102 protein-coding genes and 1 riboswitch (1 of these 103 running past the window's edge) are annotated in these 115,343 nt (G+C 69.1%); of the genes, 38 read left to right on the top strand and 64 right to left on the bottom strand.

Translation table 11 applies throughout. From position 1 onward, the window contains the following. Positions 1 to 94 precede the first annotated feature (94 nt). From ACT3UN_RS04280 to ACT3UN_RS04290, 3 genes are read right to left on the bottom strand one after another with little or no spacing between them, the layout of a single operon-like run. Positions 95 to 1,327, bottom strand: coding sequence for a multidrug effflux MFS transporter (locus ACT3UN_RS04280; protein WP_441583118.1), 1,233 nt, complete (start codon positions 1,325 to 1,327; stop codon positions 95 to 97). After that, positions 1,320 to 2,132: an ABC transporter permease gene (locus ACT3UN_RS04285; RefSeq protein ID WP_444656429.1), complete on the bottom strand. Its 813-nt coding sequence runs from the start codon at positions 2,130 to 2,132 to the stop codon at positions 1,320 to 1,322. Before ACT3UN_RS04285 ends, ACT3UN_RS04280 begins: the two co-directional genes overlap by 8 nt. After that, positions 2,132 to 3,127, bottom strand: a complete 996-nt coding sequence (locus ACT3UN_RS04290; RefSeq protein WP_441583116.1) for an ABC transporter ATP-binding protein — start codon at positions 3,125 to 3,127, stop codon at positions 2,132 to 2,134. Before ACT3UN_RS04290 ends, ACT3UN_RS04285 begins: the two co-directional genes overlap by 1 nt. Before the next feature lie 74 nt (positions 3,128 to 3,201). On the opposite strand from ACT3UN_RS04290, the gene ACT3UN_RS04295 reads away from it, so the two are divergent. From ACT3UN_RS04295 to ACT3UN_RS04305, 3 genes are read left to right on the top strand one after another with little or no spacing between them, the layout of a single operon-like run. Further along, positions 3,202 to 4,647, top strand: coding sequence for a hypothetical protein (locus tag ACT3UN_RS04295; RefSeq protein WP_301443643.1), 1,446 nt, complete (start codon positions 3,202 to 3,204; stop codon positions 4,645 to 4,647). Then, positions 4,644 to 5,783: a glutamate ABC transporter substrate-binding protein gene (locus ACT3UN_RS04300; protein ID WP_441583117.1), complete on the top strand. Its 1,140-nt coding sequence runs from the start codon at positions 4,644 to 4,646 to the stop codon at positions 5,781 to 5,783. The genes ACT3UN_RS04295 and ACT3UN_RS04300 overlap by 4 nt, the downstream gene beginning before the upstream one ends. Further along, complete coding sequence (locus tag ACT3UN_RS04305) at positions 5,780 to 8,290, top strand: tetratricopeptide repeat protein (protein ID WP_444656431.1); 2,511 nt, start codon at positions 5,780 to 5,782, stop codon at positions 8,288 to 8,290. The genes ACT3UN_RS04300 and ACT3UN_RS04305 overlap by 4 nt, the downstream gene beginning before the upstream one ends. 23 nt (positions 8,291 to 8,313) lie before the next feature. On the opposite strand, the gene ACT3UN_RS04310 is transcribed toward ACT3UN_RS04305, so the two are convergent. The 11 genes from ACT3UN_RS04310 to ACT3UN_RS04360 all read right to left on the bottom strand — a co-directional run bounded on the left by ACT3UN_RS04310 (position 8,314) and on the right by ACT3UN_RS04360 (position 21,801). Further along, a complete protein-coding gene (locus tag ACT3UN_RS04310) occupies positions 8,314 to 9,531 on the bottom strand; it encodes an acetate kinase (protein ID WP_444656433.1) in 1,218 nt (405 codons plus the stop codon). Positions 9,532 to 9,547: 16 nt separating this feature from the next. Beyond that, positions 9,548 to 10,963: a phosphate acetyltransferase gene (gene pta / locus ACT3UN_RS04315; protein WP_301443279.1), complete on the bottom strand. Its 1,416-nt coding sequence runs from the start codon at positions 10,961 to 10,963 to the stop codon at positions 9,548 to 9,550. Between the two features lie 208 nt (positions 10,964 to 11,171). Continuing rightward, positions 11,172 to 12,152, bottom strand: a complete 981-nt coding sequence (locus ACT3UN_RS04320) for a sulfite exporter TauE/SafE family protein (protein ID WP_301443278.1) — start codon at positions 12,150 to 12,152, stop codon at positions 11,172 to 11,174. Then, entirely contained in the window at positions 12,149 to 12,913 is a 765-nt protein-coding gene (locus tag ACT3UN_RS04325) for a sirohydrochlorin chelatase (protein ID WP_444656435.1), read from the bottom strand. Before ACT3UN_RS04325 ends, ACT3UN_RS04320 begins: the two co-directional genes overlap by 4 nt. Positions 12,914 to 12,915: 2 nt before the next feature. Then, complete coding sequence (locus tag ACT3UN_RS04330) at positions 12,916 to 14,268, bottom strand: sulfate adenylyltransferase subunit 1 (RefSeq protein ID WP_444656437.1); 1,353 nt, start codon at positions 14,266 to 14,268, stop codon at positions 12,916 to 12,918. Then, entirely contained in the window at positions 14,268 to 15,200 is a 933-nt protein-coding gene (cysD, locus tag ACT3UN_RS04335; protein ID WP_301443465.1) for a sulfate adenylyltransferase subunit CysD, read from the bottom strand. Before cysD ends, ACT3UN_RS04330 begins: the two co-directional genes overlap by 1 nt. Next, a complete protein-coding gene (locus ACT3UN_RS04340) occupies positions 15,182 to 16,018 on the bottom strand; it encodes a phosphoadenylyl-sulfate reductase (RefSeq protein WP_301443466.1) in 837 nt (278 codons plus the stop codon). The genes cysD and ACT3UN_RS04340 overlap by 19 nt, the downstream gene beginning before the upstream one ends. 323 nt (positions 16,019 to 16,341) lie before the next feature. After that, positions 16,342 to 18,180, bottom strand: a complete 1,839-nt coding sequence (locus tag ACT3UN_RS04345) for an ABC transporter ATP-binding protein (RefSeq protein WP_441583127.1) — start codon at positions 18,178 to 18,180, stop codon at positions 16,342 to 16,344. Continuing rightward, positions 18,177 to 19,835 (bottom strand): ABC transporter transmembrane domain-containing protein, encoded by a 1,659-nt coding sequence (locus ACT3UN_RS04350; RefSeq protein ID WP_444656439.1) that lies wholly within the window; start codon positions 19,833 to 19,835, stop codon positions 18,177 to 18,179. The genes ACT3UN_RS04345 and ACT3UN_RS04350 overlap by 4 nt, the downstream gene beginning before the upstream one ends. A 76-nt stretch (positions 19,836 to 19,911) precedes the next feature. After that, the gene (locus ACT3UN_RS04355) at positions 19,912 to 20,106 is read right to left on the bottom strand and encodes a hypothetical protein (protein WP_301443469.1); all 195 of its coding nucleotides are present in this window, start codon (positions 20,104 to 20,106) and stop codon (positions 19,912 to 19,914) included. Between the two features lie 18 nt (positions 20,107 to 20,124). Then, positions 20,125 to 21,801, bottom strand: a complete 1,677-nt coding sequence (locus ACT3UN_RS04360; protein WP_444656657.1) for a nitrite/sulfite reductase — start codon at positions 21,799 to 21,801, stop codon at positions 20,125 to 20,127. Between the two features lie 1,602 nt (positions 21,802 to 23,403). Here ACT3UN_RS04360 and ACT3UN_RS04365 point away from each other — a divergent pair. The 4 genes from ACT3UN_RS04365 (at position 23,404) to ACT3UN_RS04380 (ending at position 27,551) form a co-directional block, all read left to right on the top strand. Beyond that, entirely contained in the window at positions 23,404 to 24,834 is a 1,431-nt protein-coding gene (locus ACT3UN_RS04365; protein ID WP_444614992.1) for an FAD-dependent oxidoreductase, read from the top strand. A 328-nt stretch (positions 24,835 to 25,162) separates the two neighbouring features. Then, a complete protein-coding gene (locus ACT3UN_RS04370; protein WP_444656441.1) occupies positions 25,163 to 25,732 on the top strand; it encodes a GNAT family N-acetyltransferase in 570 nt (189 codons plus the stop codon). A 63-nt stretch (positions 25,733 to 25,795) separates the two neighbouring features. Next, entirely contained in the window at positions 25,796 to 26,719 is a 924-nt protein-coding gene (trhO, locus tag ACT3UN_RS04375) for an oxygen-dependent tRNA uridine(34) hydroxylase TrhO (protein ID WP_444656443.1), read from the top strand. A 64-nt stretch (positions 26,720 to 26,783) separates the two neighbouring features. Next, positions 26,784 to 27,551, top strand: coding sequence for a hypothetical protein (locus ACT3UN_RS04380; RefSeq protein WP_301443639.1), 768 nt, complete (start codon positions 26,784 to 26,786; stop codon positions 27,549 to 27,551). Between the two features lie 15 nt (positions 27,552 to 27,566). Here the strand turns inward: ACT3UN_RS04380 and purT are convergent, their stop codons facing one another. From purT to ACT3UN_RS04405, 5 genes are all read right to left on the bottom strand, one after another. Continuing rightward, entirely contained in the window at positions 27,567 to 28,841 is a 1,275-nt protein-coding gene (purT, locus tag ACT3UN_RS04385) for a formate-dependent phosphoribosylglycinamide formyltransferase (RefSeq protein WP_301443638.1), read from the bottom strand. A gap of 56 nt (positions 28,842 to 28,897) precedes the next feature. Beyond that, positions 28,898 to 29,854 carry a TauD/TfdA dioxygenase family protein gene (locus ACT3UN_RS04390; RefSeq protein WP_444656446.1) on the bottom strand — a complete coding sequence of 319 codons (957 nt, stop codon included), beginning with the start codon at positions 29,852 to 29,854 and terminating at the stop codon, positions 28,898 to 28,900. Between the two features lie 74 nt (positions 29,855 to 29,928). Beyond that, the gene (locus tag ACT3UN_RS04395; RefSeq protein WP_441582774.1) at positions 29,929 to 30,732 is read right to left on the bottom strand and encodes a MerR family transcriptional regulator; all 804 of its coding nucleotides are present in this window, start codon (positions 30,730 to 30,732) and stop codon (positions 29,929 to 29,931) included. A gap of 103 nt (positions 30,733 to 30,835) precedes the next feature. Then, the gene (locus ACT3UN_RS04400) at positions 30,836 to 31,984 is read right to left on the bottom strand and encodes an ATP-binding cassette domain-containing protein (RefSeq protein ID WP_301444037.1); all 1,149 of its coding nucleotides are present in this window, start codon (positions 31,982 to 31,984) and stop codon (positions 30,836 to 30,838) included. Between the two features lie 29 nt (positions 31,985 to 32,013). Then, a complete protein-coding gene (locus ACT3UN_RS04405; RefSeq protein ID WP_444656448.1) occupies positions 32,014 to 34,026 on the bottom strand; it encodes a fructose-specific PTS transporter subunit EIIC in 2,013 nt (670 codons plus the stop codon). 79 nt (positions 34,027 to 34,105) lie between these two features. Between ACT3UN_RS04405 and ACT3UN_RS04410 the strand changes: the two genes are divergently transcribed. The 3 genes from ACT3UN_RS04410 to ACT3UN_RS04420 all read left to right on the top strand — a co-directional run bounded on the left by ACT3UN_RS04410 (position 34,106) and on the right by ACT3UN_RS04420 (position 39,873). Continuing rightward, on the top strand, positions 34,106 to 36,676 hold the full coding sequence (locus ACT3UN_RS04410; RefSeq protein ID WP_444656450.1) for a YhgE/Pip family protein: 2,571 nt from the start codon (positions 34,106 to 34,108) through the stop codon (positions 36,674 to 36,676). Then, positions 36,673 to 39,015, top strand: coding sequence for a YhgE/Pip family protein (locus tag ACT3UN_RS04415; RefSeq protein WP_441582770.1), 2,343 nt, complete (start codon positions 36,673 to 36,675; stop codon positions 39,013 to 39,015). The genes ACT3UN_RS04410 and ACT3UN_RS04415 overlap by 4 nt, the downstream gene beginning before the upstream one ends. Before the next feature lie 126 nt (positions 39,016 to 39,141). Continuing rightward, positions 39,142 to 39,873: an SDR family oxidoreductase gene (locus ACT3UN_RS04420; protein ID WP_441582769.1), complete on the top strand. Its 732-nt coding sequence runs from the start codon at positions 39,142 to 39,144 to the stop codon at positions 39,871 to 39,873. A gap of 15 nt (positions 39,874 to 39,888) precedes the next feature. Here ACT3UN_RS04420 and ACT3UN_RS04425 read toward each other — a convergent pair whose 3' ends face one another. Genes ACT3UN_RS04425 through ACT3UN_RS04445 form a run of 5 tightly spaced genes read right to left on the bottom strand, consistent with a single transcriptional unit; the run spans position 39,889 to position 43,662 of the window. Then, positions 39,889 to 40,317, bottom strand: a complete 429-nt coding sequence (locus ACT3UN_RS04425; protein WP_301442492.1) for a hypothetical protein — start codon at positions 40,315 to 40,317, stop codon at positions 39,889 to 39,891. A gap of 21 nt (positions 40,318 to 40,338) precedes the next feature. Beyond that, positions 40,339 to 41,220, bottom strand: a complete 882-nt coding sequence (locus ACT3UN_RS04430) for an FAD:protein FMN transferase (protein WP_444656453.1) — start codon at positions 41,218 to 41,220, stop codon at positions 40,339 to 40,341. 15 nt (positions 41,221 to 41,235) lie between these two features. Continuing rightward, positions 41,236 to 42,117: an aldo/keto reductase gene (locus ACT3UN_RS04435; RefSeq protein ID WP_444656455.1), complete on the bottom strand. Its 882-nt coding sequence runs from the start codon at positions 42,115 to 42,117 to the stop codon at positions 41,236 to 41,238. A gap of 58 nt (positions 42,118 to 42,175) precedes the next feature. Beyond that, positions 42,176 to 42,880, bottom strand: a complete 705-nt coding sequence (locus ACT3UN_RS04440) for an energy-coupling factor transporter transmembrane component T (protein WP_441582766.1) — start codon at positions 42,878 to 42,880, stop codon at positions 42,176 to 42,178. Beyond that, positions 42,877 to 43,662, bottom strand: a complete 786-nt coding sequence (locus tag ACT3UN_RS04445; protein ID WP_301442496.1) for an ECF transporter S component — start codon at positions 43,660 to 43,662, stop codon at positions 42,877 to 42,879. Before ACT3UN_RS04445 ends, ACT3UN_RS04440 begins: the two co-directional genes overlap by 4 nt. Positions 43,663 to 43,968: 306 nt before the next feature. Between ACT3UN_RS04445 and ACT3UN_RS04450 the strand changes: the two genes are divergently transcribed. From ACT3UN_RS04450 to ACT3UN_RS04465, 4 genes are read left to right on the top strand one after another with little or no spacing between them, the layout of a single operon-like run. Continuing rightward, positions 43,969 to 44,985, top strand: a complete 1,017-nt coding sequence (locus ACT3UN_RS04450) for a LacI family DNA-binding transcriptional regulator (RefSeq protein WP_441582765.1) — start codon at positions 43,969 to 43,971, stop codon at positions 44,983 to 44,985. Positions 44,986 to 45,005: 20 nt separating this feature from the next. After that, the gene (locus ACT3UN_RS04455; RefSeq protein ID WP_444656458.1) at positions 45,006 to 46,724 is read left to right on the top strand and encodes an alpha-glucosidase; all 1,719 of its coding nucleotides are present in this window, start codon (positions 45,006 to 45,008) and stop codon (positions 46,722 to 46,724) included. Beyond that, complete coding sequence (locus ACT3UN_RS04460) at positions 46,721 to 48,742, top strand: glucose PTS transporter subunit IIA (RefSeq protein WP_441582763.1); 2,022 nt, start codon at positions 46,721 to 46,723, stop codon at positions 48,740 to 48,742. The genes ACT3UN_RS04455 and ACT3UN_RS04460 overlap by 4 nt, the downstream gene beginning before the upstream one ends. A 2-nt stretch (positions 48,743 to 48,744) precedes the next feature. Next, positions 48,745 to 50,082 (top strand): glycoside hydrolase family 32 protein, encoded by a 1,338-nt coding sequence (locus ACT3UN_RS04465; protein ID WP_444656460.1) that lies wholly within the window; start codon positions 48,745 to 48,747, stop codon positions 50,080 to 50,082. Between the two features lie 94 nt (positions 50,083 to 50,176). On the opposite strand, the gene ACT3UN_RS04470 is transcribed toward ACT3UN_RS04465, so the two are convergent. Both ACT3UN_RS04470 and ACT3UN_RS04475 read right to left on the bottom strand, forming a co-directional pair. Further along, positions 50,177 to 52,096: an NAD(P)H-hydrate epimerase gene (locus ACT3UN_RS04470; protein ID WP_444656462.1), complete on the bottom strand. Its 1,920-nt coding sequence runs from the start codon at positions 52,094 to 52,096 to the stop codon at positions 50,177 to 50,179. Then, entirely contained in the window at positions 52,038 to 52,322 is a 285-nt protein-coding gene (locus ACT3UN_RS04475; RefSeq protein ID WP_301525653.1) for a hypothetical protein, read from the bottom strand. Before ACT3UN_RS04475 ends, ACT3UN_RS04470 begins: the two co-directional genes overlap by 59 nt. A gap of 644 nt (positions 52,323 to 52,966) precedes the next feature. On the opposite strand from ACT3UN_RS04475, the gene metE reads away from it, so the two are divergent. Both metE and ACT3UN_RS04485 read left to right on the top strand, forming a co-directional pair. Beyond that, positions 52,967 to 55,318: a 5-methyltetrahydropteroyltriglutamate--homocysteine S-methyltransferase gene (gene metE, locus ACT3UN_RS04480; protein ID WP_441582760.1), complete on the top strand. Its 2,352-nt coding sequence runs from the start codon at positions 52,967 to 52,969 to the stop codon at positions 55,316 to 55,318. Positions 55,319 to 55,469: 151 nt separating this feature from the next. Continuing rightward, positions 55,470 to 56,003, top strand: coding sequence for an RDD family protein (locus ACT3UN_RS04485; protein WP_441582759.1), 534 nt, complete (start codon positions 55,470 to 55,472; stop codon positions 56,001 to 56,003). Positions 56,004 to 56,134: 131 nt separating this feature from the next. Here the strand turns inward: ACT3UN_RS04485 and ACT3UN_RS04490 are convergent, their stop codons facing one another. Then, entirely contained in the window at positions 56,135 to 56,572 is a 438-nt protein-coding gene (locus tag ACT3UN_RS04490) for a DUF1648 domain-containing protein (RefSeq protein ID WP_444656465.1), read from the bottom strand. Between the two features lie 494 nt (positions 56,573 to 57,066). On the opposite strand from ACT3UN_RS04490, the gene ACT3UN_RS04495 reads away from it, so the two are divergent. The 4 genes from ACT3UN_RS04495 to ACT3UN_RS04510 all read left to right on the top strand — a co-directional run bounded on the left by ACT3UN_RS04495 (position 57,067) and on the right by ACT3UN_RS04510 (position 60,977). Further along, positions 57,067 to 57,792 carry an SPFH domain-containing protein gene (locus tag ACT3UN_RS04495; RefSeq protein ID WP_441582757.1) on the top strand — a complete coding sequence of 242 codons (726 nt, stop codon included), beginning with the start codon at positions 57,067 to 57,069 and terminating at the stop codon, positions 57,790 to 57,792. 175 nt (positions 57,793 to 57,967) lie between these two features. Beyond that, complete coding sequence (locus tag ACT3UN_RS04500; protein WP_441582756.1) at positions 57,968 to 58,792, top strand: (Fe-S)-binding protein; 825 nt, start codon at positions 57,968 to 57,970, stop codon at positions 58,790 to 58,792. Continuing rightward, entirely contained in the window at positions 58,789 to 60,297 is a 1,509-nt protein-coding gene (locus ACT3UN_RS04505) for a lactate utilization protein B (RefSeq protein WP_444656468.1), read from the top strand. The genes ACT3UN_RS04500 and ACT3UN_RS04505 overlap by 4 nt, the downstream gene beginning before the upstream one ends. Then, positions 60,294 to 60,977: a LutC/YkgG family protein gene (locus ACT3UN_RS04510; RefSeq protein WP_441583100.1), complete on the top strand. Its 684-nt coding sequence runs from the start codon at positions 60,294 to 60,296 to the stop codon at positions 60,975 to 60,977. The genes ACT3UN_RS04505 and ACT3UN_RS04510 overlap by 4 nt, the downstream gene beginning before the upstream one ends. A gap of 107 nt (positions 60,978 to 61,084) precedes the next feature. Here the strand turns inward: ACT3UN_RS04510 and ACT3UN_RS04515 are convergent, their stop codons facing one another. From ACT3UN_RS04515 to ACT3UN_RS04535, 5 genes are all read right to left on the bottom strand, one after another. Continuing rightward, a complete protein-coding gene (locus ACT3UN_RS04515) occupies positions 61,085 to 61,966 on the bottom strand; it encodes a MarR family winged helix-turn-helix transcriptional regulator (RefSeq protein ID WP_444656470.1) in 882 nt (293 codons plus the stop codon). Between the two features lie 207 nt (positions 61,967 to 62,173). Then, a complete protein-coding gene (locus tag ACT3UN_RS04520; protein WP_441579007.1) occupies positions 62,174 to 63,193 on the bottom strand; it encodes a glycine betaine ABC transporter substrate-binding protein in 1,020 nt (339 codons plus the stop codon). 3 nt (positions 63,194 to 63,196) lie between these two features. Beyond that, positions 63,197 to 63,937 (bottom strand): ABC transporter permease, encoded by a 741-nt coding sequence (locus tag ACT3UN_RS04525; protein WP_444656472.1) that lies wholly within the window; start codon positions 63,935 to 63,937, stop codon positions 63,197 to 63,199. A gap of 1 nt (position 63,938) precedes the next feature. After that, positions 63,939 to 65,084, bottom strand: a complete 1,146-nt coding sequence (locus ACT3UN_RS04530; RefSeq protein ID WP_441583102.1) for an ABC transporter ATP-binding protein — start codon at positions 65,082 to 65,084, stop codon at positions 63,939 to 63,941. After that, positions 65,081 to 65,722, bottom strand: coding sequence for an ABC transporter permease (locus ACT3UN_RS04535; RefSeq protein ID WP_444656475.1), 642 nt, complete (start codon positions 65,720 to 65,722; stop codon positions 65,081 to 65,083). The genes ACT3UN_RS04530 and ACT3UN_RS04535 overlap by 4 nt, the downstream gene beginning before the upstream one ends. A 279-nt stretch (positions 65,723 to 66,001) precedes the next feature. On the opposite strand from ACT3UN_RS04535, the gene nhaA reads away from it, so the two are divergent. Next, a complete protein-coding gene (gene nhaA, locus ACT3UN_RS04540) occupies positions 66,002 to 67,831 on the top strand; it encodes a Na+/H+ antiporter NhaA (protein ID WP_444656477.1) in 1,830 nt (609 codons plus the stop codon). A gap of 64 nt (positions 67,832 to 67,895) precedes the next feature. After that, positions 67,896 to 68,981: an isocitrate/isopropylmalate dehydrogenase family protein gene (locus ACT3UN_RS04545; protein WP_441582955.1), complete on the top strand. Its 1,086-nt coding sequence runs from the start codon at positions 67,896 to 67,898 to the stop codon at positions 68,979 to 68,981. 6 nt (positions 68,982 to 68,987) lie between these two features. On the opposite strand, the gene ACT3UN_RS04550 is transcribed toward ACT3UN_RS04545, so the two are convergent. The 3 genes from ACT3UN_RS04550 to ACT3UN_RS04560 form a co-directional block, all read right to left on the bottom strand. Continuing rightward, positions 68,988 to 69,839, bottom strand: a complete 852-nt coding sequence (locus tag ACT3UN_RS04550; RefSeq protein ID WP_441582956.1) for a GntR family transcriptional regulator — start codon at positions 69,837 to 69,839, stop codon at positions 68,988 to 68,990. Further along, a complete protein-coding gene (locus tag ACT3UN_RS04555; protein ID WP_444656480.1) occupies positions 69,839 to 70,615 on the bottom strand; it encodes a histidine phosphatase family protein in 777 nt (258 codons plus the stop codon). Before ACT3UN_RS04555 ends, ACT3UN_RS04550 begins: the two co-directional genes overlap by 1 nt. A 151-nt stretch (positions 70,616 to 70,766) precedes the next feature. Further along, on the bottom strand, positions 70,767 to 72,380 hold the full coding sequence (locus tag ACT3UN_RS04560; protein ID WP_301442682.1) for an AMP-binding protein: 1,614 nt from the start codon (positions 72,378 to 72,380) through the stop codon (positions 70,767 to 70,769). 220 nt (positions 72,381 to 72,600) lie between these two features. On the opposite strand from ACT3UN_RS04560, the gene ACT3UN_RS04565 reads away from it, so the two are divergent. After that, positions 72,601 to 73,104, top strand: coding sequence for a hypothetical protein (locus ACT3UN_RS04565; RefSeq protein ID WP_301442681.1), 504 nt, complete (start codon positions 72,601 to 72,603; stop codon positions 73,102 to 73,104). On the opposite strand, the gene ACT3UN_RS04570 is transcribed toward ACT3UN_RS04565, so the two are convergent. Then, positions 73,085 to 74,125: a nucleoside hydrolase gene (locus tag ACT3UN_RS04570; protein ID WP_444656482.1), complete on the bottom strand. Its 1,041-nt coding sequence runs from the start codon at positions 74,123 to 74,125 to the stop codon at positions 73,085 to 73,087. The two genes, ACT3UN_RS04565 and ACT3UN_RS04570, sit on opposite strands and share 20 nt — an antisense overlap. Then, complete coding sequence (locus ACT3UN_RS04575; protein ID WP_441582958.1) at positions 74,089 to 74,895, bottom strand: hypothetical protein; 807 nt, start codon at positions 74,893 to 74,895, stop codon at positions 74,089 to 74,091. Before ACT3UN_RS04575 ends, ACT3UN_RS04570 begins: the two co-directional genes overlap by 37 nt. Before the next feature lie 88 nt (positions 74,896 to 74,983). On the opposite strand from ACT3UN_RS04575, the gene ACT3UN_RS04580 reads away from it, so the two are divergent. Beyond that, complete coding sequence (locus ACT3UN_RS04580; protein WP_441582959.1) at positions 74,984 to 75,994, top strand: zinc-dependent alcohol dehydrogenase family protein; 1,011 nt, start codon at positions 74,984 to 74,986, stop codon at positions 75,992 to 75,994. 158 nt (positions 75,995 to 76,152) lie between these two features. On the opposite strand, the gene ACT3UN_RS04585 is transcribed toward ACT3UN_RS04580, so the two are convergent. Next, the gene (locus ACT3UN_RS04585; protein ID WP_444656485.1) at positions 76,153 to 76,596 is read right to left on the bottom strand and encodes a MarR family winged helix-turn-helix transcriptional regulator; all 444 of its coding nucleotides are present in this window, start codon (positions 76,594 to 76,596) and stop codon (positions 76,153 to 76,155) included. An 88-nt stretch (positions 76,597 to 76,684) separates the two neighbouring features. Between ACT3UN_RS04585 and ACT3UN_RS04590 the strand changes: the two genes are divergently transcribed. Both ACT3UN_RS04590 and ACT3UN_RS04595 read left to right on the top strand, forming a co-directional pair. Continuing rightward, on the top strand, positions 76,685 to 77,155 hold the full coding sequence (locus ACT3UN_RS04590; protein WP_301443131.1) for a DUF6069 family protein: 471 nt from the start codon (positions 76,685 to 76,687) through the stop codon (positions 77,153 to 77,155). An 11-nt stretch (positions 77,156 to 77,166) separates the two neighbouring features. Continuing rightward, on the top strand, positions 77,167 to 78,183 hold the full coding sequence (locus ACT3UN_RS04595) for an NmrA/HSCARG family protein (RefSeq protein WP_444656487.1): 1,017 nt from the start codon (positions 77,167 to 77,169) through the stop codon (positions 78,181 to 78,183). Here the strand turns inward: ACT3UN_RS04595 and ACT3UN_RS04600 are convergent. The 3 genes from ACT3UN_RS04600 to ACT3UN_RS04610 are packed head-to-tail and all read right to left on the bottom strand — an operon-like array spanning position 78,171 to position 80,388. Next, positions 78,171 to 78,557, bottom strand: a complete 387-nt coding sequence (locus ACT3UN_RS04600) for an MGMT family protein (RefSeq protein ID WP_301443129.1) — start codon at positions 78,555 to 78,557, stop codon at positions 78,171 to 78,173. The genes ACT3UN_RS04595 and ACT3UN_RS04600 overlap by 13 nt on opposite strands. Positions 78,558 to 78,568: 11 nt before the next feature. Beyond that, positions 78,569 to 79,090 (bottom strand): GNAT family N-acetyltransferase, encoded by a 522-nt coding sequence (locus tag ACT3UN_RS04605; RefSeq protein ID WP_441582961.1) that lies wholly within the window; start codon positions 79,088 to 79,090, stop codon positions 78,569 to 78,571. Between the two features lie 11 nt (positions 79,091 to 79,101). Continuing rightward, a complete protein-coding gene (locus ACT3UN_RS04610; protein ID WP_441582962.1) occupies positions 79,102 to 80,388 on the bottom strand; it encodes an adenylosuccinate synthase in 1,287 nt (428 codons plus the stop codon). 82 nt (positions 80,389 to 80,470) lie between these two features. On the opposite strand from ACT3UN_RS04610, the gene ACT3UN_RS04615 reads away from it, so the two are divergent. After that, positions 80,471 to 81,376 (top strand): hypothetical protein, encoded by a 906-nt coding sequence (locus ACT3UN_RS04615; protein WP_301443126.1) that lies wholly within the window; start codon positions 80,471 to 80,473, stop codon positions 81,374 to 81,376. 16 nt (positions 81,377 to 81,392) lie between these two features. Here the strand turns inward: ACT3UN_RS04615 and ACT3UN_RS04620 are convergent, their stop codons facing one another. Both ACT3UN_RS04620 and ACT3UN_RS04625 read right to left on the bottom strand, forming a co-directional pair. Next, positions 81,393 to 81,869 (bottom strand): GNAT family N-acetyltransferase, encoded by a 477-nt coding sequence (locus ACT3UN_RS04620; protein WP_301443125.1) that lies wholly within the window; start codon positions 81,867 to 81,869, stop codon positions 81,393 to 81,395. Between the two features lie 71 nt (positions 81,870 to 81,940). Continuing rightward, the gene (locus tag ACT3UN_RS04625) at positions 81,941 to 83,188 is read right to left on the bottom strand and encodes an FUSC family protein (RefSeq protein WP_444656490.1); all 1,248 of its coding nucleotides are present in this window, start codon (positions 83,186 to 83,188) and stop codon (positions 81,941 to 81,943) included. 94 nt (positions 83,189 to 83,282) lie between these two features. Here ACT3UN_RS04625 and ACT3UN_RS04630 point away from each other — a divergent pair, with 94 nt between their 5' ends. From ACT3UN_RS04630 to ACT3UN_RS04645, 4 genes are all read left to right on the top strand, one after another. Next, entirely contained in the window at positions 83,283 to 83,870 is a 588-nt protein-coding gene (locus ACT3UN_RS04630; RefSeq protein ID WP_441582963.1) for a TetR/AcrR family transcriptional regulator, read from the top strand. Then, positions 83,867 to 85,414, top strand: a complete 1,548-nt coding sequence (locus tag ACT3UN_RS04635; protein ID WP_441582964.1) for an MFS transporter — start codon at positions 83,867 to 83,869, stop codon at positions 85,412 to 85,414. Before ACT3UN_RS04630 ends, ACT3UN_RS04635 begins: the two co-directional genes overlap by 4 nt. Positions 85,415 to 85,485: 71 nt before the next feature. After that, a complete protein-coding gene (locus tag ACT3UN_RS04640; protein WP_444656493.1) occupies positions 85,486 to 86,226 on the top strand; it encodes a DUF1345 domain-containing protein in 741 nt (246 codons plus the stop codon). Positions 86,227 to 86,264: 38 nt separating this feature from the next. Then, positions 86,265 to 87,269, top strand: coding sequence for an alpha/beta hydrolase (locus ACT3UN_RS04645; RefSeq protein WP_441583148.1), 1,005 nt, complete (start codon positions 86,265 to 86,267; stop codon positions 87,267 to 87,269). Between the two features lie 41 nt (positions 87,270 to 87,310). Here ACT3UN_RS04645 and ACT3UN_RS04650 read toward each other — a convergent pair whose 3' ends face one another. The 4 genes from ACT3UN_RS04650 to ACT3UN_RS04665 form a co-directional block, all read right to left on the bottom strand. Then, complete coding sequence (locus ACT3UN_RS04650) at positions 87,311 to 88,228, bottom strand: endonuclease/exonuclease/phosphatase family protein (protein WP_441583147.1); 918 nt, start codon at positions 88,226 to 88,228, stop codon at positions 87,311 to 87,313. 81 nt (positions 88,229 to 88,309) lie between these two features. Next, entirely contained in the window at positions 88,310 to 88,780 is a 471-nt protein-coding gene (locus ACT3UN_RS04655; protein ID WP_301444168.1) for a DUF3151 domain-containing protein, read from the bottom strand. Beyond that, positions 88,780 to 89,817 (bottom strand): class II fructose-bisphosphate aldolase, encoded by a 1,038-nt coding sequence (gene fbaA, locus ACT3UN_RS04660; protein WP_441579334.1) that lies wholly within the window; start codon positions 89,815 to 89,817, stop codon positions 88,780 to 88,782. The genes ACT3UN_RS04655 and fbaA overlap by 1 nt, the downstream gene beginning before the upstream one ends. A gap of 126 nt (positions 89,818 to 89,943) precedes the next feature. Beyond that, positions 89,944 to 91,104: a glycoside hydrolase family 76 protein gene (locus ACT3UN_RS04665; RefSeq protein WP_301444088.1), complete on the bottom strand. Its 1,161-nt coding sequence runs from the start codon at positions 91,102 to 91,104 to the stop codon at positions 89,944 to 89,946. A 56-nt stretch (positions 91,105 to 91,160) separates the two neighbouring features. Between ACT3UN_RS04665 and ACT3UN_RS04670 the strand changes: the two genes are divergently transcribed. Both ACT3UN_RS04670 and ACT3UN_RS04675 read left to right on the top strand, forming a co-directional pair. Next, complete coding sequence (locus ACT3UN_RS04670) at positions 91,161 to 91,775, top strand: DUF1707 SHOCT-like domain-containing protein (protein WP_301444087.1); 615 nt, start codon at positions 91,161 to 91,163, stop codon at positions 91,773 to 91,775. Between the two features lie 176 nt (positions 91,776 to 91,951). Continuing rightward, positions 91,952 to 92,278 carry a hypothetical protein gene (locus ACT3UN_RS04675; RefSeq protein ID WP_441582439.1) on the top strand — a complete coding sequence of 109 codons (327 nt, stop codon included), beginning with the start codon at positions 91,952 to 91,954 and terminating at the stop codon, positions 92,276 to 92,278. A 79-nt stretch (positions 92,279 to 92,357) separates the two neighbouring features. On the opposite strand, the gene ACT3UN_RS04680 is transcribed toward ACT3UN_RS04675, so the two are convergent. Continuing rightward, positions 92,358 to 93,296, bottom strand: a complete 939-nt coding sequence (locus tag ACT3UN_RS04680; protein ID WP_441582440.1) for an MmyB family transcriptional regulator — start codon at positions 93,294 to 93,296, stop codon at positions 92,358 to 92,360. Between the two features lie 189 nt (positions 93,297 to 93,485). On the opposite strand from ACT3UN_RS04680, the gene ACT3UN_RS04685 reads away from it, so the two are divergent. Then, the gene (locus ACT3UN_RS04685; protein ID WP_444656496.1) at positions 93,486 to 94,568 is read left to right on the top strand and encodes an alkene reductase; all 1,083 of its coding nucleotides are present in this window, start codon (positions 93,486 to 93,488) and stop codon (positions 94,566 to 94,568) included. Here the strand turns inward: ACT3UN_RS04685 and ACT3UN_RS04690 are convergent. Both ACT3UN_RS04690 and ACT3UN_RS04695 read right to left on the bottom strand, forming a co-directional pair. Further along, positions 94,537 to 95,436 carry a GDSL-type esterase/lipase family protein gene (locus ACT3UN_RS04690; RefSeq protein ID WP_301443877.1) on the bottom strand — a complete coding sequence of 300 codons (900 nt, stop codon included), beginning with the start codon at positions 95,434 to 95,436 and terminating at the stop codon, positions 94,537 to 94,539. The genes ACT3UN_RS04685 and ACT3UN_RS04690 overlap by 32 nt on opposite strands. Positions 95,437 to 95,687: 251 nt before the next feature. Continuing rightward, positions 95,688 to 96,470 carry a hypothetical protein gene (locus ACT3UN_RS04695; protein ID WP_444656499.1) on the bottom strand — a complete coding sequence of 261 codons (783 nt, stop codon included), beginning with the start codon at positions 96,468 to 96,470 and terminating at the stop codon, positions 95,688 to 95,690. Between the two features lie 245 nt (positions 96,471 to 96,715). On the opposite strand from ACT3UN_RS04695, the gene ACT3UN_RS04700 reads away from it, so the two are divergent. Together ACT3UN_RS04700 and ACT3UN_RS04705 are read left to right on the top strand one after the other, a co-directional pair. After that, a complete protein-coding gene (locus ACT3UN_RS04700) occupies positions 96,716 to 97,768 on the top strand; it encodes an isopenicillin N synthase family dioxygenase (protein WP_444656501.1) in 1,053 nt (350 codons plus the stop codon). Positions 97,769 to 97,849: 81 nt separating this feature from the next. Then, on the top strand, positions 97,850 to 99,319 hold the full coding sequence (locus ACT3UN_RS04705; RefSeq protein WP_444656503.1) for a uracil-xanthine permease family protein: 1,470 nt from the start codon (positions 97,850 to 97,852) through the stop codon (positions 99,317 to 99,319). Positions 99,320 to 99,366: 47 nt separating this feature from the next. Here the strand turns inward: ACT3UN_RS04705 and ACT3UN_RS04710 are convergent, their stop codons facing one another. The 13 genes from ACT3UN_RS04710 to gcvP form a co-directional block, all read right to left on the bottom strand. Further along, a complete protein-coding gene (locus ACT3UN_RS04710) occupies positions 99,367 to 100,092 on the bottom strand; it encodes an SDR family oxidoreductase (RefSeq protein ID WP_444656505.1) in 726 nt (241 codons plus the stop codon). Positions 100,093 to 100,165: 73 nt separating this feature from the next. Next, a complete protein-coding gene (locus ACT3UN_RS04715) occupies positions 100,166 to 101,560 on the bottom strand; it encodes an aldo/keto reductase (RefSeq protein ID WP_444656507.1) in 1,395 nt (464 codons plus the stop codon). A gap of 122 nt (positions 101,561 to 101,682) precedes the next feature. Then, entirely contained in the window at positions 101,683 to 102,450 is a 768-nt protein-coding gene (locus ACT3UN_RS04720) for a hypothetical protein (protein ID WP_444656509.1), read from the bottom strand. A 128-nt stretch (positions 102,451 to 102,578) separates the two neighbouring features. Beyond that, positions 102,579 to 103,403 (bottom strand): hypothetical protein, encoded by an 825-nt coding sequence (locus ACT3UN_RS04725; RefSeq protein ID WP_444656511.1) that lies wholly within the window; start codon positions 103,401 to 103,403, stop codon positions 102,579 to 102,581. A 60-nt stretch (positions 103,404 to 103,463) separates the two neighbouring features. After that, the gene (locus ACT3UN_RS04730; protein WP_444656513.1) at positions 103,464 to 104,558 is read right to left on the bottom strand and encodes a hypothetical protein; all 1,095 of its coding nucleotides are present in this window, start codon (positions 104,556 to 104,558) and stop codon (positions 103,464 to 103,466) included. A 105-nt stretch (positions 104,559 to 104,663) separates the two neighbouring features. Then, on the bottom strand, positions 104,664 to 105,032 hold the full coding sequence (locus ACT3UN_RS04735; protein WP_444656515.1) for a hypothetical protein: 369 nt from the start codon (positions 105,030 to 105,032) through the stop codon (positions 104,664 to 104,666). A gap of 97 nt (positions 105,033 to 105,129) precedes the next feature. Further along, entirely contained in the window at positions 105,130 to 105,783 is a 654-nt protein-coding gene (locus ACT3UN_RS04740) for a TrmH family RNA methyltransferase (protein ID WP_301443530.1), read from the bottom strand. Further along, positions 105,780 to 106,505, bottom strand: a complete 726-nt coding sequence (locus ACT3UN_RS04745; RefSeq protein WP_444656517.1) for a lysoplasmalogenase family protein — start codon at positions 106,503 to 106,505, stop codon at positions 105,780 to 105,782. The genes ACT3UN_RS04740 and ACT3UN_RS04745 overlap by 4 nt, the downstream gene beginning before the upstream one ends. Beyond that, a complete protein-coding gene (gene pyrE / locus ACT3UN_RS04750) occupies positions 106,505 to 107,056 on the bottom strand; it encodes an orotate phosphoribosyltransferase (RefSeq protein ID WP_444656519.1) in 552 nt (183 codons plus the stop codon). Before pyrE ends, ACT3UN_RS04745 begins: the two co-directional genes overlap by 1 nt. Positions 107,057 to 107,120: 64 nt before the next feature. Next, complete coding sequence (locus ACT3UN_RS04755; protein WP_444656521.1) at positions 107,121 to 108,779, bottom strand: hypothetical protein; 1,659 nt, start codon at positions 108,777 to 108,779, stop codon at positions 107,121 to 107,123. Positions 108,780 to 108,916: 137 nt separating this feature from the next. After that, positions 108,917 to 109,309, bottom strand: coding sequence for a glycine cleavage system protein GcvH (gcvH, locus tag ACT3UN_RS04760; protein ID WP_444656523.1), 393 nt, complete (start codon positions 109,307 to 109,309; stop codon positions 108,917 to 108,919). A 39-nt stretch (positions 109,310 to 109,348) separates the two neighbouring features. Beyond that, positions 109,349 to 110,524 carry a glycine cleavage system aminomethyltransferase GcvT gene (gene gcvT / locus ACT3UN_RS04765; RefSeq protein WP_444656525.1) on the bottom strand — a complete coding sequence of 392 codons (1,176 nt, stop codon included), beginning with the start codon at positions 110,522 to 110,524 and terminating at the stop codon, positions 109,349 to 109,351. Beyond that, the gene (gene gcvP / locus ACT3UN_RS04770; RefSeq protein ID WP_444656527.1) at positions 110,524 to 113,439 is read right to left on the bottom strand and encodes an aminomethyl-transferring glycine dehydrogenase; all 2,916 of its coding nucleotides are present in this window, start codon (positions 113,437 to 113,439) and stop codon (positions 110,524 to 110,526) included. The genes gcvT and gcvP overlap by 1 nt, the downstream gene beginning before the upstream one ends. A 52-nt stretch (positions 113,440 to 113,491) precedes the next feature. Beyond that, positions 113,492 to 113,584: riboswitch (glycine riboswitch) on the bottom strand. Positions 113,585 to 113,866: 282 nt separating this feature from the next. Between gcvP and ACT3UN_RS04775 the strand changes: the two genes are divergently transcribed. Next, positions 113,867 to 114,337, top strand: a complete 471-nt coding sequence (locus tag ACT3UN_RS04775; RefSeq protein ID WP_444656529.1) for a hypothetical protein — start codon at positions 113,867 to 113,869, stop codon at positions 114,335 to 114,337. Positions 114,338 to 114,370: 33 nt separating this feature from the next. Then, positions 114,371 to 115,252 (top strand): SDR family oxidoreductase, encoded by an 882-nt coding sequence (locus ACT3UN_RS04780; protein ID WP_444656531.1) that lies wholly within the window; start codon positions 114,371 to 114,373, stop codon positions 115,250 to 115,252. 40 nt (positions 115,253 to 115,292) lie between these two features. Here the strand turns inward: ACT3UN_RS04780 and ACT3UN_RS04785 are convergent, their stop codons facing one another. After that, on the bottom strand, positions 115,293 to 115,343 hold the end of the coding sequence (locus tag ACT3UN_RS04785) for a hypothetical protein (protein ID WP_444656533.1). 342 nt of this gene lie beyond the right edge of the window; 51 of the gene's 393 nt are visible here — the last part of the coding sequence; the start codon falls outside the window, past its right edge; its stop codon occupies positions 115,293 to 115,295.

Raw genomic sequence — 115,343 nt, forward strand, 5'->3', positions numbered from 1 at the left:
GGTCATGACCCTGGTTCCCCCTTTGTCCGTTTGTTGGACGAAGTGTACCTCAGGGCACGGACATGAATGACCCACGTGTTCGAATGAACACCACCTAGGACTTTTGCTGCCGCGCCCCGCGCCTACCGTAGAGACCACCGACTGCGGCGACGCAGGCGCACACCACCATGACCGTGGCCATGGTCAGCAGACCGTCCTCCCCCAGCCCCACCAGCGGCGCGACGATGCCGGCGGCGAGGAACTGCCCGGCACCCAGCAGTGCCGAACCCGCCCCCGCACGCCCCGGTGTCAGGTCCATCGCCAGGGCGGTCGTGTTGCCCAGGTTCAGGCCCGTACCGATCGTCGCCACGAAGGTGAAGACGATCACCGGCACCAGCGAGTGCACCGTCAGGGCGATGACGAGCAGCCCGAGACCACCGGTGATCAGCAGGACCTGCCCGATCGCCTGCATCCGGGCGGGACCGACCAGGGCCACGACCCGGGCGTTGACCATGTTCGCCAGCACCAGTGCCACCGCGTTGCCGGCGAAGACCAGGCTGAACTGGGACGCGGTGAGCCCGAACTGCTCCTGCATCACGAAGGACGAGCCGGAGACGAAGGCGAAGAAGCCGCCGAAACCGATGGCGAAGGCCACGAGGTGCCCCATGTACGGGCCCACGCGGAACAACCCGGCCATGCGCCGGTACACCACGAGCATCGCGCCCTCGGTGCGTTTCTCCGCCGGATGGGTCTCCGGCAGGAGCACGGCAACCAGCACCTGGGCCACGGCGATGCCCGCCAGCGTCCAGAACACCGCCCGCCACCCTGCCAGGCCGGCGACCGCGCCACCGACCACGGGGGCGACGATCGGGGCGACGGAGGTGAAGATCATCATCGTCGACAGGGCCGCCGCCGCGGAGGCGCCGGACAACCGGTCGGCGATCATCGAGCGTCCCAGCGTCACCGCCGCGCCACCGGCGGCACCCTGGAAGAAGCGCACCACGATGAAGAGCCAGATGGACGGTGCCAACGCGCACACGACGGACGCCGCCAGGCCCACCACGGTGGCCGCGACCAGCAGGCGGTGGCGTCCTGCGCGGTCGGAGAGCGGCCCCACCACGAGCTGGCCGACGGCCATCCCGACCATGAAGGCGGTGATCGTCAGCTGGGTGAGGGAGGCCGTGGTCCCGAGGTCGTCGGTGATCTCGGGCAGCGACGGCAGGTACATGTCCGTACCGAAGGGACCGCCGGTGGACAACAGCGCGATGCCGGCGAGCATCGCCAGGGAGATCGTCGCAGCAGATCCCCCTGCACCCCGGGTCTGTGCCCGGGAGGAGTCGTCACGCATCACGTCGACGCAGCGTGACCGCACCGATGACGAAGACGACGAGGCAGACCACCACGAAGTAGAGCACCGAACCGTTCTGACCCCACGGCGCGTCCGCGATGTCGTTGAGGTTCACCGCCGAGCCGATGTTGTTGAACGGGAGGTACTGGGGAACCCAGTCCTTCACCTTCGGCACCATCGAGACGATGTCCTCGAGGACGAGGACCCACAGCAGCAGGACGGCCATGGCACCGGCGGTGCGGCGCACCAGGTACGCCACGCCGATCGCCAGGGCGACCGCGCCGAGCGAGTAAATCACCATCCGCAGGACGACCGTCCAGGCGTCGTCGGCGGACAGGGAGATGTTGGACAGGATCGCGTCGTCGTCGATCTGGGTGCCGGCCGCCCACCGGGTCACGAGCACGCTGATCACGGCGGACACGAGCGTGACCACCGCGGCGATCACGCCGTAGACGATGAACTTGGCCACCGGCAGCTGCCAGCGCTTCGGCACCGCCAGCACATTCGACTTGGCGGTGTTGTTGCCGTACTCGCCGGTGACCAGCAGCGCACCCTGGATCAGGAGGATCATCACCCCGAAGAGCTGCAGACCCAGCAGGGCGCTGGAGACGGTGAGCCCCTCCACGCTGGCGGCGGCGAGCTCCGCGTTGCCGTCGTCGACGGCCATGTTGTAGTTCATCGCGTTCGCCCACCCCATGAACCCGCCGAAGGCCACGGAGAAGACGACGATGAGCGCGGAGGTCCAGTAGACCGCCTTGGTGGTGCGGATCTTGATCCACTCGGCGTTGATCGTGTGTGCGAGCATTACTTCTCCCCCTCGGAGGTCGGGGTGGTCGGCAGGGCGCTGAGGTCGGGGACGCCCCCGATGCCGTCGGGCCCGTCGCCCAGGTTCGCGTGGTAGTCCACCGCGTGCCCGGTCATCCGCATGAACGCGTCCTCCAGGGAGGCGCGACGCTCGCTGAGCTCACGCAGCAGCAGACCGTAGGTGTAGGCGATGGCGCCGACCTCGTCGGGTTCGGTGTCCTCCAGGACGAGGATGTCGCGGCCGTCGTCGTCGGTGCTCTGCTCGAAGGCCACGGACTCCTCCCTGAGCGCATTCTTCATCTCCGGCAGGTGGTCGGTGCGCACCACCGTGGTCGCCGTGGAGGCGTTCTTGATGAAGTCGTGGGTGGAGGTGTCCGCCACCAGCCGGCCACGGCCGATGACCACCAGGTGGTTGGCGGTCTGCGCCATCTCACTGAGCAGGTGCGAACTGATCATGACCGTGCGACCCTCGGACGCCAGGTGACGCACGAAGTCACGGACCCACCGGATACCCTCCGGGTCCAGACCGTTGACCGGCTCGTCCAGGATCAGGACCTCCGGGTCGCCCAGCAGGGCGACGGCGAGGCCGAGGCGCTGGCCCATACCCAGGGAGAAGTTCCCGGCCTTCTTGCCGGCGACGTCGCTCAACCCGACGAGGTCGAGGACCTCGTCCACCCGCTTGCGCGAGAATCCGTTCGCCGCCGCCAGCCACCGCAGGTGGTTCGCGGCGGTGCGGTTGGGGTGCACCCACTTGGCGTCCAGCAGCGTGCCGACCTTGTGCAGCGGCTTGGCGTACTGGTCGTAGCGCATCCCGTCGATGGTGGCGGTGCCGGCGGAGGCACGGTCGAGGCCGACGATCATACGCATGGTGGTGGACTTGCCTGCACCGTTCGGCCCCAGGAATCCGGTGACGATCCCCGGCTGCACCGAAAAGTTCAGGTCGTCCACGACGGTCGCGGAACCGTACCGCTTGGTCAAGGATTCGACGTCAATCATGTCCCCCATCGTGCCATACGCCACTGACCCCGGGTGCTGACACTTCTTCGCCCCTCGAATGTAGGATGTCCTACATGCCCGTGCCGACACGAGATCCGAGTGACGGGGCCACCGATCCGGCCTCGACCGGCACGTTCACGACCCTGGACGAAGGCACCGCGATCGGGCCCGGCGGCCGTCGCCAGGACACCGACCGGTGGATGGACGACACCACCACCGACGGCCACGGCTCACGCCGGCTGAGCGTCTTCACCCCGGCGATGGAGGTCCCCCGGCGGTTCCGCCGCTTCGTCTCCACGACACCGGGCCTGCTGACCGTGGTCTCGGTGATCCTGGTCCTGGCGATCCTCGCCGCCGGCGGCGCGATGGCCGCCCAGTCGTCCAAGCAGCAGGGCTCGCTGAACACCCTGGTCAACCGGACCGAGCCGGTCTCCTTCGCCGCCCAGGAGCTGTACAACTCCCTGTCGGTCGCCGACTCGGTGGCGACCACCGGCTTCGTGGAGGACGCCGCGGGCGGCGCCGACACCGACGCGTCCTACCGCGAGGCCGTCGACATCGCCTCCCGGGCGATCATCCGCGCGGCCAACGGCATCGACGACCCGTCCACCCGCGAGATGGCGTTGATCCTGGAGATCCAGGAGAAGCTGCCGATCTACACCAGCCTGATCACCGAGTCCGGGGTGAACAACCGGCAGGCCAACCCGGTCGGTGCCGCCTACGTGACGCAGGCGAGCACGATGATGCAGGAGGAGATCCTCCCCGCCGCGGGAGAGCTGTACTCCAACACCAGTTCCGAGGTCGCCGAACAGCAGCTCGCCCTGACCAAACCCGGCTGGTTCGCCATGTCCGGCCTGGTCGCCGCGGTCCTGCTGCTGCTCGTGGCCCAGTTCTGGCTGGCCGCGCAGACCAACCGGCGGATCAACGGCGGCTACGCCGCGGCGACGGTGCTGATGACCCTGTCGCTGCTGTGGGCCGGTGGCGCGGCGCTGACCACCTGGACCGACGGCACCCGCGGGCTGGACGGCACCGCCCAGCCGTTGGAGTCGCTGACCTCGCTGCGCATCACCGTGCAGCAGACCCGAACCACCGAGGCCCTGGGCCTGGTGCAGCGCGAGTACACCGACGACACCCAGACCAACTTCTCCGACCAGGTCACCCGCCTGGACAGCGGGCTGGAGGCGCTCCGCAACACCGTCGGCGACCGGGACGTGCTCGACGAGGCGCGGGAGAACCTGCGTGCCTGGGACAACGCCCACGCGCAGATGCTGGCCCACGTCCAGCAGGGCGACTACGCCGCCGCGATCAACGCCACCATCGGCGACTCCGACACCCACCCCTACCAACAGCTGGACGAGAACCTGCGCTCGTTGATCGACGACACCCGTGACCAGTTGCGCACCTACCTCGCCGATTCCCGTGTCTCCGCCCAGCAGGTCTCCGCGCTGGTGATCCTGCTGGGCATCCTCTCTGCCCTCTGCATCATCTACGGAACCCGGCCCCGCCTCCAGGAGTACCTGTGAACACGCACCCCCGCCTCCGTACCGTCCTCACCTGCGTCGTGGCGGCCGGTTCCCTGGTGCTGGCGTCCTGTGCGACGAACGACCAGGAACTGCAGCAGTGGCCGGACGAGCCGAACCCCACGCTCGCCCTGCCCAACGGCTCGTCGCTGTCCGACAACGTCGACGACCTCTCCACGCACACCAGTGAGGAGAGCGACGACTCCTCGCGCGGCACCTACGGTTCGCTGCGTCCGGACGTTGACCCGGACACCGGGGAGGACGTCTCCCCCGCCCGGCGCGTGCCCGAGATCATCGAACGCGGCCGCCTGGTGGTGGGCGTCGCCCAGTCGCTGAACCAGGTCGGTTTCCGCGACCCGGTGACCGGCGAGCTCGCCGGTTTCGAGATCGACCTCGCCCGCGAGGTCGCCCGCGACATCTTCGACGACCCGACCAAGATCGAGTACCGCTACGTGGAGGGCAACGACCTGGAGGACGTCCTGGCCGCCGGGGCGGTGGACCTCGTGGCGCGCACGTTCACGATCACCCCGGCACGCCAGGAGCAGGTGGAGTTCTCCGTGCCGTACCTGACCACCTACCCGCGCATCCTGGCGATGCGCGACTCCGGCATCGAGGACGAGGACGACCTGGACGGCAAGACGGTCTGCGTGACACGCGACTCCACGAACCTGCAGGCACTGCGCGACGAGGTGCCGCACCGCGACATCCTGGCCACCCAGACCTGGTCGGACTGCCTGATGGCGATGCAACGCCAACAGGTCGACGCGATATACTCCGACTCCGCGATCCTCTCCGGGCTGCAGGCCCAGGACCCCTACACCGAGATCGTCGGCGACGACTCCGACGGCACGGACTACGGGATGGCCGCCGCCCTGCCGCAGCAACGTGACACCACCGGTCTGATCCGGCAGGTGAACTCCACGATGGAGCGCATCCGCGACGACGGCACCTGGGACCGGATCTACGACCGGTGGCTCGCCGGCTACCTGGGTGAGGCCGATCCGCCGCCCGCGGAGTACCGTTCCGCGGCGGAGAACCGGGAACTCAACGCGGTACGCGAGCGCGTCAGTTCAGCCAGTTCGACCGACTCGACCGACTCGACCGACTCGAACGGATCCGGAAGCGAGGACGACCAGTGACGAACTCCGACGAGCAGCGCCCGGACGACCGACCGTCCGAGGGACCCGCCACCGAGGCGACCTTCTTCGACCCCTTCGCCGACGACGATGACGAGTCCACCGACGGCGCCGCGCACAGCGGCGGCGGCAGTGACGGCGGCGCCGACACCGACGCCGACGGCGACAGCGAGCCCACCGGCGGCGAGTCGACGCAGGCCACACCTTTCGACCCCTTCGCCGACGACAGCGAGCCCACCCCGGTCCCTGAAGGCGCTGACGGCACAACCGGTACAGCCGGCACGGCCGGTGACAGCACCAACGCCACCGACCGCCAGCCCACCGTCGACTCCGGTGAACGCAGCCGCCGCGAGGCCCTGTCGACGTTCCGCCGCCGCCGCGGCACCTCCCGCGCCGGCGCGGAGGTCGCCGGCGGCATGGTCCGTCTCCCCTTCATCCCCCCGACGAACCCGCAGGACGCCGTCATCAGCGACGACGCCATCGCCAAGGCCGTCGAGGACGGGACGGACTCCCCCGTCCTGCAGCCCGGCGACATGGTCGCCGCCCAGTACGAGGTCCTCGGGCCGATCGCCCACGGTGGGCTGGGCTGGATCTACCTCGCCGTCGACCACAACGTGTCCGACCGCTGGGTCGTGCTCAAGGGGATGATGGCCACCACCACCGCGCACGAGCGTGCCGTGGCCGAGTCCGAGCGGGCCTTCCTCGCCGACATCACCCACCCCGGGATCGTGAAGATCTTCAACTTCATCGACGACCCGCGCAGTCCCGGCGGGTTCATCATCATGGAGTACGTCGGTGGGCCGTCGTTGCGCCACCGGCGCCGGCGTCAGCCGGGCAACACCCTGCCCATCGACATCGCCATCGGCTACATCCTCGAGGTCCTGCCCGCCCTGGACTACCTGCACTCCCGCGGCGTGGTCTACAACGACCTCAAGCCGGACAACATCATCATCACCGAGGACCAGGTCAAGCTCATCGACCTGGGTGCGGTGTCCGGCATCGGCGCCTTCGGCCACATCTTCGGCACCCGCGGTTTCCAGGCCCCGGAGATCTCGCGCACCGGGCCGACCATCGCCAGCGACATCTACACCGTGGGACGCACGCTGGCCAGCCTCATCGTGAAGCTGCCCGTCACCGACGGGGTGTACGACCGTGGCCTGCCCACCCCGAACGACGAGCCGCTGTTCCGCAAGTACCTGTCGTTGTACCGCCTGCTGCTGCGCGCCACGGACGAGAACCCCGAGCGCCGCTTCACCTCCGCCGGGGCGATGGCCAACCAGATCATCGGTGTGCTGCGTGAGGTCCTCGCCATCCGCGACGGACGCCAGTACCCGCACCTGGACACCCGCTTCACCGCACAGCGTTCCACCTTCGGCACCAAGCACCTGCTCTTCCGCACCGACCAGCTGATCGACGGCATCGAGCGCTCCGTGGAGGCCACCGCGCCCGAGGTCATCGCCGCGCTGCCGACCCCGCTGACCGACCCGAACGACCCCGGGGCGTCCCTGCTGTCCGCGGCGAGCCTGACCGAGCCCAGCGAGGTGCTGGACACGCTGAAGGCCGCGCAGAAGCAGCCGGACCTGTCGTCGTCGACGGAGATCCCCCTGACCATCGTGCGCGCCCAGCTGGACCTTGGCATGACCACCGAGGCGGTGCTGACCCTGCGGGGCATGGACGACCGCTTCCACCGCGACTGGCGCCACCAGTGGCTCTCCGGGGTCTCCAACCTGCTGACCAGTGACTACGTCACGGCGCAGGCCTGTTTCAACGAGGTGCTCAACACCCTGCCCGGTGAGCCCGCCCCGAAGCTGGCCCTGGCCGCCACCGACGAGCTGATGCTGCAGCACCAGGGGATGAACACCACCCGCCTGCTGGACTCCACGGTGCAGAAGGCGGCCTTGGCGTTGACCTACACGCAGGGTGCGCAGCAGTCCCCCGACTACAGCGAGGTCCCGGGCTGGACGCACCTCTCGCAGGATCCGGTGGCGCTGCGCTTCCACACCATCCGGCTCTACGGGCTGGTGTGGGCGACGAATGCCTCGACGGTGTCCGCCGCGTTCGGCCTGGCCCGCCAGCTGCACGCCGAAGGGCTTGTGGACGCCGCGGTCGCCGCGCTGGACCGCGTCCCGCAGTCCTCGCGGCACCACCGCATGGCGCGCCTGACCACGGTGCTGATGCTCATCACCGAGCAGTCCACGCTCAACGAGGCGCGTCTGCGCCGCGCGGCCCGGCGCCTGGAGATCCTGCCCACCAACGAGCCACGCATCCCCCAAGTCCGCCTGGCGGTGATGGCCTCGGCGCTGGACTGGCTACGGGCCCAGCAGGAGAAGTCGGAGGCTCCGGTGCGCGTGGCGAAGGCCCCGCTGTTCGACGTGGAGTTCACCGAGCGGGGCCTTCGTGCCGGAATCGAGCAGGGGTTGCGCGACATCGCGCGCCAGTCCCCCTTCGCCAGGCACCGCTTCCGGCTGGTCGACATGGCCAACCGGATCCGGCCGCGGACCTGGTTCTAGAGGCGCAGGCTCACCCGGGCGGCTCAGACCTGGGAGAGCTTCAGCGCGGCGCGGGCGATCGCCAGCTCCTCGTTGGTGGGAACGACCAGCACCTTGACCGCGGAGCCCTCGGTGGAGATCACCCGCGGGCCCTCCACACCTTCCTCGTTGCGGTTGCGGGCGTCGTCGATCTCGATGCCGAAGTTCTCCAGGTCGGCCATGGTGTCGCGGCGGATGCCGACGTGGTTCTCACCGACACCGGCGGTGAACACCACCGCGTCGAGGCGTCCGAGCTGCAGCATGAAGGCACCCACGTAGCGTCGCACGCGGTGGACGTAGATGTCGTAGGCCTCCTTCGCGTTCTCGTCGCCCTCGTTGATGAGCTCCTGGATCAGGCGGAAGTCGTTGGCACCGGCCAGCCCCTTCAGTCCGGAGCGCTTGTTGAACAGGGTGTCGATCTCGTCGATGGTCATCTTGCCCTCACGGTAGAGGTGGAAGATGATGCCGGCGTCGATGTCGCCGGTACGCGTACCCATGACCAGGCCCTCCAGCGGGGTCAGGCCCATGGTGGTGTCCTGGGGCACGCCGCCGCGGATCGCCGCCATGGACGCGCCGTTGCCCAGGTGCAGGGTGATCTGGTTGATGTCCGCGGCGTCCTTGCCGAGGACACCCGGGACGAGGCCGGAGACGTACTGGTGGCTGGTGCCGTGGAAGCCGTAGCGCCGGATGTGGTACTGGTCGGCGACCTCACGGTTCAGGCCGTAGCGCGAGGCGGCCTCCGGGAGGGTGTGGAAGAAGGCGGTGTCGAAGACGGCGACGTGCTCGACGTCCGGCAGCAGGGTGCGGGCGTTCTCGATGCCGTCGATGTTGGCCGGGTTGTGCAGCGGAGCCAGCGGGATGAGCGAGCGCATGTCCTCGACGATCTCGTCGTTGATCACGACGGGCTCGGAGAACTTGCTGCCGCCGTGGACCACACGGTGGCCGACCGCGGAGATGTCGAGGTCCTGGGGTCCCACGCCGAGCAGGGACATCATGCCGAAGGCACGTTCCAGGCCCACGGAGTGGCTCAGGATCGGGCGACGGTCCTCGATGGTCTGGTCTTCGGTGATGAGCTTGATGTGGCCGCGGCTCTCGCCGATCTGCTCGACCAGGCCGGAGAGGAACGGGCCGCTCTGGGCGTCGGCGTTCAGGTCGATGACCTGGAACTTGATCGACGAGGATCCGGAGTTGAGGACGAGGACGTACGTTTTGCTCGAGGTCATGGGAAGGTCCTTTCGGTTAGTTTCCGGCCTGGATTGCGGTGATGGCGACGGTGTTCACGATGTCGGGGACGGTCGCCCCGCGCGACAGGTCGTTGACCGGCTTGTTCAGTCCCTGCAGGATCGGGCCGACGGCGAGGGCGTCGGCGGTGCGCTGCACGGCCTTGTAGGTGATGTTGCCGGCGTTGAGGTCCGGGAAGACGAACACGGTGGCCTTGCCCGCCACGTCGGAGCCGGGCATCTTCTTCTGGCCGACGGACTCCACGACCGCGGCGTCGAACTGCAGCGGGCCGTCGACCTCGAGGTCGGGGTCCTGCTCCCGGGCGATCTGCACGGCCTCGGCCACGGCCTCCACGTCCTCACCCGCACCGGAGCTGCCGGTGGAGTAGGACAGCATCGCGACCTTAGCGTCGATGCCGAACTGGCTGGCGGTCTTGGCCGAGACCACGGCGATCTCGGCGAGCTGCTCGGGGGTGGGGTCCGGGTTGACCGCGCAGTCACCGAAGGCCCACAGCACCCCGTCCATGACCATGAGGAAGATCGAGGAGACGATGGAGGCGTCCGGCGCGGTCTTGATGATCTGGAAACTGGGCTTGATGGTGTGGGCGGTGGTGTGCGCCGCCCCGGAGACCATGCCGTCGGCCTTGCCGAGGTGGATCATCATGGTGGCGTAGTAGGAGATGTCCTTCATCGTCTCCCGCGCCTCGTCGATGGTCACGCCCTTGGCCTTGCGTAGTTCGGCGAACTCCTCGGCGAAACGCTCGAGGTCGTCGCCGGAGGTGGGGTCGGTCAACGTCGCGGAGCTCAGGTCGTACCCGAGTTCGTGTGCGCGTGAGGCCATGGTCGCCGGGTCGCCGAGGATCGTCAGGTCGCAGACGCGGCGGGCGAGCAGCTGGTGCGCGGCCTCGAGGATGCGGTCGTCGTCGCCCTCGGGCAGGACGATGTGCGCCTTGGCGGCGCGGGCCTGGGCAATCAGGTTGCGTTCGAAGACCTCGGGCCCGATGACCGGGGTGCCCGGCTCCGCCTGGCCGACGGTGTCCAGGGCGACGAAGGACACCGCGGTGCCCTCGGACTCCAGGGCGGACGACGACGCCTCCGGCCGGTCGAGCAGCGAGATCCCGCGCGGGACGCGCCCGGAGCGCACGAGCTGCCCGGAGACCTGCTGGAGCTGGAGGTGGTCCTGCTCGCCGCCGGCGATGAGGAAGTGGGCCACGCCTGCGGCGGCGGCCAGCCGGGAGTCGAACATGGGCTCGCCGGTGCCGACGAGGACGTCCTCGCTGTTGGTCAGGGCGGTCTCAAGGGCGGCGCTGAAGTCTGGTGCGGCGGGGCGGAGTGTCTCGAAGATGTCCGTCACCGGGCCCTGGAGGCTGGTGATCAGTTCGTCTCGGCGTCCTGCGGCGGTGGCGATCGGGCTGAGCACGGCTCGAACGGTCACGGGGTCTCCTTCACATGGTCGACGGTCCCCGGCACATCCGGTGTGTGGTGTCGCACCCCGGGTGTGGGGGATGTTCCTCCCCCATTGTGCCGTGAATCACTCAACCCGACCAACGCAATGGTGTCCGATTGATCTCAATACCCCCATTACTGTGCCTTAACCCACCCGACCCGGGGGTGAAAGCGGCGGTGCACCCGGGCTGGGGGTGTCACCTTTGTGCGTCTACGGCGATAACTACCGGGCCGGACGCCTCGGACGCGCCGGACGGCCCGGCCGCAGCGGTCGCTGCCGCCGCTGCGGCCGTCCTGCGTCGGCGGGCGAGCAGGGCGCGGCCGATCACGACCAGGCACAGCGTCACCGTCACGGCGGTGAGCAGACCCCCGGCCCACCCCAGCGAGGCGCTGACCCGGGCGCCGTTGAGCGCCACCAGCACCGCGCCGACGATGCCGCCGAGCACGTCCGGCTTGATGACCGTCACGATCCACGCCGCGATGGGTGCGCCGATCAGACCGCCGATCAGCAGGCCGAGGACGGGCTGCCAGGAGTCGTGCACCTGCTCCAGGCCGATGATGAAGCCGAGGGAGGCCGACACCGCGACGAGGAACTCGGCGGTGTTCACGGTGCCGATGATCTTGCGCGGCTCGCTACGCCCCACGCTCATCAGCGAGGAGGTGGTGACCGGCCCCCAGCCACCACCCCCGGAGGCGTCGAGGAAACCGCCGCCGAGCCCGAGGGTGACCAGGCCCAGGCGCGAACGCCGCGACCCCGAAGACACCGGTACGGTTTCGCCTGTGTCGCCGGGGTCCCCGCCCTCCGGCTTCTTCCACGGCACCAGCACGCTGCGAATCAGCACGTAGGCGCCGAGCAGCAGGAGCAGTGTGGAGACCACCGGTTCGGCCGACTCGGTGGACAGCCCGGACAGCACCGTCGCCCCGGCGAAGGCGCCGACGGCACCGGGGATGCCGAGGAAGACGACGGTGGGCCAGTGCACGTTGTTGAGCCGCCAGTGCGCCAACCCGGAGAACAGGGTCGTGCCAACCTCGGCGAAGTGCACGGCGGCGCTGGCCTGCGCCGGGGCGGTGCCGGACAGGATGAGCATCGTGGTGGCGGTGACGCCGAAGGCCATGCCCAGCGCCCCGTCCACGAGCTGGGCCATCAGGCCGGCGACGGCGAACAGCAGCAGTTTCACCGGGGTCCCTCCTCGCCTTGTACCTCCATGACGGCGTTGATCCGGGACACGACCAGGGGTGCGACGGCGGTACCCAGGGGTTCACCGAGTGAGACCGGCACGTCGAGCTCACCGAGTCGGTCGACGGCGATGTCCCAGAGCCGGCCCGGGCAGATGAACAGCGGCTCGACGGCCACGGGCTTTCCGGTACCGGCGGTGCCGCCTGTACCGGCGTCTTCCACGCAGGACGCCAGGGCGTCCGGCCCGGTCGACGGCCCGCCGGTGGCGACGCGCGCGTGCGCGGGGACGCCGAGGCGGCGTCCGACGTCCTGCGCCAGGGCCGCGACGGTGTCGTTCGCCCCGGCCACGCTGGAGCCCACGGAATAAAGGACGAGGGAAGCTGCCGTATGACGGGCGGCGATACGCACGGCGAGCAGCTCGGCGAGGTCCTCGCCGGTGCCCACTCCACCGGCCAGGTGCAGGTCCATGCCGGTTTCCCCGGTGGCCTCGGCGATCGCCTCAGGCACGTCGGTGGTCATGTGGAAGGCGGTGGTGAACAGCAGCGGGACGACGACCGCCTCGCGGTGCCCCTCGGCCGCCAGCACCCGGGTGACGGTGGTCAGCGTGGAGGGCGAGAAGTCGAGGTAGGCGGCGCGCACGACGCCGCCGGTGAGACCGGCGACGGCGTCGGCGATGTCGACGACCGCGGCGTCCGACGCCGGGTGCCGGGAGCCGTGCGCCAGGCAGATCACCGGGACGCGCGCTCCGGCCTCCCCCGCCACGGTCAGCCCTGGTTCCCCTCGGTGACCAGCCCGGCGGTGAGCGTGTCACCGGTCGACGGGTTGATCAGCAGGAAGGAGCCGACGCGGCCGCCACGGCGGTAGGCCTCGAAGGGCAGCGGCTCGGCAACGGTGACGCGCACCTCGGCGATGTCGTTGAGGGCGAGCTCGGTGCCGAGGTCGCCGTCCTCCTCGTTCTCGTCGAGGATGTGCACGCGGCTGACGATCTCGTCGACGCGGGCACGCACGGTGGCGGAACCGTAGCGCAGCAGGACGTTGCCGCGGACCTTCACCGGCGTCTCGGCGAGCTGGAAGACCAGCGCGTTGACGGAGTTCGACGGGGCCGGGACCGCGTCACCCTCCACGTCGGAGGCGATGAGGTCGCCACGGGAGATGTCGATGTCGTCGGCCAGGCGCAGGGTCACGGACTCGCCACGCTCGGCGCGGTCCTGCTCCCCGGCCGGGCCGTCGATGCCAGCCACGGTGGTGGTGCGGCCATCATGGCCGCCGACGGAGACGGTATCGCCGACGGCGACGGATCCGGACGTGAGGCGTCCTGCGTAGCCGCGGTAGTCGGTGGCGTGGTCGCGGATGACGACCTGCACCGGGAAGCGCAGACCGCGGACCTTGCCGGCATTGACGCGGGCCGGGCGGGCCTTCTCCAGGATGTCGAGCACGGTCGGGCCGCCGTACCAGGGGGTGTTCTCCGACGGGGAGACCACGTTGTCGCCGAGCAGCGCGGAGGTCGGCACCACGTCGATCTTCGGCAGGCCCAGCTCCCCGGCGAGGTCGCGGACCTCGGAGGTGATCGAGCGGAAGATGCCCTCGTCGAAGTCGACGGCGTCGATCTTGTTCACGGCGACGACCACCTGGGAGGTCTTCATCATCGCGGCCACGGTGAGGTGGCGGCGGGTCTGCTCGATCACGCCGTTGCGTGCGTCGATCAGCACGATGACCAGGTCGGACGTGGACAGTCCGGTCACGGTGTTGCGCGTGTACTGCACGTGGCCGGGGCAGTCGGCCAGGATGAAGGAGCGCTTTTCGGTGGCGAAGTAGCGGTAGGCCACGTCGATGGTAATGCCCTGCTCACGCTCGGCGCGCAGGCCGTCGACCAGCAGGGACAGGTCCGGGTTCTCCAGGCCCTTGGCGGCGGAGACGCGCTCCACCGCCTCGTACTGGTCGGCGAGGATGGACTTGGTGTCGTGCAGCAGGCGTCCGACGAAGGTGGACTTGCCGTCGTCGACGGAGCCGGCGGTGCACAGGCGCAGCGTCGGGACGGTGGAGTTGTCGACGTTCTCGGCGTCGGCGTTCTCGGCGGCGCTGTCGGCGCTCACGGGGGTGGCGGTAGCGGCGGTCATCAGAAGTAACCTTCCTTCTTGCGGTCCTCCATGGAGGACTCGGAGAGCTTGTCGTCGGCACGGGTGGCGCCACGTTCGGTGGTGGTGGACAGGCGGATCTCGTCGATGACCTCGTCGATCGTCGCCGCGTCCGACAGGACCGCGCCGGTGCAGGACATGTCACCGACGGTGCGGTAGCGCACGGTACGGGTCTCCACGGTCTCGCCCTCGGCGGGACCGCCCCACTCGCCGGCGGTCAGCCACATGCCGCCACGGGCGAAGACCTCACGGTCGTGGGAGTAGTAGATGTCGGGGATCTCGACGTCGCGGGCACGCAGGTAGTCCCAGATGTCGGCTTCCGTCCAGTTCGAGATCGGGAACACGCGGATGTTCTCGCCCGCCTGGTGGCGGCCGTTGTACAGGCCCCACAGCTCGGGACGCTGCCGGCGCGGGTTCCAGCCGCCGAAGGAGTCGCGCACGGAGAAGACCCGCTCCTTGGCGCGCGCCTTCTCCTCGTCGCGGCGGGCGCCGCCGAGCACGGCGTCGTAGCCGCGGTCCTGGATCGTCTCGACCAGCGGGACGGTCTGCAGCGGGTTACGGGTGCCGTCCGGACGCTCCTGGATCGCGCCGGAGTCGATCCAGTCCTGCACGTGCGCGACGTGCAGGGTGATGCGCGGGTCCTCGGCGACGCGGTCGCGGAACTCGATGACCTCCGGGAAGTTGTGCCCGGTGTCGACGTGCACCAGCTCGAAGGGCACCGCCGCCGGGGCGAAGGCACGCTTGGCCAGCTCCAGGACGACGACGGAGTCCTTGCCGCCGGAGAACAGCAGCGCGGGACGCTCGAACTGGCCGGCGACCTCGCGCAGGATCTCGATGGCCTCGGCCTCGAGGCTGGCCAGGTGGGGGGTCAGGGTGGAGTGTTCTGTCGCAGTAGTCACAGGTGGAGTCCGCATTCTGTCTTGGTTGAGTTGGCCCAACGGCCGGAACGGGGGTCGTCGCCGGGGGCGACCGGCATGGTGCAGGTCGCGCACCCGATGGAGGGGTAGCCCTGGCGGGTCAGCGGGTGGATGATCAGGTCGTGGGACTCGATGTAGTCCTCGACGTCCTGGTCGCTCCACGCGGCGATCGGGTTGATCTTCAGCCGGCCGGTGCGGTCCACGTCCAGGATCGGGGTGTCCTTACGCAGTTCGCTGTCGACCCGCTTCACACCGGAGATCCACGCCTCGTAGGGGTTGAGCATCCGGGCCAGCGGCTCGACCTTGCGCATCCGGCAGCAGGCCGTGGGGCTGCGCTTGTACAGGTCGCGGCCGTAGACCTCGTCCTGCTTCTTCACGGAGTAGACCGGCTCCACGGTGCGCAGCGGCAGCGTGTAGCGCTCGTCCACGTCCTTGGCCACGTCGATGGTCTCGTCGAAGTGGTAGCCGGTGTCGAGGAAGACCATCTCCGCGTCGTGGACACGGCCCTCGGCGAGTTCGGCCAGGACGGTGTCCTGCATGGACATGGTGACCGCCACCGTGCCGGTGACGTGCTCGTTGACCCAGTCGAGGATCTGCTCGGCGGTGGCGCCGTCGAGCTTGTCGTTCCACTCGTCGACGAGTGCCTGGTGGGCGGCGGTCTGCTCCTCGGTGAGGTGGGTGGTCGTCGTCGGCGCGCCCTCCGGGCTGACCTCCGGGTCCGTGAGCGCCGGAGCCTCCTGCTCTGCCCGGGTGCCGGTCACGCCGATCAGGCCGGTGAGAGTCGCGAATCCGACCTCTGGTCCTGTGTTCGTCATTCCTGCTCTTCTTCCCTGCCGTTCGCCGGTTGGTCTCTGGGGGTGTTGCCGTGCTGCCGTGTTGCTGTGTCGGGCTGTCGTCGTCACGTGTGGATCGCGGTACGACCGGCACCCAACAGACCGGTCGGTCTGCGCCATAGGGCACAAGACTAGAGCAGAGCGACCACCGGAGCAACCGGTTTTTCATGTATGGACCCAAGTATCATTTGTTGATACTGGTCAACGGCCATGCATCCCATAGACCGAGAGGTCTGCAATCGCCGTGTCCCCCACCGTCGGCCCCCCTGCCCGACGGATTCCTTTCGCCTTGAATCCAGGCTCCCCTACCGGCCGCGCGACCAGACCTCCCACAGTTGGGCGTAGCGCCCGCCGGCGGCCACGAGGTCGTCGTGGGGGCCCTGCTCCACGATGCGGCCGTCCTCCATCACCAGCACCTCGTCCGCCAGACGCGCCTGGTCCAGGCGGTGCGCCACCGTCAACGCGGTGCGCCCCTCGGTGAGCCGCCGTGCCGCGGCCTCCAGGGCCTGCGCGCCGGCCGAACCGGCCTCGGCGGTCGCCTCGTCGAGCACCACCACCCGCGGATCGCGCAGCAGCACCCGGGCCAGGGCGATCTGCTGGGCGACCACCGGGTCCGGCACCAGGCCACGGGCACCGACCACGGTGTCCAGACCGTCGGCCAACCGGCGGAACCAGTCCCCGGCCCCGACCTGCTCCAGAGCGTCGACGAGGGTGGCGTCGTCGACGCTGCCGGACTCCTCGTCCACCGCCAGGCCCAGGTCGTCGCGCAGCGTCCCGGAGAAGGTGTGCACCTCCTGCGACACCAACGCCAACCGGTCGGCACGCTCGTCGTCGGACAGGGCCGTGACAGCCACCCCGTCCACCGTGACCGCACCGGCGCTGGGCTCACGCAGCCCCGCCAGCAGGGTGGCGACGGTCGTCTTGCCCGCCCCCGAGGCACCGACCAGGGCCACCGTGCGCCCGGGTTCGATGGTGAAGTTCACGTCCTCCACCGCCCAGGAATCCGTCCCGTAGCGGAAGTCCACGCCGGACAGGCGCACCTCGCCGCGCGGCGCGGGCGCCCCGGCGTCCTGCACCGGACGCGGCGGGTCCACCGTCACGCCCACGATGCGCGCCAGGGAGGCGTAGCCGGACTGCGCCACGTCCAGCACCCGCATGATCTGCTGCAACGGGCCACGCACGCGGATGAGCATCAGCGTCGCCGCGGTCACCGCGCCCACCCCCAGCACACCGTGGTCGACCAGCACGAAGCCGAGCACGATCGCGGTGCCGAGCATCACGAGCTCGGCGACCAGCATCTTGTTCATCAGCACGACCATCACGCGGTTGGCGCTGACCGCGTTGGTCATCACCTGGCGCGAGGAGTCGGCGATGCGGTCGTGCATCTCCTCCTCCATCCGGAAGGCGCGCACCGTGGCCCGGCCGTGGATGGCCTCCAGGACGCGGCGGGCGCGCAGCCCCATCGACGCCCGCTCCGCGGCGTACAGCGCCGGAGCCCGGCGCAGGTAGGACCGGGCGGCGAACCAGTACACCGGGGACACCACCAGGATGATCAGCAGGAAACGCCAGTCCACGGTCAGAAGGCTGATCGCCGTGGCACCGATGACGAACACCGCGCCCGACAGGATCGGCAGCGCCTCCATGATCGCCGCGGACACCTGGGCCACGTCGTCGGTCGAGCGGCTGACCACGTCGCCGGTGCCGGCGTCCTCCACCTCGTGCATCGGCAGGCCCAGGGCCGTCCCCACCATCTGCTCACGCAGGTTGGCGATCAGCCGCTCGGACAGGCGGGCGAGGATGAAGTAGCCGGCCCCGTTGAACACGCCGGCGCCGACGGCCACCGCGACCATCACCGCGGCGGTGCGCCACAGGTCGCCCTCGGCCCGGGCGACATCGGAGGTCGCCGAGGCGGTGGACACGATGTCGACGATGCGCCCGAGCAGCCGCGGGATGGTGACCGTGCAGGTCGACCCGATCGCCAGCAGCACGAAGGCGAACAACGCCTGGCTGCGCGCGTGCGGCACCGTGCGCGCCTGCGCTGCGACCTCGCGACGCGCCTGCGCCCACGTGGCCAGCGGGAAGGTGCGCACCGGCTCGCCGTCGTCCCCACCGGTGTTCACCGGTGCCAGTGACGCCGCCCTCATCGCGACACCTCCGTATCTGCGTCTGCTGCTCCGGCGAGCGCGGCGACCTCGGCGACCTCGGCCGGTCCCCACTCGCGGTCCGCGGCGACGTGCCACGCCGGGGCGTCGCTGACGACGAGCACCCGGTGCGACGCGCGCGCGTCCGTACTGTCTGTACCGTCTTTACCTTCCGCGCCACCGCCGTAGAGGCGTCCGACGCGTTCGGCGATGTGCTGCTCGGTCACCGAGTCCACCGCGGTGGTCGGGTCCGACAGCACCAGCAGTTCGGGGTCCGCGGCGACCGCGCGGGCCAGGGCGACACGTTGGCGTTGCCCGCCGGACAGCCGCCTGCCGCCCTCCCCCACCGACCGGTCCGGGCCGCCCGGGATGTCGGAGCAGTCGGCGACCTCCAGGGCGGACGCTGCGACCTGCGGGTCCGGGTGGACGTTGTCGCGTACCGACCCGTCGAAGAGGTCGGCGCCGTGCGGGGCGACGACGACCCGCTGGCGCGGCAGCCGCGCCAGCTCCCCGAGCATCCCCGGCGCCACCCCGGCTGCACCGCGCACGACGGTGACGCCGGACGGCACGGCGGCGAGCACCGCCGCGGTCGTCGCGTCCGACGCCTCGTCCGGCGTGGCGAACGGCGCGTTGAGCACCTCACGCACGCGGCGTCCCGACGCCGCAGAGATCGCCACCCGGGTGGCGAAGTTGCGGCCCAGCATCGTCATCGGCATGACCACGTACTGCGACAGGCCGACCACGGTGATCAGCTGGCCCACGCTGAGCCCGTCGTGCAGGGCGATCCAGCCGGCGGTGACGCCGATGGCGACGACGTACACCGCACCGACGGACTCGGTGACCATCGTCAGGCGCGCCTCCGCGGCGTTCGCGCGCACCGTGGCGTCCAACGCGGTGGACGAGTAGCCGTGGTAGCGGCGACGCATCGTGGCCACCACACCCAGACCCTTGACGATGCGCAGGCCCTGGACGGCGTCGGCGGCCGCGGCCGCGGCCTGCGCGAGCGCCTGCTGACGGTCCGCCGCCCGGCTGCGCAGCGGACGTGCCGCACGCACCGACAACGCCACGACCAGCGGTGCACCGACCAGCACGGCCAGGCCCAGCTGCCAGTGGATCGACAGCACCACGACCGCGACGTAGAGGATCGAGCCGAGCTCGGCGACGGGGAAGACCGTCATCACCACGATCTCGGCGGCCTTGTTCGAGTCCGTCGACGCGATCGACAGCAGACCACCGGCGGTCCGCTCCCGTCCCCGGATGCCGCGCGGGTCCTGGATACGGTCGGTGACCGTGGTGCGCAGGTCGTGGCTGAGCTGCTGCAGGGTGATCTCCATGTAGCGGCGGGCGAACCACACCGCCACCGCGTTCACCGCGAACAGCACGACGAGCAGCCCGACCCACAGCACCAGGCGGTTCCACCGGCCGGTGGCGACCGCGTCGTCGATGGCGCGTCCGACCACGATCGAGGTCGTGGCGTTGCAGATGAACCCGGCGAGCATGCCGAAGGACGCCACGAGCTGGACGGGCCGCTGGGCGAAGGCGAGCTTCAGCAACCAGCGGCGGTCCGTGGGGTCCGGGAGTTTCGAGGGGAAGCTGCGGAGGAGTCCGGATCTGATCGTGTCGGTCCCGGTGTGTTCCCTCGTCGCATTTCCCGCCATGGGGGCTGAGCCTACAGCACGGGAAAGGGTGCCCTTGACGGGGAGTTATGCCCCGGGCGCGCGCTCAGGCGCGTACTCAGACGCCGCGCTCGATGTGTCCGTGCAACTTCACGGAGAACACCCGGCAGCAGTCGCGGCACTGCCAGGCGTTGTCGGTCTCGGTGTCGGGGAAGAGGTTCTCCGACGTGCAGTACGGGCAGTTCATGACCGTCGCCCTCCTCGGGTTGGGGTGTGCGATCTTCCCGGGGATCCGGGAGTTCGTGTCGTCCATGTGTACTCCTGCTGCCGGTTACTGCAGCACGGCCTCGTCGGCGCGCAGCACCCAGTCGCGGAACTGCTCACCGTCGGTGCGCTGCTCCTTGTAGTGCTCCACGACGCGCACCACGTAGTCGTCCAGCTCGGCGGAGGTGACCTTGTGCCCACGCAGCTTCTTGCCGAAGTCCGGGTGCATGCCGATCGCGCCGCCCAGGTGGACCTGGAAGCCCTCCACGCGGTTGCCCTCGTCGTCGGTGACGATCTGGCCCTTCAGCCCGATGTCGGCGACCTGCGTGCGGGCGCACGAGTTCGGGCAGCCGTTGAGACTGATCTTCAGCGGCACGTCCAGGTCACCCAGACGCTCCTCCAGCTGGTCTGCCAGGGTGATCGCGCGCTGCTTGGTGGTCACCAGGGCGAGCTTGCAGAACTCCAGGCCGGTGCAGGAGATGATGTCGCGACGGAAGGACGACGGGCGGGCGGACATACCCTCGACCTCGAGGGCGTCGACCAGGGCGTCGACCTTGTCGCGCTCGACGTTGAGGAAGATCAGCTCCTTGTCCGGGGTGGTGCGGGTGTCGGTGACCCCGTGGGCCTCCGCCAGGTCCGCCAGACGCTGCAGCTGGTCGCCCTCGGTGTGGCCCACGGTGGGCTTGACGCCCACGTAGAACCGGCCGTCGCGCTGCTCGTGCACGCCGACGTGGTCACGGTAGCCGGGGAAGACCTCCGGCTCCGGGCCGTCGGTGAGCTTGTGCCCCAGGTAGTCGTCCTCCAGGATGCGGCGGAACTTCTCGATGCCCCAGTCGGCGACGAGGAACTTCAACCGGGCACGGTTACGCAGCTTGCGGTAGCCGTAGTCGCGGAAGATCCGCACCACCCCGCACCACACCTCGGGCACTTCGTCGATGGACACCCACGCGCCGAGGCGCTGGGCCAGCATCGGGTTGGTGGACAGCCCGCCGCCGACCCACACGTCGAAACCGGGGCCCTTCTCCGGGTGTTCGGAACCGATGAAGGAGATGTCCTGGATCTCGTGGGTGATGTCCTGACGCACCGAGCCGGAGATACCGGACTTGAACTTGCGCGGCAGGTTGGCGAACTCGTCGCGGGTGAGCCAGTTCTCCTTGATCTCCCGGATCGCCGGGGAGGCGTCGATGATCTCGTCCTTGGCGATGCCGGCGACCGGGGAGCCCAGGATCACACGCGGCACGTCGCCGCAGCCGAAGAAGGTGTCCAGGTTCACCGCGGCCAGACGGTCCCAGATCTCCGGGACGTCCTCGATGCGGATCCAGTGCAGCTGGATGTTCTGCCGGTCGGTGAAGTCGGCGGTGCCGCGGGCGAAGTCGGTGGAGATGCCGCCGATGACGCGCATCTGCTCGGCGCTCATCATGCCGCCGTCCAGCCGGATGCGCATCATGAAGTAGCGGTCCTGCAGCTCGGCGTTGGACAGCACACCGGTCTGCTCACCGTCCATGTCCTGACGACGCTGGGTGTACATGCCGATCCACTTGAAGCGCGGGGCGAGGTCCTCGGCGGGGATGGAGTCGAATCCCTGCTTGGCGTAGATCTCGCGCACGCGGTCGGCGACGGCGAGGCCGGCGTCGTCCTGCTTGATGCGCTCGTCGTTGTTCAGCGGCTTCTTGCCGTCGATGAGCCACTGGCCCTGCGGCTTCGGCGCCGCACGGTCGGCCTTCTGCTCCTCGGTGAGCTCCACCGGTTCAGACGCTGCTGCCGCTGCTGCCTCGGCAGCTGCCTGCTCCAGTGCAGCGTCCAGCGCCTTCGCTGCCTTCTGCACCGCCTTGCCGGCCTTCAGCTCGTTCCAGCGGGCCTTGCGCGCGGCGGAGAATGCCTCCTGGTTGTCCGGGTCCGCCTCGGTGGCGGCCTCGGCAGACTTCGTCGTCGCGGCGAGCTCGGCCTGCTCGGCCTCGGCACGCTGCAGGGCCTCGCGGGCCTCCACGACGGCAGCCGGTTCCGGGGCCGGCTCGGACGCTGCGTCGGTTGCAGCGTCGGACGCTGCGGCCGCCTCTGTGGCGGCCTGCTCCAGCGCGGCGTCCAGCGCCTTCGCGGCCTTCTGCACCGCCTTGCCGGCCTTCAGCTCGTTCCAGCGGGCCTTGCGCGCGGCGGAGAATGCCTCCTGGTTGTCCGGGTCCGCCTCCGTGGCGGCCTCGGCGGACTTCGTCGTCGCGGCGAGTTCGGCCTGCTCGGCCTCGGCACGCTCGAGAGCCTGGCGTGCCTCCACGACGGCGGCCGGTTCCGGGGCAGGTTCGGACGCTGCGTCGGACGCGGCGGACGCCGTGGCGTCCTGCGCGCTTCCCGCGGTCTCGACCCCGGCGGCGGTGCCGGTGGCCTGCAGCGCCAGGGCGGCCTGCTGCTCGGCCAGTCGGATGGCGCGGGCAGCCTCGGCGAGCTGGGCGTCCTGCGGGTTCTCCGCGGCCGCACGCTCGGCGGCGAGCGCGGCGACGGACAGCACCGAGGCGCCCGACTGCACCAGCGACAAGGTCTCGCCCAGCGCCAGGCCCGCACCGGCGGGTGCGCCTGCGGCGGCCGGAGCGTCCTGCGCGGGCTGGGCGGGCTGGGCGCCCTCGGGGGCGGCGGCCGCAGCGTCCTGCGTGTCCTGGGATTCCTCCTCGGCGTTCTCGGCGGCGTTCTCGGCAGCCTCCTTCGCCTTCTTCAGCCCGCGGGCGGCCTTCTTCTGCGCGGCCCGGGCACGACGCGCGGCAGCGGCGAGCTGCTTGTCGTTCGGATCCGTCTCGGCGGCGGCCTCCGCGGCCTCCGTGGCCGCGGTGGCCTCGGCGACGCGCCCCTCGGCCTCCGCCACGGGGTCGCCGCCGGTGCTGGCAACGGTGTCGGGCTTCTCTTCGGTCGCCGTCGTCATACGATCACTTCTCCTGATCTTCCTGGTCTCGTTCCGGCCGTCGTGTCATGGACCGAGGGCGCTGGAGCCGGTCAGGACACCGGCATTGCAGACCGCTTGGTCTGCCCCAAAGGTGTCGCCCCAGACTAGACCGGTCTGTCCACGGACACAACGTAGGAGATGCTTACCCGGCGTGACGAGCACTTTCGCGGTCCGCCCTTGCCCGCGACAGACCAAGTGGTCTATAGTCTCTGCCTGACACCAGGTCACACCTGTACGTGACCCTCCTCACCTGTGCCGTGTCCGACAGCGTCGACACCTTGTCGACACTTTCCGTTCGGACGGGGGCGGACTAACGTACACGTACAAGACCACACCCCTGCCCGGCGGCAGATCGCCCCCGATCGATCCACCCCGGACTGCCGCACGAACCCGCCAACCACGGATTGGACCTACGCATTCATGTCTGACAACCGCCCCCTGCGCGTCGCCGTCATCGGATCCGGCCCGGCCGGCATCTACGCCTCCGACGCACTGATGAAGTCCGGCAAGGACGTCTCCATCGACCTCTACGAGAAGATGGCCGCCCCCTTCGGTCTCATCCGCTACGGGGTGGCCCCCGACCACCCGCGCATCAAGGGCATCATCAAGGCCCTGCACAAGGTCATGGACAAGCCCCAGATCCGGTTGCTCGGCAACGTCAACGTCGGTGAGGACGTCACCCTCGAGGACCTGAAGAAGCACTACGACGCGGTCATTTACGCCACCGGTGCCACCGACGACCGGGACCTGAACATCCCCGGCGGCGAGCACACCCACGGCGCCGGCAAGTTCGTGGGCTTCTACGACGCCAACCCGCACTTCGAGGACTCCTGGAACGTCGACGCCGAGTCGATCGCCGTCATCGGCGTCGGCAACGTGGGCCTCGACATCGCCCGTGTCCTGGCCAAGACCGGCGACGAGCTGCTCGTCACCGAGATCCCGGACAACGTCTACGCGTCCCTGAAGAACAACAAGGCCAAGGACGTGCACGTCTTCGGCCGCCGCGGCCCCGCCCAGGCGAAGTTCACCCCCCTGGAGCTCAAGGAGCTCAACCACTCCGACACCATCGAGGTCGTCGTCAACCCCGAGGACATCGACTACGACGAGGGCTCCGAGAACGCCCGCCACAACTCCAAGATCACCGACCAGGTGTGCACCATCCTGGAGAACTACGCCGTCGCCGAGCCCAAGGGCGCACCACACAAGCTCTACCTGCACTTCTTCGAGTCTCCCGTCGAGGTCAAGACCGACGACGACGGCAAGGTGACCACGCTGGTCACCGAGCGCACGGAACTCGACGGCACCGGCGGAGTGCGCTCCACCGGTGAGCTGACCGAGTGGAACGTGGGCCAGGTCTACCGCGCCGTGGGCTACAAGTCCGACGAGCAGAAGGACCTGCCGTGGGACGGCAAGGAGAACGTCCTGCCCAACGTCGGCGGACGCGTCCTGACCGAGGGCCCCACCGCCGACGGCATCGCCGGCGTCCCCGGCTCCGCCGACCCGGAGGCCGAGCTGCGTGAGACCATGCCCGGCGTGTACGCCACCGGTTGGATCCGCCGCGGCCCGGTCGGCCTGATCGGCAACACCAAGGGCGACGCCAACGAGGCCGTCGCCAACCTCCTCGCCGACTACGACGCCGGCATCGGCTTCGGCCCCGACGCCCCCGGCGAGGACGACGTGATCGAGCTCCTGCACTCCCGTGAGGTCGACTACACGACCTGGGAGGGCTGGTACAACCTCGACGCCCACGAGCGCGCCCTGGGCGAGGCCGAGGGCCGCGAGCGCAAGAAGGTCCGCTCCCACGAGGAGATGGTCCACTACTCCAGCGGCGAGGCACGCGTGAAGGCGTAGTAGCGCGCCTGCAGCGGGTCCCTTGCGGGGGACCGAGGGGCGAAGATCGAGCGTGGGAGCGTTGAATCACCGGATTCGACGCTCCCACGCTCGATCTTCGCCCCTGTGTCGTCTCCCCGGGCCCTGAACCCCAGGCTTCCCGGAGTGAGCGATACAGGAAAATCATCTCGTTATTCACCGTGAAAAATTATAATGTCCAGTGCAACTCCGGACCCCGAAGGCGCCACAAACTCCCAGGTCCACGCGTTTTTCTGCGCAGAACAGGAAAAAACGGCTTTTCTTCCGTCTTTTGGTGATTCATGACGTTCATACCGTTATCCTTAACGACATGAGCAACACCACGAACACTGCCGGCAAGAACCCCGCCACCGAGGCACCGGAGATCCACATCACCGGCAAACAGGTCCTGAACATGCAGCCCCAACAGGTCCACGCCCTGTACAAGCTGCGCGTGGACGTCTTCGTCAACGAGCAGCGCTCCAGCTTCCCCGAGATCGACGACACCGACATCGACCCCGGCACCCACCAGCTCCTGGCGTACGTCCACCCCGGCTCCGGCCCCGACTTCCCCTGGGGCGTGCCTGACCCGGGCTCGCCGCTGCGCCTCGTCGGCACCCTGCGCGTCTTCGGCCCGCCCGAGGAGCAGCACATCGGACGCCTGTGCGTGCACCCCGACTTCCGCGGCTTCGGCATCGCCTCCCAGCTGGTCGACGACGCCCTCGAGGTCATCCGTGGCCGTGCCGCGGCCATCGACCCCAACGTCCAGAAGACCGTGGTGAAGATCGAGGCGCAGACCTACCTGATGTCCTTCTACAAGTCCTACGGCTTCGAGGCCACCGACGAGCCCTTCATGGCCGAGGGCATCGAGCACCAGGAGATGCACCTCACGCTCGACTAGAGCGCGGACAAGAGCCCGGCCTAGGTGCATCGGACCGGTCCCACCGGCGATAGAATCACCAGGGTGGGAACCAAAGGCACCAACTCCGAGACGCGCATCCTCCTCTACTACCGCTTCACCCCCGTCGCGGACCCGACGGCGGTGATGCTGTGGCAACGCACGCTCTGCGAGTCACTGGGGTTGCGCGGCCGGATCATCATCAGCCGCCACGGCATCAACGGCACCGTCGGCGGCTCCCTCACCAGCGTGAAGCTCTACATCCGGCGTACCCGCGAGTACCCCGGCTTCCACGACATGGAGTTCAAGTGGTCGCCCGGCTCCGCCGAGGACTTCCCGAAACTGTCGGTGAAGGTGCGTGAGGAGATCGTCAGCTTCGGCGCCGCCGAGGAGCTGCAGGTCGACGAGCACGGCGTGGTCGGCGGCGGAACCCACCTCTCCCCCACCCAGGTCAACGAGCTGGTCGAACAGAAACGCGCCAACGGCGAGGACGTGGTCTTCTTCGACGGACGCAACGCCATGGAGGCGCAGATCGGACGGTTCAAGGGGGCGGTCGTCCCCGAGGTCGACACCACCCACGACTTCCTCCGCGAGATCGAGTCGGGCAGGTACGACGACCTCAAGGACCGTCCCGTGGTCACCTACTGCACCGGCGGCATCCGGTGCGAGGTGCTCAGCTCGCTGATGCGCAACCGCGGGTTCACCGACGTCTACCAGATCGACGGCGGCATCGTCCGCTACGGCGAGCAGTTCGGCGACGACGGGTTGTGGGAGGGCTCCCTCTACGTCTTCGACAAACGCATGCACATGGAGTTCAGCGAGGACTCCGTGCCCCTCGGCGCCTGCGTTCACTGCGGCACTGCGACCAACACCTTCCACAACTGCGTCAACGGCGACTGCCGGGAGATGGTGCTGCTGTGCGACGCCTGCGCGGCAGCGCCGGCCACGGCGCACTGCGGCGGGGACACCTGCCACGCCGCTGCGTCCTGACGCGGCCCGCTACCCTTAAAGTCAGTTGACGTACCTTCGCGACCTTCAAGCAGGAGCCCACCCCATGACCCGCAATCGTCGAGTCGCCACAGCACGCACCGTCGCAACGCTGGCGACCAGCACCGTCCTGCTGTTCGGCCTCTCCGCCTGCTCCTTCGAGACCGTCTTCACCACCACGCAGGACGACGGCACCGCCGACCGCGCGCAGGCGCTGTCCGCGCCCGGCAGCGCCGAGCTGTGGCGCACGTCCGGCACCGGGCCGGACGTGCTCAACGCCGACGCGCAGGACGGTTCGGCGATGTCCTTCGTCGACCCCGACCTGCTGGAGGACGGCGAACTCCCCGCCCGCATGAGCGTCACTGAAGCGCAGTCGCTGCAGGTCCTGCAGAAGATCGCCGACATGGTGGAGCAGGAGGGACGCCGGATCTCCGAGGTCGCCTCCCTGCGGGTCTACCTCACTCCCGAAGACGGTGCCGGGACGGCCGACTTCGAGGGGTGGGAGCGCGCCTACCGCAAGTTCTTCGCCAACCTCGACCCGCTGACCGGCGACTCGTTGCTGACCGGCACCTCGGCAGTGACGCTGACCGCGGAGACCAGCCCCTCGTCGAGCTCCGCGACGTCCGAACCGTCCTCCCCGTCGGCGTCCGCAACCACCTCGGCACCGTCCTCCCCCGGCACCGAGCCGACCGACACCACCGGGGACGACGAGGCCCCCTACTCCGGGGACACGAACCCGACGAAACCGACGGTGGTCACCGTCGGCGTGGCCGAGCAGCCCGTGGCCGGGTGGCTCGTGCAGGTCGAGGCCGAGGTCCTCTACGACAACGACTAGTGACGGACTAGGACGCTAGGCGCGTCCCCAGCCGTCGGTGACAACCTCAGGGGCCGCAACCTCAACAGGCTCAATACCGACGGTGACGGCGGACGCGGCCTGCGTGGCGCGCTCGCGGGCGCCGTCGACCGTCTCGGCGGTGGAGAAGGCCACGCCCATGCGGCGTCGTTCATGGCTGACCGGCTTGCCGAAGATGCGGACCTCGGTCTCCGGGACGCACAGGGCGTCCTTCAACCCGGTGTAGGTCGGGGCGGCGTCCGGCGCGCCACCCTCCACGCCGCCGTAGATCACCGCGGAGGCGCCCGGGGAGATCAGCGTGGTGTCGATCGGCAGGCCCAGGATCGCGCGGGCGTGCAGGTCGAACTCGCTGAAGCGCTGCGAACCCATGGTCACCATGCCGGTGTCGTGCGGGCGGGGGCTGACCTCGGAGAAGTAGACGTCGTCACCCTTGACGAACAGCTCCACGCCGAACACTCCGCGTCCCCCCAGGGCGCCGGTGATGCGCGCGGCGACCGACCGGGCCGACTCCAGCGCCGCCGTCGTCATCTGCGCCGGCTGCCAGGACTCCACGTAGTCGCCCCGGTCCTGACGGTGCCCGATCGGCTCGCAGAACCAGGTGGCGTCCTCCCCGGAGTCCGGATCCACCGAACGCACCGTGAGCAGCGTGATCTCGTAGTCGAAGGGCACGAACTGCTCGATGATCACCCGGCCCGACGACACGCGCGCCCCGCTCATCGCGTACTCCCACGACGTGCGGATGTCGTCCTCCGAGCGCACGTAGGACTGCCCCTTGCCCGAGGAACTCATCACCGGCTTGACCACGCACGGCATGCCGATACGCTCCACGCCCTCGGTGAACTCCTCGTAGGTGGAGGCGAAGACGTGGCGGGAGTTCGGCAGGCCGAGGTCACGGTCGGCGAGGGTACGGATGCCCTCGCGGTTCATCGTCAGACGCGTCGCCCGGGCGGTGGGGATGACCGTCGCCAGGCCCTCGTCCTCCACGTCCTGCAGCGCGTCGGTCGCCAGCGCCTCGATCTCGGGGACGACGAAGTGCGGACGCACCTTCTCGACGAGACCGCGCACGGCGGCGGCGTCCGTCATGTCGATGGTGTGGTGCGCGTCGGCGACGTGGTGCGCCGGCGCCCCGGCGTAGCGGTCGGCGGCGTGGACCTCGACCCCGTAGCGCTGCAGGGCGATCGTCACCTCCTTTCCGAGCTCCCCGGATCCCAGCAGCAGGACCCTCGTGGCGTTGGGCGCGAGAGGTGTACCGATGACGTCAGGCGTGTACATGGGACAAGACGCTACCAGCCGCGTCGCGGGAAACCCGCAGTCTCGTCAGGGTGCAGTCACGCCACCGCCAGGTTTCCCGGGTAGCCGGGCAGGCGGTCCTCCTCGTCGACGACCGAGTACGCCGAGGCGTCCCCGGTGATCACGCGCGAATGCTCGCCGGTGACACTCACCGGCACGGGCCCGGCGAGGGTGACGCGATGGTTCTTCCGCGCCTGGTCGCCGAAGTCGGCGACCCCGTAGTGCTGGGTGGCCAGGTTGTCCCAGATCGCCACGTCGCCCTCCTCCCAGTGCCAGCGCAGCGTGTTGTCCGGCGACAGGATGCGGGCCTGGAGCAGCCGGACGAGGTCACGGGACTCGTCGTCGCGCAGGTCCGCCAGGTGGGAGACGAACTGTCCGAGCAGCAGCGAGCGCTCCCCCGTCGCGGGGTGGACGTGGACCACCGGGTGTTCGGTCTCGAAACGGACCCGGGTGAACTCCGCGTAGGAGAAGCCGCTGGAGTCGGTCGAGTCCTTGTTCTGCGCCTGCTCCCGCGCCGAGGCGTAGTCGTAGTCGTTGGTGTGCACCGCCCACAGTCGGTCCGCCAGCTCGCGCAGCGGCTCCGGCAGCCGCTCGTAGGCGGCGACCGTGTTCGCCCACTCCGTGGCCCCGCCGTAGCCGGGCAGTTCCACGGCGCGCAAGACCGAGATCTTCGGCACCCGGTCGACGAAGGACACGTCCGTGTGCCAGGCGTTCGCCGCCCCCTCCAGGATGAGACTGTCCTGACCGTGGGAGGCCACGGTGGGGTGCGCCAGCGTGGGCGTGCCCAGCAGCCGGGCGAAGGCGTACTGGGAGTCGTCGGTGAGGTGCTGCTGGCCCCGGATGATGAGGACCTTGTGGACGGCGAGCTGGGAGCGCAGCCACCCGGCGGTGTCCGGGTCGAGGTCGCCGTCGAGACGCAGACCCTCGACCTTGGCGCCGACGCTGTGGGACAGGCGGGTGAGTTCGATAGACTGATCTGTCTGTTTCTTGGTCATGGGGTCAGCCTGGCACAGCCCGCCGGGACCGTGCACCGGTTCCGGTCAGGGTGAATCGAAGTGGGCCCTACGGCTCACCAGCGGGGATTGTCCAGGTCCACTCCCCGGTCGGCAGCGTTCGCCTTGATCAGCTCCACCAGGTAGTCGGTGTGGTCCACCCCGTCCACCGTCCAGTTCATGCGGAACCGGTCGTCACCGACGTACATCGCCGACAGGATCACCTGACGGTCGTGCGGGCAGTCGTACCACTGCGAGATCGAGCGACGCTGACGCTCCGCCAGGGCATTGCCTTCCTCCGAGCCCGGCGCGACGTCGCGGCCGTGGGCCTCGGCGAGCGCCCGGGCGAAGTCATCGCCCTCGGCGCGGATCGCCGTCCAGTCGTCCTCCCCCATCTTCTCCATGACCTGCTGCGAGCGACGCCATTCCTCGGTGTCACCCCAGCGCTCCTCGGCCTCGCGCTGGTAGTCGGGGTCCCAACCGTTGCCGAGGATCTCGCGCACCCGCTCAGCGGGGACCGGGCCCGTGTACACGCCTGACTCCGTCTCTGCGAGCAGGTCCTCCACCGCCGCGAGCATTCTGTCGACCCCGTCGCGGCGGTCGCGCAGCATCTCGCGCTGGCGCAGCAGGTGCGTGCGCTCGTCGGCACCGTCCAACATCTCCGCGATCTCGCCCAGCGGGACGCCGGACTCGCGGTAGACGAGGATGCGCTGGCCGCGGACGAGGTCGTCGTCGGTGTAGATGCGGTAGTCCGACCAGGTGCGGACCTGCGGGACCAGCAGCCCCTTCGCGTCCCAGTGGTGCAGGGTGCGCACCGTGACCCCGAGGAAGTCGGCGGCCTGGCTGACGGTGAGTTCTGTGTTCTGTTCGTTTTGTTCCATACCCAGGATCCTCGCCCCTGACGCCGCGTGAGGGTCAAGCGTTACTTTCCGAGCCGTTTCTGTCGATGTCCTACAACGAAGCCGACCGAATCGGCTCGGATAGTTACAGGACGTGGGACCGGTCGCTGACAGCGTCGGCGAAGGCGGCATTGTGGCAGGACCACAGCACCGCCGGCGACGGCAGCTCCCGCGATGCGAGCCCACTGTCGGCCAGTGCGGCGTGGTACTCCCCGGCCGCGTAGCCCCGCATCACCGTTGTCAGCCATGCGTACCCCTCCGCGTCCAACCCCACGGTCGGCTCGTCGAGGATCAGCAGACCCGGCCCCCGCACCAGCGCCGCGGCGACGGCGAGCATCCTGCGCGGCGAGCTCGGGACGTCCAACGGGTGGACGTCGCGCCACCGCTCCAGCCCCACCCACCGCAGCGCGACCTCGGCGTGGGCGGCGTCGGTGCCCACGGCGAGTTCCTTGAGCACGGTGCGGCGCGAGAACGCCGCGTCCATCCCCGTCGGCGCCCAGCCGACGACCGGCGCCTCGACGGTCCCGCCGCACGGCAGCAGGCCGAGGACGGCGAGCATCAGCGTGGTCTTGCCCGACCCGTTCGGCCCGGCGAGGTGCGTGACCTGCCCGCCCTGCGCGGTGAAGCTGACCGGGCCCAGGGCGAAGGAGCCGCGGGACACCGTCAGGTCGCGCACGGACAGCACCGTGCCGCGGGAGGACGCGGCGGAGGCAGCGTCCGGTACTGGGTCCGGCACGGGGTCAGGTGCAGCGGCGGGCGTGGCGTCCAACCGGATCTCGTGGCTCGCGTCGTCGGCGAGCACGGTACGCACCCGGTCGTAGACGGTGACGTCGCCGTCGAAACCGGCGAGGGTGCGCCGCAGGGTCTCGACGGCCGCGGCGTCCAACCCGTCGGTCGGGCAGTCCAGCACCAGGGCGCCGGGATCGCGCAGCAGGGCCGCGGCGATGGCGACCCGGCGCGTCTGGCCGGTGGACAGCCGGGAGGGCTCGCGGTCGGCGAGGGTGCGCAGCCCCCAGGTGTCCATCGCCGAATCGATCCGGGTGGCCATGACCTCCGGTGCGATGCCCTGCTGCTCCATGCCGAAGGCCAGTTCCTCGCGGACGGTGGAGCGCAGCAACGAGACGTGGGCGGCGGCGTCGTTACCCACCCAGGCCGCCCCGGATTCCTCCGCGGCGGCCCACGCGTGTTCGGACAACCCGGCCCCGGAGGACGCCCAGATGAAACGGTCGATCATGAGGTGACCGTACCAGTGGCGGTGTCCCGTCAAGCCCTCTGCGCTTGCGTCCCCGCCCCCTGCACCTCCTCGACACCGAGGTCCTTCACCAGGTCGACCACGGCCCCCGCCGACGTCGCCCGCCGGAGGGACTCCCGGAACTCGTCCCTCATCAATGCACGGGCGAGCTTCGCGAGGACCCTGAGGTGCTGCTTCCCGGAATCCTCCGGCACGGCGATGAGGAACACCAGGTCGACAGGCTCACCGTCCGGGGCGTCCCACTCAACGGGGGCCCGGAGACGTCCGAAGACCAGGGTCGGGACGCTCACCGCGGCGCTGCGTGCGTGCGGGATGGCCACGCCGTGGCCGACCGCGGTGATGGACTGCGCCTCACGGGCCAGGGCGGCGTCCACCACGCCCGGAGCGTCGAGACGTCCCTGCTCCTCCGCCTGACCGGCGAGGGCACGGATCACCGCGGCCGCGTCCGCTGCGTCCGCTGTGTCCCCTGCGTCCGCCGTGTCCGCCGCGGGAACCAGGTCGAGGACGACGGTGCCCGCGTCGATGAGGTCCGGCGAGGCCGGCTCCGTGTCGGGGTCCTCATCCTCCCCCACCTCAGGTGCACCCGTGGTGACCACCATCAGCAGCAGCGACACCGCGGTCGTCACGGCGATGCCGACGACCAGGGCCAGGAAGAACCAGGCGATGCCCTCGACAGCCCCCAGGACGGCGACGATCGGCCCACCGTGCATCACGTTGTCCTTCACCCCGAACATGCCCGCCAACGCTCCGGCGACCGCACCACCGATCACGTTGGCGGGGATGATCTGCAGCGGCCGGGCGACAGCCAGGGGAATCGCACCCTCGGAGATGCCGAAGAAGCCCATGAAGAGCCCGGCGATCCCGGCGTCACGCTCCGCCTTGTTGAACCGGCGGCGGGCGAGCAGCGTCGTCACACCGGCGGCGATCGGCGGCACGGCGATCGCGACCGCCGCCATGCCCATCGGCGCCGCGTTGCCGGTGGCGATGAGACCACCGGCGAAGAGGAACGCCGTCTTGTTCAGCGGTCCGCCCATGTCGAAGGCGATCATGGCCCCGATGATCGCCCCGAGCAGCAGCACGGACGACCCCTGCATCCCCTCCAGTCCCTCCGTCATGACCTCGAAGAGTGTGGCGATGGGGTTACCCAGCAGGTAGATGAACAGACCACCGACGATGAGGGTGGTCAGCACGGGGATGACGATGATCGGCCAGATCGGCTGGATGTACTTGTGGACCGGGATCCGCCGGATCGCCAGTGCCACGTACCCGGAGAGCACACCGGTGACGATGCCGCCGAGGAACCCGGCGTCCGCCTCGGACCCGTACAGGTCGCCGGTCACCGCCACGAGCCCGGTCACGAAACCCGGCGCGAGGCCGGGCCGGTCGGCGATGGCCATCGCGATGTACCCGGACAGGACCGGAACCATCAGGGAGAAGGCCAGACCACCGAGCTGGTTGAGCGTGTCCCAGAACGTCCCCTCGGGAATGACCAGCCCTTCGGCCGTGGGCTCCCCGCCCAGGGACAGTGCCACGGCGAGCATCAGCCCTCCGGTGACGACGAACGGGATCATGTGGGAGACGCCGTTCATCAGCGCACGGTAGAGGTCGTCCCCGAACGTCCTGATCCAGGACCGTTCCCCCGCCGCCGTCCCGGCACCGGCGCCACCGGCGCCACCGGCGCCGGCGTCCTCACCGCTGCTCGTCGGTGCGTCCAACGCCCGCCGGAGCACCTCGGCCGGCCGCTTGATGCCGTCGTCCACTCCCGTGGACAGCAGCGGCTTGCCCGCGAACCGGGAGGTGTCGATCTTCATGTCCGCCGCAACCACGACCGCCGCGGCCTCACGGACCTCCTGGTCGGTGAAGGAATTCTCCACCCCGATGGACCCGTGGGTCTCCACCCGGACCCGCACGCCGGCGACGTCGGCGGCCCCCTCGAGGTTCTCGGCGGCCATGTAGGTGTGGGCGATTCCGGTGGGGCACGCGGTGATCGCCAGAACGAGTGGCGGGGGCTCTGATGACGTCATCGTTTCGAGGGTAGAGAAGTTCACTGCGGATAATTGCACACCTACCTCATGTAGGGGGCCTAAGTGCTACGGTCACCGGGTGGCTGCAAGTTGGAACATCTTCACGCGGGACGTCGGACGTATCCTGCGCACCCCCAAGGTCTGGGTGATCGTGATCGGCGTACTGATCACCCCCGCGCTGTACTCGTGGGTGAACGTCGCCGCGTTCTGGGACCCCTACGGAAACACCGAGAACATCGGTGTCGCCGTGGTGAACGAGGACGAGGGAGGGACCTCCGACATCACCGGGCCGATCGACGTCGGCGGGCAGCTCGTCGACCAGATCAGCGAGAACGACCAACTCGGCTGGCAGTTCATGGACGAGGACGAGGCCGCCGAGGCGGTGCGTCGTGGCGACGTGTCCGCCAGCATCACCGTGCCGTCGACCTTCTCCTCCGACATCCTCAGCATGTTCCAGGGCACCTACTCCCAGCCCACGCTGAAGTACCAGGTCAACGAGAAGAAGAGCGCGATCTCCCCGAAGATCACGGACCAGGGCGCGACGACCCTGGACACCACGATCAACTCGGTGTTCAAGGAGACCGTCGCCGAGGCCGTGACCACCGAGCTGCGCGAGGCCGGCGGCGACCTCGGCGACCAGCTGACCGACGCGGGCACCCGCACCGCCAACGCCTTCGACGAGACCGCCGAGACCATGGCGTCCGCACAGGACGAGGTGACGCGCATCAGCCAGCGCCTGGAGGACGCCCGCCCCACGATCTCCGCGACGCAGGACGCGCTGCGTTCCGTCGACGCGACGCTGGGCGACGCCACCACCGCGCTCGGGCAGGTGCAGTCGATCATGAGCGAGGTCCAGACGCAGGTGTCGGACTTCTCCGACGCGGCGACCTCGGCCTTCCTCGACAGCTCCACCGCCCTGGCGGACGGTACGGCGTCGGCGAACTCCGCGATCGCCTCGGTCACCGGCGAGCTGGAGCGCGCCGGCGCCGGCATCGGCACGGCCACGCGCGAGGCGTCCGGCATCGTCCGGCAGGCCGACCGGGCCATCGACCAGCTGCAGAGCCTGGTCGACAGTGCCGCGGTCACGCCCGGCGTCGCCGGGCCGCTCAGCGACACCCTCGACGAGCTGCGCGAGCGCAACGCCTCCAACCAGGCGATCATCGACGACCTGACGGGCCTGCAGGACAATGCGTCCGACACGCTCTCCTCCGTCAACGCCGCGGCGGACGCCCTGGCGGACGCCACCAGCGACACCCGGCAGACCGCCGAGGGCCTGCGCAGCGCCGTCGGCGACTCCATGCCAGCGCTGAACTCGGCGATCAACCAGGTCAACTCCACCGCGGGCGCCTTCTCCTCCGCACTGAGTTCCCAGCGCACGCTGATCGGTGAGTCGATCAACCTGCTCGACGGCGTCGACGGGCAGATCGGCACCACGCAGGACGTCCTGGGCAACTTCCGCGACGACCTCTCCGGCATCGAGGACGGTCTGGGCACGGCGCGGGCGGACGTCCTGGCGTTGAACGCCGCGTCCGGCTCCGGGGTGCTCGGCACCGTCGCCGGTCTGGACTCGGTGGGCATCTCCGAGTTCATGGCCAGCCCCGCCGAGGTGGAGAGCCACGCGGTGTACCCGGTCGGCAGCTACGGCTCCGGCATGGCCGCCCTGTTCACCAACCTGTCGCTGTGGATCGGCGCGTTCATGCTGATGATGATCTTCCGCACGGAGGTCGACACCGCCCGGCTGAAGAAGCTCACCGTGGCCCAGGCCTACCGCGGGCGTCTGCTGCTGCTCGCCGTGCTGGCCGCGTGCCAGGGCGTGGTGGTGGCCGTCGGCAACCTGGTCATCGGTGTGCAGACCGTGAACCCGGTGGTCTTCGTGGGCACCTGCGTGCTCATCGGCCTCTGTTACCTCAGCATCATCTACGGGCTCGTGTCCGCCCTCGGGCACATCGGGCGGGTGATCGCCGTGGTCCTGGCGTTCCTCCAGATACCCGGGGCCTCGGGCATGTACCCGATCGAGATGACCCCCGACTTCTTCCAGGCGCTGCACCCGATCCTGCCGTTGACCTACGGCATCGACGCGCTGCGCGAGACCATCGGCGGCTTCTACCAGGACCACTACTGGAAGGCGATGGGCGCACTGGCGCTGATGGCCGTGCTCGCCTTCGTGGCCGGCACCCTGGGCCGCCGCAGCCTGTCGAACGTGAAACGCATGGTCAACCGGCAGCATGCCGCGTCCGGCCTGATCGTCAACGACCAGGTCGAGATCGTGGGCAGCAGCTACCGTCTGACCGACGTCATCCACGCCATGCGTGACCGCGACGCCTTCCGCGACGAGATCGACCACCGGTGGAAGGCGGTGCGCGACAACTACACCACCCTGCTGCGCGCCGCCGTGATCGCCGGCGTCGTGGGTGTGGTCGCCCTGTGCGTCCTGTCCCGGGTCTACTCCGGGGAGAAGGCGGTGATCTTCGGCCTGGCGTGTCTGTGGGGTCTGATCATCGTCGGCGTGATCGCCGCGCTGGAGTACGTGAAGCAGAGCTTCGCCCACGTCCAGGAGCTCACCGACCTCTCCGAGGAGGAGCTGCGGGAGGCCGCCGCCGCACAGGCCGAACGCCACAAGACCTACTCCCTGGACGGTGACGACGCATGAGCAACGCCCTGAGCATCCTGCGCAGCGACCTGCGCGGGCTGCGCAACAACGTGATGTCCTCCGTGGTGGTCGTGGGTCTGATCCTGATCCCGCTGCTGTTCTCCACGTTCAACGTGCTGGCCAGCTGGAACCCCTTCGGCAACACCGACCAGCTCAAGATCGCCGTGGCCAGCACCGACGAGGGCCACGAGAGCGACCTTGCCTCCCTGAAGATCAACCTGGGTGACCAGGTGCTCTCGCAGCTCAGCCGTAACGACCAGATCGACTGGGTCATCACCGCCGAGGACGAGGCCATCGAGGGCACAAAGGCCGGCGACTACTACGCCGCCATCGTGCTGCCGCCCACGTTCAGCACCGACATGCTGACCTTCTACGTGGAGGGTTCCGAGCCCTCCACGCTGGACCTGTACACCAACGAGAAGAAGAACGCGCTGTCCACGGTCATCACCTCCCAGGGTGCCGAGGGCATGATCTCGCAGATCAACGAGACCTTCACGCGCACGATCAGCAGCGTGGGACTGGGCCTGGTGTCGTCCCTGGACGACTACCTGGAGCAGGACGACACCCAGGCCGCGATCCAACGCGTGGAGTCGCGCGTGGAGAACGTGAGCACCCGCCTGCACTCCGGCGCGCAGACCGTGCGCTCGCTCACCGGCCTGCTGGACACCTCCATCCCCCTCGTGGAGGGCGCGGGCAACATCGTCGAGGCCGCCGGCGGGCAGTTCGACGACCCCTCCAGCCAGGCCGGCGACGGTGCCGGCGCCGCCAGCGACCTGGACTCCACCCTGCGTGGGGCCACGGACTCGCTCGAGACCGCGCTGGACGCCACGGGCCAGAGCTACGCCGCCGTCGGTGAGCGTCTGGACGAGCTCTTCGACAGCGCCGACGCCACCAGCACCAGCACCGCGTCCACCTTCCGCACCATGGCACAGCGCGTGCAGGAGCAGGCCGACTTCTTCCAGTCGCTGCGCGACTCCCTGGAGTCCAACGTGTCCGGCGTGCTGCCGGACGTGGCCGAGCCCGGCTACGAGCGCGTGCTCTCCCGCCTCGACGCCGCCATCGACCGCAGCACCGACCTGCACGACAACCTCGCGCAGACCGCCGAGGACATCGAGGCCGGCACCAGTTCCTCGGAGTCCTCCCGGCAGGACAGCCGCGACGCGATCTCGCGGGCGCGCGCCGCCGTGGACGACGCCGTGACGTCCTACCGCGAGGACCTCAAACCCCAGCTCGATTCGCTGGGCGAGACCCTCGACTCGCTGGGCGACAACATCTCCAGCGTGCGCGAGGACCTGGGCGACATCCGCGGCACGATCTCGGACTCCCCCGGGTCCGTGGGCGAGGCCCTGGCGCGCACGCGCGACGCCACCGCCACGATGGCCGACCGCCTCGACGAGCACGCCGACCGTTTCTCCGAGCTGCAGCAGGCCCTGGCCACCGCCGGCGACACCGGCGACTTCTCCCGCCTCGCCGAGGTCGTGGGCTCGGACCCGGAGGCGCTGGCCTCGCAGCTCGCCGCGCCGGTGGAGGTGGAACGCGACCCGGTGTTCCCCGTCGCCAGCTTCGGCGTGGGCATGGCGCCCCTCTACACCGCCCTGGCGCTGTGGATCGGCGCGACCATCACCGCCGTGCTGGTGCGCACCGGCCTGCCGGAGAAGAAGACCGCCGGGAAGGACGCTGCGGGCTCCGACGGCGCAGCGTCCGGTGGTGACGGCGGTGACGGCGACGGCAACGACGCCGCTGCCGCGGCTGCCGGGGAGGACGCTACGACGCAGGACGTCGCGGCGGCCGAGCCGTCCGGCGCGTCCGCCACGTCCGACACCGAGCCGGAGTACACGCGGGCGCAGCAGTACTTCGGACGCTTCGGCATCTTCGCGCTCATCGGCCTGGCGCAGAGCACCCTGGCCGTGCTGAGTCTGATCTTCTTCGTGGAGATCGACGCCGCGCACCCGTTCCTGCTGATGATCTGCGGCTGGGTCACCTCACTGGTATTCATGCTGGTCGTGTACACGCTGGTGCTGTCGTTCGGCAGTGCGGGCAAGGCGATCGCCGTGCTGCTGCTGGTGTTCCAGGTGTCCGGTGCCGGCGGTGCGTACCCGCTGCCGCTGCTGCCGCAGTGGTTCCAGAACATCAGCCCGTGGCTGCCCGCCACCCACGCGATCGACGCCATGCGCGCCGCCATCGCCGGGGTGTACCGCGGCGACCTGTGGATCGAGCTCGGACTGCTGCTGCTGTTCGCGGTCCCCGCGCTGATCCTCGGCCTGGTGCTGCGCCGCCTGCTCGACGGCTACAACCGCAAGACCACCGAGGCCATCGAGTCGACGAAGATCATGTCGTGAACGTGAGGGTTGGTCTGGCAGTACACCGAACAGCGGTCCCTGCCGCGGCATGATCGACGATGCTTGACTTGAGGAGTCCCTGAGCAGGCCGAACCTGCTCCTTCCCCTCAAGAACGGATCGTCCCCATGTCGAATACTCCTTCAGACCGCGTCGCCGTCGTCACCGGAGCGTCCTCCGGCATCGGGGCGGCGACCGCCCGGGCGCTCGCGGCGAACGGCTACCGCGTTGCACTGCTGGCCCGGCGCCTCGACCGGATCGAGGCGCTGGCCGCCGAACTGGACAACGGCTCCATCGCGATCCAGGCCGACGTCACCTCCCACGAGCAGCTCCTCGCGGCGGCGCAGCGGGTGCAGGACGAACTCGGCGGTGCCGACGTCCTGGTCAACAACGCCGGAACCATGCTGCTCGGGCCGTTCTCCGCCGATCGCCACGACGACTACCGCGCGATGGTCGAGGCGAACCTGCTCGGCGCGATCACCGCCACGGAGGTCTTCCTCGACCAGCTCACCGCCGGTGGCGGCGACCTGGTGAACATCTCCTCCGTCGCCGGACGCACCGCGCGCCCCACCAACGGCGTTTACGCGGCCACCAAGTGGGGAGTCAACGGCTGGTCGGAGTCGCTTCGCCAGGAACTGCTGCCGGACGTGCGTGTCCTGGTCATCGAGCCCGGGGTCGTGGACACCGAACTGCCGACCCACATCACCCACGACGCCACCCGTGCCGCCGTCCAGGAGGGCTACGACGCCGCGACGGTCAAACCCGAGGAGATCGCCGACATCATCGCCTTCGCGCTCACCCGCCCGCGCCACCTCGCCATCAACGAGATCCTGGTGCGGCCGTCCACGCAGGCCGGGTAGCGCAGGGTCACGCGGTCACGCGCCGCGGGCCTCCTCACGGATCTGCGCGACGGCGTCGTTGAAGCCGTCGCCACAGCTGCTCGAGCCGGCGAGGAACCCGACCTCGACGTCGTCGATGCTCTCACCGACCACCTCGTCCGGCAGCGCAGCGGCGAAGCGCTCCTGGTAGCCGCGGGAGGTGTCGTTGTTGTCCTCCATGAGTTCAGACTCGACGTCCGTGATGACGTCGTCCTCGATGGTGACCGTGAAGTCCATGTGCGACGGCGCCCCGCCGTAGACGCCGCGGGCCGTGTACGTCCCGTCGGCGTAGCCGCCGGTGCTGGTGGGTGCGGCGGTTGTCCTCGGACCAGGTTCACCGTCACCGGCGCAACCAGCCAGTACCGTGGCAAGGGACACCGAGGCTGCGGCACCGAAGGCGGCGCGGGTGAGGATGTGGGACTTCATGGGGGTCTCCTTACAAGAGTTCTAGATGAAGAGCTCGCCGGTGAAGTTGTCCGACCACTGGACGCGGCCGTCGGCGAGCATGCGTACCCAGGCGGCGTCGAACCCGCCCAACCGCCCGGGATCGGCGAGGAAGAGTGAGGTGGCGAGCCCGTCCGCCGTGGCGGCGTCGGCGGCGACGACCCACGTCCCGACGACGTCGGTCACCGGTGTCCCGGTGCGTCCGTCGAGGATGTGGTGCAGGCCCTCGCCCCAGGTACGACGGTTTACCGCCGAGGCGCAGAGCGCCGCGTCCTGCAGCGCGACGGTGCCGATCACGCGCCCAGGGCGCGTGGGATGTTCCAGACCTGCGACGACCGGCTCCGATCCGACGTGTCGGACGTCCCCGCCCCCGTCGACCAGCGCGTTCTCCACACCGGCATGACGCAACAGCTCGGCGACCAGGTCGACCAGGTGCCCTTTTCCGGCGGCCCCCACGTCGATCACCACCGGACGCTCGGTGACCAGCATGTTTCCGTCCCCCGTCCGGCGGACGTCACGCGACCAGTCGTCCGGCGTGCGTGAAGCGAGACCGTCTCGGTCAGGGACCGGGGAGTAGCCGGCGTCGTAGCCGAGCAACTCCAGATCGCGGCCGACCAGCGGATCAACCGCCCCACCGGTGGCGTGGAAGAGACGGTCGTAGAGGTCCAGCAGAGCCATGTCACGCTCGGGAATGCGGAAGCCTCCCCCAGCATCCGCACGCGCGATCTCGGCGACGAGGGAGTCGGCGCGGAACCGCGACCACACCCTGTCGACGTCCTCACACAGGGACAGGACGTCCCGGCGCAGCGCGCCGGTCAACGGTTCATCGGTGGTGACGCGCCATCCGGTGCCGATCGCGTCGAAGGCGAACACCGTGCGTCCCATGGGTACGTCCTGCGGTCAGGCTTCGGGGATGTCGCGCCCGAACGCCTCCGTGGTGATGGACTCGGGGTCGGGTCCACCGCGGACCCCGGTGTCGAGGCCGTTGACCTTGGCGAGGTCGGCGTCGGTCAGCTCGAAGTCGAAGACGTCGAAGTTGGCGGCGATGCGCTCCGGGTTGACGGACTTCGGGATCGCCGAGCGCCCCTCCTGGAGGTGCCAGCGCAGCATGACCTGCGCCGGGGTCTTGCCGTACTTGTCGCCGACCTCGCCGAGCACCGGGTCGTTGAAGGTCGAGCGCTCGGAATCCCCGCGGTAGCTGGTGATGCCACCCATCGGCGACCACGCCTGGGTCAGGATCCCGTGCTCCTTGTCGGCGGTCTGGACGTCCTGCTGGGTGAAGTACGGGTGCACCTCGACCTGGTTGACTGCCGGGACCACGTCCGTCTGCTCGATGAGGTCGCGCAGGACCTCCGGCATGAAGTTGCTGACGCCGATGGCGCGCACCTTCCCGTCCGCCAGGAGGGTCTCGAGCGCCTTGTACGCCGCGACGGTCTTGTCGAACTCGGTGGGCATGGCCTGGTGCAGCAGGAGAAGGTCGATGGTCTCGACGCCGAGCTTGCCGGCGCTCTTGTCGAAGGCGTGGAGAGCCTCGTCGTAGCCGTAGTCGCTGATCCACAGCTTCGTCTCGACGAAGATGTCGAAGCGGTCCACGCCCGAGCGGCGAATCCCCTCCCCCACCTCGCGTTCGTTGAAGTAAGCCGCTGCGGTGTCGATGAGCCGGTAGCCGACGCGCAGCGCCTCGGCCACGGAATCTGCCGTGTTCTCCGGCGGGGTCTGGAAAACGCCGAAGCCCAGTGCGGGCATCTCGACGCCGTTGTTCAGAGTTACGTTGGTGGTCATGGTTACCGACGGTAGCGCGGGTTCGGGACGTGAGGCAGTGACTGTGAGTACACCCCTCCTACAGGAACACCCCGCCGACGATCACGACCACCGCGGCAACGACCATCAACCACCGGCACGCCTGCTGCAGCGTGGAGTCCGCGACCGGCATGAGCAGCGTGCGCGGGCCCGGCTCGCCGATCCCCGTTCGCTGCAGGGGACGCGCGCGCTGGGACGCGTCGTCGATCAGCCCCACCACCAGCGGCAGGACCGTCGCTCCCCGGGAACGCCACGTGTCCACGTCCACACCGCGGGACGCCTGGACCTGCCGGATCGTCCTCCACCGTTGCTGCGCCATCGGCAGCAGCCGCACCACCGTGCCCACCATGTAGACCAGCGGTGCCGGCACGCTGAGCTGGAGTCGCCGCATCAGGGCGTCGGCATCCACGAAGCTGCCGAGCACCAACCCCGCACACGTCATCGCCGCGAAGCGTAGGCCGAGGTCCCAGGCGATCCACGCACCGTCCGACGTGACCGGGATCAGGAACCGGGCGACCTCCACGTCCCCGAATGGCACGTAGATCAGGGCGTACGACAGGAACGCCGGTGCCGACAGCACCAGGCCGGCGACCAGCGCACGGCGCTGGCGGCGTCCTCCCGCGCATGTGAGCACCACCGCGAGCAGCAGGAACCCGGCGGAGACCCACGGATCGTGCACCACCATCACCGTGATGATCGAGCAGACCGCCGCCGTCAACGGGGTAAGCGGACTCACCGGACTCATGCCGTCGCAGGGACCTTCCGCGCCTCGGCGGTGTCCGGGTCGAATGTCCTGAGCGAGCGCTCCGGCAACGACCGCACCACCACCCACACGACAAGGAAGACGATCACCTTGTCCAACGGGTCCGAGGTCCAGGACTGCAGGAAGACGGCCGTGGTCTGCGACGCCCCGAGAGACTGGTAGAAACTCACCAGCAGGCCCGTGCCCGTGCCCGCCGTGCCGCCGAAGATGAACGACGCCACCGGCGCGGACACCAGTGCCGACAGGAAACCGAGCACCAGGCCCGCGACCGCGACCTTCCACCACGACGACCGGAACAGCTTCCTGACCAGACCGGCAGCCAGACCCATCAGTGCGTAGCCGGCGGCGAAGGGGACGATCGTGGGGTTGAACGTGCCCCACACCAATGCCGAAAGCCCACCGGTCGCCAGACCCGCCGCCGGGCCCGCCAGCACACCGACCAGCACGGTGCCGAAGGAGTCGAGGTACAGCGGGATCGGCAGGCCCATCGTGCCCACGACCTGCCCGACGACGATGTTGAGCACCAGCGCCACCGGCATCAACGCCAACGTGCGCACCGGCAGCGTGGGAATCACCACGACCAGGGCGATGATGGTGGGCACCAGGAAGCCGACGAGGGCGATCGTGGTGGAGGCGGAGTCCGCCATGGAGGAGAAGTCGGAGTCCTCCGGCTGATTCAGCACCAGGTAGAGCCAGGTCACCGCGTAGATGACGACGGCGACCGAGATCAAGGTGATGCGCAGGGGGCGTGACAGAGGACGCACGGGGAGGCTCCTGGGTGGGACGGGACGGCGCGCGGGGATACGGCACCGTGGCCGCTCCCCTATGTCACCTCGGAGGACGGCCTGTGGCTGGCTGCGGGTCGGTAGCCCGCAGCCGGTCTGTAGCTCGTCCCATCGTGCCTAGTCGCGGTGGCCGGAGCAAGACGGGGTGCTGGTTGGCCTTGCGGGGCGCGTGTCATGGGTGGCGAGGATTACTTTCTCTACAAAACCTTGTGCTCACCCGGGACGGCCGCTACCATCGCCGTATGAAATCGATACCACACCACATGCCAGGAAGGACTTGACCACATGGCGACCATCTCAGAGATCGCCCGTCACGCCGGGGTCGGCGTGTCCACGGTGTCCCGCTACCTGAACGACCACCCCTACATCTCGGAGGACAAGCGGGAGCGGATCCAGGCGGCCATCGAGGAACTCGACTACACCCCCAGCGCGATCGCCTCCCAGCTGCGCACCCGCACCACCCCGAACATCGGGGTCCTGGTCTCCCGGATCACCAACCCGTTCTTCACCCAGTTCTTCGACGCCGTCGAACGCGAGCTCCACCAGCACGGTTACCAGGTCATGGTCTCGCAGACCTACAGCGATGCCGCCAGCGAACGCGCCTTCCTGGACAAGCTGAAGAGCCGGGAGATCGAGGCCGTGATCCTGGCGTCGGTGGAGTCCGCTGCGACGGTCGCCGAGATCGCCGACGCGGTGCCGAACCGCATCGTGGTCCTCAACCAGACCTTCCCCACCCCGAACCTGCAGTCGGTGACCGTGGACCACTACACCGCCACCACCGAAGCACTCGAACACCTCTGGGGCAACGGGGCCCGCCGGATCGCCTACGCCACCGGCGGCCAATTCGGCGACACCCGCCACGGACGGGACCGAAATGAGGCCTACCGGGATTTCCTCACCCAGCATGACCTGCCGCTGGACGAGGACATCATCTTCACGGACCGGCACACGGTCGGCGACGGCGCCGACCTGGCACGCACCGTCGCCGGGCTCGCGCCGGCGCAGCGTCCGGACGCGTTCTTCGCCAACTCCGACGAAGTCGCCACCGGACTCATCGGCGGACTCACCGACCAGGGGATCCGTGTCCCCGGGGAGATCGCGGTCATCGGCTACGACGACCAACCGATGGCCCCGTACCTCAGCGTCCCACTGACCACGATCCGCCAACCTGTCGCCGAGATGGCCCGGGCCGCCGTCCTGCGTCTCCTGCGCGGCCTCGACGCGCCCACCGCGGCCGACGACAGCCCCGACCCCGGGGACCTCGACCTCACACCACGCCTGGTCATCCGGGCCTCAGCCTGAAACCACGAAGGAGAACCACCTTGACGACCACCACACCCCAGCAGCCTCTCGTCGCACTCGACGGCCCCGTCCACTGGTGGCAGAAGGAGGTCATCTACCAGGTCTACCCCGCGTCCTTCCGCGACGAGGACGACGACGGCATCGGTGACCTCCGCGGCATCATCGCCAAGCTGCCCTACCTGAAGAGCCTCGGGATCACGATGATCTGGGTCTCGCCGGTGTACGCCTCCCCGATGGTCGACAACGGCTACGACATCTCCGACCACCGTGCGATCAACCCGATGTTCGGCACCATGGCCGACTGCGACGAACTCATCGCCCGGGCCAGGGACCTGGACATCAAGGTCATCATGGACCTGGTCGTCAACCACACCTCCGACGAACACCAGTGGTTCCGGGAGGCGCTGGCCGACCCCATGTCGACCTACCGCGACTTCTACATCTTCCGGCAGGGCCACGACGGCGGCCCACCGACCAACTGGCGGTCGAATTTCGGTCAGGGACCGTCCTGGACGGAGGTCCCGGGTGAGCCGGGCACCTACTACCACCACGTGTTCTCGTCCAGGCAGCCCGACCTCAACTGGGAGAACCCGGCACTGCGCGAAACGATCTTCGACATGGTCAACTGGTGGCTCGACAAGGGTCTAGCCGGCTTCCGCATCGACGCGATCACCTTCATCAAGAAGGACCCGGGCTACCGGGACCTCGAACCCGACGGCAACGACGGCCTGGGCAAGGTCCGTCGCCGGACGGAGAACCAGCCCGGCATCGAGGACTTCCTCAACGAGCTCAAGGACCGGACGTTCTCCCGCCACGACGCCGTCACCGTGGGAGAGGCGTCCGGCGTGCGCTACGACCAGCTCGACCAGTTCATCGGTGACCACGGGTACTTCTCCATGATCTTCGACTTCCACTACGCCGACGTTGACGTGGAGTCCGGTTCGGAATGGTACCGGCAGGTCGACTGGAGTGTCCCGGACTTCAAGGAGCTGCTGTTCACCAGCCAGATGAAGGTGCAGGAGGTCGGCTGGGCGGCGAACTTCCTGGAGAACCACGACCAACCGCGGAGCGTCTCGAAGTTCATCCGCGACCCTGAGTACCGCAACGGCACCGGTGCGAAGGCCCTCGGCGCAACCTACTTCTTCCTCCGCGGCGTCCCCTTCATCTACCAAGGTCAGGAACTCGGCATGGTCAACGCGGAACGCACCAGCATCAACCAGTTCAGCGACCTCTCCAGCCACGACAACTACCGCCGCGCCCAGGAGGAGGGCTTCTCACCGGACGAGGCGCTGGGCTTCGTCAACGACCGGTCCCGCGACAACGGGCGTACCCCGTTCCACTGGGACGGTTCCGCCACCGCCGGCTTCAGCGACTCCCACGAGCCGTGGCTCGGACTCTCCCTGCAGAGTGACACCCTCAACGTCGCAGCACAGGAAGACGACCCCGACTCCGTCCTGAACTTCTACCGCCGCATGGTTGAGCTGCGGAACGACTCCGGGCTGTCCGCGGAACTGATCTACGGGGACATCGCCGAGATCACCGACGTTCCGGATGACGTCATCGCCTACCGCCGGGGACAGCGGCTGCACGTCTACGCCAACTGGTCGACGCAGGAGCCGACGGTGACCGTTCCGACCGTTCGTGTTCACCTGAACAACCTCGACCGGCTGAAGCAGGACGGCGACACGGTCACCCTGCTGCCCTACCAGGCGATCCTCGTGGAGGTGGACGCACGATGACCGACAACCACCATGCACGCATCGCCCGTGAGATCGTCGACGCACTCGGCGGTCCCGACAACATCCGCTCGGTGACCCACTGCCAGACCCGACTGCGTTTCGTCGTCCGGGACCGTTCCCTCATCGGCGACGACGTGGTCGAGAACATCGACGAGGTGCAGGGCGTCTTCTTCGCCTCGGGGCAGTACCAGGTCATCGTCGGCACGGGCACCGTCAACGACGTCTACGCCGCGATCGAGGACCTCGGTGAGGTCAACGCGATCTACGGCAAGGACGATGACGACGAGGACACAGACGACGCCGGGGAGGACGGCGAGAAACCGTCCCTGGTCAAGCGCACGATGGCGATGCTCGCCGGCATCTTCATCCCCATCGTCCCGGTCATCGCGGCCACCGGACTTTTCCTGGGACTCCGCGGTGCGGCGACCGATGAACAGGTCCTTGCCCTGTTCAACGCGACCCTGGACGACATCCCGGAGACATTCATGGAGATGACCTCGGTGTTGACCGACACCGTGTTCGCCTTCCTGCCTGCGTTGATCGTCTGGTCCACGTTCCGCTACTTCAAGGGCACGCCGGTCATCGGCATCGTCATCGGGCTCATGCTCGTGTCCCCGATCCTGCCGGACGCCTACGCGGTGGCGGACGGGTCGGAGGACGCCATCATGTTGTTCGACTTCATCCCCGTGGTCGGCAACCAGGGGTCCGTGCTCACCGCCCTCTTCGCCGGCTACATCGGCACACGGTTCGAGAAGTTCTTCCGCCGGCACATGCCCAATGTCGTGGAGCAGATCTTCACCCCGTTCCTCACCATGCTCACCACCTTCCTGGTGATGATCATGCTCGTCGGCCCGATCGTCCACTGGATCGAACTCGCCATGGTCGACGGTGTGGAGTACCTGATCGGACTTCCCCTGGGCATCGGCGGCGCCCTGGTCGGCGCGGCCTACCCGATGATGGTGCTGGTGGGAATCCACCACACCATGATCATGATCGAGACCTCGATGCTGGGCAACACCGGGCTCAACCCGTTGATCACGCTTGCCGGCATGTACGGATTCGCCAACCTCGGAGTGGCGCTGGCGATGTTCCTCCGCGCCCGCTCCGACAAGGCGAAGGCCACGTCGATGGGCGCATTCATGTCCCAGCTGTTCGGCGTCTCGGAGCCGACGCTGTTCGGTATCCTCATCCGCTACAACCTGCGTCCGCTGATCGTGACGGTGTCCGTTTCCGGCGTCGCCGGCGCGTTCCTCAGCCTCCTGCACGTCCAGGCGAACTCCTACGGGCTGGCGGTCCTGCCGTCCTACCTGATGTACATCTACGACACCCGCGCACTGCTGCTGTACCTGGTGGTCTCCGTGCTCGCCGTCGCCGCTGCGTTCATTGCGACGAACCTCTTCGCGATCCCGAAGGAGATCCTCGTTCCCGACGGAGAGAAGGACGACGGGAAGGACGAGACGGACACCGTCGTGGCCGAGGTCGCCGACGTCGCCCCGAACACGGTCTACTCACCGATTCGGGGGACGACCACGGCGTTGAGTGAGGTCAACGATCCCGTCTTCGTCTCCGGGAAGATGGGTGACGGACTCGGCGTGGTCTCCGACGAAGACGGGGTGGTTAGTGTCTACGCGCCACAGAGCGGAAAACTGAAGGTCGTCGCCGACACCGGTCACGCCTACGGCCTCAAGACCGATACAGGGCTGGAGGTACTCGTGCACATCGGTATCGACACCGTGAACCTCAAGGGTGCACCGTTCGAGACTGCCGTGACCCAGGGCGAGACCGTGCGGCAAGGGAGCCTGCTCGGCACGTTCGACAAGGACGCCATCGAGGCGGAAGGGCTCGATGCGACCGTGGTCGTCATCGTCACCAACACCCGGAAGATGGAGACCGTGACTCCCGTCAGTGTCACCGGGGAAGACGGAGTTCCGGTCCTGGCAGGCACATCAGTGATCACCGCAACCCCGAAGGACGCGGTACCGTCCGGTGCCGCCTCCTCCGTCACCGAGGGTGCCTAGCCATGCAGCATCCGCGGCCGCGCCATCACCTCACCCCGCCCACCGGTCGGCTCAACGACCCGAACGGGATGCACCTCGACGGCGACGTCCTGCACGTCTACTACCAGCACGACCCCGGTTTTCCGGGAGCGCCGAAACGCACCGGGTGGGGCCACGCGACGACCTCGCTCACCGGCGAGGGCCGGGGCGTCTGGCACCACCTGCCGGACGCGCTCTACCCGGACGCCTCCTACGACCGCGACGGGTGCTACTCCGGATCTGCGGTGGTCGTGGACGGCCGCGTGCGGCTGTTCTACACCGGGAACCTGAAAGTCGAGGGGCAGCGTCTCCCCACCCAGAACCTGGTCGAGGTCGACCACCCCGATGGCCCCGAGGGAGGCTTCCACCACCGGTCCCCCTCGAACCCGGTGATCGACGGCCCGGCGGAGGGCTACACCGGCCATTTCCGCGACCCCCAGATCACCGCCGAACCGGAATCCCCCGGTGAGTGGCGGATGCTGCTCGGTGCCCAACGGGAGGATGGCACAGGTGCCGTAGTCCGCTACTCGTCGACAGACCTGGAAACGTGGTGTTTCGACGGGGAGATCGAGTTCGACACCACCCAGGCGATGCCCGGTGATTCACCTGACGTCATCCCCGGTGGCTACATGTGGGAGTGCCCGAACCTGCTCACGTTGCAGGACTCCGGGACCGGGGAGCGCCTGGATGTGCTCGTCCTCTGTCCGCAGGGTCTCGAGCCGGTGACCGTCGACGGCGTCACCCACTACTCCAGCTCCGACCAGTGCGGCTACCTCGTCGGACGGATGCGCGGCACCACCTTCGAGGTGGTGCGTGGATTCAGCGAACTCGACCACGGACATGAGTTCTACGCCCCTCAGGCCGTGGTCACGGCCGATGGTGACCGTGCTGTCCTCGTCGGCTGGATGGGGCTGCCCGGGCAGGACGACCAGCCGACGCTGACCGACGACTGGGTGCACTGCCTCACGGTGCCCCGGGTGCTGAGGCTGTGTGACCGTCGCCTGTACCAGGAGCTGTTCCTGCCCCCGCGGGACACCGAACCGGACGGTACCTTCGGCCGCACGACCACCCTGCGGCGGCAGTTGGGGACGACACCTGCCCACCTGCGCGTGGACACCGGTCCTACGTCCGGGGTCGAGATTCTCTGGGAACCCGGGCACCTGACGGTGGCTCGAGGCGATGACACCAGGACAATGGCCTGTCCGCCCGGTGAACTCACCGTCCTCGTCGACGCCTCCACGGTGGAGTTGACCGCCGGCGACGGAGCCGTGGCCTGCGCTCTGCGCTCTTTCCCTGAGCCCGCGTCCCGACCTATCAGCTAAGTCATGCCCCAGGTAAATTTTCGGCCGATTCTTGACCTGGGGCATGAGTCAGATGACATGGGCGGCGTCCCGCCGCACAGCACCCTCCCCCAGGTCAATTCCCCCAACGCCGCACAGCCCAGCTCTCGTGCAGACGGGCCTCGGTTCGTAGGCTCCGCAGGACGCCGGGGATCCTCTCGGAGAGGCTTCCCGCTGTGCAGGCCACCGCCGGCTCCGCCCTGGACAAAGCCATCAATGCCCGCGCACGGAGCACCAGAGGAATGAAGGCATTGACCCTGTTGTACGGCATTCGCATCCCTGCGGCGAAAGAACCGGCCACCAACTCTTCCGCTCCTTGCACGGTGAGCATGGTGCCTGAGCGCACGATCCAGGAGTCGAGCTTCCGGACATAGACACTGGTCGGGCCGACCAGAAGCACAGAGGTCCTGGTGCACGAGGCGAGCTCTTCAGCCAGCGCCACCGGGTCCAGCTCATCACTCGACTGGGCTGGCTGGCCTGACTCGCCTGACGAGCCGCCCCAGGCGCACAACGCCGCTTCCGCGGTCGGCCGGTCAATAACCAGCACTACCTGCCTCGCCCCTTTGACCTTCGCCTCTTTGGGAGGCCGCTGCCCCGAATGAATCCAGTCCAGGACCGCGGTGCGCGTAGCAACGATCATCCGGGCGTCGAGGATCCTGTCGTCCACATTCCCCGAGCACAGCACCCACGGGATCTCCTCACCGTGAGTATCCCCTTTCTGAAACGCCACCTCGACCGCCGGCAACGTCTGTTCAATACGTCCAGCAGCCACTGGATCAGCAACGATACGGCAGGCCGTGCTCGCCGCAGCCCCTGCGGCAACCAGTGTCGGAGTGCCGGGTTGACGATCCGGGAAGCCGGCGATCCCGATCGTCGGCATCACCGGAGTATCCGAGGGGTACGCACTGGCAACCACAGAAAGCTGGCTGTCACCGTGATTACCAGCCAGGGAGCCGAGGAATTGAACAATTCCTTCGTGCGAATTGAGCAATGCTCCTTCCACCCCTTCCGAGTACGCGGTGAACACCGGGACAGTGTCATCAGGCCAGGGGTCCTGAGCGAGGAGGGCCCGTCGACCCCGAACCGGGAGATAACCGTACTCGTCGAAGAAATCTAGGTCGTCGCGGTTCGGGTTGTCCTCGTGCTCTGTCCCGCCCAGGAACCTCTCGACCCCGGTCTTCACGACGACCAAACGACCACAGTCTTCCCGCAACAGATGGACGGGGCGTAGTCCACCGGCGACAACGGTCACCGATGCGGTGAAGCCGCCCAGCGCAGGCGACGCATTCGTGAGGTCCATCGTCCGGCCGGTGTCCGGATTCATCCCGGTGGGACAATCGACGGCGACGACGTCCGACGCCTTCCAGAGTATTCCCGCCCACAAGGTCGCAGGCCCTCGGAGCCTACCGTCGAATCCTCGACCACAGATCGCGTCAACGGCGATACAGGGCGCCCAGACGTCATCACCGTCGCGGCGCGTTGTGTGTTTTCCCTCGAGCGCCAGGAAATCCTTCAGCAAAGCATGGGACGCTGGCGGCGCGTCCTTGTGCCATAGCTCCTGAGGGTCATCGCAGTGGTCGGGGTATCCGTCGTACCGGTCCCCGTCCTGAGGTGCTGGTACAAGTTGAACCTCCACGCGGTATCCACGCTTCAGTAGCTCGATACCGGCCCGAAGTCCTGCCCGTCCGTTTCCGCCGGCACCCGCGAGCACCAGGACCGGAAGCGGCCTCCGCTCCCCCGGCATCTTTGCTTCAACGCAGTCCGCGACAGCCACAGCCTCGTCGTTGTAGCAGGCCTGCCGATAACGATCGGAGCGACAACTCTCGGGATCGACTTCATCCCGGTCCCAGTCTGCCAAGGCCGCGCGGTACTGCTCTCCTGTGTAGACCCTCCACATCACATCGACAGTACGTGACGTGCGCTGCGTCGAGGCCAGATCACCTGCGCAGGATGCTCTCATCCTCGAGATGCCCGATCTCGCGGTCACCCACCTCATCCTCCAACTCAACCAACAGCGAGGCAGCCCGTCCCACGTCCTCACACGCTGAATGTGCCTCGGGAATAGTGCCTACGATCGTCGCGACGAGGATCTCATCGGAGTCCTCCTGCACGGCCGCACGCGTCCCGTAACAACTGGTGGTCCCCGCCGTGAAATGCACCCGGAGACTCGTCGCTCCGACCTCCTCGACGGACTCCCAATGGACGATGCGCTCGTCGGTCATGTCATCACGCGGTTCATCGTCACCCGCGTCCGTTACGGAGCCCGACCCGCCTCCCTGGTCGTTCCGATTCTCCACAGAACATCCGAGCAGCAATGCGGGAAGCAGCAACACTGACAGGCATTTGAGGCGGGACATTTTTCACTCCGTAGGGATTGCGGTTCGCTACACTCACTGCAGTTCCTTGTCAGCCACACTACCTACTTTTGCTGGAAACACAATGGCTCGGTCACGAACCATTCCTGCAGCCAGACAGCGCACTAACGGTACCTAACCTGCGCTGCGGCGAGGAGTCTGCAGAGAGACCTGAACAGGCCGTGCGCCAGGCGACATGAGCGAAATAACGTGATGGACTTGACAGACTAAGCGGTCTACTGGTTACCTTGGGCGCGAAGCAGTCGACGAGAGTCGAGTTCCCCTCCTGGAGCCCCGGACGAGGTGGAACCTGCGGTGATGAACCGCAGCATGTGGTCTGCCGTTCACGGTCGTCATCAGCGCTATCAGCGCTAACCGCGTCTTCGACGCGAGCACCGTGTCCGCGCGTTCCCGGGGCGTACCCCGAGGCGCGGCTAGAACTCTTCTAGGGCCCCACATGTGACTCACCGGTCGACGGCGAGAACCGTACATCCACATGTGAAGGATCATTTGTGACCGCACAGATCAACGCCACCGTCGCCGGGGTTCCGCGCATCGGCCCGAAGCGCGAGCTGAAGAAGGCCCTCGAGACCTACTGGAAGGACGCGTCCACCGGACGCAACCTGGCCACCGTCGCCACCCAGCTGGTCAACCAGCAGGCCGACAACCTAACCCAGGCCGGCCTCGACTCCGTGCCCACCATCGGCCGTAGCTTCTACGACTCGATGTTGGACACCTCCGCCCTCCTCGGCGCCCTGCCGACCCGCGTCGCCGACATCGACGACCACGGCAACGACGGACTCCCCGCCTACATCGACCGGCTCTTCACCGCCGCCCGCGGCACCGCCGGCCTGCCCGCCAGCGCGATGACCAAGTGGTTCGACACCAACTACCACTACATCGTCCCGGAGCTCGCCGCCGACACCGAGTTCCGTCTCGACGACGCTGCCCTGCTCGCCGACCTCGGCGACCAGGTCACCCGCGGCACCGTCGCGCGTCCGGTCATCATCGGCCCGCTGACCTACCTGGCGCTCGCCCGCACCACCGACGGTTCGGACGCCCTGGCCCACCTCGAGGAGATCTTCGAGGCCTACGCCCGCCTGCTGCCGCGCCTGGCGGACCGCGGTGCCACCTGGGTCCAGTTCGACGAGCCCTACCTGGTCACCGACGTGGACAAGGACGACGCCCGCAAGGCCGACCTCCTGGCCCGCACCCGCGCCGGCTACGAGAAGCTCGTGGCCGCCGCCGGCGAGACCAACCTGCTGGTCCAGACCTACTTCGGTGACGGCGACCTGGCCGTCAAGACCCTCTCCGGCATCGGCATCGCCGCCTTCGGCGTCGACCTCGTGACCGGACGCACCGACGAGCGTCAGGCCGACGACACCAACGTCGCCGACGCCGACCTGCTTCCGTCCTGGACCGGCGACGAGGAGATCCTCGCCGGCGTCGTCGACGGACGCAACATCTGGCGCACCGACCTGGCCCGCGCCCTGGACACCCTCAAGGCCCTCGCCGCACGCGGCCCGGTCGGCGTGTCCACCAGCTCCTCCCTGCTGCACGTCCCCTACTCCCTCGCCCAGGAGACCAGCCTCGACGACGACTCCGAGCTGCGCAGCTGGCTCGCCTTCGGCGCCGAGAAGGTCGCCGAGGTCGCCGTCCTGTCCCGCCTGCTCAACGGCACCGAGACCGAGGACGACAAGGCCGCCGTCGCCGAGGCGGAGAAGGCCGTGGCGTCCCGCCGCGCCTCCGAGCGCACCCGCAACAGCGCGCTGCGCACCCGCACCGACGCCGTCACCGACGCCGACCGCAGCCGCAACCCCTTCGACCAGCGCCGCGAGGTGCAGGACAAGGAGCTCGGCCTGCCGCCGCTGCCGACGACCACCATCGGCTCCTTCCCGCAGACCACCGAGATCCGCCAGGCCCGCGCCAAGCTGCGCAAGGGTGACTTCACGCCCGAGCAGTACCACGAGGCCATGGTCAACGAGATCAAGGACGTCGTCGACCGCCAGGAGGCCCTCGGCCTCGACGTGCTCGTCCACGGCGAGCCCGAGCGCAACGACATGGTCCAGTACTTCTCCGAGCAGCTCGAGGGCTACCACTCCACCGACCTGGCGTGGGTCCAGTCCTACGGTTCGCGTTGCGTGCGCCCGCCGATCCTCTTCGGCGACGTGACCCGCCCGGAGCCCATGACCGTCGAGTGGTTCAAGGTCGCACAGTCCTTCACCGACAAGCCGGTCAAGGGCATGCTCACCGGCCCGGTCACCATGCTCGCCTGGTCCTTCGTCCGCGACGACCAGCCGCTCGGCGCCACCGCCGACCAGGTCGCCCTGGCCCTGCGCGACGAGATCTCCGACCTCGCCGAAGCCGGCGCGAAGATCATCCAGGTCGACGAGCCCGCCATCCGCGAGCTGCTGCCGCTGCGTGCCTCCCAGCAGCCCGCCTACCTGGCCTGGGCCGTGGGCTCCTTCCGCCTGGCCACCGCCGGTGCGCAGGACGCCACCCAGATCCACACCCACATGTGCTACTCCGAGTTCAACGAGCTCATCGGCACCGTGGGCGACCTGGACGCCGACGTGACCTCCATCGAGGCCTCGCGTAACGGCATGCGCGTGCTGCACGCACTGCGCGACTCCGGCTTCGAGCTGGGCGTGGGCCCGGGCGTGTGGGACATCCACTCCCCGCGTGTCCCCGACCAGGGCGAGGTCGACACGCTGCTGGCCGAGGCACTGGAGGCCGTCCCGGCCCGCCAGCTGTGGGTCAACCCCGACTGCGGTCTGAAGACCCGCGGCTGGGACGAGACCACCGCCTCGATCAAGGTGCTCGTCGCCGCGGCCGAGAAGGCCCGCGCCAGCGTCAACGCCTAAGCACCGCCGCACCACAGCAGCGCCGTCTGAGCGCTGCAACGCAGCAACCCCGGAGGTTGGTCATCCCGACCCCCGGGGTTGCTGCCTTATGCTGTAGACATCCTCGGCTTCCCCAACCTCCCCCACGACACGTGAAGGACACGACGGTCCCATGACGAACAACCCGAACCCCAACCCCTACGACGGCGTCCCGTCCTACGGGTCCTACAACAACGACCCCTACGGCCAGGACCCCAACAACCTGGTGCCGAACCCGCGCCCCGGCGCCGGCCGCCGGCTGGGCGCGACGCTGATCGACGGCGTCATCATCGGGATCATCTCCTCGATCATCCTGTCCTTGTTCGGGGTCGGCAGCACCGACCTGGACACCGGTTCGATCTTGAGCACCAGCCTGGTCATGGTCATCCTCTGGCTCATCGCCCGTGTCGGCAGCGAGGTCACCTGGGGTGCCACCCCGGGCAAGCGTCTGCTGGGCATGAAGGTCGTCACCGCCGACGGCTCGAACCCGGACGCCGTCTCCTCCCTGAAGCGCAACTCCTGGTACGCCGCACTGATCATTCCCATGCTTGGCGGCCTGATCGTCTTCGGTCTGCAGATCTTCATCGGCGTCGGCATCTCCAAGGACCCGGAGAAGCGCTCCTGGTTCGACAAGTTCGGTGGCCTCAGCGTGATCCGCACCTCGTAGTACCCCGGGATACTCGGTGTCCGGATCTCACGGCCCGATCACTTCCTCAAGACCCCCGGCATATTGATGGTTCTCCCCTTGGGTAACCAACAATATGCCGGGGGTCTGATGCGTTCATCCGCCACCGCAGGTCAACCACCGACCTTGATCATCCTCGCGATCCCGACAGCGACGGCCCCGAGCAATACAGCGAGCCAGGGCACGATCAACAAGGTTGCGTTCACCCCGGCCACGACGGAGAGTACAAGGCTCGCGAAGATCCCGGTACATCCGAGGTTCGTCCACACCATCATCTGTTCGCCGATGCGGTAGAGCGACTGTGCGTTAGCCTCGGTCACCTCCCTCGGATAATTGAACAGCCGGGGACGACGCGACAACCAGTCAAGCGCTCCAACCAGGAGCAGCAACACCCCGGCCATGATCAGGAGCGAGTACTTCGGCCCCCAATCGTCGGCCTGTCCCAGCCCATTGAAATGCGTCGGGACGGTGGTTGGCATCGACGGGTACATGGCTAGCGTCAGCACCGCGGTGACGACCACGGCGACGCCCGTGACACGACGTAGCCACACAGTGACCTGTCCTGTTACATACGTGCGTTCCGGTCTCGACGAACTACCGAACAACAGTGCTTCACCTCAAAAATTTCACGACATTCCCCTCTACAAACTACAGGTGAGCAGGAGCGCAGGCGCATGGTCGCCTCCACACCCACACCGCCGGCGAATCATTCAGGCGGCAGCGTAATCCCCTGCAATCGCCAACCGTCCGCGCTAGGCTGGCTTCAGCACCGCACCGTGGTTGCTGGGCGCTTCCGGGCTTCCGGGGTGGTCCCGATTGAACTGGTGCGGACCGCTACGGTAACGCCTGACCAGGCGGGGGTTCGAGTCCCCACACTCCTTGAATGGGTTGCCGTCGCGCGGAACACTTTCGGCAGGAGCCTGCGGCCCGGCCCGATCCCGCACCCTGCTTGATCCAGGGTGCGGGGGACGCCCCGGTGCCCCGCCCCCGCCGGACCCGCCCGGCGGCAACCCCTCCAACTTTCCTCGACAACCACGGTGATCACATGGGTTTCCTCCGCTCCCGCCGGAACACGTCCGGCGCGTCCTTCTACATGCCCCTCTCCAACGCCACGGGGTGGCAGCCGTGCACGCTGCGCTCGCCCGTCGCCCTGCCGGGCCACGCCGTCCTGCGGCAGCGGGAAGGACGCATCGAGCGGTTGGACGCCCGGGCCGTCGCGCGTCCCGGCGACCGTTTCCGCCAGGTCGACCGCCGTCGCCGGCTGATCACCGTGCACCCGCAGACCGTCCCCACGTCCGACGCCCTTCCGGTGACCCTCACCCTGGCGATGTCGGTGCACACCGTGGACCCGGTCACCTACGTCTCCGCCGCGCAGGGCCCCGACGAGGAGATCTACCTCGCCGCCCAGATCGCGCTGCGTGAACTCGTCGCCACCCTGCCGCTGGAGGACTTCGCCGGCTCGCGCATCGACCTGTCGCCCGTGCAGGACGCCCTCGGCGACACCGCCGCGTCCGTCGGCGTGACCGTCGACTCCGTCCTGCTCAAGGACGTCAGCCTGCCCGCCGAGTACTCCTCGGCACTGCAGGAGGCCGTGGTGTCCAAGGTCCTCGCCGAGAATGACCTGGAGCGCGCCCGCAACGAGGTCAAGACCACCCGCGCTCGTCTGGCCAGCGCGAAAGTGCTGGAGCAGAACCCCGTCCTGGCGAGGATCCGCATGCTCGAGGCCCTGCCGCAGGGCTCGACGATCGAGGTCCGCCCCGACCAGGTGTAGTCCCCCGTCCCTCCCCCGGGAACTACTGTGGAGGCACAGGACGGTCCGGAGGTCCGCGATCCCCACGTCGGCTGACTACCGCGCGTGCGCTCACCCCGGTCGTCCCAGGCAGAAGCACCAGTCGAGCTTGAGAAGAGCTGCTGTGCTCCACAACTTGAGACGAGGGACGACTCCCATGAAGATCGCGTTGTTCGCGACATGCATCGTCGACGCCATGTATCCCGAGGTGGCGAAGGCGACCGTCGACATCCTGGAACGGCTGGGGCACCGGGTGGTGTTCCCGGAGCGTCAGGCCTGCTGCGGCCAGATGCACATCAATTCCGGCAAGTTCACCGACGCCTACCCGGTGGTCCGCAACCACGTGCGTGCCTTCGAGGACGCCGACTGGGACTACGCCATCGCCCCCAGCGGCTCCTGCGTGGCCTCGCTCGGCCACCAGCACCCGATGATCGCCGACCACAACGGCGACGCCGACCTGGCGTCCCGCGCCACCGGCATCGCCGAGCGCACCTACGAACTGTGCCAGTTCCTCACCGACGTCGAGGGCGTCACCGACGCCTCCGCGCAGCTCGGCAGCTGGTTCCCGCACACGGTGGCCTACCACCCGTCCTGCCACGGCATGCGCCTGCTGCGCCTCGGCGACCGGCAGCGCGACCTGCTGGCCTCCGTGGACGGCCTGGAGCTGCGCACCATCGGCAACGAGGACATCTGCTGCGGTTTCGGCGGCACCTTCTCCGTGAAGAACCCGCAGGTCTCCGGCGCGATGCTCGGCGACAAGGTCGAGGCGGTCATCTCCACCGGCGCCTCGGTGTGCACCGGCGGCGACGTGTCCTGTCTGATGCACATCGGCGGCGGGCTGTCGCGCACCGGACGCCTCGTGCCCGGCGAGGGACGCGTCCCCTCCGCGGTGCACCTGGCGCGGATCCTGGCGTCCACCAGGGAGAACCCGCTGCTGCTGGAGGACCAGGGCGCCACGGTCACCGGAGGTGCGCTGCGATGAGTTCACACACCGTACTGGGCATGCCCACCGTCCCCGGCCACGGCAACCTGCTGGAGACCCACCCCTTCCCCGAGGTCGCCGAGCACGAGCTCGGCAACGTGCAGATGCGCGGCAACCTGCAGCACGCCACCCAGACGATCCGTGGCAAGCGGGCCGCCCGGGTGGACGAGATGCCGGACTGGCAGGCGCTGCGCGACGCCGGCTCCGCCGTCAAGCAGGACGTGATGTCGCGTCTGCCCGAGCTGCTCCAGCAGTTCGAGGAGGCGTTCACCGCGCGCGGCGGCCACGTCCACTGGGCACGCGACGCCGAGGAGGCCAACCGCATCGTCGAGGGCCTCGTCAAGGAGAACGCCCCGCTCACCGAGGACGGCGTGCGCGAGGTGATCAAGGTCAAGTCCATGGCGACCCAGGAGATCGGGCTCAACGAGTACCTTGAACCGCGCGGCGTCAAGGCCTTCGAAACCGACCTCGCCGAACTGATCGTGCAGCTCGGCGGCGACAAGCCCAGCCACATCCTGGTCCCGGCGATCCACCGCAACCGCGACGAGATCCGCCGCATCTTCCTCAACGCCATGGAGGACGTCGACCCCGACCTCGACAACAACCCCGAGCACCTCGCCGAGGCGAGCCGGCGTCACCTACGCCGCAAGTTCATGGAGACCAAGGTGGCGATCTCGGGCGCCAACTTCGGCATCGCCGAGACCGGCACCCTGTCCGTGGTTGAGTCCGAGGGCAACGGGCGCATGTGCGTGACCCTGCCGGAGACGCTGATCACGGTGATGGGCATCGAGAAGCTGCTGCCGTCCTTCCAGGACCTGGAGGTGTTCATGCAGCTGCTGCCGCGCTCCTCCACCGGTGAGCGGATGAACCCCTACAGCTCCTTCTGGACGGGCGTGACCCCGGGCGACGGCCCGCAGAACGCCCACGTGATCCTGCTGGACAACGGGCGGACCCGGGCGCTGGCCGACGAGAACGGGCGGCAGGCCCTGCACTGCATCCGGTGCTCTGCCTGCATGAACGTGTGCCCGGTGTACGAACGCGCCGGCGGCCACGCCTACGGTTCGGTGTACCCGGGCCCCATCGGTGCGATCCTCACGCCATTGCTCACCGGCGTGGACGAGTCCGCGAACGGCTCGTTGCCCTACGCGTCCTCGCTGTGCGGCTCCTGCTACGACGCCTGCCCGGTGAAGATCAACATCCCGGAGATGCTCACGCGTCTGCGCAACGAGGACCAGGAGATCAACCACGGCGGGCCGGTGCCGTCCACGCAGCTGGACGCGGCGTTGGACGGCGCGAAGTGGCTGATGAGTGACGGCCGGCGCATGGGCCTGGCCGAACGCGCACTGCCGCTGGTGCACAAGGTCACCCCGTCGTCCGGGATGACCTCACTGCCCGGTGTGGCCGGGATGTGGACCAGCTCGCGCGACATCCCCCAACCACCGGCGGAGTCCTTCCGCAGCTGGTTCCGCAAGCACGAGAAGGAACAGAAGGAGACCGACCGGTGACTGATTCACGCAATGACGCCCGTACCGAGGTGCTGGCCCGTGTGCGCTCCTCGCTGGGGCTCCGCGACGGGCAGGACAGTGCCGGGACGGTGGACGTGCCGCGCGCCTACCGCAGGACGGGGACGCTGGACGCTGCCGGCCTCGTCGACCTGCTGGTCGACCGGCTCGAGGACTACGACGCCACCGTGACGCGCTGCGACGGCACGTCCGGGGAGATCGCCGGGGCCGTCCGCCACTTCCTGGACAAGGCCGGCGAGAACACCGCCGACCACCGTGTCGTGGTGCCCGCCGCCCTCGACCACGACTGGGTGTCCACCCTGGACGCCGAGATCCTCGACGACTCCACCGAGGCCCCGGTGGGACTCGACGAGATGAACGACGTGTCCGCCGTGGTGACGTCCTCGGCGGTGAGCGTGGCGGACACCGGCACGATCATGCTGGTCGGCCCGGAGTCCGGACGCCGCGCGACGACCCTGGTCCCCGACCACCACGTCGTGGTGGTCAAGGTGGCCGACATCGTGGAGATCGTCCCCGAGGCGATCACCCGGCTGGTCAGCGAGGGGCTAGACGACCACCCGGTCACGATGGTCTCCGGACCGAGCGCGACCGTGGACATCGAGCTGATCCGTGTGCAGGGTGTGCACGGTCCGCGCACGCTGGACGTGGTGATCGCCGGCTAGCGTCCCGCCGCGGCGCACCAGTGGTGCACCTGTGGCACCCAATGCGAGACAGCAACCCCGGAGGTCGGTGTGACCGACCTCCGGGGTTATTGTCTCGCAGTTCCTGATCAGGCGAACCGGGCACCGCGTCCGAAACCGCGTCCGAAACCACGGCCGAAGTCACGGCCCGTCATGCCCATGCGCAACATCGCCATCCGGCCCATCTCGGACCGCGGGTCCATCCCGTGCTCCTCGAAGCCGTCGAAACCCTCGGCGCCATTCGGGATGTCGCCGGCCTCACGGTCGCACCACTCGGCACGGTCCTCGTCGGGACGCTCACCGCCACGACCGCCGCGACCACCACGCCGGCCCCGTCCACCGTGTCCGCCACGACCGCCGTGGCCACCGAATCCGGGCTCGCCGCCGAAGGGGTGCGGACCGCCGAAACCACGGCCCCGACCGTCGCCGCCACCTTCGCCGCGGAAGTCGCCCCGGAAATCGTCGGGGAACTTCGCACGCACCGCGTCCGACACCCGGTCCAGCAGCTCGCCGAACTGGTCGCGCTCCTCCTCGGACAGCACGTCGAAGGGATCCTCCATCTCCTGGAAGCCCGACTCCGCAGTCCTGCCCTCCTCGGTGATCTCGACGTTGAAGGTGCGACGGTCGGTCTCATCGCGCTTGCGTTCCACGAGCCCGGCGGACTCGAGCTTGCCGAGCAACTCGCTCAGCGACTGGGGACGCACACCCAGCATGTAGGCCAGTTCGCGCTGCGGCATCGGGCTACGCAGGGTCAGGATGCGCAGCACCCTGCCCTGACCGGCGCGCATTCCGCCGAATGCCCGGCCCCCGCGACCCATCATGTCCATACGCCGCAACATCATGGCGAGGTGGGTGAGGCGGTCGGCGAGATCCGGGGACGCCGTAATGTTCGCTGCGTTCTCGGCGTTCTCGGCGCCAGCTGCGTTCTGGTTGTTCTCTGCGTTCTGGTTGTTCTCGGTCATGTCTTCCATGTCCACTCCTTGAGTTGATGCGGTACCTGTTGTTCAGGTACCTGCTGATGTAGATACTACGCAGGCACCTGACAATGTCAAGCGGTACCTTCGCATCTCCTCTTTGCGCAGGCAGGAACCCCAGGGGTTGGTGCCACCATCCCCTGGGGTTGCTGTCTCATCGAGCCGCCGCGGTCACCACCGCGATCTTCACCGCGGGCACATGGGTCAGTCCTCCACGAATCCCTCGTCGCGCAACCAGTCCCAGGCCACGTCGACGGGCTCCTCGCCGTCCACGTCGATCCGGGCGTTGAGGTCGATCAAGGTCTCGTCCTCCAGTTTCTCCGACACCGGGCCGAAGAGGTCGGCGATCTGCGGGTACTCGTCCATGAGCCCCTCGGCCACCACCGCCGAGAGGTTGTACTTCGGGAAGAACTGCTTGTCGTCCTCGAGGATCTGCAGGTCCAGCGCCTTGATCCGGCCGTCGGTGGTGAACACCTCGCCGAAGTTGCAGGTGCCACCGGCCGTCGCCGCGTAGATCGCACCGGTGTCCATCAACGACTGGTCGACGTCCGCCGGGGTCAGCCCGTAGGCCTCGAGCATCGGGATCAGGCCGTCGTTACGGTTGGCGAACTCCGACTCCACGCACAACGTGCGCTCGGCACGCGGCACCTCAGCCAGGTCGGAGAGCGTCTCCACCCCGAGTTCCTCGGCGACCGGACGGGTCGTGGCGAAACCGTAGGTGTTGTTCATCGGCGCCGGCGGCAACCAGACCAGCCCGTTCTCCTTCTCCTCGTCACGGACCGCCTCGTACTGCTTCTGCTCGTCCGGGATGGGGTCGTCGTGGTTGAGGTAGGTGGTCCAGGCACTGCCGGTGTACTCCCACTGCATGTTCACGTCGCCCTCGACCATGGCCTGACGTGCACTGGAGGATCCGGGAATATTGGTGAGGTCCTTGACGTCCGCCCCGGCGGACTGGAAGAGGATCACCGCCATCTTGCCCAGCAGGACCTGCTCGGTGAAGTTCTTCGAACCCACCGCCACTGTGGCACCGGAGAGGTCGACGTCCTCCACGTCGCCGGCGAGCGTGCCGGTGGGACTGTAGCCGCCGGCGGTGCCCAGGCCACAGGCCGTGGCGAGCACCGCGGAAAGCGCGGTGACCAGGGCGAGGACCTTGACACGGAGGCCCCGGAAGGCACGGAAGCCACGGTGGCCGCGTGGTGCGGCGCGTTCAGTCATGGTGGTCATGGCTCAGAGTCCCTTCGGGGTCAGCGCGACTTCGAGCAGCCGGCCCACCCATTCGACCATCAGGGCCAGCAGGGCGATGAGGATCGCGCCCGAGACCAGGACGTTGAAGCGGTAGAGCGTGATGCCCGTCTGGATCAGTGCACCGAGGCCACCGGCGTCGATGAAGGTGGCGAACGCGCCGGCACCGACCAGCAGGACCAGCGCGGTCCGCGCACCGGTCATGATCACCGGCAGCGCCATGGGGAACTCCACGCGGAAGAGCACCTGCACCGGGGACATCCCCATGCCGCGGGCCGCCTCCACGAGCTGGCGGTCCACACCGGTCAGCCCGGTGACCGTGTTCGCCAGCACCGGCAGGAAGGCGTAGATGCTCAGCGAGAGCACCGCCGTGGGGGTGCCGAAACCCAGCCAGATCGCCAGCAGCACGATGACACCGATGACCGGCGCGGACTGGCCGATGTTGCCGATCAGCGTGGTCAACAGCGAGAGGATGCGGGAGCGTCGGCGGGTGAGCAGCACCCCGACGGGCACGGCCGTGGCCAGCACGATCACCGCACACATCACCACCAGGACGATGTGCTCACGCGCCATGGTCGCCACACTGCCCCACGCCAGGGCGCGGGCCTCGACGTCGCCCAGGTCGGCGGTCTGCCGCCAGGTCACCCAGCCGAGGAAGACGACCGCGACCAGGACGGGGATGCCGATGATGAGGAGTTTGTCCTCCCCGGAGAGCCTGCGCAGCATGTCACCCCACCCCGTCCGAGTTGAGCTTGCGGATGTAGTCGGTCACGCTCTCGTAGAAGATCACGCCGACGTAGCGGCCACGTTCAGTGACCATCGCACCGCCGTGGCTGGAGACCAGCATCGAGTCCAGGGCGTCGTTCACCGTGGAGCGCCGCTCCACGGTGGTCTCCAGGTCGATGCCCGGACGCGGGACGGTGCCGGCGCCCTGCAGGGCGCGCAGCCAGACCCAGTCGTGGGGACGTCCCCGGTCGTCGAGGATGATCACGCTGTCCTCGCCCGCGGCGCGCACCCGCTCGACGACCGACGCGGCGTCCTCCCCGATGGTGCAGGTCGGGAACTCGTCGAAGCCCACGTCGTCCACCCGCAGCAGCGAGAGCTGCTTGAGCTTGGAGCCGGAGCCGACGAAGTCGGCGACGTAGTCGTCCGCCGGGTTGCCGAGGATCTGGTCCGGGGTGTCGTACTGGGCGATGCGGGCGTGCTCCTTGAGCACGAGGATGCGGTCGCCGAGCTTCACCGCCTCGTCGATGTCGTGGGTGACGCACACGATGGTCTTGTGCAGCTCGGCCTGCAGGCTGATCATCTCGTCCTGCAGCCGTTGCCGGGTGATCGGGTCCACCGCGCCGAAGGGCTCGTCCATCAGCAGGACGGGCGGGTCGGCGGCGAGACCGCGGGCCACGCCGACGCGCTGCTGCTGGCCGCCGGAGAGCTCCCGGGGGAAGCGGGCGCGGTAGACCGACGGGTCGAGGCCGACGAGGTCGAGCAGTTCGTCGACCCGGGCGGTGATGCGCTTCTTCTCCCACTTGAGCAGCCCGGGGACCAGTCCGATGTTCTGCGCGACGGTCATGTGCGGCAGCAGGCCACCGCCCTGGATCACGTAGCCGACGTTGCGACGCAGCTCGGTGGGGTTCTTCTTCGTGACATCCTCGCCGCCGATGCTGATCACCCCGTCCGAGGGCTCGATCAGCCGGTTGATCATCTTCAACGAGGTCGTCTTCCCGCAGCCGGACGGCCCGACGAACATGACGGTCTCGCCCGCGGGGATCGTGAGGTTCAGGTCCTCCACCGCGGCGGCGTCCTGCCCGGGGTAGCGCTTGGTAATGCCGGAGAGTTCGATCTCGGCGCCGGAGTTCTGTCGGTCGTTCGTCATGCGCGGATCCCCTTCGAGGTCGTGAGTCGGCCCAGCAGGACGAGGACGGCGTCCAGGATCAGCGCGACGATCACCACGCCGATCGTCCCCACCAGGGTGTAGTACAGAGCGTTGGCGCTGCCGATGTGGCTCAGACCGGTGAAGATGTACCCGCCGAGCCCGGGGCCCAGCGCGTAGGCGGCGATCGCCGCGACACCCATCGACATCTGCGCGGAGACCCGCACGCCGGTGAGGATCACCGGCCACGCCAGCGGGAGCCGCACCCGCAGGAAAATCGCGGGGGAATTCATCCCCTGACCGCGGGCGGCCTCGATGAGTTCCGCCGGGACACTCTGCAACCCGACAATCGCATTACGCAGAATCGGGAGGGTGGCGAAGAAAACCACGATGAAGACCGAGGGAAGCGTGCCGATTCCCACCAACGGAATCACCAGGCCGAGCAGGGCCAACGACGGAATCGTCAACCCGATGGCCGAAAGCGCGTTCGCGACCGGGGTCAGACCACGGTAGTTCGTCACGACGACGGCGATGACCAGTGCAATCACGGTGGCGAGGATGATCGCCTGCACGACCAGACTCGCATGCTGGTAGGAGCGGAACAGAATGTCGGTCCACCGTGAGGAAATGAATTCATTCACTGGGTCACGTCGCTTCGTCGTCGGTATGGGATTTTCAGTAGCCTTGAGTGGTGTACGTCACAGACGAACAACGATAGGCCAGCGCACAACCCCGTGCAACCCGGCACATTTCCCCGATCGGCCCGTCCCGGCGAAATTCACCGCACTAATGCCGGAAAACCCCGGCTCATGACCGGCGTCGCAGACCCGATCACGGGAGCGCCGCGCGGCGTAGGATTCTCCCCGCCCGCCTGCCGCGGGGCCGATCACGACCATCCCCCGGAGAAGGAGACGACCGCCGTGCCCGAGTATCCCCGGAACCTGCGCCGAAAGGTCCGCGTCCGCCGCGCACTCAACAACGAGACCTACGCGGCCTTCGCCCTCGTCGCCGCGACCGTCGCCGCGTTGGTCTGGGCCAACGTCGGCACCAGCTACGACACCGTGTGGGGCACGGAGGTGGGGTTCACCGTCGGGAACTTCTCCTTCAACCTCGAGTTCAGCGACTGGGTCGACGAGGGCCTCATGGCCTTCTTCTTCCTCATGGTCGGACTCGACGTCCGCCGTGAACTCACCCTCGGCGAACTGCGCACGCGGGAGCGGGCGATCCTCCCCGTCGTCGCCGCGGTCGGCGGGCTGATCGTGCCGGCCCTGATCTTCCTGGCCGTCACCCACGGCGAGGACTACTCGTCGGCCTGGGGGTCGGTGATCTCCACCGACACCGCCTTCGCCCTCGGCATGCTCGCCCTGATCGGACCGCGCAATGCGCCGCGCCTGCGGATCTTCCTGCTGGCCCTGGCCGTGGTGGACGACATCGGCGCACTGTCGGTCATCGCCGTGTTCTACACCGACGAGCTGAACGTGGGCGCGTTGCTGCTGGGCCTCCTGGGCCTGGTCGGCATCTGGTTCCTGCAGCGCGCGCACATCTGGCGGGTCCTGCCCTACGCCGTGCTCGGCGTGTACACGTGGGCGTGCTTCTTCACCGCCGGCGTGCACGCCACGTTGGCCGGTGTGCTGATCGCCCTGCTGCTCCCGGTCTACCCTCCGCGCCGGTCGGACATGGCGATGGCGTCCACGGCGTTCCACCTGTTCCGGCAGGCGCCGCAGCCCGACATCGCCCGCAACGTCCGCTCGGTGGTCGCCTACACCGTGCCGCTGAACCAGCGGTTGTCGGACGTCCTGCCGCCGTACGTGAACTTCCTGGTGGTGCCGCTGTTCGCGCTGGCCAACGCGGGCGTGGCGCTGAGTTCGGACGCCTTGGGAGACGCCTTCACCTCGAAGCTGACCTGGGGCGTGGTGCTCGGCCTCGTCGTCGGCAAGGCCGTCGGCATCACCGTGGCGTCCTTCCTCGTCCTGCGGTTCATCCCGTCGGCCAGGCTGCCCGGTCTCGACCTGCCCCGCATCGCCGGCGCCGGTGTGCTCTCGGGCATGGGCTTCACCATCTCGCTGTTGGTCGTGGGCCTGGCGATCCCCGACGAGACGCACGCCGACCAGGCGCGCGTGGGCGTGCTGCTGGCGTCCGCCATCGCACTGCTCCTCGCCTGGGTGGTGTTCCGCCTCGGCGACCGCGCCCGGCCGCTGCCGGTGCCCGCCGGCACCTCGCTCACCAGGGCGGTCTCGCCGGAGGGCGATCACGTGCGTGGCCCGAAGGACGCCCCGGCGAGCATCGTCGTCTACGCCGCGATGAATCTCACTTACCGGCACGACACCGCCGACGCGCTGCTCGACGTGCACCGCAAGTACGGTGACGAGCTCCAGCTCGTGCTGCGTCACCACACGACGTCGGACGCGTCGCTGACCGCGGCGCTCGCGCTCGAGGCAGCCGGGGCGCAGGGACGTTTCTGGGACATGCACGACGAACTGACCAAGGTCCGTGGCGAGATCGACAACGACGCCGTGCGGGAGTCCGCCACGACCATCGGTCTGAACGTGGAGGAGTTCGAGGAGAGGATCTCCCGCCAGGTCGACGTGAGCCGGGTCGACGACGACAACCTCGACCTGGAGGACGCCGACGTGGGCTCCGAACCGGTCGTGTACGTCAACGGTTCACGCTTCGACGGCCCGCTGAACGGCCTCGCCCTGGCCGTGCAGGTACGGAAGGTGCTGGACGGGAAGGCAGTGCCCTCACGGTAGTGACCGCGGGGAACGGAACCCGCCGCCGCTCCGTTTGGTTTTTCACTCATGTAAAGTACCAAACATGAGAATCCTGACACTCCCGGGCGACGGCATCGGCCCGGAGATCACCACCGCCACCCTCGACGTCCTGCACCACCTCGACACCACCCGCGACCTGGGCCTCCAGGTCGAGCAGGACACCGTCGGCCTGGCCTCCCTCGCCGCCGAGGGCACCACCCTGCCGCCCCGCGTCCTCGAGCGCGTCCCGCAGGTCGACGGCGTAATCCTCGGCCCGGTGTCCCACTACGACTACCCGCCGGCGTCCGAGGGCGGCGTCAACCCCTCCGGGGCCCTGCGCACCACCTTCGACCTGTACTCCAACCTGCGGCCCTGCCGCACCCGCCCCGGCCTGGCGCAGCTGTCCGTGCTGCGCGACCCGATGGACCTGGTGATCGTGCGGGAGAACACCGAGGGCTTCTACGCCGACCGCAACATGGCCGCCGGCGGCGGCGAGTTCATGCCCGACGAGGACTCCGCCTTCAGCCTGCGCAAGATCACCGCCCACGCCAGCCGTCAGGTCGCCCGCGCCGCCTTCGACCTGGCCCGCACCCGCCGCGGCAAGGTCACGGCGGTGCACAAGGCCAACGTCCTGAAACTCACCGACGGACTGTTCCTGCGCGAGGTCCGCGCGGTCGCCGCCGACTACCCGGACGTGGAGCTGGAGGAGCTGATCGTCGACGCCGCGGCCGCGCACCTCATCCGCCGCCCGCAGGAGTTCGACGTGCTGGTCACCACCAACATGTTCGGCGACATCCTGTCCGACGAGGCCTCGGAGCTCTCCGGCAGCCTCGGCCTCGCCGGCTCGTTGAACGTGGGCGCGGACATCGCCGTCGCCCAGGCGCAGCACGGCTCCGCCCCCGACATCCAGGACCGCGGCATCGCCAACCCCACCTCCCTGATCCTGTCGGCGGCGATGCTGCTCGACTGGTACGGGAACAAGAAGCACCGGCCGGCGTTGTGCGCCGCGGCCGCCGAACTCACCGCCGCCGTCGACGCCGTCCTCGACGACCCCGCCACCCGCACCGGTGACCTCGGCGGAACGCTGGGCACCGCGGAGTTCGCCGCGGCGGTCACCGCACAGCTGGGTGACCGGCCCAGCGACCGGTAGACGTCCCTACCTCCCCTTCTCCTCCGCGACCCCGCCGAGATGCTCACCGAGCAGGGCGGACGCCTCGGCGAGGCGTCCGTCCAGCACCAGGTCGGCGATCGCGACGTGCTCGGCGCAACGCGCCTGCGCGCGCGCCGGACGCAGCGTCCTGCGGTACTCCTGCAGGCGGCGCAGCCGGTTGACCCGCGCCACCGAGTCCACGAGGAAGGGGTTGTGCGCGCCGGCGACGAGCACCTCGTGGAAGCGGGAGTTCAGGTCGAACAGCTCCGGTACGCTCACCTGCACCGCACGCCCGTCGGCCAGGGCGACCTGTTCGGCGCGGCGCGCCGTGAGTTCGGCGACGTCCACCCGGTAACCGGGCTCCAGCAAGGCGGCGGGCTCCACGATCAGCCGGAAGCGGTGGCTCTGCCGGTAGGCGTCCGACGAGGTCAGCACCTCGCGGAAGCGCCACCCGTAGCCCGGCGCGGGTTCGGCCCACCCCTCGGACGCGATGCGTCGCAGCACCTGCTGCAGCTGCCCGGCGCCCAGGCCGTAGCGTCGCATCAGCGCGTTCTCGGTCACCTGCTCGCCCAGCTCTCCGTCGAGCCGGTCGCCGGCGATCGCGAGGTAGGCGGCCTCCTCCGGCCCCGCGTCCTGCCCGGCGGGCGGAAGCTGCGCGAGGACGTGGCCGCGGCCGTCGCGTCGCACCGTCCCGGCCTCCACTAGCAGCGCCAGCGCGGCACGCACCGGCGTGCGCGACACCCCCAGTTGCCCGGCCAGGGTGCGCTCCACCAGGCGGGTGCCCTCCACGGCACCGTTGCGCCGCAGGTCGTCGACGATACGGGTACTCAGCTGCTCGGCGAGCGGTGTCGCGTCCACTACAGCAGCGTGAGTTCCGGACGGGCGCCGGTGGCGTCGGTGCGGTCCAGGTGCGCGTGCTCGTTGAACGACACCAGCTCCGCCCCCACGTAACCCGCCCGCGGGTCCCGCGGCTCGTCGGCGACCTTGATCACCGTCACCGAGGCGTTGTACACCCGCCCCATCAGCGGCGGGACGACCTGACGCGACAGGCCGGACACCGCCGCGGTACAGGTGGCGATCACCCCGGCGGACGTGGCGACCACCGCACCACCGTCCTGGCGTGCGGACGCTGCGGCGCGGGTCAGCCCGCTGAGCACCGTGGCCCGGAACTGGCGGAAGCTCTCCCCGCCGACCCACTCCCCGATCGCGCCGGCGAGCACCTCGCGCATCACCGGGGCGGCGTCCGGTGCGTCCTCATCGTGCCCCGTCGCCGCCTTCAACCGCGCGGCGGTCTCCGGGTTGCGACGCAGCCACGGCACGACGACGGAGTCGGAGTCGAGCTCCTTCCACGCTGTGTCGGTGACAGGTTCGGCGGCCGGTTCGGTACCGTCCAGCGCCCGGGCGACGGCGGCGGCCGTGTCGTGCTGGCGGTGCAGCGGGCCGCAGATCACCGGCAGGCGTGGGCCACCGTCGAGACGACGGGCCAAGGCCTCGCCCACCGTCGCCGCCTGGCGTCGTCCCAGGTCGGTCAGCCCGTCGTACCGGCTCTCCACCGAACGTTCGTCACCGGCACCGCCGTAACCGGACATCCCTGCGCCGGCCTGGCCGTGACGCACGAGGTAGATCAGTGCCATCGTTCGCTCCTGTCCCTGGCGGGCGGACCGCCGTCGGCATCTGCGCCACTGCCGGTTGAACAGTGGTTCACTGAGTTTTTCCCCAGGTTATACGATGCTGCGTTCACGAACGGGCCCGAGTCCCGCACCGTGCGCCGGAGCGGGGACGCCGCTACCCGCTGACCGGCACCCCGCGCAGGTCCTTGCGCAGGATCTTGCCGGTGCCGGACTTCGGGATCTCGTCGACGACCTCCACCATGCGGATCTTCTTGTACGGGGCGACCTGCTCGGCGACCCACGCGATCAAGGCGTCCTTGTCCACCGTGACCGGCTCCCCGTCGTGCACCTGGGCGACGACGAAGGCGCGCGGCAGCTCCTCGCCGTCCTCCTCACGGATGAATCCGACGACCGCGGCGTCGGCGACGTCCTCGTGCGTCATCAGCAACGCCTCGAGCTCCGCCGGGGCGACCTGGTAGCCCTTGTACTTGATCAGTTCCTTGGCCCGGTCGACCACGTACACGTTGCCCTCGTGGTCGTACTCCACCACGTCACCGGTGCGCAGCCAGCCGTCGCCGACGAGGGTGTTCTGTGTGGCCTCCTCGTTGTCGAGGTAGCCGAGCATGATCTGCGGGCCACGGACCCACATCTCACCGGAGTCGGACTTCTCGCCCTCGTTGCCGGGCGGCAGGATCTCGCCGAGGGCCTCGTCGGTGAGGTCCACGACCTTGCACTCGGTGTTCGCCACCGGCAGGCCGATGGACTCCAACGGGGTGGTGCCACGGATGCCGGTGTGGGTCACCGGGGAGGTCTCGGTCATCCCGTAGCCCTGCACCACCGTGACGCCGAGACGCTCCTGCACCGCCGCGGCGAGCGCGTGGTCCAGGGCGGCCGCGCCGGAGAGCAGGGTCTTGAGCTTGTCCAGGTCGTAGTCGTCGACCAGCGGGTGCTTCGCCAGCACCACGGCGATCGGCGGGGCCACGAAGGAGAAGTCGATGCCGTGCGCCTGGTGCAGCTCCAGGAAGGTCTTCAGGTCGAACGAGGGCATGGTCACCAGGTGCGCCCGGTTGGCCAGCGTGGTGTTGAGCACCGTGTTCATCCCGTAGATGTGGAAGAACGGCAGCACGGCCATCACCGAGGAGTTGCGGTCCTGCCCGTTCTCGGTGAGCTGCGGCAGGGTCTGCAGGATGTTGGCCACGAGGTTGGTGTGGCTCAGCCGCACGCCCTTGGGCACACCGGTGGTGCCCGAGGAGAACGGCAGGACGGCCACGTGGGACGCCGGGTCGATCGTCACCTCCGGGGCCGGGTGGCCCTGCTGCAGCATCGCCGCCAGGCCCTGCGTGCCGTCGGTGAGGTCGACGATCGCCTCGTCCGACAGCCCTGCCTTTCGGGCGCCGTCGGCGCCGTTGGGGCCGAGCATCTCGACGGTGAACAGCAGGGACGCCCCGGCGATGGTGACCTGCTTGGCCACGTCCTCGGCGGTGTTCAGTGAACCGACGGTGGTCACCGTCGCCCCGGCGCGCAGGATGCCGTGGAAGGCCACGACGAAGGCGTGGGTGTTCGGGCAGTGCAGGGCGACGACGTCGCCCACCCCCACCCCGCGGGCGGCCAGCGCCCCGGCGAAGAGGTCGACCTGCTGGCGCAGCTCACCGTAGCTCACGGTTACGCCGGTGGCGGAGTCCGTGACGGCCGGACGCTCCTCGTCGCCGGGTGCGAGGGTCCCGAAGACCTGGTCGTAAACGCTGATGTCGGGCACGTCGATGCGGGGGTAGGGACTCGCGACTGGCACGGTGGCTCTCCTGGTCTCTCGGCTCTCGCGTCGGCTCCCGGGACCACCGTGCGGTGGCCGCGGTCACACTGTTGCGCTTTGAGGATCAAACTACCGTCCGAGGTCCCCCTCCCGCAGCGTATTCGGCCCACCCAGGACCTGCTCGGTGATGACATCCGTCAGTCGCATCCCTGACAGGTGGCCCTACCTGGGGGAAGTCACCGCCAGCAGAATCGGGGGCATGATTTCCGACACCATCGCAGACCTCTTCCAACGCTTCGCGGAGTACGCCGCCTCGGTGGAGCCCTGGCAGCAGTTCCTCGTGATCCTGCTCGCCGGTGCAGTGCCCTTCATCGAGTCCTACCTGGGCAGTTTCCTCGGCGTGGCCCTGGGGATCGAACCGTCGGCCGCCGTCGTCGCCACCGCGGTGCTGGGCAACGTGCTCTCCACCTTCGCCCTGATCGCCCTGGCCGCCCGTGCCCGCCGTGCCACCACCTCGAGGCGCGGTGGCGAAAAGACCACGAGCAACCGCCAGCGGAAGATCGCCCGCTACGTGGAGAAACTCGGCGTGCCCGGCGTCTCCCTGCTGGGGCCGATCATCCTGGCCAGCCAGATCACCGGCCCCACCCTGGTGGCCCTGGGCGCGGACAAGCGGGCCGTCTACCTGTTCCAGGGCGTCGCGATCATCGCCTGGGGCGTGCTCTTCGGGTTCTTCGGCGACCTCGTCATCTCCTGGTACCTGTGACCGTGAGCGCAGAGGCGAACCGGGCGAACACCTCGTCCGGGTCCAGTCCGGTGAGGACGCGGGCATTCGCCGGACGTCCCCAGTACGGGCCCACCGCCGTGTCTTCTGTGCCCGCCGCGCCGCCGTCCACCCAGTCGGCGACGGTCGTGCCGCGCAGCAGCGCCGACTCCGCCTCCACCGCCACCGTCGCCGCCCGGAAGTCCGCCCCGACCTCCCCCAGCATCACCATCGCCGCGGCCAGGTCGTGGATCTGCGCGAGGTAGCCGACACCCACCGACTCGTGGAACTCGAAGTAGAACCGCAGTGCGTCACGCAGCAGGTCCGGCAGCTCACCGGCAAACCCGGCAAGCATCGCCTCCAGACGCTCCGGGGTCAACAGCACCTGCTCGGTCACGTTCAACGGGCAGATCACCGGCGGCACCGCCCCCTCCGGCCAGTTCTCCAGCGCGAAGGACAACGCGTGCGGGTCGACCCACGTGTTCCACTCCGCCGTGGGAGTCGTATTACCCGGGTAGGTGAACGCCCCGCACATCAGCGTCACCTGCGCGCCGCGCAGCACCTCCGGGGCGCGCTCCACCGCGTAGGCCAGGTTCGTCGCCGGCCCCGCCACCAGCAGGTGTTCCGGGGCGGCACGCCGCCACGCCGCCACCGCCGTCGCAGCGTCCGACGCGTCCGGCACGTTCAGCACATGCGGCGTCCAGTACCCCAACCCCTCCGGGCCGTGCGTCTCCGGCGTGGTCGTCAGCGGCAGCACCCGCGGCGCCTGCGCGCCCGCCACGACCGGGACGTCCGACGCCCCGGCGACCCGCAGCACCTCGAGGGAGTTCCGCGCCGCCAGCGCCGCGGTGGTGTTGCCCGCCGACGTCGTGACCTGCAGATCAATGGCACCCGACCGATGCTTCGAGGCCAACCACACCAGCGCCAACGCGTCGTCGATACCGGTGTCCACGTCGGCGACGACCCGCGTCGGGGCGTCCCGCGCACTCACCGCTGCACCGTCTCCGCCGTGGCGTCGTCCCACCCGAGGGAGAGGAAGGACGCGTCGCCGTCGGCGAACGCCGCGACGTCCTGCACCACCGACGCCAGGTCCCCGGCGTGCCGCCGGAAGTGAGACCGCCGCGTCCGGTACTCCACCACCCAGCCGTTGCCCAGGCGGGCGGCCTGCACGAAGGTGACGTGCCCGACCGCGGACGCCTCCAACGCCGACTTCCCGCCGGCCAACCCCGACTCCACGACCACGTAGGGGATGCCGTCGTCGGAACGCTCCCGCCGGTCGGCGTCCGCGGCGAGCGTGGCGTGCACGCTGCCGGCGTCCACGTGCAACGTCACCGTGCCCACCGACGAGCGCATCCGCAGCCCACGGTCCACCCCGGTCGGGTTCACCCAGATCTGCTCCATGTCGTCGACCATGCACAACCCCAGTTCACAGGCCTTGTCCTGGAGCACGGGGCCCGTGGTCGCCGCCTCGGAGAACGGCAGCACCACGTGCAGCACGTCGTTCGCCGGCACCACCGGGTACTCCAGCACCGTGAAGGAGTCGACCCCGGCGACCCCCGCGCCGCCGAAGTCGCAGTGCTCGTTCACCCACGCCGCCAGGGCCGCCACCGACCGCGGCGCAGGACGCCCCGGGTGCGGGTCCCCACCACCGCGGCGGAACGCCTCCGGGTGGGTGGTGGCGCTCATGTCGTCGCCGAGTTCCTCGTGGATCCTGTGCGCCTCGGCGACGAGATCCTCGTCGGGACGGTAGCTGTCACCTGCACAAGGACGGAAGAAGAGGAAGCCGAGGGTCATGCCGACCCATTCTATGGTGATGCGTATCACCGCCGTAAGCGTTGGGGTGGTGAACCACCCCCGCCACCGCAGACTAGACTGCCACCCCATGAGAGCAGCAGTCGCCGACCGCCCGGGACCGCTCGACGAGGTCGTCACCGTGGACACCGTCGCCGAGCCCGGCCCGCCCGGCCCCACCGAGCTGACCGTCCGGATGACCGCCACCACCGTCAACCCGTCCGACGCCGTGACGGTCTCCGGGGCGTACGCCTCACGCACCACCTTCCCGATGGTCCCCGGTTTCGAGGGCGTCGGCGTGGTCGAGGCCGTGGGGCGCGACGTACCTTCCCACCTGCGGGACCTCGTCGGACGCCGCGTCCTGCCGCTGGGTGGGCCCGGCTGCTGGCAGCAACGCCGCTCCGTGGAGCACTCCTGGTGCGTGCCGGCGCCGGAGGACCTGTCCGACCGCACCGCCTGCTTCTCCTACATCAACCCGCTGACCGCCTCCATGCTGGTGACACGACACTGCGCGGGAGCCTCCTCCGTACTGGTCACCGCAGCGACATCCGCCATCGCCGGGCACCTGGCCGAGCTGCTGACCGAGTGGACGTCGCTGCGCCCGGTCGGACTGGTGCGCGGCACACCGGGCAGCACCGTCGCCGACCCCGAACGGTGGTCCGGCCTGGTCAGCACCGCCGAGCCCGACTGGCGCACGCAGCTACGGTCGCGGTTCGGGACGTCCGGCGGGCCGGACGTGATCCTCGACTGCATCGGCGGATCTCTCGGCACCGACCTGGTCGACGCCCTGGCCCCCGGAGGCACCCTGGTGCTCTACGGACTGCTCTCCGGTGAACCGCTGCCCATGGACTGCTTCGACGGACGACGCGGCACCCGCGTGGAAATGCTCCGCCTACGCGACACCGTGCACTCCCATCCGCGCCACCTCCTCCCCGAGCTGTTCACCCCGGTCTTCGACCTGCAGCGACGCGGCCTGCTGCACACCCCCGTCTCCGTGGAGACCGGGCTGGACGGACTGCCCGGGGTGCTGGGGGGCGGTGGTGTTGGCGGTGGCGGCAGTGGTTTCGGGCGCGGCAAGATCCTCATCGACCCGTGGGCCTGACCAGCCGTGAAGCTGCTGCACCAGCCCCCATGTCATCTGACTCATGCCCCAGGTCAAGAATCGGCTGTTTCCTGACCTGGGGCATGAGTCAGATGACATCGCCGAGTCCCGCCCCGTCGCCGCAGAATCCCCATCCAGCCGCCGGCGTGGCAGGGGCCTCAGTTTTTCTCCCCTTCTCCCACGGGTTCGAGAAGTAGCCCGAGCAGTTCACGGAAAACCTGCTTCTGCGACGCATCCAACTGCGCCCCGAACGGCGCTTCCGTATTCACCACCTCAGCGAGCTGCAGCCTCAACGCCTCCCCTTCCTCCGTGAGCTTCAGCATCTTGATGCGCCGGTCCGCTCCGGACACTCGATATGCCAGCCCACGCTCCTCGAGATGATCGGCGATACCCGTGACATGCGACGGGTCGCAGGCCAGTTCACCTGCCACGAAGCGCATCGACTGCGGTTCACCCAACAGCAGGACGGTCCGGGCCAGATGGACCGGCACGCCAAGAGGCTCCACTGCGGCAGCGAAGTCCGCGCGTGCTCGTTCCGCCACCGTCACGACCATGCGGGCGAGGACCCGCGACTCAGCTATCTCGGCATCGTGCTTACTCATGCCGCAACAATACATGACTTGCCAATGCTTGAGTACTCAACTATTGTCCAGTCCACTACCAAGTAACCGACCAGACAGCGAGGAACTCATGACCTCAACCCGCACCACCCCGGAAGCAGCCCCGACACAGGCCCCTGCTCAGACCTGGGCGCAGCCTCCCAAACGAAACCTGCGAGCCGCTGCGCCATTCAAGCTGGGACGCCACGCCATCATCACCGTCGGCGCAACAGTCGCCAACGCCCTGGTCTTCGCAGGCGGATCCGCAGCCGGGGCGTCAATGACTATCGATTCTTCCGCTTATTCGCAGATCACCATGCCTATGACCATTACCGCGACCCTCATTCCCCTGTTGGGGGCCGGCGCCGCAACGTGGCTGATCGCCCGTCGGACTCCTCGTTTCAGGACTGTCGCGTTATGGCTCGGACTGTCGGTGGCGTTGCTTTCGACGGCGAGCCCGTTCGTCGTCGCGCAGGACACCGCGACCACACTGTCGCTGGCTGCCATGCACCTCGTCGCGGCCATCGCCTGGTCCACCGGACTCACCAACAAACTCCACTGAAAGGACACAATATGACCACCATCGCAGTATTCGGAGCCACCGGACAGCAGGGCGGTGCCGTCGTCGACGCACTCCTCGAGGACGGGTCAGTTTCCGTCCGCGCACTTGTCCGCGACCCGGAGGGACAGAAGGGCACAGACCTGGCAGAACGTGGAGTCGAGGTAGTACCGGGGGACCTCACCGACCCCGGCAGTCTCGACAAGGTCCTGACCGGCGTCGACGCCGCATTCGCCATGACCGCCCCGATCGGTCTTGACGGCACGGATTTCGAGATCAGTACAGGTAGAGCCATTGCCGACGCCGCCAAGCGAACGGGACTTACCCACCTCGTGTTCAGCTCCGTCGGAGGGGCCGAACGCAACACGGGGATCGCCCACTTCGACAGCAAGCGTCGTGTCGAGGAGTACATCAGGTCGCTAGGGATCCATGCCAGCATCGTCCGCCCGGTGTTCTTCATGGAGAACCTACTGGGCATGGGGATCAACGTCGAAGACGGCACCGTGGTCGTCCGCATGCCATTGCCGGACGACATTCCTCTGCAGAGGATCGCAGTGCGAGACATCGGGCGAGTCAATGCGTCGGTGTTGCTTGGAGGCACGCCGGTAGAGGCGGCTGACGTGGAGATCGCCGGCGATGAACTCACCGGTTCGCAGATCGCGAAGGTGTTCGGCGACGCCGTCGGGCTCCCCTCCCGATACGAGCCTCTCCCCCTCGATGTCTTGGCTGGCCCAGGTGATGCGGCGACGATGTTCGCGTGGTTCGCCGACCTCCCTGCCTACCGGGCCGACTTCGCCATCACGCGTGAACTCGACCCGGGCCTCCTCGACCTCAACGCCTGGGCCACGAAGTCGGATGGGCCGCCCACAACTAACCGCTGGATGCCAGACCTTAACCGCCGGGCAGTCAGCAACCCCAGGGGTTGGTGTGACCAACCTCCGGGGTTGCTGTCTCGGCGAACATCGGCCGGGACGGAGCGCGCTCCCCCTCCTCCGACGGGCGCGGGAGCCGGTGAAAATCAGCGCGAGTGAGATCCGTCGAGGCGTTCGGCGATCTCTTCAGCATCGAGGCACTGGCCGGTGGGGATGAGCAGGTTGTCGCCGTCGTGGGTGAAGGACACCGCGCGTCGGGCCAGACCGCCCGAGCGGGAGTCAGGGCCCTCCCCCATCTCCGGGACCACGAAGTGCTTGGCCTTGCCACGTCCACCGCGCACCGTGCCCACCGGGATCACCGGGGCGGCCAGGTCCCAGCCGAAACCTCCTCCGGCCAGCACACGGGCCACCGCGCGGGCACCTCGGGGCAGTCCGAGCGCCGTGGCGATCTCCCCGTAGCCGGTGACCTCACCATCCTCGATGAGGGCGAGGACCTCCCCGACCTGAGTATGCAGGTCACCCAGATCGCCCACCTGACCAGCCGCTACGAGGACAGGGACCGGCGGTAGAACACCGATCGCGAGGTCCGGTCGGGGTACACGCGCGGGGCGTCCTCCTCGTGCATCCGCTCGGCGCCGTTCTTCTCCATCGAGCGGCAGGAACGCAGGTTCTCCACGTCCGCACGGAACCACACCTCACGCACCCCTGCCTCGCCGAGGACGCGGTACATCGCGGACTTGAGGTCGCGGTTCGCCGCGCCACCGCGTCCCCGGGCGTCCGGCATGACCCAGGTGTAGCCGAGCATCACCGAGCCGGCGTCCTCGTCGGTGTTGTACACGGTGGTGCAGGCCAGCGGCCGATCACCGGACCACAACGCGTAGGTGCGCTTGGCGGGGTCCGCGATGAACTCGGCCAACGGGAAGGGTCGCACGGTGAAGAAGTGGAAGGTCTCCGCGCGCTGGCCTTCCGGCAACGCGGCCTCGATCGCCGCGGCGTCCTGCGCGGTCACCAGACGCATCTCGCGGCCGTCGCCGGCGGCGAAACGCTCCGGGAGCGTCGGCCACACGCGGGACCCCATCAGGCCAGGACGTCGTTGATCACGATGGTCTCGTCACGACCCGGGCCGACACCCACGTAGGAGATCCGGCAGCCGGAGAGCTCCTCGAGCCGGTTGAGGTAGTCCTGCGCCTTGGTGGGCAGGTCGGCGAAGGTGCGGGCGCCGGAGATGTCCTCGTCCCAGGCGGGCATGGTCTCGTAGATCGGCGTGGCGTGGTGCACGTCGGTCTGGCTCATCGGCATCTCGTCGTGGCGCACACCGTCGACGTCGTAGGCCACGCAGATCGGGATCTCACCGATGCCGGTGAGCACGTCGAGCTTGGTGACGAACAGGTCGGTGAAGCCGTTGACCCGGGAGGCGTAGCGGGCGATGACGGAGTCGTACCAGCCGCAGCGGCGCTTACGGCCGGTGTTCACGCCGACCTCACCGCCGGTGGTCTGCAGGTACTCGCCCCACTTGTCGAAGAGCTCGGTGGGGAACGGGCCGGCACCCACACGGGTGGTGTAGGCCTTGATGATGCCCAGGGAGCTGGTGATGCGCGTCGGGCCGATGCCCGAGCCCACGCACGCGCCGCCGGCGGTGGGGTTCGACGAGGTGACGAAGGGGTACGTGCCGTGGTCGACGTCGAGCATCGTGGCCTGGCCGCCCTCCATGAGCACGGACTTGCCCTCGTCGAGCGCCTGGTTGAGCTCCAGCTCGGCGTCGATGAGCATCGGGGTCAGGCGCTCGGCGTAGCTGAGGAAGTAGTCCACGATCTCGTCGGCGTCGATGGCCTTGCGGTTGTACAGCTTCACCAGCATCTGGTTCTTCTGGTTCAGCGCTCCCTCGACCTTCTGCCGCAGGATGGACTCGTCGAGCAGGTCCTGGGCGCGGATGCCGATGCGCGAGACCTTGTCCGCGTAGGACGGCCCGATGCCACGGCCGGTGGTGCCGATGGCGCGCTTGCCGAGGAAGCGCTCGGAGACCTTGTCCAGCACCTGGTGGTAGGGCGCGACGAGCTGGGCGTTCGCGCTGACACGCAGGCGGGAGGCGTCGGCACCGCGGGCGACGAGTCCGTCGATCTCCTCGAACAGGGCCTCGAGGTTCACCACGCAGCCGTTGCCGATCACGGGCACGGCGTTCTCGCTGAGCACCCCGGCGGGCAGGAGCTTGAGCTCGTACTTCTCCCCACCGACGACGACGGTGTGGCCGGCGTTGTTGCCGCCGTTGGGCTTGACCACGTAGTCGACCCGGCCGCCGAGGATGTCGGTGGCCTTGCCCTTACCTTCGTCGCCCCACTGCGCTCCGACCACGATGATTGCTGTCATGAGACCTGCCGTCGCTTTCCGTTCCGGTTTATCTTGTGTTGACCAACTGAACAGTGTAGCCGGTCACGTACCCTTGGTCACCATGACGACCGTTGTGCTCGCGTGCGGACCCCGCGCCGCCGATCTCGTCGGCGCGGTGGTCGCCGACGCCGTCACCCTGCCCGACGTGCCGGGACGCCGCGACCTGCGTCTGCTCGACGACCTCGCCGCCGCGCACCTGCCGGTGGACGACACGCCGGGGCTCGACGAGATCGCCGCCGCGCCGGACGTCCCCCACCAGGGGGCACCGCAGTTCGCCCCGCAGCGTCCGGACCGTCCGGTGCGCGTCGTGGTGGTCGGGTCGGACGCGGCGCTCGCCGCGGTGGTCACCCGGCTGATGCGCATCGACGCGATGTGGATCGCGGTCGGGTTCGTGCCGGTGGGCACGTCGGTGGTGGCGCAGAACTGGCAGCTGGGTACAGGGGACACACGAGGGGACGCGCCGGCGGACAATGGTCCGACGGTGGCGGCGTTGAACTTCGCGATGACCGCGTCGGTGCGCCCCACCGCGGTGGTGCGCGACGACTCCGGCATCGTCACCCTGGGCTCGGCGGAGATCTTCCGCGCCGGTGAGGAGATGGTCGGCGAGATCATCGTGGACTCGCAGACCCTGTTCGCCAACACCGGCTCACGGCGCTGGGACGGCCGGGCCGGCGCGTTCGGCGCCCGACTGGTGCCCACGGTGGACGCCCCGGGGCTGGCCGCCACGCGCCTGCTCACCCCGTCGGTGTGGGACGACGCGGCGGCCGCGGTCACGCCGCGGCGTCGCCTGTTCCGCCGTCCGGCGGACCTCGGCGAGGTCGACCCGGACGCGGTACTGTCCGGGCGTGCACTGCAGGCCGGGGGCGTGGAGCTCACGGTGGTGCGCGACGGGGTTGTGCACCCGCGGACCACGTCGAAGGTGACGTTCTACCGGCACCTGCGCGACGGTCAGTTCGTCCGGCGCTGATTTCCGGCGCTGATTCTCAGGCGGGACGCACCATCGACAGGTGCGGGATGCCGCCCTCGTCGTACTCCTCGCCGTAGACCTCGAAGCCGTGCTTGGCGTAGAGGCCGGTGATGTAGGTCTGGGCGTGCAGCACGATCGGCTCGCCGGAGTGCAGCTCCACCGCCCGGGCGACCAGCTGGCCGGACAGGCCACGGCCGCGGAAGCGCGGGTCGGTCGCCACCCTTCCGAGCACCCGGCGCACCACGGCGGTGCCGGGGACGTCCCACAGGGCGGGCACGGCGAGGGTACGCAGGTAGGACACGACCTCGCGGCCGTTGCTGATGAAGATGTGCAGGGTGCCGTCGTCCAGGTCACGCCAGTCGAGCTCCTCGTCCTCGACCTTCTGCTCGCGCAGGAAGACCTCGGAGCGCAGGCGGGCGATCGCGTAGACCTCGGTGGTGTCCAGGTCGGCCCACCTTTTGACGGTGATGTCGGACAGCGCGGTTGTTGCCATACCCACACTGTATCCGAGGAACGCGGTGCACCGTCCGGCACAGGTCCAGCTCTGTGCCGGCACAGTCGCGCTCAGTCCCCCGGCGCGCCCTCGGGGCCCTCGCCCCACACCTCCGGCGGGAAGCGCGGGTCGTCCACGGTGGGGCGCAGCACGGACATCGCCGACTCCCGGGACATGCCGCAGATCTGCAGGGAGTCCACGATGATCGAGCGGCACTGCGCGAGCACCACCGTGCCGGACAGGCTCGATCCGTCGGCGACGCTCAGGTCGGCGCGTCCGGCCAGAACCTGCAGGCGGCGGGTGATCTCGGGGATCTCGACCATCTCCTGGCGGGTGCCGCGGGTGCCGCCGGAGGCGTAGACGGTGCCGAGGTGGCCGAGGGCGTCGGAGAGGTCGCGGAGCAGGCGTGCCATCTCCGGGTCCGGCACCACGCCGTCGCCGACCATGATCTCGGCACGTCGGGCAAGCACGCGCGAGTTGCGCATCACGTTGTCGACCGGGGTGAGGATGCGGTTCATCGAGCGGGTGTATCTTCGCGCCGACCAGTACAACGGCGAGATGTTGACCACCTCGTCGCCGCCGCCGACGGAGGTCATCAGCTCGTTGACCCCGGCCTGGGTGCTGCGGGCGGTGACCAGGGCCTCCTCGATGAGGTCCACGTCGCGTTCCTCGATGCCCTGGGCCACGTCGTCGAGCACCAGGGCGGCCTTGCTGATCAGGTGGGCGACCTCGCGGCGGGCGGTGCGTAGCGGGCTGTTGGGGATCACGGCGACGACGACCAGGCCCACGAGCCCGCCGATCAGGGCGTCGACCATGCGCTCCCAGCCGGCCTGGTCGCCCGGCGGGATGAGCGTGGCGACCAGCACCGCGGAACTGGCGGCCTGGTTCGCCACGAGCACGCCCTTGTCCACGAAGACGGCGAGCAGCATGGCCACGAAGACGGCCACGGTGATCTGCCAGGCACCCTCCCCGACCTGGGATATCACCAGGTCACCGATGCCGATGCCGACGGACACGCCGAGCACGATCTCCAGGCCGCGGCGGGCGCGTTTGCCGCCGTAGGCGCCGAGGCTGATGACCGCGGCGATGGGGGCGAAGAAGGGTTGTTCGTGGCCGATGATGTTGTGGGCGATGAAGAAGGCCAGCCCGGCGGAGACGGCGCACTGCAGGGCGAAGACGGAGCTGCCGCGCATGCGGTTGACGCGTTCGACGACGGCGAAGCGGCGCAGCGACTCCGCCGCGGCCTTCACCCCGGCGCGCGCCCGGGCCCGGGGGCGTTCGCGTGCCCGCCTCTCACGTTGCTTCCGGCTGTCCGTCATGGGGTCCATTGTGGCACGCGTCGCTGGCGGTTCACCCCCACGTGATGTACACATGTACATGTACATCTGTACATCAACAGGAAGGCCCCGAACCGTGCCCACACCAGGCAAACGCGACCCCGCCGGACGCCGCGCGGCGATCCTCGACGCCGCCGCCGAACTCATCTGCGAGGCCGGGGCGTCCTGCCTGACCCACCGCGCCGTCGCCGCCCGCGCGCACGTCGCCGTGGGCTCCACCACCCAGTACTTCGCCTCCATCGACGACCTGCGCGACGAGGCGCTGCAGGCACTCGCCGACGAGAACGACGAGGCCCTGGCCGAGGTCGCCGGGATCCTCGAGACCCTCGACGGCTCCGGAGCGGTGGAGGAGACCATCGCCCGCTGCGCCGGGATCCTGCACGACTTCCTCGCGGACCCCCGCCAGGTCCACGCCAGCCTCGCCATGACCAGCACCGCGATGACCGACCCCTCGCTTCGCACCCTCGCCCTGCAGTGGTCCGACCAGCTCACCGACCTTCTCGCAGGACGCTTCGGACGCCCGCGCGCCGCGGCCGCCGTCGCCTACGTCGACGGGCTGACCGTGCACGCCGCCCTGCACGACGGGGCAACCGACACCTCGTCCATCACCGCCGTACTCACCGCCCTGCTCGCCATGCCCGACACCCAGGAGCCCACCCCGTGACCGCACCGTCCTCCCCGCCGGCACCGTCCCACCCCTCGGACGGCATGTCGCGCACCGCCCGCTGGGCGGCCACCGCCGTGCTCACCGCCAGCCTGCTGGTGATCACCATGGACATGACCATCCTCAACATCGCCCTGCCGGAGATGGCCGCCGAACTGCAGCCGACCTCCACCCAGCAGCTGTGGATCGTGGACGTCTACTCCCTCGTCCTGGCCGGACTGCTGGTGTCCTGGTCGGCGGTGGCCGACCGCTGGGGACGCAAGAAGATGCTGATGCTCGGCTACAGCTTCTTCATCATCGCCTCCCTGCTCGTCGTCGTCGCCGACAGTGCCGGGCAGATCATCGCGATCCGCGCCTTCCTCGGCGTCGGCGGCGCGATGATCATGCCGCAGACCCTGTCGATGATCCGCGTGATCTTCACCGACCTCAAGGAACGCGCCACCGCCCTGAGCATCTGGGCCGCGGTCTCCGGCCTCGGTGCCGCCTTCGGCCCGCTGGTCGGCGGCGTCCTGCTCGAACACTTCAGCTGGCACGCCGCCTTCCTGGTCAACGTCCCGCTGATGGGCATCGCCATCGTGGCCGGTTACTTCCTGCTGCCCGAGTCCACCGTGGCCAACCCCGGACGCTGGGACGTCTTCGCGGCGGTGCAGTCCATGGTCGGCATGGTGCTGCTGGTGTGGTCGGTCAAGGAGTTCGGCAAGGAGGCGTCCTTCGCCGTGCCCGGCGCGCTGGCCGCCTTCGCCGCCGCGGTCGCGATCCTCGCCTGGTTCACCGTGCGCTGCCTGCGCAGCGACTCCCCGCTGCTGGAGCTGCGCCTGTTCCGCAACAGGGCCTTCACCGCCGGCATCATCGCCGCACTGGGCTCCACCTTCGCGATGATCGCCGCCCTGCTGCTGCTCGCCCAGTGGATGCAGCTGGTCGACGGCGACTCACCGATCCAGACCGGCGTGAAGCTCATCCCCGTCGCCGTGGCCGCGGCACTGTCGTCCATCGCCGCTCCCCCGCTGAGCCGACGCCTCGGCTCACGCGCCGTGCTCGCCGGCGGACTGGTCCTCGCCGGGGTCGGGCTGCTCTACGTCGGCGTGGCCCCCGGCGAGGTCACCTACGCCACGATCCTGGTGGCGATGCTCTTCGTCGGCGCCGGGGTCGGGTCACTGGCCATCGCGTCGGCGATGATCATGGGCGGCTCACCGGAGGAGAAGGCGGGCAACGCCGGGGCGCTGGAGGAGGCGTCCTACGAGCTGGGTGCGGTCCTGGGCATCACGGTGCTCGGCAGCGTCTCGGCACTGGTGTTCCGCGACCACCTGACCTCCCTGGCCGCCGGGCTCGGCCTGCCGTCCGCCCTGGTCGACCCGGCCGGGGAGTCGCTGGGCGCGGCGATGCACATCGCCGAGGAAGCGCAGTTGCCCTCACTGGCCACGAGTGCGGCCGAAGCCTTCACCGACTCCCTGCAGGTCGCCGGACTCATCGGCGGGGTGATCATGGTCGTGGTCGGTACCGCGGTCTTCCTGGTCACCCCGAAGGGCACGCAGGCGGCGCACTGACGCCACGCGCGGATCAGGCGGCGAGGGCCGCCACGGCGAGCCCGTGCCCGCGCCTGTCTACACTGGCGCGCATGGCCGCCGAGACAACCTCACGCACCGGGCACCGGATCCGCAGCGACCTCTTCCGCGCCAACGTCAGCACCGCCCTCGCCCTGCTCACCGCGGCGGCAGGGGTCGGCATCGCCCTGCTGACCACCGGCACCGCGACGTCCGGCTGGACGATCGCCCCGCCGATCGTGTTCTTCCTGGTCTACTGGCTGTCCTTCACCGCCTACTACCTCTGGTGGACGCACCGCGTGTACGCGCACGCCGACACGGCGGCCGTCCGCGACGTCGCCGCCCGAGACTCCCGCGCCCGGCGCAGCTGGACCGGAAAATTCTCCGGGCTCACCGGCCCGACGGACTGGACGGCGGCCGCGGCGACGATGGCGGTGGTCGTCACCGTGGCCATCGCCCTGTCCCCGGGCGCCCGGGAGGACCCGGTGGTCGTCCTGCTGGGCCTCGCCACGGTCGCCAGCTCGTGGGCGCTGATGGTCTACTCCTTCGCCCTGGACTACATGCAGGTCAGCGTCCTGCAGGAGCCGGACGAGACGCCCCACGTGAAGTTCGACTTCCCCGAGGAACTCCGCTTCGCCGACTACCTGACCTTCTCGGCCATGGTCTCGACCATGGCCGTCGGCGCCCCGGCACAGGCCACGTCGCAGGCGATGTGGCGCAAGTTGCGCAGCCACGTCCTGCTGGCCTTCATCTTCAACACCGTGATCGTGGCGATGATGGTGTCGCTGCTCTTCGGCGGACTCACCGGAGGCTGACACCGCGCCGCGCCGCACCCGGTGGCAGAGTGGACACCATGACCACATCGCGTCCTGCATCGCGTCCTTCCCACCCGCCCTTCGACCCGGAACTCCTCCCCACCCTGGAGGTGATCCGCCAGATGACCCCGCCGCAGCTGGGTGTCGAGGACCTGCCCGCCATGCGCTCGCGGGACCGCACCGCACAGACCCTGGAGCACCTCCACGGACTGGGCCTGGTCACCCGCGAGATCACCGTGCCCGGCCACGACGGCGCCGAGCTCCCCGCCACGGTGGTCAGCCGGGCGGGACGCGGTGAGCGTGCGGCCGGTCCCGGGATCTACTTCCTCCACGGCGGTGGCATGGTCAGCGGACGGCGCCTGGACGCCGTGGAGTTCATGGCACCCTGGGTCCTGGAGCACGACGCCGTGCTGCTCACCCCCGCCTACCGCCTCGCCCCCGAGCACCCGGCTCCGACCCCGGTCGAGGACGCCTACGCCGGGCTGGTGTGGATGCACGCCAACGCCGCGGAACTGGACGTGGACCCCGACCGCATCCTCGTCGGCGGTACCAGCGCCGGCGGCGGGCTCGCGGCCGGCACCGCCCTTCTCGCCCGTGACCGGCGGGGCCCGGACCTGCTCGGTCAGATCCTCATGAGCCCGATGCTCGACGACCGCGACTCCAGCACCTCGGCGCGTCAGATCGACGGGACGGGCGTCTGGGACCGCGGCGACAACAACTTCGGCTGGTCCTGCCTGCTCGGTGAGGCACGTGGGGGCGCCGACGTTCCCGCCCACTGTGCCCCGGCCCGGACGGCGGAGCAGCCGGACGGTCTGGCCGGGCTGCCGCCGGCGTTCATCGACTGCGGGACCGCCGAGGTCTTCCGCGACGAGAACGTCGCCTACGCCTCCGCGCTGTGGGCCGCCGGTGTGCAGGCCGAACTGCACGTCTGGGCAGGCGCCTTCCACGGCTCGGCGATGATCGTGCCGGACGCCGCGGTCAGCCGGGACGCCCTGAAGGCACGCGACGCCTGGGTCGCCCGACTCCTCGCCGCGCCGCGGTAGCAGGCCAGGTCAGGACAGGTCAGGTCAGGACGCTGCGAACGTCAGAACGTCACGTCCGCCCACACGCCACGGTGGTCGGTGCCGTCGACCTGCACGGTACCGCCGTCGGTACAGGTGCCGTCCCGCACGAGGATGTGGTCGATGCGCACCAGCGGGAACCGGTCGGGCCACGTCGGGGCGGTGAGCCCGCCACCGCAGTCCGTCAGCCCCGCGGTGTCGAGGAGGTCGCGGAACTCCGGGTGGGCGACGGTGGCGTTGAAGTCGCCCGCCAGCACCACCGGTGACTCCGAGCCGGCGAACTCCTCGCGCAGCGTCCCGAGGTCACGCGACCAGCCACCGATGAGGTCGCTGTACGCCGGCGGCCGGGTGTGCACGCCGACCACCTCGGTGCTCATCTGTCCGACGAGTTGCACGGACGGGGTCTGGTGGCCGGTCAGCCCCCGGTCGGCGGTGACGGTACCCGCCGACGTCGCGGCGTCCTGCCGGACGAGGACGGCAGTGCCGGACGCACCTCCGGTGTCGCGCACCGGCGCGGTGGCGACCAGCCCCGTGCCGCGTTCCACGGCGGCGACCTCGTCCGGCGCTGTCTCCGACAGGATCAGGACGTCCGGGTCCAGGCGGCGGGTCTGCGCCACGATCGAGGCGTCGTCCGCGCCGTTGAAGTAGGTGTTCAGCGCCATCACGCGCAGCGTATCCCCCGTGTCCCCCGTATTTCCCGACCCACCGGAACCTGCCTGCGTGGTCACCACGCCGACGGGCACCGCCACGGCCACGGCGAGGGCCGCGGCGACCACCGGTGGCCAGGGCGAACGCCGACGCCACCCCAGCCAGCACACCACGAGCGTGCACAACACCGCGCCGGCCACGCCCACCATGAAGACCGCCTGCGCGGCCGGGACGAACCGCGCCAGACGGTCGGGAAGCGCTGCGGTGATGCGCCACAACGGCGTCGACGCCAACGTCAGGCACCCGAGAAAGGCACAGACGAGGGCGACGACGGCAGCGACGGAGACGACGCGCAGGACGGGACGCAGTGGCGACTACTCCCCTGCGTTCCCGGCGGACATGGCGTCCGCGGCACCCGGGTCGCAGTCGTTGACGAGGTTGAGGCAGCGGATGTACTCGTCCTCCTCGCCGATCGCGCGGGCGGCGGTCGCGAGCATCATGATCGCGCGCAGCACGCCACGGTTCGGACCGTGCGACCACGGCACCGGGCCGGTGCCCCGCCAGCCGTTGGTGCGCAGGGCGTCCAACCCACGGTGGTAGCCGGTACGCGCGCAGGCGTAGGCGGTGACCCGCTCCGTGCCGGCACCGCCGTCGGCCCCCTGGGACAGGTGGTAGGCGGCCAACGCGGCCCACACACCCGAGTCCTTCGGGTTCGCCACGGCGAGGGTCTCGAGCTCCTCGAGTGACTCCGAGCCGGTCACCGCGGTGGCGAGCTCGGCGGGCAGACGCACCTCCGGGTGCTCGGCACCGAAGAGGTCGCGTCCCTTACGGATCTGCTCCGCCATTACTTGGACACCGTGGTGCCGACGGAGTGCAGGTCGTTGCAGGCCTCGATGATGCGCTCGGTCATGGCGGCCTCGGCCTTCTTCATGAAGGAGCGGGGGTCGTAGACCTTCTTGTTGCCGACCTCGCCGTCGATCTTCAGCACGCCGTCGTAGTTGGAGAGCATGTGGCCGGCGATCGGGCGGGTGAAGGCGTACTGGGTGTCGGTGTCGACGTTCATCTTCACCACGCCGTAGCGCAGGGCCTCCTCGATCTTCTCCTTCTCGGAGCCGGAACCGCCGTGGAAGACGAAGTCGAAGGGCTGTGCGTCCTCGGACAGGCCGAGCTTCTTCGCCGCGGTCTTCTGGCCCATGTCCAGGACCTCCGGACGCAGCTTCACGTTGCCGGGCTTGTACACGCCGTGCACGTTGCCGAAGGTGGCGGCCAGCAGGTAACGCTGCCCCTGGTCACCGGCGCCGATGGCGTCGACGGTCTTCTCGAAGTCCTCGGCGGTGGTGTACAGGTTGTCGCCGGCCTTGGCCTCGACACCGTCCTCCTCGCCGCCGACCACGCCGATCTCGATCTCCAGGATGATGTTCGCCGCGGCGCACTTGGGCAGCAGGTCCTTGGCGATCTCGAGGTTCTCGTCGATCGGCACGGCCGAGCCGTCCCACATGTGCGACTGGAACAGCGGGTTCTCGCCGGCCTCGACGCGCTTGCGGGAGATCTCAACCAGCGGGCGCACGTAGGTGTCGAGCTTCTCCTTCTGGCAGTGGTCGGTGTGCAGCGCGACGTTGATGCCGTAGTGCTTGGCGGCGTGGTGGGCGAAGTGCGCCAGGGCCTCGGCACCGGCGACCATGTTCTTCACGCCGAGGCCGGAACCGAACTCCGCGCCACCCGTGGAGAACTGGATGATGCCGTCCGACTCCGCGTCGGCGAAGCCCTTGAGGGCGGCGTTGATGGTCTCCGACGAGGTGCAGTTGATGGCCGGGTAGGCGAAGCCGCCCTCCTTGGCCTTGTCCAGCATGTCGCGGTAGACGGCGGGTGTTGCGATGGGCATGGGTGTTCCTCCGTGTGGGTTCGACGAGCGGGTCGGCGTTCTTCCCTCAAGTATGCCGTGCCCGGGCGAATCTGTCAGTTGCCGGACGATCCGCGGCACCCGCCCGGCCCTCCCCGGACGCCCGGGTCAGTAGCCGTCGTGGGTGACGGTGGCTGCCGCCTCCATGAGCATCCACCCCGAGAGCTGGACCGACAGGTCACGTTCCGGGATTTCTGCCGCCGCGGCGGACCCCGACAGGGCCGCCCCCATCAGTCCGCCCGCCTGCGGCAGCACCGCGTCCCCACCCCAGGATGCGGGGAACACCGGCAGCCCGTCGATCTCCAACCGGTAGCGCCACACCGACTCCGCCGAGCGCAGGACGATCCGGCGGGCGAGCCGCCGCGTCGCCGCGCTGGAGCGGTCGTCGCCGGGCAGCGACGTGGCGACCAGGGCGAGGTAGCGCGCGAGGATCCCCTTGAACAGCCCGTTGTCGCCGCCGCGGGCCTTCCAGTCCAGCGACCAGTTCGGGGTGGTCATGTGCTGGGAGACGGCCTCGACCAGGCGGTGCACGCGGGTGATCGCCTGGGTGCCGATCGGGTCGACGGCGTCCATGGCGATGCCTGCGGCGCGGCGTTGGGCGCGGGCGAGCTCCAGGTTCGCCCCGATCATCACGCCCTGGCAGTAGGCGTGGATCTCGGTGACGTTCTCCGGGCCGGAGAGCTTCATCTTGATGCCGTCCATCACCAGACCGTCGGTGTTGATCAGGTTGGCGTGGACCCAGTCGATGAGCTGCTCGGCGAGCTCGATGCGTCCGGTCCGGGCGGCGAGGATCGCGACGGGGCCGTTGGTGGGCACGTTGTAGAACGTCTCCCCCTCGCGCCACGGCATCACGCCGGTGAGGCTGTCGACGCCGTCGAGGATGTCGGCCTCCAGGGCGCTGCGGTAGCGGACCTTGCCGTAGCGCTCGAGGTTCTCCACACGCTCCAGCGCGAGGGCGAGCCACGCCTTGTCGTCGTAGTAGATGTTGCGGGTGAGCCGCCCGAAGTTGCGGATGCGCATGCCGCGGATGGTGCGGCGGATGAAGCTGAGGCGCAGCCGGGTGTTGCGGCGCTGCGCGGCGTCCACCTGGCAGTCGATGTAGTGGGCCTGCCACCAGTAGTGCCAGCGGTAGTACAGCTTGTCGCGCGTGGTCGGCGGCCAGGCGACGACGGCGAGGTTGGTTCGCGGCACGCCCCAGAGCCGCCCGCCGTGGCGCTCGGTGATGGCCTGCTCGGCGAGGTCGGCTCGGTGGTCCCAACGTTCCTGCATAACTCACATTGTGCCTGCACACCTTAGGGCTTCGCACGTATTGGTAGCCTGACCACATGAACAGTGCCGACGGTACGGACAGGTTGAGGCTCAGCGACAACGACCGGATCCACGCGATGAGCGTGCTGGGGGCGCACTTCGCCGACGGCCGGTTGGACGACTCCGAGTTCAACGAGCGTTCCGGCGCCGTGGCCGCCGCCCGTACCCTCGGGGAACTGCGTGGCCTGTTCGACGACCTGCCCGGTGGTCTGCCCTTCGACGCCGAGGGCACCGCTGTCGCGGTACCGGGGCAGGACGCGGCGCTGGATCCTGCCGCCGAGACGGGTCTCGCCGCGCGCGACCCGGAGGCCGCGGAGGTGGAGAGCCTGCGCAAGCGGGGGAACCTGGTGCAGAGCATCGACGGGGCGATCCTGGGCGTGACCCTGGTGACCTTCCTGCTGCTGCAGTTCGTGTTCGACGTCAGCAACGCGTGGATCGTGTGGCCGTCGTTGATCGTGACGCTGTCGGTGCCGCGCATGCTGCTGAAGTACTCCGACGAGGACGAGGAGCTCTTCGAGGAGATCAAGGAGGCCGACCAGGAGACGCGCAAGGACCGGCTGCGCCGCGCCGCGGAGCGGATGCAGGAGCTGGAGTCGCGTGATCGGGGCCGGGAGCGCGATGACCGGGACTGACAGGGGCTAGCAGGGGCCGGCAGGGACTGACACGCCACCCCAACAGCAGTGTCAGATGAATCCTTGAAGGATATAAGCTTTTATGTAAGTAAATCTTTTGCGATGATGTCGGCGGTATGACGTTCCCCGGCATCCGCACCCTTATCAACGCTTATTCCGACACAGGAGGATGCCTCATGACCCGTACCAACTCGCCCACCACCCGCCGCTGGGCCACCCGCGCGGCCGTCGCCGCAGCAGGTGCCGGCCTGGTCGCCGGTCTCGCCTCCCCGGCAGCGAGCGCCACCCCGATCAGCACCATCGAACGAGGTGGCGCCGTGTCGTGCACCATCAACCGTGACGTGGACATGGGGCCGGTCTTCGGCGGATACACGCAGGGCAACTGCGACACCCGACCGGGAACGTTCGTCCGCGGGATCGGCACGTCCGACATCTACTCCCTCGGCCAGGTCTTCCTGCCCGGCGGTGCCAGCTACTCCGCCTGGGTCGACAAGTTCTGGTGATCCTCAGCACCCCATCCTGAAACCCCGCGCAGATGTCGGTGCCGACGCCAGAGACCAACATCCGCGTGGGGTTTCAGGATCAGGCGCCGAGCACCGGGCCTGCCGGAGCGCTCGCCGACCGGTTCTCCTGTGCGATGCCCTGGAGGAGGGTCATCGCGTCCGTCGAGGCCTCGTCCACCGGGGCGTACACCTCCAGGCGGTGGTCGGGGCTGTCGGCCTGCAACCAGATCTGGAAGTCCACCGTGATCTCCCCGACCCGCGGGTGCAGGAAACGTTTACGCCCGGCCGTGCAGGTCCCGACCCTGCCGGTGGCCCACAGGGCGGCGAAGTCGGCGTCCTTCATGCAGAGCTCGCCGACGAGCTCCGCCAGGCGGGCGTCGTCCGGGTATTTACCGCTGACGAAGCGCAGGTAGGACACGTAGGTGCGCGCCTCCGCCTCCCAGTCGCGGTACATGCCCCGCACCGTCTCGTCGAGGAAGAGCAACCGCGGCAGGGACGGACGCGTCCTGGCGTCCGACGTGTCGAACGGCAGGTGCGGTGCCAGCAGAGCGTGGCCGGTGGGCGTCCACCCCAGGGCGTCGTTACGCCTTCCGAGCAGCACCGCCGGCTGGTCGCCGAGCGCGTCGAGCATCGCCAGCGCCCGCGGGTGCGGCTGCTCCGCACGCGAGCGGGCGACCGGCTTCACCGGGGAGGGACGCGCCAGGTCCAGCAGGTGCTCGGTCTCGGTGGCCGACAGCTGCAGCGCCTGGGCCAGGGCGAGGAGCACCTCGTCGGAGGCGTTGTGCGCCTGCCCCTGCTCGAGCCGGACGTAGTACGCCACGGACACCCCGGCCAGCTGGGCGACCTCCTCGCGCCGCAGACCGGGGACCCTGCGCCGCCGGCTGCGGTCCTCGATGCCCGCCGTCGCCGGGGTGATGGCGTCCCGGCAGGACTTCAGGAACTCGCCGAGACTACCGGAGTGGCTGCCGGAATGGCTGCCGGAACTGCCCGGCCCGGGTGCAGCGTCTGCGTGGTTCATGCGCCCGAGTCTAGGTGCCGTCTCCCCTCCCCAGGCACCCTCGCCGGCGCACGAGCATGACCCTGTCAGTGGTACCTCCGCCAGTCGCACCATCAGGGAGGCTCTGGCTAACACCCCTCGGGACGGGGACCATGGTTGACGGAAAAGCAACGAAGCGACGAAGCAAGAAAGCAAGGGAAGAAGAACACCGTGTCCAACCTGTCTGAACCACTGCACCTCGGCGCCCTGGAGCTGCCCAACAGGGTGATCATGTCGCCGCTGACCCGGCGCCGTTCCGGGGAGTCACGCGTGCCGACCGCGCTGATGGCAGAGTACTACCACCAGCGCTCCGGGGCCGGGCTGATCATCAGCGAGGCCACCTCCGTCTCACCCCAGGGCGTGGGTTACCTCGGCACCCCGGGCATCTGGAACGAGGAGCAGGTGCAGGGCTGGACGCAGACCACCGACGCCGTCCACGACGCCGGCGAACGGATCTTCCTGCAGCTCTGGCACGTCGGACGCATCTCCGACCCGGAGCTTCTCGGCGGCGACACCCCCGTCGCCCCGAGTGCGGTGCAGGCGGCAGGACGCGTGCGCGGGCTGCGTCCGAAACGTCCGTACACCACCCCGCGGGCGTTGGAGACCGAGGAGATCCCCGGCATCGTCGAGGACTTCCGCCGCGGGGCGCAGAACGCGAAGGAGGCCGGGTTCGACGGCGTGGAGATCCACGCCGCCAACGGCTACCTCATCGACCAGTTCCTGCAGGACAGCACCAACCACCGCGAGGACCGCTACGGCGGATCGGTGGAGAACCGTGCCCGCTTCCTGCTCGAGATCGTGGACGCCGCGATCGACGTGTGGGGCGCCGACCGGGTGGGCGTGCACCTGCGCCCGCGCGGCGAGGAGCACGACATGGGCGACAGCGACCCGGCGACGGTCTTCGGTCACGTCGCCACCGAGCTCGGACGCCGCGACGTGGCGTTCCTGTTCATCCGCGAGATCGAGGCCGAGGACAGCCGGCTCACCTTGATCAAAAAGAACTTCGGTGGGCCGGTGATCGCCAACGAGGAGATGAGCCTCGCCGACGCCGAGCGGATCGTGGCCAGCGGGAGCGCCGACGCCGTCGCCTTCGGCCGTGACTACATCGCCACCCCTGACCTGGCCGAACGCATCGCCGAGGGCCTGGAGTGGAACACCCCTGACTCCTCGACGTTCTACGCCGACGAAGGGACGGACCCCGCCGTCGGCTACACCGACTACCCTACAGCGCAGCAGATACCTGCCCTGCGATGAACTCCTGGCCGAGCTGCGAGGGGTGCACGATCATCTTGTAGTCCGGGGTGGTGGTGTCGATGAGCCCGGCGATGTAGCGCTGCTGGTCGGGGGCGCAGGAGTCGTGGCCCTGGCTGTTCGCCCGCAGGTCCACGAACTCGGCGCCGATCTCGGCGGCACTGTCGCGCTGCATCGACTGCGCGGCGTCCTGCACGCGCGTCAGGTACTCCACGGGCAGACCGAACGGACGGTCCGGCACCACGTTGACGAAGCAGAAGGTGTCACCTGCGGTGAGCTGCGGCATGCCGCCGATGACGAGCTCGGCGTCCGGCGCGACGGCGCGCACCCGGCGCGCGGCCTCGCGCATGTCGGACGCGTAGGCGTCCTGCACGGCGTCGAAGTCGGTGACGTCCAGACCGTCCTTCTGACCCCACGGGCCGAAGTTGTTGAGGCCGACGGGGAAGACGACGGAGTCGGTGTCGGCGGTGAGGTCGCCGGCGTCGATGCTGGCGTCGATGCGGTCGAGCATCGTGCGTGACGTCTGGGCGGTGCAGGACCAGTCGCTCACATCGAGTTCGCCGCCGTTCTCCAGCAGGCGCGGCCAGTTGTCCGGCGCCTGGAGGCACTCCTTGCCGGACTCGAGCTGCCCGGTGCGCGGGTAGTCGGCGAGCAACGGTTTGAGCTCCTCGTACTGGTTCGCCATGCCCACGATCTGGTGCGGGTTGGCGGCGTACGAGTCACCGTAGGTGACCACGTTCTTGACGTCGGACGCTGCTTCGGACGGTGCGTCCTGTGCGGTGTCGGACGGCGCGCTGGCGGCGGCGGTGCCGGAGCCGACGCTGGCGGACAGCAGTAGGCAGGCGGCGAGGGCTCGGGTGGATCGGCGCATTGAGGGGTGTCCTTTTTCCGGGGAGTACTGGGGCGCATGGGCGCGGTCCGTCCGCGGCCCGTCATGCCAGAACACTAACCCGCTGCGCGCCGCAATGTCGGGCAGGAGGCGGAATCGCGGTACTCCCGGCTTTCCTATTCACCCCCGATGAGACGAAGCATCCTGCCCTCACCCGTGGTGGAGAGATCGTCGATCAGATGCGGGACCACCAACCTGTCGCCGTCCGTACACCGACCTGATGAGAGACCGCCTCAGCGGGCCTTGCCCTCCTCGCTGAGCACGGCGTGGGTGTGACGGATCATCATGTGCGCGAGCTTGCGGTTGGACCGCGCGCCCAGCACCGCGCCGATGCCCAGGGGAAGCATCTTCGCGAACGCGGCACCCGTCATCCGTCGGCGCAGCTGCCGGAACGCGATGCGTCCCAGACGTGAGTTGATGTTGCGCTTCTGCGCCTCGCTGGCGCTGCCCAGCTTCCGGAGCCCCGTCACACCCTTCTTGCCGGACGCCGCGGACACCGCGTCGTTACCGGCGGCACCGGCGATGCTGAACAGGATCAGCCGCCGCCTTGCCTCCCGGTGGCTGATGTCCACACCGCGCAGCCGCGCGCTGGCCAGCGTGTACAGCGCGAAGACCTCCACCACACCGAGAGCCTCCCCGCCGGCGGCACCCATGCTGAGCACCGTGCCGATCCCGGGGAAGAACGCCAGTGCACCGGTACCCGCACCCGTGCCGGTGGCCAGGGTGCGGAAGTGCCGGTCGATCACGCGCTGCTGACGGGCGACCGACTTACGGCGGTGCCTGCGCTGGATGTGGTCGACGTACTTCTCGATCACCGGGGACTGCACCTCGGAGGCCTTGTCCACGGCGCGGAAGAACTGGCGCGCCATCCTGCCGTCCGGCTCGTCCAGGTCGGCGATGCCCTTCAACGCCTCGCGTGACTCCTCCGACAGCTCCTCTTCGGCGACGGGGCCGGGGACGTCCGGTGCGTCCTTCTTGTTCTTCCCGCGGCGGGCAAAAGGCTTCGGCAGCTTCACGTGGTCCTCCAAGGGGTGTGGCCGGCATGCTCGACGGCTGCCGAGTGCGGTCGATTCTAGCTGTTTACCGGCCCGCCACGTCGGCAACACAGTCGTCACAGAAGCGGCACAACCTCGAAATGCCGGACTCATAGATTGAGTCCCGTAACAAGACCAACAGCGGCTCAGCCGGGTCTTCATCGCACGGCGTCGGGATGACGGAGCGTACGACCGTAGGGGAAACCGCGTGACGTGAAAGGACCATCATGGTTCAGACCACCACGCCCAGCACGACCGACAACTACAGCAACGCCGAGCTCGACCTCGAGGCGAGGATGGGCGGCGTCGGCACCGAGACCACCGACCGGGCAGTCCCCGTCATCGACGTCAACGACTGGGACCTCAGCGACGAGCAGTGGGACGCCAAGGCGGAGGAACTCTGGGACGCCGCCACCACCATCGGCTTCTTCCAGCTGAAGAACTTCGGCATCGCCAAGGACGAGATCCAGGCCGCCTTCGCCGAGTCGCGCCGCCTGTTCGCGCTGCCGAAGGAGACCCTGGAGACCGTGGCCAAGCCGAAGGGCAAGAACGTCGGCTTCGAGCACAAGTCCCAGATCCGCCCGTCCACCGGTACCCCGGACGAGAAGGAGAGCTACCAGGTCACCCGCCCGCTGATGGACGGCCTGTGGCTCGACGAGGAGACCCTGCCGGACTTCCGCGCCGACACCCTGGACTTCGAGAGCCGCTGCCACGACGTGGCGATGCGCATCCTCGAGTTCTTCGCCGTGAAGCTCGGTTTCGAACGCGACTACTTCACCAAGGTCCACAACCCCGCCTCCGAGCTGCACCAGTGCACGCTGCGCATGATCCACTACATGGCCGTGGCCGCGGAGGACAACGTCGCCGACGAGAACGGCGCCCCGGTGTGGCGTGCCGGCGCACACACCGACTTCAACTGCCTCACCCTGCTGTTCCAGACCGACGGTGAGTCCGGCCTGCAGGTCATGCCGGGTGCGGACGCCGGGCAGGACGTGCAGAGCTGGACACCCGTGCCCGCCTTCACCGACATCCTGACCTGCAACATCGGTGACATGCTGATGCGCTGGAGCGACGACCGGCTGAAGTCCAACTTCCACCGGGTCAAGGCCGCCGACGTGGGCGTGGACATCCCCGAGCGCTACTCCATGCCCTACTTCGCCCAGGCCGACCGCGACGCCGTGATCGAGGGTCCCGACCACAAGTACGAGCGGATGACCGCCGGTGAGTACCTGGACATGCGCATCTGCGCGAACTTCAGCAAGGCCGAGTCCGCGAAGTAGTCCGGCACCGGGGTCGTCCCCCGGTCCGTCCCCTCCCCCACCACCGCTCAAGCACCACCTCGCTCAGGAGCATCCTCACCCATGACCGCCACCTTCAACCGCACCGACCGGACCGACCGGACGCCGCCGCCGCGCGCCCACGACCCCGCCACCACCACGCAGCAGGGGCAGGACGTCGGCTTCTCCACCGACGGGTCCGCCGTGGACACCAACTTCGGTTGGCGCCACAACCTCACCTTCGGCATCCAGCACGTCCTGATCATGTACGTCGGGTGCGTGTCCGTCCCGCTCGCGCTCGGCGCGGCGCTGGGCCTCGACCGGGAGACCATGGCGATGCTGGTCAACGCCGACCTACTGGTCGCCGGTGTGATCACGCTGATCCAGTCCCTCGGCGTGGGACGTGTGGCCGGCGGGCGGATGCCGATCATCGGCGGCGCCGCCTTCGTCCAGGTGGCGTCGATGATCTCCATCGGGCAGACCTACGGACTGCCCGCGATCTGGGGCTGCATGCTCGCCGGCGGTGTGGTGGGCCTGGTGCTCGCCTGGCCGTTCAGCAAACTGCTGAAGTACTTCCCTCCGCTGGTCACCGGCACCGTCCTGCTGGTCCTCGGCGTCTCGCTCATCGGAGTCTCCGCCGGCCTCGTGGTCGGCCGACCGATGGTCGACGGCCAGGACAATCCGGACTACGCCAGCCCGGCGTCCATCGGCATCGCCGCCCTCGTGGTGCTCATCGCGGTGGGGTTGTCCTGTCTGGCCCGCGGTGTGGTGGCCAAGGCGTCGCTGATCATCGCGACGATCGTCGGCGTGCTGGTCTGCTGGCCCGCCGGACTGCTGGACTTCTCCGGTGTCGGCGACGAACCGCTGTTCGCCATGGTCAAGCCGTTCCACTTCGGCGCCCCGGAGTTCCCCCTGGTCGGTGTGCTGTCGATGTCGGTGGTCATGATGTTCCTTTTCGCCGAGACGATCGCCAGCGTGAGTGCGCTGTCCGAGATCACGGGGAAGAAGACGTCGCGCTCGGACGTGGCGCGCACGCTCGTGGGCGACGCGGCGTCCGGCGTCCTCGGCGGTGTGTTCAACGGGTTCTTCGACACCGTCTTCACCCAGAACGTCGGCGCGGTGCGCACCACGCGGGTGCACTCGCGCTACGTTACGGCGACGGCCGGGGTGATCCTGCTGGTGCTGGGGCTGACACCGGTGACCGGTGCGGTCATCGCCGCACTGCCGGACCCGGTGGTCGGCGGGATCTCCCTGATCCTGTTCACCTCGATCGCCGCGGTGGGTGTGAACACCCTGCGCAAGGTCGATCTCACCGACACCGTGAACTCCACGATCATCGCCCTGGCGGTGGCTTTGGGGCTGTTGTCGAAGTTCTCCTCCGACATCTGGTCGAACTTCCCGGAGTGGGCGCAGACCCTTCTTTCCGACGGCGTGGTCCTGGCCGCGTTGGCGGCCTTCGGCCTCAACCTGCTGTTCAACCACACCTCCATCGCCGACCGGGCGCGTGCCGCCCGTGATGAACAGCGTCCCGAACCGGAGTCGGTGTTCGTGTAGGCGACACGGTTCAGGCTGCGTTCCTCTCCTCCTGTCGGAGGAGAGGATCACAGCTCCGGTTCGCTGTGCAGGTCGGCCAGTTCCGGGTACTGCTCGAAGATGTCCCCGGACAATTCCCTGCGGGCCTTGAGTGACGTCTCATCGACGAGGACTTCGTAGTCACCACGCTCCAGGGCATCCCAGGTGTCGTCGACGACACTGGAGGCGGAGATTTTCGGCAGGGGAATGTTCGCAGACAGCGGAGTGTCGATGAATCCCGCATGAACCCCCAGGACGTGGATTCCGAGCTTTCCGAGCTCCACCCGGGAGGAGTTGCTCGCCGACCAGAACGCCGCCTTGGACGCACTGTAGATCCCGCCCACCGAATTCCAACTCGCCGCCGAAAGAACATTGACGACGGCAGGAGACTCCGCTTTGGCGAGAACCGGTGAAAACATCTGCGTCACCAGGACGGGACCGAAGAAGTTCGTCGCCATCACCCGGTTCAACTCCGCTATCCCGGTTTCCATGAGCTGGGGCGTCCGGGGAGAGACACCGGCGTTGTTGACGAGCACCGTCACATCGGAGGCACGTTCAGCCACCCACGTGATCGAGTCGATGTCATTGACGTCCAACGTCAGCGGGACGATGCGCTCATCGTCCCACTCCCGGGGACGTCGAGCGGTTGCGTACACTTTCGACGCCCCGCGTGCGAGGGCCTGCGTCACGAATTCCGACCCCAGCCCTCCGTTCGCCCCGGTCACCAGGACAACTGCTCCGTTGATGTCAACCATGTCAACCTCCTTTTATTCAGTCCGGACGGCCTTTGCGCCGGACGGTTATCGTCGTGGGGTGCGGTGGTCGCACCTACGCCATCGGGTTCTCCCAGGAGCCACGGGTGTCCACACTGGCCGCCTTGCCGAGTCGTTCGAGCCGTTCGACGTCATCGACGGTGAGTGAGAGTTCCGCCGCGCGTTCCTGCGAGTCGAGGTACCTCGCCCTGGTCGCGCCGATGATCGGGACCGTCCCCTTGCCGAGGGCCCACGCCGTGGCCACCTCGGCCGCCGAGTAACCGCGGGACCCGTGCTCCTTGCCGACAGCCACGAGAGCGTCGGTGAGCTCGCCGAGCTTCGGGAGGATGTCGTTGTACGTCGCCGCCCGGTAGCTGCCCTCCGGCAACGGGTTGTGCGCGCCGTACCTCCCGGTCAGCGCCCCCTGTTCGAGGACCATGTAGGAGTAGAAGGTGATGCCGTTGCGGCGGCAGTAGTCCAGGATGCCGGCGTCCTCCGAGGCGCGGTAGATCAGGCTGTAGTGGTTCTGCACCGCGGCGAGTTCCACCCCCTCGGCGGCGAGGATCTCCCGGGCACGGGTGATCTCCTCCAGGTTGTGGTTGGACACCCCGACGCTGCCCACCCGACCATCCTTCACCAGCGGCGCGAGTTGCGGGGTCCATTTTTCCACGTCGGCGGGGTTGTGGATCCAGTAGATGTCGACGTGGTCGGTGCGCAGCCGCTCCAGGCTGCCCTCGAGCATCGCCTCCACGGCGTTGCTCTCCGGGCCGGCGAGCTGCGGGGTGAACTTCGTCGACAACCGGTAGCTGGCACGGTCGTACGGTGCCAGCAGTGTGCCGAGGATGCGCTCGGAGCTTCCCTCGCCGTAGACGGCGGCCGTGTCGAAGAGGGTGAACCCCTTGTCGAAGGCGGTGGCGACGACCTCCTCCAGCTGGCCCTCGTCCAGGTGGTTGCCAAAGACCTCGTCACCGCCGACGCTGCCGGCGCCCCACGACCATGTGCCGAGTGCGGTCGGGGGAGAGTGTGGAGAGTCTGGAAGATCGGATGCATGGACTGTGGTGGGCATGGTGTTCTCCTGGCTGTTCTCGGACGGGATGTCCTGCGGTGACCAGTAGGCCCGCAGTGAGGTGATCTTTCCGTGCTCGTCGAACTCCATTGCGTCGACCACGTCGACGCTCGCCTGCCGTGAATCCCACGGCATCCGGAGTTCGAAGGCCACGGCAGCCGCACGCGCGTCCGACGACACAGAGACCGGGGCGACCTGCCGGACGCGGACCGCCGGGTCGAGCGGTTCGGCGTACCAGCGGGACGCCGCGACGACGTCGGAACCCACCGGGTCCTCGACCGTCGCCGTCCCGGCGAAGAGCGCGAGGACGTCCCGCCCACCGCCGTTGTTGATGCCGTCGAGGTAGGACCGCACCGTGGCGCGGATCAGTGGCCTCGTTACCTGTGGCGTGGTTGCCTCCGGCACGGTTCTCCCGTTCTGTGCTGACGCACGCCAAGGCGGATGCCGCAGCGTGGAACAGTTCAGGCGAACGCCTTTGTGTTCCAACCGGTACAGTACATAGTGTACCGGGCGGTACGCAACCGGTCCTACACGACGCGCATCCGGTCGACCTGCTCCTGGGCCAGCGCCAGGGCCAGCTCCTCATCCGCCTCACCTGCGACGATCACGTTCACCGTCCAGCCGTTGGCGGTGGCGGCGACGAACAGAACGGTCTCCCCCACCGCCTCGGAGTCGAGCTCCTCGCCGCCCAGGAGCAGGTCGGTGACGGTCACGTCCGCGGCCGTCCGCTCGTCCACGTCGTCGAGCTCCACGTCGACGGGCTCGGCGACGAAGTACTTCTCCATCGTCCCCATCTCGGTGTCCATGTCCCGGAAGTACTCGCCGCATTCCGCGGCGTCCGGCAGGCCGTCCTGCGGCGTCCCCCTGGTCACACGCACGAACACGCCGGACTCATCGTCGCCGTCGAGCGTGAAGGACGCGACGGCGGTCCGGTCGGTCGGCTCCAGCATCCACTCCATCAGCAACCCGCTGTCGACCGCCAGGCTGGCGCACTGCGGCGGCGTCGTCGCCTGGGTAGGGGCGTCCTCCTCGCCGTCGAAGAACTTCGCGAGCTCGGCCATGTCCGCCGGATCGGGCGCCTCGTAGGAGTACCCCTCCGGGGCGCTCGACCCGTCCAGCAGGACGTCCGACGGTGTGTCGGAGGCCGGCCGGTTCTCCATCGTGTCCTGCGGCGTCGCCTCGTCCGCGGCGATCTCGGCGCCCCCGGAGCTGCAGGACACGAGCGTGAACGAGGCCGCCAGCGGGAGGGCGGCGAGGGCCAGGGGCGTGCGGTAGCGACGGGTCATGGGAACCATGAGCATCCTTAACTTGGAGGAGGTGGCAACGTCGCCAGTGACCGTACCGCGCGGCCACGGGAACGAATATTCCCCGCTACACCCTCCATGAACTGCGTAAACAGCGTCCCGTCAACGGAAATGCCGGGTCACACGTTGGCCGCGGCGATGCGCTGCGCCTGTGCGGACGCCAGGCTGCTGACCAGCTCCGTGCCCGTCGCGTCGGACGCGGCGATGGTGTAGGTGACACCGTTGACCGTGGCGGTCACGGTGGTCAGGGACTCGCCGACACCCTCACCCTCGATGGGCTCGCCGTTGAGGTCGACCCCGGTCATCGTCACCCGGGCCGCACCCAGGACGTCCGCACCCTCGACGGTGACGTCCACCGGCTCAGCGGAGTAGTGCTGCAGGGTGTTGTCGGTCTCGTCGGTCATCTCGCGGGTGAACTCCGCGCACTCGGAGACGTCCGCCGGGAAGGTCTGCGGGTCCACCTCGTCGGTGGTGACCATGACGTAGACACCGTCCTCGTCGTTGTCCAGCAGGGTGTAGCCGGCGGTGGCGGTGGAACCGGCGGGACGGAACATCCAGTCCATGACGGTCAGTCCGTCGATGGCCAGACCGGTGCACTGGAAGGGGTCGGCGATGGCGACTTCGCCGAGCGCCTGGCCACCGACGAGACCTTCGGCGTCGGCGAGCTCCGGATTGTCGGAGAGTTCGCTGAGCATCTCCGCCAGCGAGGGCTCCCCCTCAGCTGCCGGCGGGGTGTACTCGTAGCCCTCCGGGGTCAGGGTGTCGTCGATGATCAGGTCGGACGGGGCGCCGGAGGCCGGCTGGCCGGCGTCCGGGACCTCGACGGCGGCGGCGGTGGTCTCGTCAGACGCCGCGGCGTCGTCGGAGCCGCACGACACGAGCGCGAACGAGGCCGCCAACGGGAGGACGGCGAGGGACAGGGGCGTGGTGAAACGACGGATCATGGGAACCGGGGCATCCTTAACTCTGTGAAATAAAACGTCGTTATAACCGTACCCTGAGGCTCAATGCCCCCTGGACCCCAGCTCCCCGTACCGTCGTTCCGACACGAGCACCGACGTCCACGACACCGCCAACACCAGTGTGACCAGGACGGCGAACGTGCCCACGGCGACCACCAGGACGTCGGGGACGAGGTTGTCGACCCCCACCACGGTGGTGACCACCCCGACCCCGACCGCCGCGCCGGCCAGTCCCCCGGCCACCGCACCGCGCGCACCCGCGCCGACCACACCGGCACGCGTGGACGGAGGGCGCGCAGCGCCGGTGGCGAGCATGCCGACGACGAGCATGAACGACAACAGGACGACGGCGACGAGCACGGGCGCCCCCGTCAGCGCCCCGAGGACGCCACCGGGCCGGTCCTTGTCCGCACCGGCCGAGTACCCCCGGCTCTCCAACGCCGACACCACGGCGTCGGCGTCGCCGTCCTGCGCGACGGTGACGGCGACCGTGTCGAACCCGACGTCACTCGTCAGTTCCCGCTCGCTGACCCCTTCACGCTTCGCCAGCAACGAGACCACGAGGTCGTGGGAACCGAAGAAGGCATTGGGCGGCAGACCGGCCTGCTTCTCACCGTACGTGCCGGCGACCAGCATCGACGAGCTCTTGGAGGTGCCGGTCGACTCACCGGTCTTGACGGTGGAGGAGACGTCGATGTCGCGGCCGAGGTCCGCGGTGAAGTCGTGCCCGTCGAGGGAGTCGGGCGCCAGGATCTGGTCGCCGTCCAGCGAGAAGCCGTCGGAGACGCCGTCCGGCCGGGCCGAGGGCCGGTACTCGTAGACCAGCCCGTTCCAGCCGTCGCCGTCGACTTCGCCGGCGGTGTCGGCGTGGATGCCGGCGCCGTCGCCGACGGTCACGGTGTCAACGTCGTCCATGTCGGCGATGATGTCCATCTCGTCACCGGTGACGCCGGCAGCACCGTCGGACACCCCGTCCTTCAGCACGGTGAGCTCGCGTTCCGGGTCACCGGAGAAGGTGCCGGTCTCGGCCGCCACGGCGCGCAGCGACAGCAACGGGACGGCGACGACCGCGATGATCAGCACGAGGATGCCGAGGTTGGTCGCCAGTTTGCGCAGGATGAACTCCCGGTCGCTCATCGGCCACACCACCCGATTCCGGTCGGGTGCAGGGAGGACTGGGCGGAGGTCAGTGTGGAGAGGGGCACTGATGTCCTTAACGTCGGAGGGTCAGGCGTGCACGGCTCAGAATGCGCTGTAGGCCATGCGCAGGAAGAGCAGCGCCACCAGCACGGAGACGACGATGAAGGCCTTGCCCGCCCCCTTGGCCTGGTAGGCCTGCCGCACGGTGTAGCCGTAGATGCCGACGAGGATTCCGAAGACACCCGGCAGCAGAATGGCCCACACCCCCATCTCCGAACGACGGATCGCCACCGTGGCGTCGGAACCGGCCACGAGGGCGACGATCACGCCGAGAACCGTCAGCACGGCACCGGTGGCCAGCAGGATCAGTCCGCCGCGACGTCCCTCGGCGGACGTGTCGGCCGAGGCCTGGTCGGCGGCGGTGGCGTCAGCGGTGTTTGCGGCATTGGCGGGGGCGGAGGAATTGCTCATTAAGCAGCGAACTTTCTCATAAGTTGGTTCAAAACGATATGAGCATACCTTTTATCCCCTGCCCTGCCAATGGTTCTCACGGACCGTCAGCAGAACTTCACCATGCGTTTCCCAGGTCCGCGTGCTGGCGGACCCAGGTGTGCATGGCGATGCCGGCCGCCACCCCGGCGTTGATCGAGCGGGTGGAACCGAACTGCGCGATCGACACCGTCAACGCCGCGGCGTCCTGCGCCTGGGCCGTCACGCCCGGGCCCTCCTGGCCGAACAGCAGCAGGCACCGCTCGGGCAGCCGGGCGGTCTCCAGGGGCACCGAGCCCGGGGTGTTGTCCACGGCCACCACCGTCAGGTCGTGTTCGCGGGCGAAGGCGGTGACCGAGTCGGTGTCCGGGTGGTGCATCAGGTGCTGGTAGCGGTCGGTGACCATCGCCCCGCGCCGGTTCCACCGCCGCCGGCCCACGATGTGCACCGTGTCCACGGCGAAGGCGTTGGCGGTGCGCACCACGGTGCCGATGTTGGAGTCGTTCTCGAAGTTCTCGATCGCGATGTGCAGCCGGTGACGCCGCGAGTCGATGTCGGCGACGATCGCCTCCAGACGCCAGTACCGGTACCCGTCGACGACGTTGCGACGGTCCCCGTTCGCCAGCAGCTCCGGGTCGAAGTGCGCGTCCTCCGGCACCGGCACACCCGGGTACTCCTGCTCCCAGGGGCCCACGCCGACCGGATGATCGAACCACTCCGTGGGGCCGGTCACCTCTCTCGTCCTGTCAGTCCCTCGACGATCAGCAGCTGCGCGGCCACGTAGGTCGCCATGACCAGGCCGTCGACCACACCGTCCAGGCGCCGCACCAGCGGCGAGTCACCACGCAGGAACGCCAGACGCGCCAGGATCAGCCCGTCCGACAGGACGAAGAGGTTGCCGCCGAGGCCCACCCCGGAGAGGTCCGCACGCGCGTCAGCGTCCCCGACCTGCGGGTCGGACGCGAGCACGGACGTCGCCGCCAACGCCGAGCCGTAGCCCGCGGCCGCGGGAAGTGCGGCCGGCGCACCGCTCGCCGCGGTGACGATCCCGGAGGCCAGCACCGGCAGCCGCAACGCCACCGTCGAACGGCGCGGACGGTGCCCGCGTCGCCACAGCTCGGCGATGTAGGCCACCTGGTTCACGCTGAACGCCGCCGAACCCAGGTTCAGGTTGCGCGCACGGGTGGCGGCGTCATCACTGCGCCCGGCCTCGCCCATGAGCACCACGTCGCCCAGCAGCCCGCCGGCCAACCCGGCGAGCACCACCGGCAGGCGTCCGGCACCACCGCCACGTCCTGCGCGCGTGCAGGCGTGCCCGGCGAGCAACGGCATCAGCGCGGGCTTGACCAGCCTCGTCGCCCGGTCACCGCGACGTCCCGCCGCGGCGGCGACCACGGAGGCCGCACCGGCGGCGAGGTAGCCCGCGCGCCACGGCGAGTTCCGGGCGCGCGACATCAGGCCAGGCCCAGGTCTTCCAGGCCGAGCAGGCTGCGGTACTCCACGCCCTCGGCCTCGATGACGTCCTTCGCACCGGTGGCGCGGTCGACGACGGTGGCCACACCGGCCACGGTCGCGCCCGCCTCACGCACCGCGGCGACGGCGGTCAGCGGTGAGTTGCCGGTAGTGGTCGTGTCCTCCACGACCAGCACGCGCTTGCCCTCGATGTCCGGGCCCTCGATACGACGCTGCATGCCGTGCTTCTTGGTCTCCTTGCGCACCACGAAGGAGTCCACCCCGCCACCGGCGTGCATCACGGCGGTGGCGACCGGGTCGGCCCCCAGGGTCAGCCCACCGACGGCGACGTAGTCCCAGTCGGCGGTGAGCTCGCGCAGCAGTTCACCGATGAGCTTCGAGGACTCGCGGTGCAGCGTGGCGCGGCGCAGGTCGACGTAGTAGTCGGCCTCCTTGCCGGAGGACAGCGTCACCCGGCCGCGGACGACGGAGAGTTCGGTGACCAGCTCGGCGAGTCGCTGCAACTTGTCGGCGTTGACGGTGGGCGTGCTCATGGAGGCGTCCTAACTATCTGCGTGGGTTATCGGGAGGGTATGTCCGGTGTGGATCTTACGGGGTTCAGGTGTCCTCGGGGTCGACGACCTCCGCGTCGACCTCCGGGTACTCACCCGACTCACCGATGTGGCGGGCGTGGCGGGCCGACGGCGCACGGTGGCGCCCCCGCGAGGACTGCTCCGCAGTACCCAGGATGTCCACCTCGGCGGAGGTGGTGGCACCGGTTGCGCCGGTGTCACTGTCGGCCGGGTCCTCGCCGAAGATGGTGGAGCGCTGCTCGGCGGTGCGGATCACCCGCGGCCCGCCACCGGACGCCGTACGGCTGTGGTCAGGGTCCTCCCCGACCGCGGGGATCGGGTCGGGGTCCTGCGCGGCTCCGTCCGGGGCGTCCCCGTCCTCCGGGTACTCCGGGAACGACGAGGTGTCCCCCATCGTCTGTCCCTGCGAGCGCGTGGGGAAGTCCACCGGGGTGCTCGAGCGTTCCATCCGCGGACGCCCGGTGTCCCCGTCCGTGCCGGCGGCCTCCACGTCGACGTCGGAGACGGCGTCTGTGGCTGAGCCTGTGTCCGTGCCTTCCGCGCCCTCGGCGGAGGACGCCCGACGCGCCGCGTCCGGCACCGCCCGCAGGTGCCCGCGGTGCGCCGGCGCCTGGCGCTCACCGGACGCGGCGGACCCGGCGTCCTGCGCCTCGGTGTCCTCCGCCGCAGTCGCCGCAGTCGCGGCACCCGCCGCGGCACGCACGCGCGGACGCGTGGGGTCGGCACCACTCAGGTCGAGCTCGACCGAGGTCACGCGCGGCGGCAGGACCCGCGAGGCGTCCACCAGCGCACGCCCCTGCACCAGCACGTGGTCCCAGATCGGCGGGTCGGTCCTGCGGCCCATCTTCAACGCCACCCAGGTGGAGCTGAACGCGATGTCCGACACCGAGCCTGCCAGGGCGTGCAACGCCCCCTCCACACGGCTGTCCAGCATCCGGTCCAGCGCACGGTTGTCCGTGGAGTAGCCGGTGTACGGCGGACGGTCGCAGAGCTCGGAGTGACGCATCCCGGCGGGCATGCCGGCGGTGTCGGACAGGTGCACGCGCACCGGGGAGAAGAACTCCCGACGCAACGCCACCACCGTCACCCCGTTGACCTCGGCGAGGTGGAACTGGTGGCCGCCGGTGAACCCGGAGACCAGGTCGCGCGCCACGGTCGCCGCGGACCCGGTGACGGCGTCGGCGCTGATCAGCGTCATCAGACTGTCCGGCCACTCCCCCGGCAGGTACCGGTCCTCCTTGGCGTACTCGTAGCCGTGGGACTGCGCCCACTGTCGTCGCGAACGACGCCCGGCGAACAGGCCGTTGGACGACGCCGCGGCGTCGGTGGGGGTGGCGGTACCGCCTGTGCCGGTCGTGTCAGCGGTGTCCTGCGTGGATTCCGGGATGGGCTCCGCCTCCGGCTCCGTGGCCGGCTCGGGGATAGCCTCCGGCTCACGTTCCGGCTCCGGGTGCGCCGTCGGTGCGGCGTCCTGCGTCTCTTCCGGCAGGTCGTCCTGCAGGTCTTCGGTCGACTCGTCCTGCACCGGATCCGCGGTCGGGGCGGGTGCGGGGTCCGGCACCTGCTCGGGGACAGGCGCCGGGGCGTGCGTCTGGGAGGGGCCCTTCGACGCACGCCAGAACAGGCCCGCGGCGAGAACCAGCAGCGCGAGCCCGAGCAGAAGGACGAGGACGGCGAAAGACATCATGCCAAGCATAAACGAGGTGGCGGTGTAGCCGGGAACCACCGGCACGCGGCGTCCCCCGGACCCCGATCACCGGTACACCGCCCTGCAGTGGCGGCGAGCGAAACGATCACGAGAAGTCCGGCCCGCTCCGGCCCCTACTGGTTGTCGGCGGCGTACGCCTCGTGGTCCATCAGCTCGCCGTCGGCGGGGGCCTCAGAGACCGCCACCTCGTAGAGCCAGCCGGCGCCGTAGGGGTCGTCGTTGATCACGCCGGCGTTGTCCTCGAGGCCCTCGTTGACCGCGGTGATCTCGCCGGAGACCGGGGCGTAGATGTCGGACACGGACTTGGTGGACTCGACCTCGCCGTAGGGCTCGCCGGCCTCGACCTCGGTGCCGACCTCGGGAAGTTCGACGAAGACGATCTCGCCCAGCGCCTCGGCGGCGATGTGGGTGATGCCGACGCGCACGGTGTCACCGGCGGCGACGGAGGTGGCGTTCACCCACTCGTGCTCCTCGGAGTACAGGCGGTCGGTGGGCAGTGCAGTCATGGGGTTCTCCTCAGAACAATGGTGCAGTCAGGGTGGATGTTACTTCTGGCGCGTGTAGAACGGCAGCGCAACGACGGTGTAGGGGTGGGCCTTGCCGCGGATGTCGACGGTCACCGTCGATCCCACGGACGCCACGCCGCCCTCGGCGGCCGCCTCGGCGGCGACGTAGCCCATCGCCACCGGGTGGCCCAGTGTCGGCGACAGTGCGCCGGACGTGACCTCGCCGAGCCGGACGCCCTCGGCGTCCTGGATCTCGTAGCCGCCTCGCGCCGCGCGGCGTCCCTCGCCGACCAGGCCGATGAGCGTCTGCTTCGTGCCCTCCTCCTTGGCTCGCACGATGGCGTCGCGTCCGACGAACTCCTCCTTGGACTTCGTCGCCGCGAGGATGCCCAGCCCGGCGTCCACCGGGGTGAGCTGCAGGCTCAGCTCGTTGCCGTAGAGCGGCATGCCGGCCTCCAGGCGCAGCGTGTCGCGCGCCGCCAGGCCGCAGGGGCGCACCCCGTGCGGGGCACCGGCGGCGAGCGCCGCGTCCCACACGGCGGTCGCCTGTGCGCCGTCGGTCCCGTTCTCCACGAAGATCTCGAAACCGTCCTCACCGGTGTAGCCGGTGCGGGCGATGATCGCCGGCACGCCGGCGACGGTGCCCTGGAAGGCGGCGTAGTAGCCCAGCCCGCCCACGGCGTCCTGCACGGTCTCTCCCGCGCCGGACGCCTCGGGGGCGTCGGTGACCGCCTCGACGATCTCCAGCATCACCGCGGCGGCCTGCGGGCCCTGCACGGCGATCAGGGAGATGTCGTCGGTCTGGTCGGTGAGCGTGACGTCGAAGCCTTCCGCACGCTCGCGCAGCGCCTCGGCGACGGCGGGGGCGTTGCCGGCGTTGGGGATCACCAGGTACTCCCCGTCGGCGAGCACGTAGGTGATCAGGTCGTCGATGATGCCGCCGTCCGCGGTGCAGATCATCGAGTACTTCGCCTTACCGACCTTCACCGCCGACAGGCGCGAGACCAGGGCGTGGTCGAGGAAGGCCGCGGCGTCCGGCCCGGTGACCCGGACCTCGCCCATGTGCGAGAGGTCGAAGACGCCCACGGCCTCACGGACCGCGCGGTGCTCCTCGAGCTCCTTGTCGTACTTCAGGGGCATGTCCCAGCCGCCGAAGTCGGTGAACTTCGCGCCGAGCTTCTCGTGGACCGGGTGCAGTGCGGTGTGCTTGGTCATCAGTTCTCGCTCTCGGTAGCAGCTTCGATGTCGAAGTCCTCCAGCGGCGGGCAGGAGCACATCAGGTTGCGGTCGCCGTAGGCGTCGTCGATGCGGCGCACGGTCGGGAAGTACTTGTCGCGACGCAGCGACGCCACCGGGAAGGCGGCCTTCTCGCGGGAGAAGTGGCCGTGCGAGACGGCGTCGGCGAAGTCGTCGCGCACCACCGAGGTGGCGGTGAACGGCGCGTGGCGCAGGACGGAGTCCTCCACCGCGACGTCCCCGGCGATGACCTCGTCGATCTCGGCGCGGATGGTGCGCAGCGCGGTGATGAAGCGGTCCAGCTCGTCCTTGTCCTCGGACTCGGTGGGCTCCACCATCAGCGTGCCCGCCACCGGGAAGGCCAGCGTGGGGGCGTGGAAGCCGAAGTCCATCAGGCGCTTGGTCACGTCCGCGGCGGTCACGCCGGACTGCTTGGTCAGCTCACGCAGGTCCAGGATGCACTCGTGGGCGACCAGGCCGTTCTCCCCGGTGTAGAGGGTGGGGAAGCTGTCGGCGAGCTGGCGGGAGATGTAGTTGGCGTTGACCAGCGCCATGCGCGAGGCCTCGGTGAGGCCCTCGTCGCCCATCATGGCGATGTAGGTCCACGAGATCGGCAGCACGCCGGCGGAACCCTGGTTCGCCTGGGAGACCGGGTGCCCCTCCTGCACGCCGGGCTCCACGGTCACGTCGGCCCACGGGTCGGACGGCAGGAACGGCACGAGGTGCTCGCCCACGCACACCGGGCCCACGCCCGGGCCGCCGCCGCCGTGCGGGATGGTGAAGGTCTTGTGCAGGTTCAGGTGGCTGACGTCGCCGCCGAACTCACCGGGCTGCGCCAGCCCGACCAGGGCGTTGAGGTTCGCCCCGTCGATGTAGACCTGGCCGCCGGCGTCGTGCACCTTCGCGCACACGTCGCGCACGTGTTCCTCGAACACCCCGTGGGTGGAGGGGTAGGTGATCATGATGCCGGCGATCTGCTCGCCGTACTTGGCGATCTTCGCGTCGAGGTCGTCGAGGTCGATCGAGCCGTCGTCGGCGTTCTTCACGCCGACGACCTTCAGACCGGCCAGGGCGGCGGACGCGGCGTTCGTGCCGTGGGCGGACGCCGGGATGAGCACCAGCGTGCGCTGGTCGTCGCCGTTGGCGACGTGGAAACGACGGATCGCCAGCAGGCCGGCGAGCTCACCCTGCGAGCCGGCGTTGGGCTGCACCGACACCGCGGCGTAGCCGGTGATCTTCGCCAGCCGGTCCTCCAGGTCGTCGATGAGCTCCAGCCAGCCGGTGGCCTGGTCCTCCGGCACCATCGGGTGGATGCCGGCGAACTCCGGCCAGGTGATCGGCTCCATCGACACCGCGGCGTTGAGCTTCATGGTGCACGAGCCCAGCGGGATCATCGTGCGGTCCAGCGCCAGGTCGCGCCCGGCCAGACGACGCATGTAGCGCATCATCTGCGTCTCCGAGGACACCGAGTGGAACACCGGGTGGGTGAGGATGTCGTCGGTGCGCAGCAGGTCGGCCAGCGGGCCGTCCTGCGCGGTGAAGGACGCCGTGGCCACCGAACCACGCGCGCCGGCGACGACGGCGAGCAGCTCGGCGACGTCGGCGTCCGTCGTGGACTCGCCGACGGAGATGCCGACGTGCTTCTCGTCGACGTGGCGCAGGTTGAAGCCCGCCTCACAGGCGGCGGCGACGGTCGCCGCGGCGTCCGGCACCTGCACGGTGACCGTGTCGAAGAAACGGTCGTGGGCGAGGGCGAAGCCCGCCTCAGACAGGCCCACGGCCAGCGCGGTCGCCCGGCCGTGCACCGCCGTGGCGATCTCCCGGAGGCCCTGCGGGCCGTGCCAGACAGCGTAGAAGCTGGCCACCACGGCCAGCAGCGCCTGGGCGGTGCAGATGTTGGACGTCGCCTTGTCGCGGCGGATGTGCTGCTCACGGGTCTGCAGCGACAGGCGGTAGGCCGGGGTGCCCTCGGCGTCCACCGACACACCCACGATGCGGCCCGGCAGCTTACGCTGCATGGACTCCCGGCAGGCCAGGAACGCCGCGTGCGGGCCGCCGAAGAACAACGGCACACCGAAACGCTGCGCCGAACCCACCGCGATGTCCGCACCCGACTCACCCGGCGAAGTGACCAGAACCTGCGCCAGCAGGTCGCAGGCCACGGTGACCAGGGCGTCCTGCGCGTGCGCGGCGTCGACGGCCTCGGTGAGGTCGTCGCGCAACCCGCCGGTGGTGCCCGGGTTCGACACGACCACGCCGATCAGCGCGTCCTGCCGTGCGGCGATCTGCTCGGCGGTGACGTCCACGATCTCCACCGCGATGTCCACCGCCGCGGCACGCGCACGCGTGATGTTGATGCTCGACGGGTGCAGGGCGGCGTCCAGCAGGACGACACCGTCCTTCTTCGCCGCCTTCGTGTTCACCCGCGCCATCATCTGCACTGCCTCGGCGACGGCGGTCGCCTCGTCGAGCAGGGACGCACCGGCGACCGGCAGGCCCGTGAGGTCGCTGACCATCGTCTGGAAGTTCAGCAACGCCTCCAGGCGGCCCTGCGAGATCTCCGGCTGGTACGGCGTGTAGGCGGTGTACCAGCCCGGGTTCTCCACCACGTTGCGACGGATCACCGCCGGGGTGACCGTGTCGTGGTAGCCGGCGCCGATGAGCTGCTTCTTCACCGTGTTCTTCGCCGCGAAACCACGCAGCGTGGCCAGCGCCTCGGTCTCGTCGAGCGCCGGGGCCAGGCCGATGGGGCCCTGCTGGGTGATGCTGGCGGGCAGGGCCGCGGCGGCGAGCTCCGTGGTGCTGCCGTAGCCGAGCGTGCTGAGGATCTCCGCGGTCGCGGCCGCGTCAGGGCCGATATGACGGTTCGGGAATGCGTCGTGGGGCGTAGCCATGTGTCAGGGGGTCTCTTCCTGTGTGTGCTGTGGTGCGGACACGGGTGTACTCCCTCCCCACTCTGTCGATGGTGCCTGAGAGCTTTTTCTCCTTCGGCGGCCGGGTCACGGACGACGGTGACCGGCTCTTTCCAGAGCTGCCTCGCCACAATGGTGCTGGTGCCTGAGAGTGTCGACGGGGAGGTGTTGCTCCTACGGCGGCCGGTGCTGGTGCCGGCCTCTCCCACAGTGGCTGCGAACGGCGGATTCAGTTGTGGACGGTTCGCGGTCAGTATAACCGCGGCTGTGGCGTGGCACACCACAAACGGCCGGATCGCGGGTGGGGTGCGGGTGTGGGCGGGGTCGGTGCTGCACAGCGATTGACGCCCGACAGGACGCCACCTACGATTCCGGCAACCCTCCCCCTCTCTCCACTCTCCGAGGCCCGATGAAGAAGACCACGCTCACCACCCTGGCGCTCGCCGCCGCGGCGGCGCTCTGCACCTGCACCCCGTCGGCCCGGGACTCCGAACAGGCGCAGGACGCTACGACGCAGGACGCCACGGCGTCCGGCGAGAACGACACGTCCGGCACGGATGAGGACGTCGCCCCGCGCGACCGCGACGCGCCCGTGCTCGGGGCGTCCGACGCCGACGGCGCCTGTGACCCGGGCGTCATCGACATCGACCACGAGAAGAACACGCCGCACGTCACCTACCACGGCAAACCCGGCGACACGGTGGAGCTCACCTACGTCGAGAATGACGGCACCACCACCGACACGACCTTCGAACTCGAGGTCACCGCGACGACATACTCGACGGGAGCCGAGATCTTCAACGGCGACCTGGACCGCATCGAGGTCTCGGCGTCCGGCACCACGGGCACGCCAGGGAACTGCATCATCGACATATCCTGACGGACGCACCGCCGAAGGGGTATCACTGGTTGCATGAAGAAAACGTCCGCGCCCGGTGTCCTCGCCCGCTTCCGCGCCCCGAAGCTGCCCGTGCCACGTCAGGGTGACACGGCCCTGGTCACCGGAGCCACCTCCGGCATCGGTGCCGCGACGGCGAAAGAACTGGTGAAACGGCAGTTCCGGGTCGTCGGCACCTCCCGCGACCCCGGCTCGGCGGCCGCCCGGGCGAATACGCCCGACGGTGTGGAGCTCATCCCCCTGGACCTCGGCGACCCCACCTCCATCGCCGGTGTGCCGGACGAGCTGGCGAAGATCGGCGCCGGCCCGGTCACCGTGCTGGTCAACAATGCCGGGGAGAGCCAGAACGGCCCGCTCGAGGAGCTCCCCCGCGACGCCCTGGAGAGGCTCTTCCAGGTCAACGTGATCGGGCACGTCGAACTAACCCAGGCCCTGCTGCCGCAGATGCGAGCCGCCCGACGCGGACGCATCGTGTTCGTCGGCTCCATGCTCGGCAGCTTCCCGCTGGCCTACCGCGGCAGCTACGGCGCCTCGAAGGCGGCCATCAAGGCCTTCGCCTTCTCCGCACGCCGCGAGGTCGCCCGCTTCGGCATCGGGGTCAGCGTGATGGAACCCGGTGCGATCAACACCGGGCTCTCCGAGCGTCGCACCATCTACGTCGACGACCACGGCCCCTACGCCGAGGAGTTCGCCACGATGCTGACCCACCTCAACAACAACGAGGCCGACGGCATCACCGCCGAACCGGTGGCAGGTGAGATCCTCAGGGCCGTCTCGGACGCCCGGCCCCGCCCGCTCTACGCCACCGGGTCGAGCGCGCGGTTCGCCTTCCCCGCCGCCCGGCTGCTGCCGCGTGACACGATGGGCGGGATCATCGCCGCCAAGCACGGGCTGTAGGCGAGCTCAAGGCGAACTCAAGGCCGAGCTCAGGCCGACATCACGGCCGGCGCGAGTAGAACAGGTCGCGCCACGGCCTGGCGGACAGCGC

It is taken from the genome of Corynebacterium sp. AOP12-C2-36 (genome assembly GCF_052379185.1).
In the GTDB taxonomy this organism is placed as follows: Bacteria; Actinomycetota; Actinomycetes; order Mycobacteriales; family Mycobacteriaceae; genus Corynebacterium.

Coding starts and splice junctions, on each gene's coding strand:
- ACT3UN_RS04310 (WP_444656433.1), bottom strand. CDS start 9,531: ATGACCTCGAGCAAAACGTACGTCCTCGTCCTCAACTCCGGATCCTCG.
- ACT3UN_RS04580 (WP_441582959.1), top strand. CDS start 74,984: ATGAGAGCAGCAGTCGCCGACCGCCCGGGACCGCTCGACGAGGTCGTC.
- ACT3UN_RS04460 (WP_441582763.1), top strand. CDS start 46,721: ATGACCGACAACCACCATGCACGCATCGCCCGTGAGATCGTCGACGCA.
- ACT3UN_RS04355 (WP_301443469.1), bottom strand. CDS start 20,106: ATGGACGACACGAACTCCCGGATCCCCGGGAAGATCGCACACCCCAAC.
- ACT3UN_RS04590 (WP_301443131.1), top strand. CDS start 76,685: ATGACCTCAACCCGCACCACCCCGGAAGCAGCCCCGACACAGGCCCCT.
- ACT3UN_RS04575 (WP_441582958.1), bottom strand. CDS start 74,895: ATGACCCTCGGCTTCCTCTTCTTCCGTCCTTGTGCAGGTGACAGCTAC.
- purT (WP_301443638.1), bottom strand. CDS start 28,841: ATGTACACGCCTGACGTCATCGGTACACCTCTCGCGCCCAACGCCACG.
- ACT3UN_RS04345 (WP_441583127.1), bottom strand. CDS start 18,180: ATGAGGGCGGCGTCACTGGCACCGGTGAACACCGGTGGGGACGACGGC.
- ACT3UN_RS04465 (WP_444656460.1), top strand. CDS start 48,745: ATGCAGCATCCGCGGCCGCGCCATCACCTCACCCCGCCCACCGGTCGG.
- ACT3UN_RS04420 (WP_441582769.1), top strand. CDS start 39,142: ATGTCGAATACTCCTTCAGACCGCGTCGCCGTCGTCACCGGAGCGTCC.
- ACT3UN_RS04645 (WP_441583148.1), top strand. CDS start 86,265: ATGACCACATCGCGTCCTGCATCGCGTCCTTCCCACCCGCCCTTCGAC.
- ACT3UN_RS04475 (WP_301525653.1), bottom strand. CDS start 52,322: ATGACCGACGAGCGCATCGTCCATTGGGAGTCCGTCGAGGAGGTCGGA.
- gcvH (WP_444656523.1), bottom strand. CDS start 109,309: ATGACTGCACTGCCCACCGACCGCCTGTACTCCGAGGAGCACGAGTGG.
- ACT3UN_RS04690 (WP_301443877.1), bottom strand. CDS start 95,436: ATGCGCCGATCCACCCGAGCCCTCGCCGCCTGCCTACTGCTGTCCGCC.
- ACT3UN_RS04725 (WP_444656511.1), bottom strand. CDS start 103,403: ATGATCCGTCGTTTCACCACGCCCCTGTCCCTCGCCGTCCTCCCGTTG.
- ACT3UN_RS04340 (WP_301443466.1), bottom strand. CDS start 16,018: ATGACGAACACAGGACCAGAGGTCGGATTCGCGACTCTCACCGGCCTG.
- ACT3UN_RS04615 (WP_301443126.1), top strand. CDS start 80,471: ATGACGACCGTTGTGCTCGCGTGCGGACCCCGCGCCGCCGATCTCGTC.
- ACT3UN_RS04620 (WP_301443125.1), bottom strand. CDS start 81,869: ATGGCAACAACCGCGCTGTCCGACATCACCGTCAAAAGGTGGGCCGAC.
- ACT3UN_RS04610 (WP_441582962.1), bottom strand. CDS start 80,388: ATGACAGCAATCATCGTGGTCGGAGCGCAGTGGGGCGACGAAGGTAAG.
- ACT3UN_RS04595 (WP_444656487.1), top strand. CDS start 77,167: ATGACCACCATCGCAGTATTCGGAGCCACCGGACAGCAGGGCGGTGCC.
- ACT3UN_RS04705 (WP_444656503.1), top strand. CDS start 97,850: ATGACCGCCACCTTCAACCGCACCGACCGGACCGACCGGACGCCGCCG.
- fbaA (WP_441579334.1), bottom strand. CDS start 89,817: ATGCCCATCGCAACACCCGCCGTCTACCGCGACATGCTGGACAAGGCC.
- cysD (WP_301443465.1), bottom strand. CDS start 15,200: ATGCGGACTCCACCTGTGACTACTGCGACAGAACACTCCACCCTGACC.
- ACT3UN_RS04585 (WP_444656485.1), bottom strand. CDS start 76,596: ATGAGTAAGCACGATGCCGAGATAGCTGAGTCGCGGGTCCTCGCCCGC.
- ACT3UN_RS04680 (WP_441582440.1), bottom strand. CDS start 93,296: ATGAACCACGCAGACGCTGCACCCGGGCCGGGCAGTTCCGGCAGCCAT.
- ACT3UN_RS04370 (WP_444656441.1), top strand. CDS start 25,163: ATGAGCAACACCACGAACACTGCCGGCAAGAACCCCGCCACCGAGGCA.
- ACT3UN_RS04655 (WP_301444168.1), bottom strand. CDS start 88,780: ATGGCGGAGCAGATCCGTAAGGGACGCGACCTCTTCGGTGCCGAGCAC.
- ACT3UN_RS04780 (WP_444656531.1), top strand. CDS start 114,371: ATGAAGAAAACGTCCGCGCCCGGTGTCCTCGCCCGCTTCCGCGCCCCG.
- ACT3UN_RS04530 (WP_441583102.1), bottom strand. CDS start 65,084: ATGACGAACGACCGACAGAACTCCGGCGCCGAGATCGAACTCTCCGGC.
- ACT3UN_RS04515 (WP_444656470.1), bottom strand. CDS start 61,966: ATGGAAGACATGACCGAGAACAACCAGAACGCAGAGAACAACCAGAAC.
- ACT3UN_RS04280 (WP_441583118.1), bottom strand. CDS start 1,327: ATGCGTGACGACTCCTCCCGGGCACAGACCCGGGGTGCAGGGGGATCT.
- ACT3UN_RS04710 (WP_444656505.1), bottom strand. CDS start 100,092: ATGGTTGACATCAACGGAGCAGTTGTCCTGGTGACCGGGGCGAACGGA.
- ACT3UN_RS04565 (WP_301442681.1), top strand. CDS start 72,601: ATGATTTCCGACACCATCGCAGACCTCTTCCAACGCTTCGCGGAGTAC.
- ACT3UN_RS04400 (WP_301444037.1), bottom strand. CDS start 31,984: ATGATCGACCGTTTCATCTGGGCGTCCTCCGGGGCCGGGTTGTCCGAA.
- ACT3UN_RS04295 (WP_301443643.1), top strand. CDS start 3,202: ATGCCCGTGCCGACACGAGATCCGAGTGACGGGGCCACCGATCCGGCC.
- ACT3UN_RS04735 (WP_444656515.1), bottom strand. CDS start 105,032: ATGAGCAATTCCTCCGCCCCCGCCAATGCCGCAAACACCGCTGACGCC.
- ACT3UN_RS04720 (WP_444656509.1), bottom strand. CDS start 102,450: ATGGTTCCCATGACCCGTCGCTACCGCACGCCCCTGGCCCTCGCCGCC.
- ACT3UN_RS04365 (WP_444614992.1), top strand. CDS start 23,404: ATGTCTGACAACCGCCCCCTGCGCGTCGCCGTCATCGGATCCGGCCCG.
- ACT3UN_RS04485 (WP_441582759.1), top strand. CDS start 55,470: ATGACGAACAACCCGAACCCCAACCCCTACGACGGCGTCCCGTCCTAC.
- ACT3UN_RS04555 (WP_444656480.1), bottom strand. CDS start 70,615: ATGGCACTGATCTACCTCGTGCGTCACGGCCAGGCCGGCGCAGGGATG.
- gcvP (WP_444656527.1), bottom strand. CDS start 113,439: ATGGCTACGCCCCACGACGCATTCCCGAACCGTCATATCGGCCCTGAC.
- ACT3UN_RS04505 (WP_444656468.1), top strand. CDS start 58,789: ATGAGTTCACACACCGTACTGGGCATGCCCACCGTCCCCGGCCACGGC.
- ACT3UN_RS04405 (WP_444656448.1), bottom strand. CDS start 34,026: ATGACGTCATCAGAGCCCCCGCCACTCGTTCTGGCGATCACCGCGTGC.
- ACT3UN_RS04330 (WP_444656437.1), bottom strand. CDS start 14,268: ATGACCGCCGCTACCGCCACCCCCGTGAGCGCCGACAGCGCCGCCGAG.
- ACT3UN_RS04470 (WP_444656462.1), bottom strand. CDS start 52,096: ATGAGGTGGGTGACCGCGAGATCGGGCATCTCGAGGATGAGAGCATCC.
- pyrE (WP_444656519.1), bottom strand. CDS start 107,056: ATGAGCACGCCCACCGTCAACGCCGACAAGTTGCAGCGACTCGCCGAG.
- ACT3UN_RS04440 (WP_441582766.1), bottom strand. CDS start 42,880: ATGAGTCCGGTGAGTCCGCTTACCCCGTTGACGGCGGCGGTCTGCTCG.
- ACT3UN_RS04700 (WP_444656501.1), top strand. CDS start 96,716: ATGGTTCAGACCACCACGCCCAGCACGACCGACAACTACAGCAACGCC.
- ACT3UN_RS04415 (WP_441582770.1), top strand. CDS start 36,673: ATGAGCAACGCCCTGAGCATCCTGCGCAGCGACCTGCGCGGGCTGCGC.
- ACT3UN_RS04625 (WP_444656490.1), bottom strand. CDS start 83,188: ATGACGGACAGCCGGAAGCAACGTGAGAGGCGGGCACGCGAACGCCCC.
- ACT3UN_RS04350 (WP_444656439.1), bottom strand. CDS start 19,835: ATGGCGGGAAATGCGACGAGGGAACACACCGGGACCGACACGATCAGA.
- gcvT (WP_444656525.1), bottom strand. CDS start 110,524: ATGACCAAGCACACCGCACTGCACCCGGTCCACGAGAAGCTCGGCGCG.
- ACT3UN_RS04285 (WP_444656429.1), bottom strand. CDS start 2,132: ATGCTCGCACACACGATCAACGCCGAGTGGATCAAGATCCGCACCACC.
- ACT3UN_RS04525 (WP_444656472.1), bottom strand. CDS start 63,937: ATGCTGCGCAGGCTCTCCGGGGAGGACAAACTCCTCATCATCGGCATC.
- ACT3UN_RS04775 (WP_444656529.1), top strand. CDS start 113,867: ATGAAGAAGACCACGCTCACCACCCTGGCGCTCGCCGCCGCGGCGGCG.
- ACT3UN_RS04520 (WP_441579007.1), bottom strand. CDS start 63,193: ATGACCACCATGACTGAACGCGCCGCACCACGCGGCCACCGTGGCTTC.
- ACT3UN_RS04675 (WP_441582439.1), top strand. CDS start 91,952: ATGACCCGTACCAACTCGCCCACCACCCGCCGCTGGGCCACCCGCGCG.
- ACT3UN_RS04395 (WP_441582774.1), bottom strand. CDS start 30,732: ATGGAACAAAACGAACAGAACACAGAACTCACCGTCAGCCAGGCCGCC.
- ACT3UN_RS04425 (WP_301442492.1), bottom strand. CDS start 40,317: ATGAAGTCCCACATCCTCACCCGCGCCGCCTTCGGTGCCGCAGCCTCG.
- ACT3UN_RS04430 (WP_444656453.1), bottom strand. CDS start 41,220: ATGGGACGCACGGTGTTCGCCTTCGACGCGATCGGCACCGGATGGCGC.
- ACT3UN_RS04450 (WP_441582765.1), top strand. CDS start 43,969: ATGGCGACCATCTCAGAGATCGCCCGTCACGCCGGGGTCGGCGTGTCC.
- ACT3UN_RS04670 (WP_301444087.1), top strand. CDS start 91,161: ATGAACAGTGCCGACGGTACGGACAGGTTGAGGCTCAGCGACAACGAC.
- ACT3UN_RS04640 (WP_444656493.1), top strand. CDS start 85,486: ATGGCCGCCGAGACAACCTCACGCACCGGGCACCGGATCCGCAGCGAC.
- ACT3UN_RS04755 (WP_444656521.1), bottom strand. CDS start 108,779: ATGTCTTTCGCCGTCCTCGTCCTTCTGCTCGGGCTCGCGCTGCTGGTT.
- ACT3UN_RS04435 (WP_444656455.1), bottom strand. CDS start 42,117: ATGACCACCAACGTAACTCTGAACAACGGCGTCGAGATGCCCGCACTG.
- ACT3UN_RS04290 (WP_441583116.1), bottom strand. CDS start 3,127: ATGATTGACGTCGAATCCTTGACCAAGCGGTACGGTTCCGCGACCGTC.
- ACT3UN_RS04545 (WP_441582955.1), top strand. CDS start 67,896: ATGAGAATCCTGACACTCCCGGGCGACGGCATCGGCCCGGAGATCACC.
- ACT3UN_RS04745 (WP_444656517.1), bottom strand. CDS start 106,505: ATGTCGCGCGCCCGGAACTCGCCGTGGCGCGCGGGCTACCTCGCCGCC.
- ACT3UN_RS04730 (WP_444656513.1), bottom strand. CDS start 104,558: ATGAGCGACCGGGAGTTCATCCTGCGCAAACTGGCGACCAACCTCGGC.
- ACT3UN_RS04665 (WP_301444088.1), bottom strand. CDS start 91,104: ATGCAGGAACGTTGGGACCACCGAGCCGACCTCGCCGAGCAGGCCATC.
- ACT3UN_RS04390 (WP_444656446.1), bottom strand. CDS start 29,854: ATGACCAAGAAACAGACAGATCAGTCTATCGAACTCACCCGCCTGTCC.
- ACT3UN_RS04500 (WP_441582756.1), top strand. CDS start 57,968: ATGAAGATCGCGTTGTTCGCGACATGCATCGTCGACGCCATGTATCCC.
- ACT3UN_RS04495 (WP_441582757.1), top strand. CDS start 57,067: ATGGGTTTCCTCCGCTCCCGCCGGAACACGTCCGGCGCGTCCTTCTAC.
- ACT3UN_RS04380 (WP_301443639.1), top strand. CDS start 26,784: ATGACCCGCAATCGTCGAGTCGCCACAGCACGCACCGTCGCAACGCTG.